This is a genomic window from Embleya scabrispora DSM 41855, assembly GCF_000372745.1.
GTDB classification, from domain to species: Bacteria; Actinomycetota; Actinomycetes; order Streptomycetales; family Streptomycetaceae; genus Embleya; species Embleya scabrispora.
The window spans coordinates 1-114,335 of sequence record NZ_KB889563.1; the positions used below are offsets into that span (position 1 = coordinate 1).

The window sequence follows — 114,335 nt, forward strand, 5'->3', positions numbered from 1 at the left end:
GGCATCCCGGTCTACTTCTGCAACCCGGGGAGTCCTTGGCAACGAGGCTCCAACGAGAACACCAACGGCCTGCTCCGGCAGTACTTCCCCAAGGGGACCGACCTGTCCGCCCACACCCGGGAACACCTCGACGCCGTCGCCGCCGAACTCAACGGCCGACCACGCAAAACGCTCGACTGGGCAACCCCAGCCGAGCGCCTGCATAAACTACTCGCGGCCTGAAAAACCAACCACGTGTTGCGACGACCCCTGGAATCTGCCATCGGACCGGGGCGCTCATGTGTTCGTTCGCGCGGCTATTCCGCGCTTCCGCGTTCGAGGGATCCGTCGAATACGACGTAATCGCCGTGGAACCAGCCGCGGGTATCGGTTTCGGCGATGCGGGCGTAGACCCACGCGCCGCTGGTGTCCCAGACCCAGACGGGGCCCACGGGCTCACCTGTCTCCGAACACCGTGATGCGAGTAGCGGCCCGGGACGCCCTGGTGAGACCGGAAGTCACGGGGGGAACTCCGTGAACTTCACACTGTGATACTCGGGCAGCGAGCCATTGTCGCCGGGGTTGAAGAATCCGAAGACCCCGCCAGTGCAGTTGTTCGAGAAGTACACACTGGCCACGCGGTCGGTTTGGTTGGAGATCGGGCCTCCGCCGTTTCCGAGCTGGAAGCACGCGTTGTCGCCGGGGTTGGTCAGGACGCGCTCGATGTCTCCGGGCTGCTGGTGATAGAAGAAGTTGCCAGTGGCCGCTTGGGCGGTCCCCGTCGGCACGGCCAGAGCCAGCAGGGCTGCGGCGGCTGGTGCGTACAACGCGATGGTGCGCAATCGCATGACATGACTCCAGTCTTTGCGGTTGCGTCCAGCACAGCAGAAACCGCCAGTAATCGCTGTCAATAGGGATGTAATCCCACTGAATGGGTGAAGTCGGACGTCCGGCTCGGGGTCACCGGGGCCTTACGTGCCCGGATTCCGACGAACCGACCGAGATCGTGACCGGGATCCCGCGCAGCGAGGGGCACGGCGGCACGCTCGTGTTGCGGCGGTTGCCCGGCCGGCTCGCGCTCGCGGCCACGCATCGGCTGGTGATTCTCGCCAAGGGGTCGAGGCGTCGAATATTGGTGCCTCTTCCCCCGACCTCGACCCGGCCGCACTGCGCGGAGAAGCGTGAGCCGTACCCCGAGATCCTTTGCGGTTGGGTGCTCGCAGCCGTCCAGGGTCATTCCTGGGCCGCTGCCGCAGCAGTTCCCGTCGCGCCTCGGCGTCGGTGCCTCATCCCTCCGATGCCAACGCGGCGGCAGCGATCTCGATACCGAGTCCTTCGGCGATGTGGCCGGCTGCGGCCATGACTCGCGCGGTGCCGACGACCGGCGCGATGGCGACGAGGACGTCCTGGATCTGTTCCGGCGTCAGATCGGTCTCCGCGCCCGCCTTGAAGTGGGCCAGGTAGGACATCGGAGGGGCGTCCATGGCGACGAGCGCGGCGACGCGGGTGAGGATCAGGGTGTCCGGTGCCAAGCCGCAGCGCTCCAGCGAGTCCAGGGTCATGGCAGCCAGGGTGTCCAAGACGGGTGTGTCCTGCGATGTGGTCATGATCGGTTTCCTCACGGGTCTCGTGGGTGCCGGGCGCCGTTGCCGCCCGGCTGCCCTCCCCCTTACGACCCTAGGACTGTCGGCTTGCGGGAGCATCTCGGCGAGACCGCAGTGCGGGCCCGGACGGATACGGATCTTCTCGGGCCCCGGACTTCCCAGTCGCGGCACGACTCGACAGGCTCCAGTCGCAGCGACCCATGGGAGGGGTCAGTGTGGAAGGCGGGGATGTCTCCCGAAGTTGCCTCGGTAAGGAGGCGCTCACATGTCCACGCACACAGGACCGGCCACGCGCTCGGGTTGGATCACGTTCGCCGCGGTGCTCATGACCGTCGGCGGTGCCCTGGCGGTCTTCCAAGGAATCGCCGGCATCGCGAAGGACGACGTGATCGTCGCGACGCGCAACTACTCCTTCTCGTTCAGCACCACCGGCTGGGGCTGGATCCACCTGATCCTGGGCATCGTCATCTTCCTCGGCGGTCTCGCCTTGTTCGGCGGCGCAGTGTGGGCTCGCGTCCTGGGTGTATTCCTGGCAGGGCTGAGCATGGTCGCGAACTTCGTTTGGCTGCCCCACTACCCGGTGTGGTCGATCGTCGTGATCGCAATCGACGTCGCCATCATCTGGGCCCTGTGCACAGGACCGAGCCGAAGCCGATCGTGACAGCGCCCGCTCATCGAGCAGCGCCACGAAGGGCCAGCCGGACGTGCGCACCGAGAGGCCAATCTCACCGGACATGATTGAGATTGCCGCTCCGGCGGGGACCGCTGCCGCGACAGAGAGCGGCGCCGGCGCGCTGAACGCGAGAGCGTCGGGCCAGGGAGCGTGGTCCCCAGAAGGGGAGGTTCTCACCCGAGCCGACCTCCCGGCCCGGAGGGCGCGAGTCCGCGATGCGTGATCGTTGGGGTGCCCTGTGTCGCCGGGTGCCCTCTGTGCCGCCCATCGCCGCCTCGTGACACGCGACGAGCACGCGGACGATCGCGGGGCCGGATCCAGCGCTGACTCAGCCGCCGCCCGGTGCCACGATGGGGTGGAGGGGCCTTTTCGCCCGGCGATTCAGGAAGTCGATCATGAGCCGCGAGTATCACTTTCATTGCGAGCACGCCGGCTGCTCGGTCACCGTGGGCCTGCGGATGGGCGGGACGCGGGAGCTGGAGCTCCTCGTGGACGGGAAAGTGGTCGCCGCCGCCCGTGTCCACGTCCACCGCGCCCAGACGCCAGTGATGACCGCGATCCTGCCCACCGACCCGCCGCGCGGCATCGAGGTCGAGGTGACGCTCCCTGGCGCTCTCGGCGGCGATCCGATGAGCATCCTGCTCGCGGATGGCGAACGCAGGCCCATGCCCGCTCGGGAGGTGCCCCGGCGGTCGCGGCCGACGGAGGCGTCCTGGTACTCCTGACCGTGTCGGGGCGCCTGACAAGGCGTTTCAGTGACGGCCTCGGGACTGTCAAGGACTCGGCTCGGACAAGATTTTCGTAGTCGATGATCGGGATGACCGTAACTCGTGACGGTACGTCAGTCCGGTTGCAGGCCGGGTTGTGTGTGACTTTGAGCCGGAGATCTTGCTGCCACATCCGGCAGTGGCGCGTGTGGACGGGCTGGAAGTCGACGCCGGGCTGATCCGCGACGCGTCGCGGCGCGGACACGCGGCGCCGTCGCGGTGACGCGGCGGGCGGTGCCCTCGAACGTGCGCGTCCTCGCCGAAGGCGTCGATCTGCCGGCGGACGCACCCCATCCACAACGCGGACGCCACGCGGCACCGCGTCCTCGACGTCCGGCCACAACAATTCCCTGAACCCGCAGTCGTCCGCCACTTCGTCGACGCCCGGTCCTACATCCTCAAGCCGACCAAGGGCGCGGACGGGGGCGTGACCACCCTGGAAGGCCCCTTCGACGTCGTGCGGCGGACTGCTGTTCCCGACAGGCGCACCGGGGTTGCCGTGGATCGAGTATCGGTGTGACCACGAACGCGTCAGTCGTCCCCCGTGGCGCCGCCGGGGCCACGACTTGGCGCGGAGGGCCCACCCGTCCAGGCGCCGAGCAGGATCCGGGCGTGGTCGGCAAGCAAGTCGGGCGGCAGGGGATTCCCGGTCTCCAGGATGACGGCGATGACGGGGCCGGTGAGCTGGGCCGCGGCCAGTGGCGCAGGGGGCATGCCGATGGCGTGCGGGCGCACGCGCGCGAGCACGGCCGCGGCAGCCGTGCCGACGAGGTCGGCGGCACGGACGAGGTCGCGCACCGAGGTGTCGTGCTGCGCTTCGCCCAACAGTGCCCGGAAGGCGAGACCGGCCGGTGAGGTGGCGAGGAAGGCGGTCAGTGCCTCGAGGAAGGCGGTGAGTTCGTCGGCGGGACGGGCCTGCGGCGTGGTGGCCAGTTCGTCGGCGGCGTCGGAGACGCTCGCCTCCAGCAGGATCTCCGCCTTGGTGGACCACCACCGGTAGACGGTCTGACGCCCGACGCCGGCGCGCTCCGCGATGCCCTTCATGGTCATCGCCGCGTACCCCTGTTCGACGAGCATGTCGTCGACGGCGTGCAGAACGGCGATCCGCGCCGATTCGCTGCGGGGGCGTCCGGGTGTGGCCTGTCCGTGGGCGGTGGGTGGCATGCGCCCAGCTTATCAAGACACGGTGCCTCGGAATGGTGCTAGCCTCGTATCGAGACACAGTGCCTCGAAAATGATGCGGGTGGCTACGGGCATGCCCGGCCGCCCCCGGACGTCAGAGGAAGCCCCAATGAACGCAACCCATCGCTGCGCGGTGCTCGCACGTCGGCACCTCACCCCCCGCACGGTCAGACTCACCCTGGGCGGCCCGAGCCTCCTCGGCCTCACGCCCCACCCGGCCCAGGACATCGAGATACTCCTCACCGACACCCGCGGAAGCCGGGTCAAGCGGCGCTACACCATCCGCCACGCCCGCCCGCAGATCGGCGAGTGGGACATCGACGCGGTCCTGCACCCGGGTGGCGGGCCGGGCAGCGCTTGGGCGGCGAGCGCCCAGCCCGGCGCTCCCGTGGAGTTCGTCGGCCCACGGGGGAAGCTGCGACTGCGGCCGGCGGACGGCCATCTGTTCGTCGGCGACGAAGCCTCCCTGCCGGCGATCGCGGCCCTGACCGAAGCACTGCCGGCCGGTCAGGAGGCCACCGCCGTCATCGAGACCGCCTCCGCCGCCGACCGGGTTCCGATCGCGGCAGGCCGCCTGCGCTGGCTCGAGCGCGGCGACCGCTTGCCCGGCGCCCCGGAGGGGCTTCTCGCCGTGGTCACCCAGGAGATACAGGCGAGGAGCTTCGGACAGGTCTACGTTCTCGCCGAGGCCCGCGCCACCCGGGCGGTCCGCGAACTCGTGCACAGCTCGGGCATACGGCCCGACCACGTCTTCGCCAAGGGCTACTGGACCGCCGACCGCCACCCCGCCGTCACCTCGCGGAACCCGACGTGACAGCCCCGGTGCCCGGACCGCGAAGCAGCCTGACGGCGCGACAGGTCAGGCCGGCCTTCCGAGCGCTTCTGGCCGTCCGCCTGCTCGGCGCACTGGCCAACGGCGTCATGCTGCCCTTCGTCATCCTGTGGGCGCACCGTGTCGGTGGGCTGAGCGGGGCGGCGGCCGGCACGCTGTTCCTGGTCCAGGCCGCCGGCGAGTTCACCGGCGGCCTGGCCGGGGGCGCCCTGGCCGACCGCATCGGCCACCGCCGCATGCTGCTGCTCTCCACCACCGGAATGGCCCTCGGCTACGGCAGCCTCTTCCTGGTGCACCACCCGGTACCCGCCCTCGGCCTGTTCCTCGCCGCGGGACTCTTCGAGTCGGCGTTCCACCCCACCATCGCGGCCCTCATCGGCGACCTGCACGCCGACGAAGACCTCCACCACGCCTACGGCCTGACCCGCGTGGTCGCCGGCATCGGCGGCGTGCTCGGCCCGATCCTGGGAGCCGCGGCCGTCACCCTCTCGCTCTCCAGCGTGTTCGCCACAGCCGGCGTCCTGCTCGTCGGCGCCGTCCTGATCGTATTCACCGCCGTTCCCTCCGACCGCGTCATCGACCCGGAGACCGCCGAGGCGAACATCGGAGAGGAGGCCAAGGCTGTGTACGGCGCGCTCACGCAGATCCTGCGCGACCGCAGACTCGCGCTGCTCGTCCTCGGCGGCAGCCTGCTCAGTATCACCTTCACCTGGTGGGAGGCCGACGGCCTGGTCCTGCTGAACCGCGTCCACTCCCTGGACACCACCGCCTACGCGGCCTTGTTCGCCGTCGACGCCCTCGCCATCATCGTGTTCCAGCTCCCGGTCAGCCGCTGGGCCCGCGGGCGAGACACCGGCCGCCTGCTCTTCCTGGGGGCCGCCCTCCAAGGAATCGGCCTCGCGGGATTCGCCGCCGCCGGGCTCGGCTACCCCGTCCTCGTCGTCGCCGTTCTCGTCGCCTCCTTCGGAATGATGATCTACGGCCCCACCACCTCGGCGTTCACCAGCCGCCATGCACCGCCGGGACGCAGCGCCACCTACCAAGCCGCCCTGTCCACCTCGCAGGACATCGGCACCGCAATCGGACCCACCTCCGGACTCGCCCTCGCCCGCGTCGGCACACCAGCCCTGGTATGGCTCTCGGCTCTCCCCCTGGGTCTCCTCGCGGGCCTCGCCACCGCGCGGGCCACGCGCCTGCCGGCCCGACCGGATCCCGGCACCGCAGCGGGTCACAACCCACGTCCCTCATGAGACCTTGGCGCAGCGCGGGTCACAACACCGTTCCTCCGGCCCCGCATTGAGGCGACGCGCCACCGGACGGCACGGGTCCGTTCGCATTCGGCGGGCCAAGCGCCCGCCCACCGGCTGCCCCGGCCCCCGGCCTGCATCGGATCGTGCCGCCGCGGCCGGGTTGACGCACCCGCGGGACCAGCCGGCCGGGCCCGGCGGGTCGCGGTGGTCGCAGGGGAGTCGGCGGGCGGCCGCGCCGGCGCGGACGCCCGCCGGGGCGAGGTTGGCGAGCCGAGACAAATCGGGGCGGACACCGTGACGTTCGGGTCTCCGCGCGCACGATCCGGGTGCGGACTCGTGGTGGATGACTGTTCCTCTCCCAGCGTGTGATGAAACGATGACAACCCCGTTGAGCAGGGATTTCAGAGGCTCTACTGGACGACATGAACAGCGAGACCAATCCCTCCACCCGCCGCCGGCGCACTGTCCGGCTCACCGTGTCGTCGGGATGCCGATCCTGCACGCGGGGCAGGACGACGCCCCCACCCGGATCGTGGTGTACGCCGAAATGTCCCTGCGCGGCGAGCAGGCCGACATCCGCGCACTGGTCACCGCGGCCCGCTACGGCGCGATCCCCGCCGTCGGACTCGCCCTCGTCCCGGCGCTCATCGCCGCCGCGCACGTCCTTCGTCCGGTACGCCGGCTGCGCGCGGGCGCCCACCGCATCGCCGAGGGCGAGCTCGACACCCGCATCCCCGTCCGCGGGACCGGCGAACTCGCGGACCTGACCGCGACGTTCAACACCATGGCCGACACCATCGAACGCGACGCCGCCGAACGCCGCCGCCTGGAGGCCGGCGCCCGGAGGTTCGCGGCCGACGTCTCCCACGAACTGCGAACCCCGCTCGCCGCGATGGTCGCGGTGACCGAGGTTCTCGACGAGGACACCGCCCACCTGGACCCCGACACCTCCGAAGCGCTTCGGCTGGTGGCCGAGGAGACCCGCAAACTCGCCCGCATGGTCGACGACCTCATGGAGATCTCCCGCTTCGACGCGGGTGCCGCGGTCCTGCACACCGACGAGGTCGACGTCGCCGCCGCGGTACGCCGGACCCTGCGTGCCCGCGGGTGGACCGACCGGGTGGAGACCGAACTCCCCGACGATATCCGCGTCGTACTCGACCCACGGCGCTTCGACGTCGCCCTCGCCAATCTGGTCGGCAACGCCCTGCGCCACGGCGGCAGCCCCGTGCGCGTCGTCCTGCGCCGCGCCGACAATCTGGTCGCCATCGACGTCGTCGACCGTGGCCCCGGGCTGGATCCGGCCGTGCTCCCGCACATCTTCGACCGCTTCTACAAAGCCGACTCGGCCCGGACCCGATCCGAGGGCAGCGGCCTGGGACTTGCCATCGCCCGCGAGAACATCCGCCTGCACGGCGGCACCCTACGAGCGGCCGACGCCGCGGACGAGGGCACCGTGTTCACCATCGAACTCCCACTCGTGCCGCCGGCCGCCGTGCCGGACCCCCGACACCTCGACGACATCGGCGCACAGGGAACCGATCACGACGGCGAGCCCGCGTCGTCGGGCGAGGTCGGAAACCAACGTCCGGAGGATCAGTGAAGCTCGCCACCGCCGTGATCGCCGTCGTGGCCTCCCTCGTCGCCGGATGCGGCATCTCCACCACGAAGCCACACGGAGTCGGCCCCCCGGCCGGCGGCGTTCCCGTGGTCGGCACCGTGCCCGACCGGGCTCGTCTGTTCTTCGTGTCTTCCTACGGTGTCCAAGCGGTGTCCCGACCCACCGACACGTCCCTCGACCCCGGCCAAGCAATCGCACTGCTACTGCGGGGACCGACCGAGACCGAACGGCGGCAGGGATTCACGACCGCCCTGGCGGATGTTGCCGGCCGGGTCGGCGTCGACACCGGGGACGGCAGCGTCACACTCACGCTGCCCCTCGACGCCGGCCGAGTGCCCGTTGAGGCGATCCACCAACTCACCTGCACCGCGGCCAACGCCCGCGTTCCGGGCGGTCGACCCGTCGCCGACGTCGACATCAACTTCCGCGAACTGGGCAAGCCGGGCGTGTGGGGCCCCTTGCACTGCAACGTCGCCGGCTACTACGCGCAGCCCGAAGGGGCCCGTTCCCCGGGGAGCTTTTCCGGCTGAGACTCTCGGGCCAAGGGTCTGAGATCCCCATCGGTGGTGGGGACCGGGTCCGATGGCCCGGCACATCACGGGATCCACAGCGATGGCCGGCGTGATCCGGCCACAGGTGGCGGGCAGGTAGCGGCCGCCGCGGTGAGGGCCGGCGTCGGGGAAGGGCACGAGGCAGCCGCCCGTGACGGTCGTATCTTCGAGGCGTTGTTTCGTCGTCCGGCGCGCGTAGTGGGTCCCCGACGTGCCCTCGGGCGTCTAAGCTGGCGGACGCAGTCGGTTCGCCCTGCCAACCAGGTAGGCGCGTCGTAAGAGGGAACCCGGTGTGAATCCGGGACTGCCCCGCAGCGGTGAGTGGGAACGACCGCCGTCAACAGCACTGGGCCCAAGCCGGGTCCGGGAAGCGACGGCCAGTAGGTGTTCGCCTCTGGTGAATGTGCCCACGAGTCCGAAGACCTGCCACTGCCCGTGCGCTGCCGATGCGCACGGCGAACTCGGTGACCTCGTGGGCGGGTCGGCGGACAACCGGTGGGACATGTGCGCGAGTGCGCCGACATGGCCCATGCGGTTTGCCATCCCTTCGTGCCTGCGATCCGTCCCGGGATCTTGTCGACAGGCTCGCGAAGGAGAGTTCCGTGACCACCAAGTCCACAGCCGCGGCGGCGCATGCCACCGTGTACGGCTACCCCCGTCAGGGCCCGAATCGGGAACTGAAGAAGGCCATCGAGGGCTACTGGGCCGGCCGCGTCGGTGCACAGGCGCTTCAGGACGCCTCGGCCGAACTGCGCCGCGCCAACTGGCAACGCCTCGCCGAGGCGGGCATCCACGAGGTGCCCACCGGCGACTTCTCGCTGTACGACCATGTCCTCGACACCAGCGTGATGGTCGGCGCGATCCCGACCCGCCACCGCGCGGCCGTCGAAGCCGACGCCCTGGACGGCTATCTCGCGATGGCGCGCGGCACACAGGGTGTCGCGCCGCTCGAAATGACCAAGTGGTTCGACACCAACTATCACTACCTCGTTCCCGAACTCGGGCCGGACACCGTCTTCGAGGCGAATTCCGCCAAGCAGGTGGCCGAGTTCGAGGAGGCCGTCGCGCTCGGCCTGACCGCCCGCCCGGTGCTGGTGGGCCCGCTCACCTACCTGCTGCTCGCCAAATCCGCGCCCGGCGTCGCGGCCGACTTCCAGCCGCTGACGCTCCTGGACCGGCTGCTGCCGGTCTATGCCCGACTGCTCGCCGAACTGCGCGCCGCAGGCGCCGAATGGGTACAGCTCGACGAGCCGGCCCTGGTCCAGGACCGCAGCTTCGCCGAACTGAACGCCGCCGCTCGGGTCTATCGCGACCTGGGCGGCCTCAGCGACCGGCCCAAGCTGCTGGTGGCCTCGTACTTCGACCGTCTCGGCGAAGCGCTGCCGATCCTGGCCAAGGCGCCGATCGAGGGCCTTGCCCTCGACTTCACCGGCCCTGCCGCCGCCAACCTCGACGCACTCGGCGCCGTCGGCGGGTTGCCCGGCAAGCGTCTGGTCGCCGGCGTCGTCGACGGCCGCAACGTGTGGATCAACGACCTCGGCAAGTCGCTCACCACGCTCGGCACGCTGCTGGGTCTGGCCGACCGCGTCGACGTCGCCGCTTCCTGCTCGCTGTTGCACGTTCCCCTGGATGCCGACGCCGAGCGTGACATCGACCCGCAGATCGCCCGATGGCTCGCGTTCGCCCGGCAGAAGACCGAGGAAATCGTCACCTTGGCTCGTGGCCTCCGCCGGGGCACCGACACCATCGCGACCCACCTCGCCGCCAACCGGGCCGATCTGGCCGCACGCAGGGCCTCCGCGCTCACGCACGACCCGGCGGTGCGCGCCCGCGCCGCGGCGGTCACCGACGCGGACGGTCGCCGCAGCAAGCCCTACGCCGAACGCGCCGCAGCCCAACGCGCCCACCTGGGCCTGCCGTTGCTGCCCACGACCACCATCGGCTCCTTCCCGCAGACCGCCGAACTCCGGGTCGCCCGCGCCGATCTGCGCGCGGGACGCATCGACGTCGCCGGCTACGAGGAACGCGTCGAAACCGAGATCCGGAACGTCATCTCCTTCCAGGAGAAGGCGGGCATCGACGTCCTGGTGCACGGCGAGGCCGAACGCAACGACATGGTCCAGTACTTCGCCGAACAGCTCACCGGATACGTGCCCACCCGGCACGGCTGGGTCCAGTCGTACGGCACCCGGTACGTGCGCCCGCCGATCCTGGCCGGCGACATCCTCCGGCCCGAGCCGATGACCGTGCGATGGACCGCGTTCGCCCAGTCGTTGTCCGACCGCCCGGTCAAGGGCATGCTGACCGGACCGGTGACCATGCTCGCCTGGTCGTTCGTCCGCGACGACCAGCCGCTCGGGGACACCGCCCGCCAGGTTGCGCTCGCGCTGCGCGACGAGGTCAACGACTTGGAGGCGACGGGGGTTTCAGTCATCCAGGTGGACGAGCCCGCGTTGCGGGAGACGTTGCCGCTGCGGGCCGTGGACCACGCCGCGTACCTGGCCTGGGCCACCGAGGCGTTTCGCCTGAGCACGTCCGGCGTACGCGCGGCGACCCAGATCCACACCCACATGTGCTACGCCGAGTTCGGCGACATCGTGCAGGCCATCGACGACCTCGACGCGGATGTGATCAGCCTGGAGGCCGCCCGCTCCCACATGCAGGTCGCCGGCGAACTCGCCGCCCACGGCTACCCGCGCGAGGCCGGACCCGGCGTGTACGACATCCACTCCCCGCGCGTCCCCGGCACGGACGAGGTGGTGGGCCTGCTGCGCGAGGGCTTGGCCGCGATTCCCGCCGAACGCCTGTGGGTCAACCCGGACTGCGGCCTCAAGACCCGCGGCTGGCCGGAGGTCCGTACCTCGCTGGAGAACCTGGTCGCGGCGGCCCGGGAGGTGCGCACGACGCTTCCGAACACCACCTCCTGACCGAGCCTCGCCGGGGCGGGACCGCGTGCTCCCGCCCCGGCGAAACGAACCACGGTCGATCGTCGTCGAGGGGCGACGCATGATCCTGGTGACGCCGGATCTCTCGGCCATGCGCCGACAGTTCGGCGCCCGGGCGACCCGGCCGACCGCGACCCGCCAGTCCCGCAAGGGCGCGATCTCCTCGTGGGAGCGTGGACAGGGCCAGTGCGCTGTCGTCCGCGTCGGGGGCATGTGGAACCGGGTTCCGGCGGGGAAGCCGTCGCGGCTGCGCAGGAAGGAGTACAGGCCGTCCCGCCCGATGGCGGCCGGCTCGTGGAGGAGGGCACGTCTCGGTTCGCTGCGGGCGATCACTGGCGTCCAGGAGGTAAGCCCCGGTGGGACGTGCCGGGAATCCCGGTAGGCCGTGACGGCCGAGTCGACGGCCACCGCGGAGACGCCGAGAACCTCCGCGATGGCGTCGGACGCCTCGCGACGGCTCATTTCTCCCGCCGCAAGTCGCAGCCGGCCGCGGTCGCGAAGGCACGCGGATTGGTGTCAGGCCAGCAGCCGTGCCAGCTCGGCCATTTCGGTCTCCGGGTCCACTACGGGCTGGATCACCAGCTCGTCGACCCCCGACTTCTCCAGCACGTCGATCCGCTCGGTGACCTCGCCCCTGGTACCGACCAGGCCGAATTTGTCCACCAGGGAGGGCACGATGAGTTCGCGGTCCTCGGGGGACAGCCGACCCAGGTAGTTGCGGTAGAGCGCCTGATGAAGCTTGGGATCGGTGGGGGTGGTGCCGCGCAACCGGAGCAGACGGTCGACAGCCGCGGCCTCTTCCGGAGGGAGGGCCGCGCGGAAGGCGGGGTTCTCCGCGCCGAGGATCAGTGCGCTCAGTGCGATGTGCCCCATCGAATCCTTGACCGGATCGCCGTAGCGGTCCTCGCCGTCGGCGAGGACATGCAGGGAGGACATGAGATACGAACGGGACTTCTCGGCGCTGCCCGCGTCCCGCGCCGCCGCCCGCCGGGCCTGGCCGAGGGCGGACCAGGCCGCGGGGTCGTGCATCCCGAAGGAGATCACTCCCGCGCCGAGCCGGCCGGCGACCGCGGCGGCCTTCGGGCCGAACGCGGCCACGACGAACTCCACGGGAGCCTCGGTGTTGACGTACGGCCCGACGTGCAGGAATCGCACCCTGCCGGCCCGGGTCCCCTCGCGGTAGTCCGACTCGCGGCCCGCGGTGAGATCCTGTAGGGCGGCCGTGAACGACTCCAGCTCCGCCAGCTTCGTAGGCCGCATGCCGAGCGTACGGCGCGCCGTGTTGCCGGTGCCGACCCCGCAGACGATGCGGCCGGGGGCCAGGGCGTTGAGGCTGCTGACGGCCGCCGCCGCGGCGGGCGCGGAACGCAGTGCCGGTGAGGTGACACCGATGCCGAGCCTGATCCGGTGGGTGGACTTGGCGCAGAGTGCGAGACTCACGAACGGATCACCGTGGATCATCGGCGTGTCGTACACCCAGAAACTGTCGAAGCCGAGTTCCTCCGCGCGGGCGGCCAGGTGTTCGACACCCGGCCCCGCTGTCATGACGATGCCGGTCCGCATGGCGACTCTCCTCGCCGTCGAGTGAGGTGGCTGAACCACTCCGGTTGCAGTTCGCTGTCGTCCATGGTCGAGATCATGCTCCCCCGGTGCGCTGGTGCGCCTACCGCAGCGGTTCCAGGATCGGGCGACGCTGCGGCGGCCCGTACGTCGGCGTCTTCCATCGGATCGTCGCGCAGCTCCGCGCTGCTCCACCGAACTCGCCGCCCGCATCCTCACAGCCCAGGGCTGGAGCAACCGCGACGCCTGCGCCACTCTCATCCCTTCCTACCAGCGCATCTCGCAACTCGCACCGCCAACACGTAAGTTCGCCCGGATCTCCTTGTGTACGTTGAAGAACACCGGTCGCCCGTGGGCTGGTTACCCGAACGACGAACGAGCGGTAGGCAACGCCCCCGGCAGCCCTCAACGAGGGCCACCGGGGGCGTCCTCCGCTGTACCCGCAACTTGGCATCACGGCACTCCGGACACCGGCACCATGCCGTCGGTATGTGCAGCCGATCCATGCGCAAGCCCGACGTCACAATCCACGCCCTAGCCGCAGGCTTGCGCGCGACCTTGGGGGCGGTCGGCGTGGCCATGATCACTCCTGGGGTGCTCGCCGAACCGGAGGTGGACCATCGGAGACGGACCACCGTCGACCGGGTGCCCCGGCCTGCCGATCCGGATGCCCGACCCGGTCGGTGAACACCCGGATGGCCTGCCGGATTCACGCTTGCGACCAACGCCCGGCTCGGTAGGGCAACGGGCACCCCGAGGCGTGCGCAGGTCCAGTGACGGGCGCGTGCGCGGGCGTGGGTCGACGCATCGGCGCGTGATCCGGATCCCCCGAGCGAGCGCCCCCGCACGTTCGTCGCCGCCACCTACGCCGACAACGAGAACCAGGCGGTGATCCACTTCGCGCAGGACGCGCCCGGCGCGCCGTGGAAGGCCGTGTTCACCGTCCACGCCCGAGTCGGCGACCCGCCCGCGAGCACGAGCATGTGGTCCACCCACAACTCGCGGAGTCGCGTGCGCGCGTGTTCCGGATTCTGCGGTGGTCCTCGGGACGGGTGCGTACCTGTCTTTCAGCGCGCCGAGTCCGGGACTCCCCCGTCGGCTGGCATCGATCCGAACGCGCCGATCAGCTCGTCGAACTCCGCCTGTAGCAAGGGAACGTGGGCATCGGCGCCCGGCAGCACCCAGAACCTGTCCTCGCGAATCGCCGCGGCGACCTGTTCGCCGGCCTCCCGGGCGCTCATCGCCCCCGCCTGTGACCTGCGCATCGCGTCGATCACGCCCCGGGCGGACGGAGACGGCCCGCTGCCGCCGGGAGTCTCGTCGCCGGCGACCTCGACGGGGCGGGCGTTGACCCGGTCGAGCATCTCGGACCGGACCTTGCCCGGACACAGCAGCGACACCCCCACCGCGGTGCCGGCGAGTTCGGCGCGAAGTCCCTTGGTCAGGCCGACGATCGCATGCTTCGTGGCGCCGTAGGGCCCGGTCATCGCGCCGCCGATCAGACCGCCCATCGACGCGGTGTTCACGATGTGCCCGCCGTCCGGCTGCGCGAGCAATAGCGGAACGAACGTCCGCACGCCGTGCACGACGCCCCACAGATTGACGTCCACGACCCATTGCCAGTCGACGAGTTCGGTCTCCCACTGCCTGTTCAACGTCCACACCCCGGCGTTGTTGCAGACGACGTCGACCCGTCCGAACACGGCCAACGCGGCATCGGCGAGGGCCCGGACGGCCGCCGCGTCCCGCACGTCGGTGGGCACCGCCGACACCTCCGCGCCGTCCGCCCGCAACATCGCGGCGGTTTCCTCGAGCCGCACCGTGTCATGGTCGGCCAGGACCACCCGCATCCCGTCGCCCGCCAGCGCCTGCGCGATGCCGTAGCCGATCCCTCCGGCCGCCCCGGTGACCACACCGACACGACCCACACGTTCCCGCATTCCGCTCTTCCCGTCCGGGCAACCCGCGCCGGCCGCCCTCGCCCGCGCGTCCGCCGCCCGGGAAATTCGAGACCTCGACGTGCGAGGCCCGCGACCATCGAGGCTCGGGTGTCCGACCCGATTCGACCTGCGAATCACCCTCTCTCCCAGTCTCCCGGCCCCGTCAAATCCGCCGCCCCGTATAAGCCTTCAGCACTCCCGGCAGGCGGCACGGCGACCCGACCGGCCGACGTCGGCACAGCCTTGTGACAACGACCGATGGCCGGCGATCTCGCTGGCACCTGCCGGACAGGACGGCTCGCCGCTCCCGGGCCACCTTCGGTGCGGCGGAAGGGACTTCACCGAGTACGTCGGCCCCGGTGGCCATCGGTCGATCAGTCGTACCACCGGGACCGGCGCGTGCGCACCCGCCACGGGCGGTCCCGCTCGCCGGCGACGAAGAGGTACTCCTCCGACAGGTCCATCGACCGGTCGAGCAAGCTGGTGATCGAGGTCCGGCCCGTGACCCACGCGTACGAGTTCCGCTCCGGATCCAGGTGTGATATCCGGACGTCACCGCCGAACCCGAGACGGGCCGACAGGACGGCGACGGAGCCCCGGCCCGTATGGCGGACCCCCTCCGCCTGGGCTGCTGCTCCGGGGACGTTGCCGGCGTTGGCGTGGCTGAGCCATCTCGCCGGCCTGCTCGACCACCTCGGTCAACGGAATCCACCGGCAGCTTCCGATGGCCGGTCGGCCGGCGCCTGTTCGCGCTGCGCCGAGCCGAACGAACCGCGCGGGCGGGCTACGCCCGCCGGCATGAGGCGGCGGGTGCTACTTCTCGGCCGTGCCGGATTCCCCGCTGATGGATTCCTGGTAGACGTCCGCATAGGTCGGAGAGTCCTTGACCAGGTCGTCGCAGAACGCGGCGACGTCGTTGCCGATGAGTTCCGAGACCCCCTTGCCCGCGGCAACGCCCTCCTCGAAGAAGTCGACGATCCCGGGGAGCAGGGGCCCGTCGGGCAGGTCGACCGGTCCGACCTTGAACAGGTACCTCTGCATCTCCTTGTAGACGATCCGGTAGTCCGGCGGGAGCGCCTTGACCCGAGCCACGTGCGCCCGCCACTGCTTCTTGCCGTCGATGATGTCTTGGATGCTCACGTCAGCCTCCCAGCCGGCTCAATTTCCTTGCGACGTTCCTGTTCAACTGCTCGCGCCACCGGTCCCGATGGGTTCGCGCCCCTTCTCCACCGGCCAGCGCCGTGCAGAAGCCTCGGATGTCGTCGCCGAGCACCTCGTGGACGCTCTGCCCGTCCGCCGCTGTTTCTTCGAGCAGCCCCAGGGCGGCGTCGAGGATCGGCATCAGGTTGCGGCCGGTGAAGCCCGCATGGGGGAAGAGGTGGCCTTTGATCTGTTCCCACGCCACCCGGTAGTCCTCCGGCAGGGCCTCGGCCCGGGCTTCGAACGCCTTCCATTCCCTGGTGAGATCGCTGCCTGTGATGGTCTCCCGGAAGTTCATCTCCCGCCCTCCTTGAGCTTGTCGATGCGTGATGAGACGTATTGCCATTTCGCCCAGAACTTCGCGAGTTCCTCGCGTCCGGCGTCGTTGAGCGCGTAGAACTTGCGCGGCGGACCGACTCCGGATGGTCGTTTCGCCACCTGGACGAGTCCGTTCCTCTCCAGTCGCAGCAAGATGGTGTACACCGTCCCCTCGACGACGTCGGCGAAGCCGAGTTCGTTCAACCGGCGGGTGATGGCGTACCCGTAGGTTTCCTCGCTGCCGATGATTTCGAGCACGCACCCTTCGAGCGTGCCCTTCAGCATCTCCGTCAGGTCGTCCATCGCGATTCCTCCTCAGCCCTGTCGGTACTGCGTGCCACCGAGTACCACTATACGGTATCACCGAGTAGTGGAGGACGGCAGCATCTCCGAGCGCGGGCGGTCGATCCCGGTGGGGACGAACGCCGGCGGCGGGGTGGCCGGGTGAGGGCGCACAGCTCCCGGGCCTTCTCCGGCCGGTAGTCCGCGTCGCGGGCCCCGCCGCGGCTGCGGAAGCACACCCCGGGCGGGCTGGACCCGTACGGCCCGGCAGTGGTCGGACCCCGCTCCGGACTCCCCCGGCCCGGCGACGAGTTGCAGCCCAACCCGGTATTCGTACGAGAGCCCCGTCGGCCCGGGGTCGGCGTGGTACCGCTCGCACAGGCCGAGACCGTCCCCGACGGTCACCCTCGCCGGCGGCGTCCGGATCGCGCCGGAACGGCATGCGGCCCGGACGCCGTGGTCCGCGTGCCGTCCGGCAACGTCCCGCGCCGCGGCGCCGGCCGAGTGTCCCGACCGGTCGGGCGTTGCTAGCCCTGCTTGATCGCGGAGATGTCGAACTCCAGGACGACCTTGTCGCCGACCAGCACGCCGCCGCCTTCCAGGGCCGCGTTCCACGTCACGCCGAATTGCTTGCGGGAGATGGTCACGGATCCCTCCAGGCCGACGCGGAGGTTGCCGTGCGGGTCGACGGCGTTGCCCGTGTACTCGAAGTCGATGGTCACGGGGCGGGTGGTGTCCTTGACGGTGAGATCACCGGTGACGCGGTACTCGGTGTCGGATTGCCGCTCGACCAACGTGGTGCGGAAGGTGATGTCGGGGAAGTTGGGGACGTCGAGGAAGTCGTTGGTACGCAGGTGCTGGTCGCGCTGTTCGACGCCGGTGTGGATGCTCTCGGTCTTGATCACCACCTGCGCGGTGGATTTGGCCGGGTCGGCGCCGTCCAGGTGGGCGGTGCCCTCGAACGTGCCGAACGAGCCGTGGACTTTGGTCACCATGGCGTGGCGGGCGACGAAGCCGATCCGGGTGTGGGCGGGGTCGAGGACGTAGTTGCCGGTGAGTTCGGGAAGGGTGGCGGTCATGGTGAACGGATCTCCGTGGGGTCGGTATCCCGGCGGCGGTTCGCCGGGATTGTCTCCGAACCCACGCTAGGCGTGACCGGTGCCCGGCCCGCCCGGACGCGCGGGGAGTGCACCCCGATTGATGCCCCCGGGCCCCCACCACCGCTGCCGGTGGTCGGCATCGATGCGAACAACCCCGAGGCGTGGTTCTGTCCGGACCACCGAGCATGACGAACAGCCTGGGTTCGATGTCATGGGACAACCCGGGTGTCCCTTCTCATCCATTCGAGTCGTTTACTCAGCGAAGGCAGTCGTTCCGTCGCTTGTCTCGGTGAGCCTGGTCGTGCGAGTGCTCGCGCTGGGGGTGTCGAGTGGCGGTACGGGCTGGGGTGGTTGTCGAGGGGCCCTGTCCGCGGCGGCCCTGGTCGCCGCCGGCGTGCACGAACCTTGCCCGTGCACGCCGTTGCGGGGGGCGACGCCGACCGCGGGGGGTGTGGACTACTTCGACGGCGACGGCGACGGGGCCCGAGTCGCCTGGAGGTCGCGGCGGATGGTCATGTCTTCGACGGCCGCGTTGCGGCGGTCCTGGTACCCCGGCTGTGGGCTTCGTTCCGGGTCCGGTCGCCCTGTTCGCCGTGCGAGTGGCCCGGCGTCAAGGGGCCACGAGGATCTCGAAGTCCTGCGGCGAGCCGTCTCCGCCGTTGGTCGGGTAGTGGTCGTCAGGGCAGGAAGACACGACGAGCGTCAGATCCATCTCCGCGCGCAGCTCGACGTACATCGCCGGAAGGAACGGGGGCCGCTTGTAGACGATTTCACCTCCCGGCCCCACTTCGGCCGTCATGAACAGGTTCCAGGGTTGCGGCGGGTCGGCGGCCGGCCACCGCGGCAACGCCTGCGCATGGTTGGCGGTGCAGCTCCGATGGGTCACCGGGAGGCCGACGTTCAGGTACGTCTCGGCCCGACAGGGCGCGATCAGGGTGTCGTGGTCGATTCCGGAGGTGTCGTCGAGCACGGTGAGACAGGCCCGGTAGCGATTGGTCGACAAGACGTCCCCCTTGCGGAAATGGATCCGCTGCAGCACCTCCCTGCACTGCGAGAGGCCCAAGTACTCACGCGGGTCGTCTCGCGCGTGTGCCCAGAGATCCACCACCTGCGTGCCGGAGGTGTTCACGACACGAATCGTCTGTCCGCACCGGATTTCGACCGCTGCGCCCCGGCCGGCCGGCACGACCACGCGTCGGGCCGGGCCGGTCTCGTTCTCGGGTGCGTCGTCGGCGCGCATGTCCTCACGCCCCTTCGATTCGGCTCGGACCCTGCACGAGCCCGGCGTCGCTCGACGGGGCCGGCCGCAGGTCGTCGGGAACCCGCCTCGCGCGCCGAGTCGCCACGGCGCCGACGGCGAAGGCCACCGGTACGACGAGGAGCAGGGCCGTGTTGGTGGCCGCCGCGGCTCCGGTGAGGACGGAGAAGTTCTCGACGATGAGGTAGAGCGCCGCGGTGAGCGCGAGCGCGGCCGCGGTGAGCGCGAGCGCGGCCGCGGTGGGCGCGACGAGCCGTCGCACGATTCCCACGCCGTGGGAGTCGCGTGCGAAGAACACGACGATCGCGACGGAGCACAGGACCTGGAGTCCGATGATCCCGGCGATGCCGATGCCGTTGAGCCACAGGAACGTCTGGAGGTACGGGTCGGCGCCGAACAGTTGGAAGCCGCCGACGCCCAGGACGGTGAGGGCCGTGACGACCAGGCTCGCGTTGGCGGGCGAGTGCGTCTTCGGATCGGTTCCGGCGAGGACGCGGGGCAGCACACCGTCGCGCGCGAGAGCGTGCAGGTATCTAGCCGAGGCGTTGTGCACCGCGAGCACGGAAGCCAGGGCACTGGTCACCAGGAGCAGGTGCATCGCGTCGCTGACGGGTTTGCCCACCCATTGGGTCATCGCGACGAAGAACATCTCGGCCGGATCGGAGCCGGCGGCCTCGACGGCCTGGGATTCGCCGAACGACATGATCACGGCCCAGACGACGAGGGAGTAGAACACCGCCAGGAAGCCGACCGCGATGTACGTCGCCCTGGGCACCGCCTTTTCGCCGTTTCGGGTCTCGCCGCGGTAGATGGCCGTCGACTCGAATCCCAGGAAGGCTCCGAAGGAGAGAACGAACAGGCCGCCCACGCCCGGCGCGAAGATGTTGCCGGGGCTGAACCCGTCGAGGCTGAGCCCGTCCGCGCCGCCTTGAACGACGACCGGCACGGTGAAGACCAGCAGGATCAGCACCTCGAGGATGAGGATCGTTCCCAGGACTTTGGCGCTCAGGGTCACGTTGAGGTAGCCCAGGACCGCGACGATCACGCCGCCGATCGTCGCCCACACGCCCCAGGGCACGTGGAGTCCGAAGACCGATTCGGCGCTCTGCTGGGCGAACACGCCGATGGCGGGGACGAAGCCGACGGCGATGGGGATGTAGGAGGCGAGCGCCACGAAGGCGGCGCCGCCGCCGATGGTGCGGCCGAGTCCCTCCGAGATGTAGGCGTAGAAGGCACCGGGGTTGGGGACGTATCGGGTCATCGCGGTGTAGCCGATCGCGAACACGAACATCGCGATTCCGCCGAGCAGGTAGCCGCCCGGTGCCCCGATGCCCCCGAACTGGATCGCGAGTGGTGCCACGCCCGACATGACCGCCAGCGGTGCGGCGGCCGCGACGACGAAGAACACCAGGTCCCACATGCCGAGCGCATTGCGCTGTAGATCTCTCGAGGGTTCCGGCACGGAGTCGTTCACGGTCTTTCCTCTCTGAACGAGCATGCACCGTCGACGATGGTCGCGAGGACGGGCAGTTCCGGCAGTTCGTCGGCCGGGACCCGGAGGGGGTCGCCGCCGAAGCAGGTGAGGTCGGCGGCCATGCCTTGGGCGACGCGGCCCCGTGAGGTGTCGCCGAGTGCCTTCGCAGCCGCGGTCGTGTACGCGTGCAGTGCCTCGGCGGGCCGCAGGATCTGATCCGGTTCGAAGGCACTCGCGTCACTGCGGCCCGGGGGGCGCCTCAGCTGGGCCCAGGCCATCCCCACGCGTGCGTCGAACGGCACCACCGGACGGGGCGAGGACGCGCTGCGCCGCGCGGCGACATGGGCTACGACGTCCCGCACGAGGACGGCGGCCTGCTGCTGACCGCGACACCGCAGGCGGGCGCGGAAGAGCCGGACGACGTTGGGGAGTCGGTCACGAGCCGGCTCGTGCCGCTGGGCGCCCACCGCTTCCGGCCCGAGGATCCGCGGATCGCCTCGCACCACCAATGGGGCGTGGTCTTCGTTCCGGGACCGGACGACACCATCGTGCGCATGCTCAACGGCGCCTTCCCCGCCGGCCGGGTCTGACCGCTCTCGTCACACCTCACGAAGGCGCGGTGGGATCGGCCGGGCACTCGCCGCCGGTCCGAGGCAGGTGCTGCGATCGCCGGGGCCGGCGCGTGCGCCTTTCCCCGGGCATGCCTTCGGGGCCGGGGCGGAACGACACCGCCCGGCCCCGAACGGGCCCGGGACTCCGGCGTAGCGCCGGCCGTGGGCACCGCGCATCGGGACTCTCCCGTGGATCTCGGCGTGCGCGCGAGCGAGCCGCGTGACCCGGCTCGTCGGCGCCCGCCCCCTCATTCATGCGAGTGCCGTGGCTTGCCGGTCTCGCGGTAGAGGTCGATGGCGAGGGCAACGGCGGCGTGGGTGGCGGGGTGGGGGTCCTGGCGGCGCCAGATGAGGTGGATGGGGACGGGTTCGGCGTCGCGCAGGGGGCGGTAGGTGATGCCGTCACGCCGGTACTGCGCGGCGGTACCCCGGGGGGTGACGCCGACGCAGCGGCCGGAGGCGATGGCGGCCAGCCAGTCGTCGATGTCATGGATGTACTCGACGGCGGGTCGTTCGCCCTCGGGCCACAGGTTCAGCGTGGTGGTACCGGTGCGGCGGTCGAGGGCGAGCGTGCGGGTGGAGACTTCGCCCAGACGGATGCTGCGTCGGCGGGCCCACGGGTCGTCGGAGGCGAGGGCCACGTAGCGGTGCTCGTGGCCGACGAGGGCGTGCGACCAGGCCTTGAGATCGAGTGGGGCGCGGATGACCGCGAGGTCGCACAACCCTTCGGCGAGCCCGCCGGTGGAGGAGTTGTGGCGGATGAGCCGGAGTTCGATCTCGGGGTGGTCTTCGTGCCAGCGACGCTGGAACTCGTTGGTGTGGCGGCCGAAGGCGGACCAGGCGTGGCCGATGTGCAGGCGGCTGTGACCGGTGGTGGCTTCCGTGACGAGGTCGTCGGCACCGGCCAGTAGCGGGCGGGCGCGGGCGAGGACCTGCACGCCCGCCGTGGTGGGGGCGACCGTGCGGCTGGTGCGGTGCAGGAGCCGCACTCCGAGGATCTTCTCCAGGGCAAGGAGGTTGCGGGAGACGGCGGCCTGGGAGATGCCCAATTCGAGGGCCGCGTCCGTGAAGCTGCCGGTGTCGACGATGGCGACCAGGCAACGCAGGTGCTTCAGCTCCAGCCCGGTGGAGTTGCCTCGATGCTCATCCATACGCTCAGCGTATCGATAGCGCTGTGGATGCATTTTGCGTATCCCCACGGGGAGCGCACGGTGAGGGCATGAAGACCTCACAGGACGCCGGGCCGGCCCTCGACGCCGCCTGCGGTACACCGGGCCCGGGCGGGAGCCGCCGGACCGGGGTGGCGTTGATGCTGGGCAGCGGATTGTCCAACCAGGCCGGGGCATCCGTGGCGGCGCTCGCGTTCCCCGTGATCGGCCCGGCGGGAGTGGTCGCGATCCGCCAGTGGGTGGCCGCCGGGGTGCTGTGGGCGGCAGGAAGGCCGCGCCTGCGCTCGTTCACCGCGGCGCAATGGCGGCCGGTGCTGGGGCTGGCACTGGTGTTCGCCGTGATGAACCTGTCCCTGTACGCGGCCATCGACCGCATCGGGCTCGGGCTGGCCGTCACGTTGGAGTTCCTCGGTCCGCTGACGGTCGCGCTGGCCGGTTCTCGACGCCGCATCGATGCCCTGTGCGCGCCGGCCGCCGCCGCAGCGGTGGTCGTGCTCGCCCGCCCTTCTCCGTCCACCGACTACCCGGGCGTCGGCCTGGCGCTGCTGGCCGCGGCGTGCTGGGGCTGCTACATCATGCTCAACCGCGCCGTCGGCCGAAACCTGCCCGGCCTGGAGGGCCCGGCCGCCGCAGCGGCCGTCTCCGGCGCGCTCTACGTTCCGGTCGGAGCTCTGGTGCTCTGGCAGCATCCCCCCACCCCGGCCGCCCTCGCCGGCGCGCTGGCCGCCGGAGTGCTGTCCTCGGCGGTGCCGTTCCTCGCCGACCTGCTCGCGCTCCGACGTGTCCCGGCGCACTTCTTCGGCGTGTTCATGAGCGTCAACCCGGTCTTCGCCGCCCTGGTGGGTCTCGTCGTGCTCCACCAGCACCTCGATGCGATCGCGTGGGCGGCCATCTGGGTGATCGTCGGCGCCAACGCCGTAGCCGTTGCAACAGCCTCTTCTGCCCCCACCAGGGGCATGGTTCGGATACGCCGGAACCGCACCGCGGGCTGACCTCCCGACCCGAGCATGCGCCCGGGCACCAACGGCCGCCGGCGTCTGGCGGTCGAGCAGGCCCGCCTGGGCGTACACCGTCGGCGGACGAGGTGGCGGCGCACGGGCCGTAGCCGTGCCGGACGACGGTCGGGAGGCACACCGTGCGTGCTCGGCCCGTCCGTCGTCCGGCGGCGGCGTGAGGTGCTACTTGCCGCAGAAGACCTTTTCGATCAGTGCGCTGTCGGCTGCCGCCTGGGCGTCCTGATCCCGGTCGGTGCCGAAGGGCGTGTAGGACAGGGCCAGTTGGCGGTCGGAGTTGCCTCAGAGCTGGGTGGAGTGGCCGAAGATGCCGCCGCTGTGTCCCCAGACCGTCGTGCAGGACAACTGCAACCGGGCCAGGCCCACGCCGTAGCGGGGTGCGTCCGGCGTCGTGCTCGTCGGGACCGCGTCCTGCATCTCACGCATCTGCTCCGGCCGTAGCAGCCGGCCGGCCGAGAGGGCGCGGTGGAAGCGGAGCAGGTCGTCCGTGGTGGAGATCATCTCCCCGGCGGCGATGGCCGAGACCGCCTTGGCCTCGGTCAACGCGCCGAGGGCCTGCGTTCAGGCAACCGCCTCCGGCCGGGTTGGGGCCGAGGCCGACCGGCCGCTCGCGACGCCGACCTCATCGGCGGCGGCCACCGGCACCGCGACGGCCAGGCACAACGTGGCTGCCACGGCACAGGTCAGATTCCGAAACACGGTGCCCGTACTCACACGTGTCTCCTTTCAGAGGCACTCACGGGGGGTTGTCGATCGGGATATCGACGCCCCCCATCGTGGCCGCCGCAGCAGGACCCCACATCCTTCGACACCCGTACAAACAACTGGTCCGCTGGACCCACCCACTCGGCCCTGAGGCGCGAACTCGCCTCGTCACAAAGAAACTTCCGATGAATTGCGCCCGCCACGCTTCTCTGGACCCACCGCCCGCCCAGCACGCCGGTCGGCGGCGCACCGCCGTCGGGATGGTCGGGTTCGCAAATCCGCGCGGCCCGCAAGCGCTCGTCTCGAGGTCGGCCGACCCCTCACCACACCGGCACCGGCACCATGGCCCCCGGCGCAACCCTGGCCACACGGCGACACGTCCAAAGGATGGGCGTCCCGGCAACCCCGGCGGGTGCCAAGAGACCAGGCAGCTCATCTGCCACGATGAGCCGAGGAGTTCCGCGGCCGGTAGCGCGGCCTCGAGGTCCGGCTGCCGGCGGCGCAGCGCGGCGCGGGGGTGCGGCGCGCTGCCTGCGTCCAGATTTCCTCGCTGCGGATGCGTCCCCACTCGGGTCCACGCGCCGGAGTCCCCTGTAGCGTTCGGCGCGTTCCCGAGGCACCGTCGAGTCGGGTGCCGTCGAGTCGGACACCGTCGAGGGCACGGCCCGCCCGGCGGTCAGCCCTTGAACGCGAGCCCGCCGCCGGCGACCTTCTGAGCAATCGTCAGGTCACCGGAAAGCGGCGTCTCCGGGCGCCACTTCGCCATGTAGTCGACGCCCGGCTCGGCGATCTCCCACCCGTCGAAGAACGCCTCGATCTCGGCCATCGTGCGGAACTTTCCGCTGCCGAGCGCCTTGAGGGCGACCTCTTCGAGCGCGGCCAACTCCGGCTCGACCGACTTGCAGAACTGGGCCAGCAGCAACCCCGAACCCGGGGCGACGGCACCCTTGTACCCGTCCACGACCTTGGCGACCGCCGCGTCGTCGACGATGTGGTGCGTCACGTTGAGCAGGATCAGGCCGACCGGCTGCGACAGGTCGATCCGGTCGCGTACCTCGGGCAGCGCGAGCAGTTCGGCCGGGTCGCCGAGGTCGGCGGTGAGCACCGACGTGTACTCGTCGCCGGCCAGAAGCGCCCGGCCGTGGGCCAGCACGATCGGGTCGATGTCGATGTACACCGTGCGCGCGCCCGGCGCCGCGGCCTGGGCAACCTCGTGCGTGTTCTGTACGGTCGGCAGACCCGACCCCAGGTCGAGGAACTGCCGAATGCCCCGCTCCGCCATCGCCCGGACGCCTCGGGCCAGGAACTTGCGTCCCTCCCACGCGCCGTCCCGACCGCCCGGCATGACCTGGAGCATCTGCTCGGCCACCGCGCGGTCGACGGCGTAGTTGTCCTTGCCGCCCAGCACCGCGTCGTACACCCGCGCGATGCTCGGCACGCTCACGTCGATGCCCTTGGGAGCCCAGTCTTCGAGTTGCGCGTCGGTCATGGAGTCCCCCTGGAGATCGTCGGTCGGGTCGGGCCGATGCTAGTGCTCCCCGGCTGCGGAAAGAGGCAACTCTCCTGACCGGTTTGTTGGTTCGAGTCAAAAAGGAGGGATGTCCCGATCCCGATCCGTGGCCCCTTTGCCAACCGACCGCCCGGGGCTTGTAAATCACGATGTTCCGACGAAACGGCGCCGGGAGGCCGACCTCATCGGCGCCGGCGACGAACTCCCGTCACCGGGGCTGGACTCGCTGATGGGACTCGAGGTGCGCAACCGCCTCGAAGGCGACCGCGGTGCCCCGTCCCGCGGATCGTCGTGTGGACCTCCCCGACCGTCACGGCCTGGTCGACGCGATCCTCGCCCACCTCGACGAACACCTCACGAATGATCCGTGCGAGGCGGCGATAGCGGTTTGTGCGCGGATGACGAGCCGAGACCCGTGTGCGGCGCATGAGGGGTCACGCTGCCGGAAGTCGATCGCTACTACGCTGCTCGTGCCGAGGCGACGATCCGATCGGACGACGGCACGCCACCGGTGCGCCAGGCAACGACACGAAATGGGACGGCTCCGCCGACGAACCCGTGGCCGTGGTCGCCGCGTTGTGGCGTATCTCCCCCGAGGCTCGCCGGATCGACCCCTCCCGCCACAACCACACCGCGCCCGACTGAGCATCCGCCACCCTGGTCTCGACCGCCGGCACCCTCGGTGACGGTCGCCCGGTCGTCCTCGGCGACGTGGAAGAGGCGGCCGCAGTTCGCGGACACACCGCCGCCACCGGTCCCTCCCGGTCCCGGTGATCCGCCACGTGCCGGAAGGAACGTCCGGCGCATCACCGCGTGTTCGCGGGCGTCCGCACCTCGGCCGTCGACACCCTCACCACCGGCGTGCGGACGCCGATGATCCTCAGCCGCCACCAATAGACCACCGCCCGCCCCTGGTCGCCGGCGGCCCGGCCGCGGCCGGGAAGACCACGGCCCTCCCTCGCGGCGCGCGGTCACCTCTCCCCCATTTCGCCGGTGCGGCGAGACACGGTGTGGGCGTCGCGGACCTGCGCGGGATCGCACACACGCGCTAGCGTGCGGGGGCAGGCGGAGAACCACAGAGAAGGTGGGTACGTCGATGGTGGAATCGAGCAGGGCGTGGCAGTTACCTCGGGAGGATTCGGTCGGGAGCCATGTGCCGCCGGGCATCGACGTGACCCGCCCGCATCCGGCGCGCATGTACAACTACTACCTCGACGGCAAGGACAATTTCGCCGCCGACCGTGACGCGGCCGAGCAGGTCATCGCCGCGGCCCCCAGTGCGCGGCCGTCGGCTCGTGGAAACCGGGTCTTCCTCCGGCGCGCGGTACGGCATCTCGCGCGGCACGGCATACGCCAGTTCCTCGACATCGGCACCGGTATCCCCACCGCGGGCAACACCCACGAAATCGCACAGGACGTGGCGCCCGACGTACGGGTGGCGTACGTGGACAACGATCCGATCGTGCTCACCCACGCGCAGGCGCTGATGCGCAGTTCACCGCAGGGTCGTACCGCGTACGTCCAGGCGGACGTGCGCCGACCGCAGTCGGTCCTGGCCGATCCCCAGGTGCGCGAGGTCATCGACTTCGATCGGCCGACCGCCGTATTGCTGGTCGCGTTGCTGCACTTCGTGCGCGACGAAGAGGATCCGCGCGCGCTCGTGGCCGAATTGCGTGACGCCTTGGCCCCCGGCAGCTATTTGGTCCTTTCGCACACCAGCGCCGACTTCGACGCGGAGCGGGCCCACAACGGAGCGCGGATCTACAACCGTGCGACGGCGCCGGCGGTGCTGCGCACACGGCAGGAAATCCTGTCGATGTTCGACGGATTCACCCTGGTGCCGCCCGGGTTGGTACCGCTTCCCCGGTGGGACCCGGACGGCGATCCCGACGACGGTTCGTACGGGACGTTCGACGAGAGCCTGGTATGGCTGTACGGCGCTGTCGGCCGCAAGGATTGACTCGTCGTCGGGCCGCGTCGCCGACACCGCGGCCCACGCGGCACACCCACCCGACCCGCGCCGCACGGAGCCCGTCCGGCGCGTCGCCGCCCCCACGGCCTTGCCGGTCGGGTGGGTGGGGGCGCCTGGAATTTTCGCGCGCCTTCAGGCGGCCAGGTGTCGTGCCAGCAGGTTCCAGCTGGAGTCGAAGCCCAGGTGGGCGCCCTCGCCGCGGAATTGTTCGGGGACGTCGGTCTGGCGCAGGGTCAGACGGGTACGGCCCTCGGCCAGTTCGGTGAGCGTCAGTTCCTGGCTCATCGCCTCGCCCGGCACGTGGAAGGCCAACCTCCGAGGCGCGTCGACGTCCAGGTAGACGCCCTTGAAAGAGATCTCCGTGTCGCCCATGACCATGGTGAGTTCGCAGCGCCCACCCGTCCACGGCTCGAGGGTGACGCTTTCGCGCGGCACGGACAATCCCTCGGGCGCGAAGAACGCCACGATCCGGTCCGGGTCGGTGTACGCGGCGAACACCTCTTCCCGCAGCGCGTCGAACTCGCGCACGAAGGTGACCGTACCGTCGCCGTCGTCGGTCATCGTGGTCGCCAGGGCAGTGTTCCCGGTCATGGGCAGACTCCTCAAATCCTCGTGGTGTGCCGTGCTTTCGCAAGATAGACCGGGACACCGACACGAACTCGTCGCAACCCGCCACGGAACATTCCCCGGCGCGCCACGCCACTGCTCACCAGCACGAGAGCAGCACCCGACCAGCGAGACACACCCCCCGTGGGTGGGGACTCGAGTCAACCGGACACGATCCCGGCGGCGGCGAGGGCGTGGTGGAAACCTTCGCCGGGTCGGGGGATCTCGCCGTAGTCCTCGTCGTCGTCCTCGACGCGCAGGCGGTGGACGACGACCCCCAGGACGGAGCCACCGCGAGAGCGCCGGCCGCCGAATTCGCCCCCTACCTCGGCATCCCCGCCGGCGCCCGGATGACGCGGCGCAAGGGAGTGGCCGGCCGGCTCCAAGGAGGCGATGGAGTGGCTCACGCCGCAGGATGTTGCCCAGACCGTCGGGTTCATCGCCACCCTGCCGCCGCGGGTCAACTTGCAGCAGGTCACCATCATGCCCACCGGGCAGGCCGGCTGACCGTGGGATGCCACAGGCCGCCGCCCTCGCACGAGGGCGGCGGTACCCGGGAGCGCGGCGCTGCGGCATTCAGGATGCCGATGGGCGAGTGTGTGACGGCCCCGCAGGGGTGGTCCCTGCGGGACCGTCACGGGCGAGGTGCCGGTTTGGTCGGCAAGCTGCGGGTTGTTTCCTGTCCGGCGGATCGTGCGATTCGTTCTTCCCGGCGTGGGACGGTGCTCGCGGTCAGTCGCCAAGGAACCACAGATAACGATGGGGTTCCGCCAAGACCGACTCACTCAAGCGCCTGGCCTCGACGACCCACTCGCCGACGCATGCCTCGGGCAAACGCCCCAACTCCTCCAGCAGTGACTCGGTCTGCCACCCGTTGAAGATGGTGTCGGTGTAGGGGCAGACGTGCCCCAGTAGGGGGAAGCCCGACCGCTCGATCCGGCTGTCCCACTCATAGCCTCCGAACGTCGCCGGTTCCCCGTGGAATCCGCGATGCGGATCGCGGCCGGGGACCGGGAGGAGCCGCTGCGCGCGGTATGGGCGGCGGCGCGGGGCATCCGGGTGCCGTGCAGGCGCGTCGTGTCGATCGCGGCGCGCTTTCGCTTCAAGGTGTCCAACGGTGACGTCGGGTATCGGAACTGTCTTGAATGCCGGTGGTGATCAATCCTCGTGTTGACGTGGGAGGTAGGGGCTGATGTGGTCGGCGACGATCTCTGCGATGGCAGCGGCATCGCGGGAACCGTCGACTTCGATCACCCGGATGCCGAGCCGGCGGGCGGTGTGGACGGCGTCCTCGGCGACGAGGCGATCCCGGGCGAGGCGGTTGGCCTGGGCTCGGACCGGATCACTGACGCGGTGCCCGAGCGAGGCGGCTCGGGGAAGTTCGCGGAGCTGGTGGCGGCGGAACTCGGGCGTGGGCACCATGACGACCATCCGGCGCGGTGAGTCGAGGACGCGTGCGACGAGTTCGGGACGCAGTCCCCAGCCCTCGGCGATGATCGGGTGGCCCGAGACGAGTGCGCGCAGGTCGTCCAGGGCCCACTCGAACCGGTCCGGGAATCCGGCCAGGGTTTCGGTGGCCATCTCTTCCGGGGTGGAGTGGACCCACACCTTGTCCGGGTCGGGCTCGGTGGCGGGCTCGCCGAGGCCGAGGCGACGGGCGATCCGGCGATCGTTGTGACCGCGAGCGTCGTGGTAGTCGTAGTGATAGACGGTGACGCGGTACCGGACGGCCAGAAGCCGGGCCACGGTCGACTTTCCAGCCCATTGACCGCCGCCGATCCACAATGCTCGGTGCAATTGTCCCGGACTTCGCCGTCCGCAAGGGAGTCGTGACTGGTCATCTGCTGTCCTCCTGCGGTGAGGTGCGGCGGCTGACTTCGCGGCATGGGTGGCCCGATCACGTTGGGCCGGTCCGGCAGGCACCGCGGCGTCCGGCGCAACCGGCCGCGCAGCCGCAACCGGCGGTCGCCGGTGCCGCGTCGGTGCCCACGCGAGTCGGGGGCGGGGTCGTGCAGCAACTGTTGCCGCGCCACGCTTCGCGGCCTTCCTTGACGGCGACCGCAGCAATGATCAGGGCGGCGATGGGGTCGGCGAAGGACCAGCCCAGGGTGGAGTTCAGCATCAGGCCCAGCAGGAGGACGGCGGACAGGTACGTGCACAGCAGGGTCTGCTTGGAGTCGGCCACGGCGGAGGCGGAGCCGAAGTCGCGGCCGGCGCGGCGCTGGGCGTACGACAGGCCGGGCATGATCGCCAACGACAGGGCGGCCAGGGCGATGCCGACGGTGGAGTGCTCGGCCCCGCCGGTCCCGGCGAGGGCGCGGACGGCGTCGACGCCGACGTACGCGGCGAGTGCGAAGAACGAGACCGCGATGATCCGCAGGGTGGTCTTCTCCCGCCGTGCGGGGTCCTTGGCGGTGAACTGCCAGGCCACCGCGGTCGCGGAGGCGACCTCGATGATCGAGTCCAGGCCGAACCCGACCAGCGCGGTCGAGGACGCGGCGGCGCCGGCCGTGATCGCGACGGCGGCCTCGACCACGTTGTAGCTGATCGTCGCAGCCACCAGCAGCCGTATCCGCCGGCGAAGCACGTCCTGTCGGGCCGGGGAGGGATCCAGGGATATCGACACGGGCGCGGCCATCAGCAGCAGCCCTTCTCGTCGGTGTCCTCGCACGCCGCGGTCGGGTCGACGGCCAGGACGACGCCGAGCAGGTCGCCGAGCGCGTGTGCGAGCCGGGGATCCGCGAGTTCGTAGCGCAGGCGCCGGCCCTCGGCGAAGGCGACGACCAGGCCACAACCGCGCAGACACGTCAGGTGATTGGACAGGTTCGTGCGCGAGACCCCCAACGCCTCGGCGAGTTCGCTCGGATAGACCGGGCCCTCGCGCATCGCCAGCAGCAGCCTGGATCGTGTGGGGTCGGAGAGCGCGTGGCCGAACCGCGCCAGCACCTCACCCTGCACCGCAACAGTCATCATGGACTGAACAATACAGTCGATGATGAATAATAGTGAAGGGGGTGTCGCTCGCATGCGGGCGAGGAGGCCGTGGGCCGCTTCGGCGGTCTCCTCGGGTGGCGGGAGCACCTCCTGCCCCGGACGTGGTCGGGGCGATGAAGGTACGCAGGAAGTCGGATGTGGCGGGAACGGTCGCGGCGTCAGACTTGGGTGTCGGTTGGTCGTCGAGGGCGGGGAAACGAGCACGTGGGCATGGTGCGGGCGACGATAGGGGCACGGGCGGCGGGCGTGGCGCTGACCGTGTTGTCCGGTGCGCTCGCTGCCGCGTGCGGCGCCGGGAACCACGCGGACGGCGCGGAGGGCGAACCGGCGGCACGTCGCTGTGAACCGGTGCGTTCGACTACATCCGGCCTGTCGGAGGTGTTCCCGGAGTTGGCCCGGCTGGGTCCTGTGGTTTCCGCCGGTTGGTGCGGCCAGGCTCTCGGCTCGCTCGACACGGGGCGTGTGCTGGTGCCGGGGCCGTCGGACTGGGTCTATTACGGTGTCGTCCGTCTCGCCGACAGCGCCGCCGCAGAAGGTTCGGGGCCGTGGAAACCGGCCGGCGGGCCTCCGACAGGGATACCGATCGCCTTGAGTTCGTTCATACCGGCGCACGGCCAGTGGTCGTCCAACGGAGCGGGTGTCTACCTGGATCGCTCCTCCGCGACGCTCGTCCTCGGTTCGGTGCCCCTGGGGAACTGAGCGCCGCGGCCGACTCGGCTGCCAACAACCGCCGGGGCCGCAGATGTTCGACCAACGCGGCGAACGAGGCCGCGGCGGGTGGCCGCGGCCTCGACGAAGGACGAACGTTCGGATGCCTATCGGGGTGCGTTCGGCATCACGGGCAGGTCGGGTCACCGGCCTGGGCCGGGACGCTCACCGCGTCCCAGGCGGCCTTGGTCTTTTTGAACAGGCCGCAGGTGGAGTCGAGCGCCTTGGCGGACTTCAGCGTCGCGGTGCGGTACTTCTTGTAGGTCATACCGCTCGTCTTGAGCAGCATGCCGCCGTAGAAGATCTTGCCCGCGGTCTGGATTCCGGCGCCCGCGAGTTGCGTGTTGTTGCAGGTCGGGCTGGTGGGCTTGCCGCCACCGGGGTTCGTGCCCTCGGCGAGCAGGTAGAACCAGTGGTTCAGGGGCCCGGCCGCCGCGTGGGTCTCGGTGCCCGGGATCGAGGAGCTGTAGCAGTTCGGGTTGTTGCCGACCTGCGAGGGGTTGTACATGTTGCGGATCGGGCCGTTGCCGACCAGGTTGACCGTCTCGCCGACCAGGTAGTCCGGGCGGTCGTAGGGCGAGGGCTCGTTGGTGTACGCCTCGGTGAGCGCGCCGAAGATGTCGCCGGTTCCTTCACCCAGGCCGGCCTCGGCACCGGCACCGCCGGGAGTGAACTGGTCTATGCCGTGCCCGAATTCGTGGCCCACGACGTCCATGGACGCGATCCACCGGTTGCTCTGGTTGTGGCCGATCTGGATCTGCGAACCGGTCCAGTAGGCGTTGACCGCGGGGAGCCCGACACGTACCGGCCAGCTTCCGCCGGTGCCGTTGTGACCGTTGCGACCGAGCCAGTCGCGGAGCATGTTCCATTCCTTCTGCGCGGCCCACAGGGCGTCGACGCAGCCGGTCTCCTTGCTGGTGGCGTTGCCGTTGCCCCAGGTGTCGGTGGCCTTGGTGAAGACGCCGGCGCTGTAGTCGGCGCAGGACAGGCCGGGCCGGGTGGTGTCGATCATCTTGTAGCTGCCGGCGCTGCCGCTGGTGTTGATCGTCAGCGGGTTGGGACCGTTCCACTGGCTGGTGCCGGTGCCGCCCTTGACGTCGTCGTAGGAGTCGAGCAGCTGCCCCGAGCGGGCGTCGACGAAGACGTGCAGCCGGCTGGGCGCGCTCTCGGTGCTGCCGATCAGCACCGTCTCCCAGGCCAGGTTCGCGGAACTCTCCCGGACTCGTACGACCAGGCGTCGCGACTCGACCTTGTCGACGACCTTGAGTCGCGAACGCGAGACGTTCTCGGCCGCGCCTTTGCCGACGGTCGGCTTGACGGGGACGTCGATCCGCAGATCGGTGGCCGACTGGGCGGCCCGGACGTTGCCGTTGCCGTCGGCCAGTACCGCGGCGCTCCCGCCGACCACGGGCAGCCCGCGGTAGGTGCGCTCGTAGGCCACGGAGTACAGGTCGTCGACCCACGGGGTCACCTGCTGCCGTACGTAGCTCTCGTCGGGGCCCTTGGCCAGGACGTCCTGGCCGCTCGCGGCGGCCTTGTCGGCGGCGGACACCGCCGCCGCCAGGCCGGGCGCGGGCGGAGGAGTCGCCGCGTTCGACTGGGACGTACCGACCACGAGGCCGGCGAGTAAGGCCAGGACCGACCCGACCGTCACCGTGCTGCGTTTCATCGAGGCTCCTTGGATAGAGGACAGACCTCGACCACGAGTCCGACTCTCGTCGGCTCCGCGGGGTGAGCGGGACCGACCATCGCGTGCGCCGGGTTCGTGCCCGAGCGAACGAAACGCTCACACGGGCACAAGTCGACCGTCAACGAATGTGATCGACGCGGCACATTCTGTCAACAACCCCACGCACGGCCCCCGTCGAGCCCGAGGGCCGCCCGCTCCCCCTCCTCTCCGACAACCGGGCGCCCACGCAAGCGAGTTGGCGCGCACGACGAAACGGACGCGGGTCGTCCTCGCTCGGCGTCCCCGACGTCCACCACCTCCTCGGGCCCGACGAGGACGCGGGACGGACGTTGTGGCTCGGCGACGCCGTACTCGCGGCGTTCACGGCGCAGTTCGACCGCCCCGACCTGCCTCACCGGGTAGCGCGCAGCCGCGCCGGGCCACGGTCGCCCACCCACGACGCCGCCCCTGTCCGGGTGTTCGGACAGGGGCGGCGCGCCTGGTGTGTGGTCACACCGCCAGTCGGTGCACGCTCCCGTACGTCGTCCCGGCGAACAGCCACCGGCCGTCCGCCGACACGGTCAGCGACGACACCGACGGCTCCGGCAGGTTCCTGGTGATCGAGCCCCAGGTCCGGCCGCCGTCGGTGCTGCGCAGCACCCCGAGCGCCGGGGTGAGGTAGTAGTGCGAGCCCGCGAACACCGTCGAGCCGTCCGGGGTGAACGCCAGCGAACTCAGGGAGCCGGTCAGGTCGGCGGCCACCTTCGTCAGGTGCTTGCCGTCGTCGGTGGTCACGTAGATCGCGTCCTTGGCGGCGATGACCGCGTGGCCCGGGGTGCGCGGGTTCAGCGCGATCGCGCTCACCCAGCCGTCGAGGACCTTGTTCAGGGTGACGCCGCCGTCGGTGGTGCGGAACAGCCCGTCCGGGCCGCCGAGCCAGGCGCTGTCGGGGTTGACCCGGTCGACGGCGACGCTGGTGAAGCCCTTCAGGTCGTCGTGCCAGTTCTGGACGAGGGACTCACCGCCGTCGTTGCTGGTGTACACGGCCGACGGCGAGTGGGTGGCGATGTACAGCCGCTTCGGGTCGGCGGGGCTGACCGTGATGCCGAGTGCCTTGCCCGGCACGGCGGTCTGGACGATGGTCCAACGCAGGCCCGCGTCGGTCGACTTCTCCAGGTAGAAGCAGGGTTGATCGGAGGTGCAGGTGTTGCGTACCCGGTACACCGTCGAAGGGTTCGACGGATCGGTGGCCAGGCCGTCGATCCGGTTGCCGAAGGTGTGCGGCGCGGTGCCGGAGAAGCCCCATTCCTGATAGCCGCGCGGCAACCGACTCTTCAGTGGCGCGGACGACTGGTAGCTGCCGGTCATGGTGCCCGCGACGATCGCCGGTCCCGACCTGCCCTGGCTGACGGTCAGCGACAAAACCTCGGAGCCGGGCACCCCGATCCGGCGGAAGGACTGGTGGTCGTCGGTGGTGTAGATGCCCGCGCCGGCCGAGATCACGTCCGTGCCGGGCCGTCCGGGGAAGGTGCCGGTGGTCTCGTACAGGTCGATGCGGGCCAGACCCGCCTCGGCGTGCCAGGTGCGGCCGTTGTCGCGGCTGCCCCATTGCTGCATCTCGCCGGTGGATTGGTTGACCTGGATGTGCAGCCGGCCCGAACCGTCCACGATCGCGGCCAGAACCACCACATCGGTGCCCCATGGTCCGCGCAGCGCCCGCCAGTGCGCGCCCCGGTCGGTGGAGACCTGCGCGGCCTGCAGGTCACCCCTGGCGACCAGGGTGCCACCGGTGCCGGTGAACTGATCGACACCCGCGCCGGTCGAGCCGGGGCGGGGCAGCTTCACCGGGGTGCGCGCGCCCTGGCGGAGCACCCAGACATCCGCGCCGGACGTGAAGTACAGGTCGCCGCCGGTGAACTTCGGGTTCCGGGCGTCGGCGGGGGAACCGGGCAGCAGCAGCCAGGTGTTGCCGTGATCGGTGGTGACGTGCACGCCGTCGGAGGCCGCGGCGTACAGCCGCGCGCCGGTCGGGTCGAACACGACGCCGCTGACCTTGCCTGGGGTGTCCAGCACTTGGGTGAACGTTTTGCCGGCGTCGGTGCTGCGCAGCACGTACCCGTGCCAGTTCTCCTTCTCCAGGCCGCCGGCGAACACCACGTCGGGTCGGAGCGGGCTGGCCGCGACACCGCCGGCGTCCGTGGCGTCCACGGGCAGTTCGTTGCTCTGCTGCCAGGTGGTGCCCCGGTCGTCGGATCGGAAGACGACGTTGCCGATCGGGGTCTGCACGTAGGCCCGTTCGGGCCGGGCGGGGGTGAAGGCCAGGTTGCCGCCGCTGCCGTTCGGGCCGACCTGCCGCCATTCGTTGCCCCGGGTGGCCAGGGTCGCCGGCTGGTCGTCGGGGGCCATTGGTTGCGCTTCGGCGGGCGCCGCGCCGAACGCGCCGAACACGGTGCCGAAGGCCACCGCGGCGATCAGGAGTAGTCGGCGCCGGGACAGCTTCGCTGAACCCGACCGTGAATGCTGTGCGTTGAACATTCCGTCTCCCATGGGGCCGGTGGTGTGCCCTTTGTAGTCGCGGCTCCGACGGCCGGCCAGGTGTGGCCGGTGTCCGATTGCGGCCGGCGCCGGAATCGGCCATGCTCGCTCGCCATGGACAATGACGAACTCGTGTTCGGCGCCGTCGGGGTCGCGCCCTTCGACGAGCGGGTCTACCGCACCGTTCTGGCCGGACCGCCGGTCACCGTACGCGACTTGGCGGAGCGCACCGGCGCGGGCGTCGAGCGGCTGCATTCGGCCCTCGCCCGGCTGCGCGGCCACGGGCTGGTCAGCCGACTCTCGGGCCGCCCCACCCGGTGGGCCGCCGTCAGCCCCACCGCCGCCCTCGCCGCCCTGGTCCGCAACGCCCACGCCGACCTCGGCAGGGTCACCGAGACGGCCGCCGAACTCGAGGCCGTCTACCGCGCGCTCGGCGAGGCCGCCCGCCCCGGCGAGGGCGTCGAATTGCTGACCAGCGCCGACGAGCTCGGCCGGTGGTTCGCCCGGCTCCAGCAGGAGGCCACCAAGGAGATCATGAGCCTGGACCGGCCGCCGTACGTCCTCGCCCACGGCAACCCGCTCCAACACACCCTCCTGGGCCGTGGGGTCCGGTACCGCACGATCTACGCCCCCGAGTCGTTCGAGATACCCGGCAACCTCGACGACGTGACCGGCCTGTCGCAGGCCGGCGAAGAGGCCCGGGTCCTCGCCGACATCCCGCTGAAGATGTCCGTCGCCGATCGCCGGATCGCCCTGCTGCCCCTGCACCTCGACTCGCCCATCACCCGCAGCGTCGTCATCCGGGGCACCACCCTCGTCGACGCCCTGGTCACCCTGTTCGAACGGCTCTGGACACAAGCCGTCCCACTCACCGCCGCCGGCCCCGAGGAGTGCGACCCACTCGACGCGGAGGACCGGCGGATCCTGAACCTGCTGCTGTCCGGGCTCAAGGACGAGACGATCGCCCGGCAGTTGGGCACCAGCACCCGGAGCCTGCGGCGGCGAATGCGGGTGCTCCTCGACGAGTTGGGTGCGGAGAACCGGTTCCAGGCCGGGGTGCAGGCGGTGCGGCGCGGCTGGGTGTAGGGACGGTCGGACGGGCCGGAAGCGGAGGAGCATGGCGACGTGCGGTCTGCGGCGCGGGGCTTTTCGCTGAAGGTCCCGAAGGTCATGCCTGCGGTCAAGGCCGCGGCATGTTGCCGTCCCGTATGAGGTTTTCGATACGACGACGATATATCCGGGCTCGTAGCCTCGGAGCATGCGTGTTTTGATCGTCGAGGACGAGCCCTATATGGCAGAGGCCATCTGCGACGGCCTGCGCCTGGAAGCCATCGCGGCGGACATCGCAGGTGACGGCGATACCGCGCTGGAGCTGCTGAGCATCAATACGTACGACATCGCCGTCCTCGACCGGGACATTCCCGGGCCCAGCGGTGACGAGGTCGCCAAGAGCATCGTCGCCTCCGAGAGTGGCATGCCGATCCTCATACTCACCGCTGCCGACCGTCTCGACGACAAGGCCACCGGGTTCGAGCTCGGCGCCGACGACTACCTCACGAAGCCGTTCGAACTTCAGGAACTCGTCCTCAGGCTCAGGGCACTCGACCGCAGGCGTGCGCACAGCAGGCCGCCCGTGCGGGAGATCGCGGGTCTGCGGCTTGACCCGTTCCGCCGGGAGGTCCACCGCGACGGCCGCTATGTCGCGCTCACGAGGAAGCAGTTCGCCGTACTCGAAGTCCTCGTCGCCGCCGAAGGCGGTGTCGTCAGCGCCGAGGAACTGCTGGAGCGGGCCTGGGACGAGAACGCCGACCCGTTCACCAACGCCGTACGGATCACCGTCTCAGCCCTGCGCAAACGGCTCGGCGAACCCTGGATCATCGCCACCGTGCCAGGCGTCGGTTACCGCATCGACACCGCACCCGGCATCGGACGCGAGGGGCAGAGCCGTGGATAGGCAGCCTGGCGTGAGCGTGCGCGTCAAGCTCACCCTCAGCTACGCCGGATTCCTCATGCTGGCCGGCGCCCTGCTGATGGGGGCGGTGTGGGTATTCCTCCTGAGGTACGTCCCCAACCGTGCGATGCTCTACAACCCCGATGACCGGCCCAGCGGCGGTGTTTTCCCCATCCGGTCCGCTCTTCTGCACGTCTTCGCTCCGAGGGCAGCCGCAGTACTGGCATTCCTGCTGGTGTTCGGCCTCGTGGGAGGGTGGATCCTCGCCGGCCGCATGCTCGCTCCGCTGACCCACATCACGGACGCCACCCGCATGGCCACCAACGGATCGCTCTCCCACCGCATCCGGCTGCCGGGTCGCGGGGACGAGTTCCGCGAACTCGCCGATGCCTTCGACATCATGCTGGAGCGGCTCGAAGCACACGTCGCCGAGCAGCAGAGATTCGCCGCCAACGCCTCGCATGAACTGCGCACGCCGCTGGCGATCACGCAGGCTCTTCTCGACGTGGCGCGCAACGATCCGCACCGCGACATCGACGAGCTCGTCGAGCGCCTCCGCGTCGTCAACGCCCGGGCGATCGACCTCACCGAGGCGCTGCTCATGCTCAGCCGCGCCGATAAGCGGGCCTTCACCCGGGAGCCCGTCGACCTGTCCCTGCTCGCGGAAGAGGCCGCCGAGACACTGCTCCCGCTCGCCGAGAAGCGCGGGGTCGCCATCGACACCTCCGGTGACATCGCCACGGCTTCCGGGTCGCCGGCGCTGCTGTTGCAGATGACGACGAACCTCGTGCACAACGCCATCGTGCACAACCTGCCCGAACGCGGTTCTGTGTGGGTCCGCACCGGCGTCCGCTCCGGGAGCACGGTGCTCACTGTCGAGAACAGCGGCGAGAAGCTCTCCCCGGAGTTGGTCTCGCCCCTGACCGAACCGTTTCAGCGCGGCACCGAACGCATCCACAACGACTACGCCGGGGTCGGCCTCGGCCTGGCCATCGTCCAGCGGATCGTCCACGTACACGACGGATCCCTCACCCTCACCCCGCGCGCCGGCGGCGGCCTGCGTATCGCCGTTCAACTGCCCGCCGCAGCAGCGCATTCAGCCAAGTAGTTCAGGAACTTGATCAGTGAGTGAAGCAAGACAAGACGCGGCCGGGAACGGCTTCGGCTTCAGCCGGCCGGCGAAGTTCCCGATGGTACGGATCGACCAGATCCGCACCCGGGGCGTGGAGCCGCGGAGTTCGTGGGTGCTGCCGGCCACCGGGAGCGGCCACCGGCCGGTGGCGGGGCCCGCGTCAGCTGGTGACCGCGTCCCGGTACGGGACGTGCCGGAACAGGCTGGACCGAAAGTTCCGGAACATATCGCCGGCGTATCGAAAACCGCATACGCGGCTGCAACACCGCATTGCCTTGACTGGCGGCATGTCCTACAGCGAACCAGTACACACAGCAGCCGGAACCCGGCAGTACTCGGGGGCGAGCGCCTCGGGCGGGCCTGTGACCGTCCGACCGATCAGCACCACCGAGCACTTGGCGTTCGTACGGTCCCAGCGGTCGGTCAGCTTCCTGCAGACGTCGGCCTGGGGCCGTGTGAAGACCGAGTGGCGCAGCGAGTGCCTCGGCTGGTTCGACGGCGGGCGGCTGGTCGGTGCCGGGCTCGTCCTGCACCGCCCGGTGCCGAAGCTCGAACGGTTCACGCTGGCCTATCTGCCCGAGGGCCCGGTCATCGACTGGACCGGCGATCTCGGCGTGTGGCTCGACCCGCTGGCGGCTCATCTCAAGGCGCATGGCGCGTTCGCGATCCGGCTCGGCCCGCCGGTGCGCACGGACACCTGGAGCGCCGTCCAGGTCAAGGAGGGTGTCGCCGACCCGGGCACCAAGCGGCTCACCGAGGTGCCCAGCCAGTGGTCCGACCCGGTCGGCGCCCAAGTGGCCGGCCGGCTCAGGGGTGCGGGCTGGCTGCCGCAGAGCCCTCAGGACGGCTTCGGGGTCGGGCATCCGCAGTTCAAGTACGAGCTTCCGCTGGCCGGCAGGACCGAGGAGCAGCTCCTCGAGGGCATGAACCAGCAGTGGCGCCGCAACGTCAGGAAGGCGGCCAAGGAGGGAGTGGAGGTCACGGTCGATACGGTCGGCGCGGGCCTGAAGGCGTTCCACGACCTCTACGTCCACACCGCCGAGCGGGACCGCTTCACGCCCCGGCCGCTGGGCTACTTCGAGACCATGTTCGGCGCGCTGAGCGCGGAGGATCCCGAGCGGATCAAGCTCTATCTGGCCCGCCACCAGGACGACTTGGTCGCCGCCACGATCCTGGTCCGCGTCGGTGCCCACGCGGTGTACTCCTACGGCGCCTCCTCCACCGGGAAGCGCGAGGTGCGCGGCTCCAACGCCTGCCAGTGGGCGATGATCCGCGACTCGCTCGCGGCCGGCTGCGACGTCTACGACCTGCGCGGCATCACCCCCACCCTCGACGCCGACGACCCGCACGTCGGGCTGATCCGGTTCAAGGTCGGCACCGGTGGTCAGGCGGTGAGGTACGTGGGCGAGTGGGACCTGCCCCTGCGGCCGATGGTCTACCGGGCCTTCGACCTCTACATGAGGCGCCGCGGGCGGTAGGCCCGACAGCCGCGGGCGGTAGGCCCGACCGGCAGCAGGCGGGAGGCCCAATTGCGGAAGCTGGGCGGCCACTTCGTCGAGGCGGGCCCTGCGGGACGCCTTGACGAGCACCACGTCGTCGGCGTTGAGTACGGCGGTGCCGCCGGGCGCGAGCCCCCGCACCGGCTCGCCCTTGGTTTCGGCGATGTCGCCGATGTGGCGTGCTCCCATCTCCGGTACGAGGAAGAAGAGGCCGCCCGGCTCGGCCCGCCGGCCGTCGAGTACGGCCGGCGCGGTCACGTCACGGACGCGTCGCCCTCGACCGTCCCGCCGACAATCGCGGCGATCTCGCCGAGGCTGAGCGGAATCACGCTGATTCCTTGTAAGTCATGCCACCAGTCAATGCGCCGCGGTGTATCGCCGGCATATCGAAATCCACATACGTTCCGGCAACACCACGACGCCTTGACTGTACGTATGACCTACAGCGAACCACCCCGCATCACCGTCTATGGGTGCGGCCCCGATGAGGCCGTCTTGTTCCGGGAGCTGACGCCTCGCTTCGGTGTGACGCCAACCGTTACGGACGCGCCGGTATCCGAAGCGAATATCGAGCTGGCAGCCGGAAGCCGATCCATCAGTGTCGGCCACAAGACTCCCATCGCCAACGCCACTCTTCTTGCGCTTGGCCAAGTCGGCGTGACGTATATCTCCACGCGGAGCATCGGGTGCGACCACATCGATGTGGAATACGCGGCCGGCATCGGCATCACGGTGGAGAACGTCAGCTATTCGCCGGACAGCGTGGCCGACTTCACGCTGATGCTGATGCTGATGGCGGTGCGCAACGCGAAATCCATCATCCGGCGCGCGGATGCCCACGATTACCGGCTGAACGAAGTGCGCGGCAGGGAGCTGCGCGATCTGACCGTCGGTGTGATCGGCACAGGACGCATCGGCGCCGCGGTCGTGGGCAGGCTGCGCGGTTTCGGTTGCCGCATACTCGCCCACGACAATCTCCCCGAAGCCCCCGCCGAATACGTTCCTCTCGACGATTTGCTGCGGCAGAGCGACCTGGTCACGCTCCACACACCGCTCAACCCGGATACGCATCATCTGCTGAACCGGCAGCGTATCGAGCAGATGAGACAGGGCGCGCTGATCGTCAATACCGGACGAGGGGCACTCATCGACACCGAGGCCCTTGCATCGGCTCTGGAAAGCGGCAGGCTCGGCGGCGCGGCATTGGATGTCGTCGAGGGCGAGGAAGGGATTTTCTACGCCGACTACCGAACCAGGCCCATGAAAAGCAAGTCACTGCTTCGGCTGCAAGAGCTGCCGAATGTGCTCATCAGCCCGCACACCGCTTACTACACGGACCACGCCCTGCGTGACACGGTCCAAAACTCCCTCACCAACTGCCTAAAATTCGAAAGCGGGAACCGGCGTGGATAAGCTGAAGGTCGGCATCATATTCGGCGGGTGTTCCGAAGAGCACCCCATCTCCATCAAGTCCGCACAAGAGGTCGCCGGTAACCTCGACGCCGAGAAGTACGAACCGTTCTATATCGGCATCACGAAGGACGGCGCCTGGAAGCTCTGTGACGGCCCCGCCGCGGACTGGGAGAACGGAAACTGCCGTCCGGCCGCGCTGTCGCCGGACAGCACCGTGCACGGACTGCTTGTCCAGGAAGAGGGGCAGGCGCCGGGGCGGTACGAGACGATCCCCCTGGACGTCGTACTGCCCGTCCTGCACGGCAGGCGCGGCGAGGACGGTGCGACGCAGGGGCTGCTCGAGCTCTCCGGCATCCCCTATGTGGGCTGCGACGTGCAGAGTTCCGCACTGTGCATGGACAAATCCCTTGCCTACACCGTCGCCGCAAGCGCGGGAATCGCCACGCCGAATTTCTGGATCATCACGGCAGACCGGAACGTCGATCCCGGCCCGCTCACCTATCCGGTCTTCGTGAAGCCGGCGCGTTCGGGCTCTTCTTTCGGCGTCACCAAGGTGTCCCGGGCAGAAGAACTGCAGAGCGCGGTGGACATCGCACGGCAGTATGACGCGAAGGTGCTGATCGAAGAGGCCGTCGTCGGCAGCGAGATCGGCTGCGCCATCCTGGGGAACGACCTCGATCTGACGGCCGGCGAGGTGGACCGGATCGCCCTCTCCCACGGCTTCTTCCGGATCCATCAGGAGGATGCGCCGGAAACCGGTTCCGACAACTCGACGGCGATCGTTCCGGCAGACATTCTCGCCGAGTCACGCCTGCTCGTCCAGGAGACCGCCATGGCCGTATACCGCGCCTTGGGTTGCAGCGGTCTCGCACGGGTGGACCTGTTCCTCAAGGAGGACGGAGCGGTGGTCCTCAACGAGGTGAACACATTCCCCGGCATGACCTCGTACAGCCGCTATCCCCGCATGATGGCGGCCGCAGGCATACCGCTCGGCGAAGTGCTCGACCGAATCCTGTCCTTGGCCTTGACGAGGAAGAGCCGATGAAGGACGACTTCGTATTCGTGGACGAACTTGCGTCCGGAACAGCCGGAATGCGCTGGGACGCCAAGTACGCCACCTGGGACAACTTCACCGGAAAGCCGGTGGACGGATATCTGGCCAATCGGATCGTCGGCACCAGTGCGCTGTGCGAAGGACTGGAACGAGCGCGCGAGCAGGCCGAATCCCTGGGCTTCGGCCTGCTCCTCTGGGACGGTTATCGCCCGCAGCGCGCCGTCGACTGCTTCGTACGCTGGTCAAAGCAGCCGGAGGACGGCCGCACGAAGGCGCGGCACTATCCGAACATCGACCGGGTCGAGATGTTCGAGCAGGGATATGTGGCCGCCAAGTCGGGTCACAGCCGGGGCAGCACCGTTGACCTCACACTCTACGATCTGGCTTCCCATGAGATCCTCCCCATGGGCGGCGGCCATGACTTGATGGATTCCATCTCGCATCACGGAGCACAAGGGATCACGCAGGCCGAGGCGAGAAACCGCCGGCACCTCCGCACCCTCATGGAGACCTGCGGTTTCAGCGCATACGACTGCGAGTGGTGGCATTACACGCTGACCGACGAACCGTATCCGGACACGTATTTCGATTTCCCCATCGTATAGTCGAGCACGCCGGCGGGGCGGCATACCCGACGCGCTGTCGGAGCCCGGAGGCGGGTGAACTGCGCGAGGCAGTCCGGGGGTTGCTTCGGGTCGCGGTTGAACACCGATCCCTCGCCACCCTATTACGTACCGTTACTTGTCACTTCGCCGTAGCTTCGGGAGCGCAGGGCCCATCCAGGTGTTGTCCTGTCTCAATGAAGGTGTCGGATTCTCACTGCATCTCATAACGAGGTGGCGAGTTCTCGCGTACTTGGCGATTTCGGCAGGTCGTTTACCTCGTGCGGGTGATCCGGTCTCACTTCGGGCTCGTGTTCTCACAGCGCCCGTCACGGTCGTTCGCGAGTGAGTGTGGCGCGACGCAGCGGGTGGCTGATGCTGTCTGCCCGGAGGCCACCGTGCCGAAGGCCGTCTCCCCGCGCTGAGGGCTGGGGAGACGCCTTCGGCATGTCTTTCATGCCCCTGCCGGACCTGGTTGCCAAGGCGCCACCAACGGCATCGGCGACGCGGCTCCGACACGTTGGTCCGCGCTGCCGCCTTCGCCGTTGGCGGCCCCGGCTACAGCGGCGGCCGGGGGACGGTGTGAGTGGCTACGACGGTGCCGTCGGCGCGGTGGAGTTCGACCTGGATCTCCGGGCCCGCTCCTGTGGGCAGGGGGGCGAGTGCGTAGCGGGGGCCGTTGGGCCGGTCGGGGCGGGCGGCGGTGGGGGTCTCGGTGCGCGTGCCGTCCGGGGCGACGACCACGATGGCGGTGACGCCGGGGTGCACGGCGGTCATGACGACCGGGCGGCCGCCGTCGGTGAGTCGGGTGGCGAACCGTTCCCAGCGGGATGGATCGGCGAGCCAGGCGGACTCGTCGATCCGCTCGTCACAGATGTGGATCATGCCGGGCGGTGTGCCCGGCCGTGGGGTCTGCACCGTGTCGCCGTAATCGATGGTGAATGTCATCCACTGTTCGCCGACTTTGTTTTGCGCTTCGGAGATCAGTTCGACCCCGGGTCGGGGGTTCGCGTCGCAGATCCCGGGGGGACGGTTCGGCACGAGCCAGTACTGGACCCCGTCGATCTTGCCGTGTTGTATCGCGGTCGCGTCGTCGGGGAGGTGGTCGACGTACTCGGGACCGCTGTTGACGGCGGCGTAGGTGAAGGCGGCGGTCGCCAGGGCTGCGGTGCCGAGGAGGACGCCGCCGAGGGCGAGGCGGCTCCTGGGGCGACGGGCGGGGCGGGCGGTGGGCTTCGTCTCGTGGGCGACGAGGTCGCGCAGGACGAACTGGTCGGCTCCGGAACGTGTTTGGCGGCCGGGCCGGGCCGGTGGCACGTCGAACTCAGGCATGCGGGTGCTCCTTGGCGTCGGGGGAGGGGAATCCGAGGTCGGCGTCGGTGATGTGTGCGCGGAGTCGGGCGCGGGCTCGGGACAGCCGTGAACGCACGGTTCCGATGGGGACGTTCATGGCCACGGCGGCTTCGGCGTAGCTCAGCTCCGCCCAGACGCAGAGCGTGAACGCCTCCTGCTCGGTGCGGCTGAGGTGGCCGAGGGCTTCGCGTACCAGGCGCATGCGGCCCTCGTCGGCCAGTCGTTGCGCGACGAAGTCGGCGTGATCGGGCTCGCCCGCGCGTTCGGTGAGGTGGTGCAGGCGGTCCAGCGCGCGCCGGTGCCTGGCGCGGGAGCGGCGGTGTCGGTGGATGACGTTGTTGGCGACGCCGAGCAGCCAGGGCAGCAACGATCCGGAGTCGGCAACGAGCACGCGCTTGCGCAGTCGCCAGGTTTCGAGGAAGACCATCGACGTCGCGTCCTCGGCCGAGTCCCACGCGGCGGTTCGTCGGAAGCAGTGGGTCAGGACGGCGTCGGAATGTCGCCGGTACAACTGCGCGTAGGCGTCGCCGTCGCCGTCGCGGACCCGCGCCCACAACTCGGCGTCCGCGACGCTCGTGCGGAGATCGGTTGTTGTCATGCCCCTTCATGCCCGATGTGGCTATGGAGTTCCGTCGTTGATCTCCTTGGGCGTCGTGGGCGTCGCCTTCAGACCCGAATGGTCGGACGGACTGCTCGGCTGTCGGCTCGCGGAATCGCGGGCCTGATCGGGCCGCCACCCCGCCGAGTTCTCACCACTGAGCGACACCACGACCGGACGGACGTCCCGTCCACGTCACCACACCGCCTGGCAGTCATGGCCGGACGGGTTTCGGCACTACACCACCCTCGGTACCCGTGATCCGCTCTGCCGTTCCTTCTGCAAAAGCCATGTCGTTTGAGAACAGCGGACCCTGCGTTCTCAAACGACATGGCAACCGCCCGGCTCGCAGGCGTCTCAATCGCCATCTGCATTGCGACAGGACAGGTGTGGTGGCTGCTGGGTCACTTCACGCTTGCGGGCTGGGACCGGCTCGCGGCCGTGCTGCCCACACCACCCCGGCCTATTACCTGAATTGCGTGATGACCCACCAGGGCTCCGGTATGAATTGAGCCTCCGCGCCGCCTGGTCGAGCGCGGCCTCGCCGAGAATGGCCCGACCACCCGACCACGTCCAGCGTCTCGCGGATCCGCTCGACTTACAGTCCGGCTCGGGCCGGGCGGCGCCGCAGCGTGCATATGGTCAGGGCTTCTCGACAACCCTTGTGGTGTGGGTCAGGAGTGTCGCGGTGTCGCCGCGGGCGGTCAGTCGGCCGTCGGTGAGGACGTGCACGGTCTGCGTGTAGTCGGCGGCCAGGTGGTGGTCGTGGGTGACCAGGGCGAGGGCCGTGCCGCGTTCGGCGCACACGGTGCGCAGGAGGTCCATGACCGCGGTGGCTGTGTCGGGGTCGAGGGCGCTGGTGATCTCGTCGCACAGCAGGTAGTCGGGGTCGACGGCCAGGGCCCGTGCGATGGCGACGCGTTGGCGCTGGCCTCCGGACAGTTCGGCGGGGTAGCGGTCGGTGAAGGCGGTCGGTAGGCCGACCAGTTCGAGCAGTTCGACCACGCGTGCGGTGCGCGCGCCGCGGGTGAGTCGGGTGTGCAGGGCCAATGGGCGGGCGAGGGCGGCCCCGACGGTGCGGCTCGGGTTGAGGGTGGCGAGCGGGTTCTGCGGGATGAGCTGGATGCGGCGCTGCCGGTCGCGTCCGCGGCGGCGGACCGCGGGGCGCAGGGGCGCGCCGTCCAGGGTGAGCGTGCCGGAGTCGGGCACGGCGAGTCCGGCGAGCACGCGCAGCAGCGTGGTCTTCCCGGAGCCGGACGGGCCGACGATCGAAACCGTGGCGCCGGCCGGGAGCGTGAGGTCCACGCCGTCCAGTGCCAGGCGGCGACCGCGACCGGTGCCGAAGGTGACGGTGATCCGGTGGGCGGCGAGTCCGTGGTGCTCGGGCTCCACAGCGGCGACGGGTTCGACGAGCGGGCGCACATCGATGGGGCCGATTCGGGGGGCGGTGCGCTTGCCGAGTGGCTTCCCGTCCGTCGGTATCCGCGCCGGCTTCGGGTCGGCGGGCGGCTGCACGGGCGTGCCGGGAGTGGCGAGGGCGATGGTGTCGTCGGCGCATGCCCCGACCAGTTCCGGGTCGTGGCAGGCCATCAGCACGGCGAGTCCGCGGGTGTCCGCGAGGTGACGCAGGAGGTGGGCGATCTCGTCGCGTAGTGCCGGGTCGAGTCCGGCGGTGGGTTCGTCGAGCAGCAGGAGCCGGGGGTTGCGGGCCAGGGCGCGGGCGAGGGCGACACGGCGCTGCTGGCCTCCGGACAGGGCGCCGGGGCGGCGGTCGGGCAGGCCGTCGCCGAGGGGCAGTCGGCATTCGGCGAGGAGGGCTTCGACGCCCTGTCGGGTCCGGTCCCGGGCGGTCTCGGCGACGATGCGGCGCACGCTCATGCGAGGGTTGAGCGCGGAACCGGGATCCTGGCCGACGTAGGCGAGTTCGGTGCGGCGCAGCCGGTTCAGTGTGGCGCGGTCCAGTCGCAGCACGTCGTGGCCGAGGACGCGCGCGGTGCCGTCGGTGGTGGCGCCGGGCGGCAGGTGGCCGAGCAGGGCTTTGAGGAGTGTGGTCTTTCCGGAGCCGGACGCGCCGGTGAGCGCGGTGATGCGCCCTGCGTGCACGGTGGCGTGGGCCGGGTGCAGCAGGTGGGTGCCGCCGGGGAGGCGGACGCCGAGCCCGGCGATGTCGGCGACCACCGTGTGGGGGACATCGTCGTACGCGTCGCAACCGGCACCGTCGGCGGTGTCCGCGTGCGTGTCGTGGCGTGCGCCGTCGTCGGGTCCGGGTTCGGTACGGGTGGGGGTGCGCGGGCTCATGCCGAAGTCACCGCCTGGGTGCGGGGGGCCAGTGCCGAGGTGGCGAGGTTGACGGTGATCGCGAGGAGGGCGACGGCGGCGCTGGGGGCCAGGACGGCCCACGGGTTGAGCAGGATGCCGGGGGCGTTCTCGCGGATCATCAGCGCCCAGTCGGCTTCGGGTGGTTGCGGGCCGATCTGGAGGAACGCTGCCGTGGAGATGATGTAGACGGCTTCCACGAAGCGCAGTCCGAACAGGGCCGTAACGGTGCCGCGGAGGTTGGGCAGGAGTTCGCGGACGGTGATGGAGAGGCTGGACTCGCCGCGCATCAGGGCGGCTTCGACGTACCCGGCGGCGGCGAGTGGCGCGGCTGCCGCGGCGACCACGCGTACGGCGAAGGGGGTGCCCAGGACGACGGCGGCGGTGATTACGGCCCAGCGTCCGCCGTCCGGCCAGGCCAGCGCGACGAGCATGATGCCCAGCACGGACGGCAGGAGGATGGCCACGTCGGCGGCCCGTTCGAGGATGCGGCCCGCGCGTGGGCGCAGCACCGCGAGGCAGCCGAGCAGGGCCGCGGTCGCGGTGACGGCGGCGCCGATGAGGAAGGCGCAGCCGATCAACTCGCCTCCGCCGTGCAGGAGTCGGGACCACACGTCGCGGCCGAGTTGGTCGCCGCCGAGGAGGGCGCCGTCACCGGCCGCCGCGTACGTGGCGGTCACCGGGGCGTCGATGGTGTGCGGTGCGAGCCAGGGTCCGGCGAGGGCCGCGGCAAGGAAGAGGGCGGCCGGGACGAGGAGGGGCAGCGCGCGGCGTGCGGCCCGGCGCCGGCCGGGGCGGGTGGGCGCGGCCGCGCCGTTGTCGGTCGAGGTGGCGGTGGTGGTCATCGGCCGGCTCCCGCGGTCTTGGCGCGCACGAGGTCGGCGGCGAGCAGGACGAGGGTGATCGCGGCGCCCGCGAGGGCGACGGAGCCGGCGATCAGGGTGGTGTCGCGGCCGGCGACCGCGCCGGCCAGGACGGTGCCCATGCCGGGGTGGTTGAAGAGGGTCTCGACGACTACGGCGCCGCCGAGGAGCATGCCGGTCGAGGTGGCGATGCCGGTGGCGATGACGGGGAGCGCGCCGGGGAGCGCGTGGCGCAGCAGGACGCGGGTGGTGGACAGGCCGTCCAGGCGGGCGGCTTCGACGTGGGGCGCGTCGGCCTGGTCGGTGAGGGCGGCGCGGACGATGCGGGTGTTCCAGCCGGTCTGTGGGATGGCGAGGGCGAGTACCGGCATGATCATCATGGTCCATTCGGCGGGTTTGCCGGACGCGTCGGCGACGGTGACCGCGGGCAACCAACCCGTCCACAGGGACAGGACCAGGACCAGGCCGGTCGCCAGGACGAAGTCGGGGATCGCGAACGCGGTCGTGGCGGTGTGGCCGATCACGCGGTCGGTGCGCCTGCCGGGACGCGCGGCCGCCAGGCAGCCCAGTGCCAGGGAAGCGGCGACCGTGAGGACGAACGCCGCGCCCGCCAGGGCCAGCGTGTTGGGGAACGGGTCGCGCAGCAGGTCGGCGACCTTCTCGCCGCGCGCGGAGGTGCCCAGGTCGCCGGTGGGCAGTGCGGTCATCCAGTCGGTGAAGCGCTCCCACAACGGCCGGTCCAGGCCGAGGTGTTCGCGCCGGGCCGCGATCGCGGCGGCGCTGTCGCCGCGGTCGGCCGTGGCGGTGGCCGCGTCGCCGGGGAGGATCTCGACGGCGGTGAACACGACGGCCAACAGCGCGGCCAGCACCAGGGTGCGGCGCAGCAGGACGGCGCCGGCGCGCAGCGCGGCTCGCCCGGCCCGGTGCGCCGAGTGGGCGCGCGCCGGGCCGGGCGGGCTCGCGGTGGCCGGGTCGGTGGACCCGGCCGCCGCCGCGCCCGGGGTCAGCGCAGCCACGTGCTCTGGAGCTGGACGCGGCCGTATCCGGCCAGGGTGGGCAGGCCCTGGACCTTGGCGGTGGCGACGTCGATGCCGTCGGCCATGCCCCACAGCAGGTAGCCGGAGCGCTCGTGCTGGATCTTCTGGACCTCGACGAGGGCGGCGGCGCGGCCGGCCTCGTCGGCGGCGCCGACCGCCCGGCGGTAGGCGTCGTCGAACGCCGGGTCGGCGAACCGGGCCTCGTTCTGGCCGGCGTCGCCGACCATGAGCTTGGAGCCGAGGAAGAGCACCGAGTCGTTGGTGCCCCAGTACGTCGTGTAGAGGGTTCCCTTCTGCCAGGTTTCGTCCCAGAACTTGCCGGACTCCTGTTTGACCACGTTGATCCTGATGCCGGCTTCGCGGGCGTGGTTGGCGAACAGCGTGGCGGACTCGGCGAGTCCGGCGATGTCCTCGGTGGTGATCAGGTCGTACGTCTTGCCGAGGTCGAAGTTCGCCTCGGTGAGAAGTTGCCCGGCGCGGGCCAGGTTGCGAACGCGCTGGGGGATGTCGCGGGCGTAGCGCGGGTCGCCGGTGCCCATGATGTCGTTGGCGACGGTGCCGTAGCCGGACAGGACCTGCTTGACCATGGCGTCGCGGTCGACGACCAGCCGCAGCGCCTCGCGCACGCGTGGGTCGGCGAACGGGCCGTCCTTGGCGCGCATGACGATCGGCATCGCCATGTCGTCGGCGCGGCGCACGACCCGCAGGTCCTTGCGGGTCTCGGCGGTGCGCGCGGCCACCGGGCCGACGTTGGAGGCGAGGTCGATCTGGCCGGCGAGGATCGCGTTGGACATGGCCTGCGCGGTCTCGAACATGGTGATCTCGACGGCGTCGAGGAGGACTTCGCCGCCGTACCACTTCTCGTTGCGGACCAGCCGGGCGTTGCCGTTGCGGTACCAGTCGAGTTTGAACGGGCCGGTGCCCGGCGCCTTGTCCAGCGCGTTGTCGGGGGTGTCCTTCTTGAGGACGAAGCTGCTCAGCCGGGTCAGCAGCGGCAGTTCGGCGTTGGGGTAGTCGGACACCAGGACCACCGTGCCGTCACCGTCGGCGGTGATGTTGTCCGCCTGGACGCCGGGCAGGCGCGAGGCACCCGACTTGGTGTTGCGCAGGCGGCGCAGCGACCAGACGACGTCGGCCGCGGTGACCGGGCCGCCGTCGTGGAAGAGCGCGCCGGGGGCGATCTTGAAGCGCCAGGTCCTCAGGTCGGGGCCGGCCTCCCACGACGCGGCCAGGCGCGGCGCGGTGTTGGGCTTGCCGGCGGGCACCGTCAGCGTGTCGAACACGAGCGACAGGACCAGGTAGTCGCTCTCGTTGCTCTGCGTGCCGTGCGGATCGCGGGTGATCGCCCCGGCCCGGCCCAGCGCGCCGACGCGGAGCGTGCCGCCCCTCTTCGGTGAACCGCCCGTGCTCTGCGGTGCCGGGGCGCCACCGCCCCGGGACGAGCATCCGACCAGGGTCGCCGCCCCCAGTCCCCCACCGGCTATCAGCAGTTGGCGCCTGTTCACGTACACGGTGCGTCCTCGTTCTCGATCCAGAGCACAGTTGGATTAGGTGTGCCTATCCTAATTTGAGCCGCTGTGCAAGAGCGCCGACGATAACGCATCGTGTTCCGGACCGCGCGCCCGACCGGGCCCGGGTGGCGTGGAACTCGGCTGCTACGGTGCCCTGCCCGATCCCAAGGAGCCGCTGCGCACGATGTCCACGACCTTCATCCGCGACGGCCGCGCCCTGGCCGTACTCGCGGTCCCGCTGATCCTCACCCAGCTCGCCCAGGTCGCGCTGACGACCACCGATACCGTGATGATGGGCCTGCTCGGCACCGAGGAACTCGCCGCGGGCGGGCTGGCGATCGTCGTATTCAATCAAGTGCGCACCATGGGCGTGGGCCTGGTGACCTCCGTCGGCAACCAGGTCGCCGCAGCCGCCGCGCGGGCCGAGCGCGCCGCCGAGGCGACAGCGAAAAGCGCGGACACCGCCAAGGCCGAACCCGGACCGGCGGACGCCGCGCGCGAGGAGGTGCGCGGCGTCGTCCGCGCCGCCATGGCGGTCGCCACCGGTGCCGGCCTCGTGGGCGCGGTGCTCATGCTCGCGGTCGGTCAGGCGCTCCCGCTGCTCGGCCAGGACCACGACGTCGCCCGCCGCGCGCAGCACATGCTCGCCGCCCTCGCCCCCGGCCTGCTGCCGTGCCTGTGGTTCCAGGCGGTGCGCCAGTTCACCGTGGGCATGCGCCGCCCCCAGGCGCTCCTGCGGATCACGGTCGCCTCCGTCGCCGTGAACGCGGGACTGAACTGGGCCCTCGTCCACGGCACATGGATCCTGCCGGAGGCTGGGCTCGTCGGGATCGGCGCCGCGACGTCGGGGGTCTACCTGCTGACGTTCCTCGCGCTGTACGCCGCCGTCCGCCGCGACCGCGAACTCGCGCCGCTGCTGGCCCTGAACCCCACCAAGGCGGACCGTGCCGCCGTGCGGCGCCTGGTCGGACTGGGGGTGCCGATCGCCGCGACGTACGGCTCCGAGGCGGGGTTCTTCTTCTTCACCGCGCTGATGGCCGGATCGTTCGGGCCCGCCGCCCTCGCCGCCCACACCGCGGTCAACCAACTCGTGTACATCGTCTTCCAGATCGCCGTCGGACTCTCCCACGCCGCGTCCATCAACGTCAGCCGCGAGATCGCCCTCGGCGACCACGCCCGCGCCCGCCGCCTGATGCGCACCACGCTCGGCTGCGCCGCCTGTGTCATGGCAGCCGTGGGTGCCGTGTACCTGGCGGTGCCACACCTGGTCCTCGCCCCGTTCCTGGACTCCACCTCCGGTGACGCCCGCACGATCGCCACCCGTCTGCTGGTCGTCGCCACCGTCCTGCAGTTCTTCGACTGCGCGCAGAACATCGGCGTCGGACTCCTGCGCGGCCTCGACGACACCCGAACCGGCTTCCGCGTCACACTCGTCGGCTACTGGGCGATCGGCCTGCCCGCCTCGTGCCTGTTCGCGTTCGGGTTCGGCGGGGACACCCTCGGCCTGTGGCTCGGCCTGCTCGCCGGACTCGCCGCCACCGCCGCGCTGCTCCTGCGCGCCTTCACCGCCGCCCTCGACCGCCGAGCCGCCGGAGCGGCCGTCGCCGCTGCGTAGCCGCGGTCCGTGTGGACGGCCACGGTGCCCGATCGGGCGTGGGCGGGAGTCGGGCGACGCCCGGTCGGGCTCCTGCGGCCGAGGGGCGCCCGGGTGCGGGTTTCCCGGGGCCCGGAGATCGAGCTACCCGCCGGTCAGCCTCGGACCGCCGGAGCTCAGGTCTACGTGCAGACGCCCGTGCAGCTCGCGAAAACGAGAGACCGGCGACCACTCGATCAGATATGCACGCGCGCAGTGCACCGGGCATCGCTCCGAGCGTCACGCCCGAGGTGCTGCCGACGGCCGAGTTGACATCCGCCGGGCCGAACAACGGCAGGTGGACCGCTTCGCGCTGCGCCTTCGACAGGTGGTCCGGGTCGGACCCCAGCCGCGTACGCAGCCCGGCGATGACGTCGGTCAACGGCGGCGTCCGGCCGGCGACGTCGATACTCACGTGCAGATGCGGTCGCGCAAAGAAGTCGTACGAGACCACATACGCCAGATCGACCAGGCAGTCGAGTTGCTGGTAGAAGTACAGCGCCGCAACCTGTTTCGACATGGCAACGGTTCTGTTGAACGAGGCGGCGTCCTTGATGTCGCTCATGTGGCAACTTCCGGCGCGTCAGCGCGAGACCCCCGGTGCCCCGAGCGCCCCGCCCACTCCGGATTCCCGGCGCTTCACCCGGATGGCCACGACGTGGAATATCCGCGTCGACCGCGGGCGTCAGCGGTGGAGCACGAGGCAGTCGTCGGGTTCCGGGCTCACCTCGGTGCCGAACGGGCGGCCGGCTCGGGTCAGCGTTGCCGCCAGCCACTCGACATCGGCACGTGGGGCGTGACGGAGACGCATCTTGACGGCCCGCAGCGGCACCATGCGCAGACCGGCCAGCTCTCCCGTGTCGCGCGCCACGGTGGCGAAGTACAGGAGTCGCAGGTCGTCGCGGTAGAACTCGTAGCCGCGAATGCCCTCGTAGTCGTCGACGCAGTCGCCGCAGCCGTACAAGATCAGCTTGTTCCGGTGCACGTCAATCGCCCGCGGGTGGTGCGAGGAGTGGCCGTGCACGACGTCGACGCCGCCGTCGATCAGGCGACGCGCGTATCGGGTCTGCGACGGCTCGATGTCGTAGCCCCAATTCGAGCCCCAGTGGACGGACACGACCACGATGTCCCCCGGGAGTCTCACCCGACCCACCCGTTCGAGGAGTTGCGTGGCAGCCCGCTCCGACGCGTGGTGGGTGAAGTCGACGCCGGCGCGGTTCTCGGTCGCGGCCCAATCGGGCGGCACCCCGCTGGACGGCATCCCCTGGGAGAAGACCACCACCCGCCCGCCTTCCCCGACGGGCACCACCGCGGGACGCCGAGCCTCCTCGATGTCGCCGCCCGCGCCGGCGGTGCGCAGCCCGGCCCCGTGTAGCGCGTCGAGGGTCTGCGCCAGGCCCGCCCGGCCGAAGTCGAGGATGTGGTTGTTGGCCAGGGCGCAGACATCCGGCCGGACCGCCTTGAGGCACGGGATATTGTCGGGGTGCATCCGGTAGTGCACGGGCTTGAACGGCTCGAAGTCGTCGCTGGTGGTGATGCCGGTCTCCAGATTCACGATCCGGACGTCGGGTGCCTCGGCGTCGAGGACGTCCAGCGCGTCGCCCCAGGGCCAGCGGAATCCCACCGGTCGGGGAATCGGTCCGTTGGCCGCCTCCGCCAGTCGGACGTAGTCGCCCGCGTCGCCGACGAAGTCCTCGCGCAGCGACGGATCACCCGGGTACGGAAGAATCCGGTCGATGCCGCGGCCCAGCATCACGTCTCCGCACAGACACAGCGTCACGTGGCGATTCGACATACTTCCAGGGTTCCACCACCGGGCACGGTGTCGCACCGGGTGATCGAGACGACGTATGACACCAATCGGATCGCAAGCCCGGAGTTCGACGGGTTTTTCGTCGACGACCGGGCGCCCACACCGCCGAGTGGCGCCGATCCGCGCGGGGTCGGGGGCGGGACTCGCCGGGGGCCCTTGGGTGAGGCGGTGACAGACAGGTGGGCGAGGGGAGACGTCGGGTTACCTGCGGAGTGCGGTGTGGGAGGAGGTGCGAGACGCCCCATCGGTGGGCGATCGTGCCGACGGGGTCGGCAGAGGCGAGGATGTCCTCGCGAATCCGGTCGACCCGCAGGCTGCGGACGTAGGACATGGGCGAAAGGCCGAGCCGGTCCCGGAACGCGGAGCCGTCGGGATGGCCGCGGAGGTCGTCGACGGTGCGGCCCGCCGTCTTCCCGGGCACCACGTGGTCGATGCGGTGCTTCTCGGATTCGGGAGGCTATCGGGGCGCGTGGGCGCCGGTCATGTGGGCGGCGAGGTCCTCGGGGCTCACGAACGACGGCGGTGGTGGCGGGCCCCAGGAGAACAGGCCCTTGGCGCCTTCGAGTTCCTCCGGCGTCCAGAGCCCGCCCTCGGGAATGCAGTCCATGTCGGAGTAGTACTCGCTGAAGTTGCCCGCCGGGTCCTTGAGGTACCAGAAGAAGTTGGATCCCGCGTAGTGCCGTCCCGGACCCCACACGTGGCGCTCGGGATGGCCTTCCAGCATGGTGTGGGCGCCGCGGCCGATGTCGTCGATGTCGTCGACCTGCCAGGCGGTGTGATGCAGGAAGCTCACCGGGGAGCGCAGCACGAGGATGTTGTGGTGGTCCTCCGAACAGCGCAGGAAGGTGCCTTCTCCTTTGATGTGGTCACTGACCCGGAATCCGAGTCCCTGCACCAGGAACCGCGTCGTGCGTTCGTGGTCGGTGGACCCGACCACCGCGTGTCCGAGCCTGCGCGGCCGCACGGGGTCGGTGCGCAGCACGCCGGGTGCCCGGCCTCCGGTCCGCTCCGCCCGGCCGGGCCCGTTGTACGGAGTCGGCGTGGCGGACGGCTGTCGCAGACGAGGGACGACGGCCAGGGTCGCCCGCATTCCGGTGGCATCGTCGACAGCGAGGAGCCGGTCGCCGTCGCGTCCACAGGCAATGTCCAGCGAGTGCAGGGCCCGCGCCGCACGGTCCAGATCGTCGGGGTCGTCCACCCCGATGACCACATCCAACAGCGCGCGGAACGGGGCACTCACGATGCGGAGTTGCCGACCTCCGTGCTGCGTCGAGAACCATCCCTCGCCCTCGGGACACAGTCCGAAATCCGTGTAGTAGGCCGCGGTCTCCTCGACATTGGGTACGCCCATCACGATCGACTGCAGACGGTGCAGCGCCATTGCCCACCTCATGTGTTGTGGAGTCTTGCCGGTGTTGTGAAGTCTTCGCCGCGCGTCCTGGTTTGCGCCGGGACGTCCTGAACGGGATGGTGGCTTGGGACAGGCGGCGACGAAGCGCTGTCGCAGTTCCCCGATACCCGTAACGGAACTGACGAGTACATCTCCGTGCGCCGGCCGACGCTGGGGGCTGCGCCCCATGCCAAGCCCCGCAGGCGTTCCGGTGAAGACGAGGTCGCCCGGGCAGCAGCGGCGGGGGCCGTGCTCGGGCGGGTGAGGATCCGCCAGGCGGCGGCCGGTGTTCTCCCAGCCGCGGTAGGGCTCGACCGCAGCGTCCACCAGTTGTCTCGCGGCGGATCCCACCCGCGTCTCCGACGACGCCGAGCACGCCGACCCGGCGGCATGACCGCGCTGCCCGGCACGGCTGAAGATCCGGCCCTCCGGCCTGCGGCCCTCTCGCGCCTGCCGATCAAACGCCTCGCCGATCGCTCATCAACGTGACGAATCGACCAAAGGTCTCGTCCCCGGCGCGAATGTCGCCGAGTTCCGCGCACAGCACGGGGAACTCGGCCCACGCCTCGCCCTCGACGGCCCACCGCGCAAAGCTGCTCCGCCCGTCGTGGATGCGCGCCTCGTCAACCCACCGGTCGAGGCCGTCGCCCATCGAGTAGACGAAGAAGTGCGCGTCCTCCATGGCCGGTGCCAGGAGGTCGATGAGCTGGTGAAGGTTGCGTATGTCGATGTAGCAGATGTCCGACAGCATCTCCAGGCAGAGGTAGTCGGCCTCCGGCGGGCCCAGGTCGAAGTCCCATCCTCCCCCATGAGCCTTCTGGTCGAGCAGATGGGCGGGCCAGGTCTGCCCGGGCATCTCGGCAGCCACCAGTGCCAGTGTTTCCTCGACCAAGGGCCGCCATCCCGAACGTACCCGAGCAAACGTCCTGGATGGGTCGGGCCACGGCGACACTTGAGGAAAACGCAACCGGAACCGCCCGTACCAACGATCATCGCGCCTGGTGACAAACGTCCCGGACAGCTCGACCGGATGAGGCTCTCTCACGGACCGAGCATACGAAACACCGCCGTCGGAGTCGGACCCCGAAGCCCCGCGTCCCGTCGGCAAGCCCTTCCAAGCCTGCATGCCAGGCTCAAGCACAAGGCTTTCATCGAGCCTCCGTTCCCCGTTCCGCCCCGCAGGTGGGATGAATCGGGCCGGGACGTCGGCACCACCGACGACGGAGCACAGAGGTGGGCGAGCACGAGCACGACGAGCCGCGAGCATGGCGGGCCGGACCGGCGGTGTCCGCCGGGCACTTCGTGACGTTCGATCACAAGGCGAGCGGGGCGGGTGTCCTCCGGGGCCTCGCCGGCGGGTGACGAATGCGTTACCCGCGCAGGTCACCCGCCGGGTCCGGGCTTTACTCACGCAGCACGGCCCCGGCGGCGCAATACGCGAAACGGCGCCGCCCCCGAGGATGGGGCGGCGCCGTCGATCATCGAAGATCGGTGAGGGTGGCCGCCTCACGGCGGAAGGCACACCGTGGCTCCAGCCGAGCGGTATTCCACGGAGGCGATGGTCGGGCCCGGGGGCACCCTCACCGACCATCACCACAACCGCGGTCACCGGTCCGGCATTCCCCCGCCCGGTCGACGACGGCCGAGGCTGAGGCGTGGCACGTCGCGTTGTCGCTGCTGCCGGACGTCGCCGGTACGGTGCGCGAACTCCTCGACACGGCACGATCGATGGTGGTGGAGTCGGGTGATGAACCCGTACATGTTCTTCCTCGACCAGGCGCCTGCCGACCTCCACGTGCGGATCTGGCAGCGGCTCGACCGTCGGCGGCAGGTGGCGTGCCTGGAGGCCGGCACGCCTCCGGGAAACGGGATCATCGCGTACGTGGTGGCCACGGCGCCTCGCCGGAGCGCGCGGCGTTGGCCGGGAATCCGCACGCCCGGCCCGAGTTGCTCATGGACCTCGCCGAAGGAGCCGACCGCGCGGTGGCGGACCGGCTGTTTCACAATCCGAGTGCACCGCGCGAGGCCATGCTGCCGGTGCTGGGGCCGGCATCGGCCGACGGGCTGTTGCCGGCGGGGCGGACGCGACGACTCGGGACGCCCGAGCTGGGGCGGATCTCCGTCGCGGTGGAAAGCGACGATCCGGAGCTGGTCGCCCTGGGCTTGGCGATGCCCGTCGGTGCAGGGCGAGGCTTGCGGTGTTCTCGGGGAAGATACCGGATTGCACCGTCCAGATCCCGGCGGCCTCGGTGGAGGCCAACAGGGCGCGCAGCAGCGCGAGTCCCACACCGAGGCCCCGTGCCCGGGGGTGGACGTAGACGGAGTGCTCGACCACTCCGGCGTACGCGCAGCGGTCGGACACGGGCACGACGGCGGCCCAACCGAGTACACGATCGTCCCGGTCGAGGGCGACCAGGCGGTGCTCGCGCAGCCTGGTCGCGTCGAATCCCTGCCAGTCTGGGGCGGTGGTCTCGAAGGTGGCGTTGCCCTCGTCGATGCCGAGCCGATGGATCGCCAGGACCTGGTCGGCGTGCTCGGGCCGCATCGCCGTGACGTGCCCGCCCGTTGCCGCGGCTGTCATGCCGCCTCGATGCCCAGGTCGGCGAGCAGGCCGCGGACGCGCCGCTCGATGTCGTCCCGGATCGGCCGCACGGCCCCGACGCCCTGCCCGGCCGGGTCGTCCAGCTTCCAGTCGAGGTAGCGCTTGCCGGGAAAGATCGGGCAGGTGTCGCCGCAGCCCATGGTGATCACCACGTCCGACGCCCGCACGGCCTCCGTCGTCAGCACCTTCGGTGTCTCGGCGGACATGTCGACGCCGACCTCCGCCATCGCCCGCACCGCGGCCGGGTTCACGGCGTCGGCCGGCGCGGATCCGGCGGAGCGGACCTCGACCCTGCCGTCGGCGAGGTGGGTGAGCCAGGCGGCGGCCATCTGCGAGCGGCCGGCGTTGTGGACGCACACGAACAACACGGATGGCGTGGGGCGTTCAGACACGGGCGGGGCCTTCCGGGGCGACGACCGCGGCGGACGTCGGGGTGGACGCGGGAAAGAAGCGGCGGGCGGCCAGGGCGACATACACGAGGCCGATGAGGACGGGCACCTCGATGAGCGGGCCGACGACTCCCGCGAGGGCCTGCCCGGAGGCGGCGCCGAAGGTGGCGATGGCGACCGCGATGGCGAGTTCGAAGTTGTTGCCCGCGGCGGTGAACGCCAGCGTCGTCGCCCTCGGGTAGTCGAGCCCCACCGCGCGGCCGACGGCCATGGACCCGCCCCACATCAGCGCGAAGTACGCGAGCAGGGGCAGCGCGATCCGGGCGACGTCGAGCGGCTGGGAGGTGACGGCGGCGCCTTGGAGGGCGAAGAGCACGACGATGGTGAACAGCAGCCCGTACAGCGCGAACGGGCCGATCCTCGGGATCAGTCTCGTCTCGTACCAGGTGCGGCCCCGGGCCTTCTCGCCGAGTCGGCGGGTGAGGAACCCGGCGAGCAGTGGAATGCCGAGGAAGATCAGGACGGAGCGGGCGATCTCCCACACCGACACCTCCAGGGCGGTGCGCTCCAGGCCGAGCCATCCGGGCAGGACGTCCAGGTAGAACCAGCCGAGCGCGGAGAACGCGATCACCTGGAACACCGAGTTGAGCGCGACCAGGACGGCGGCGGCCTCGCGGTCGCCGCAGGCGAGGTCGTTCCAGATGATCACCATCGCGATGCAGCGGGCCAGGCCCACGACGATCAGGCCCGCGCGGTACTCGGGCAGGTCGGGCAGCATCAGCCACGCGAGCGCGAACATCAGCGCCGGACCCACGACCCAGTTCAGGATCAGGGACGGCACCAGCAGCCGCCGATCGCGGGTGACGGTGTCCAGGCGGTCCCAGCGAACCTTGGCCGACACCGGATATATCATCACCAGCAGACCCAGCGCGATCGGCAACGAGACCCCGGTGACCGTCACCTTCGCGAGCGCGTCACCCAGGCCCGGGACGAGCCGGCCCAACCCCAGGCCGGCGGCCGTCGCGAGCAGGATCCACACCGCGAGAAAACGGTCCGGGAACGACAGGCGTCCCACCACCGGCCCCGCCGGCACCCCGGCCGGGGCGCTCACGCGCCGACCGAGGTGGACTCGGGTTCGGGGAGCGGTTCGCCGGCACGGCGGCTGAGGATCGCGGCGAGGCGATCGGTCATGGCCGGCAGGAGCCGGTAGTACACCCACGTCCCACGACGCTCGGAGTCGATCAGCCCCGCCTGCCTCAGCAGCTTGAGGTGATGGGAGATGGTCGGCTGGGACAGGTCGAAGGCGGGGGTGAGGTCGCACACGCAGATCTCCCCGCCCGCGCGGGAGGCGATCATCGACAGCAGCCGCAGCCGCACCGGGTCGCCCAACGCCTTGAACACCCGCGCCAGGTCGGTCGCCTGGTCCTCGTCCAGCGCGGCGGTCAGCAGCGTGGGGCAACATCCGTCGGTGTCCTGGCCGAGCATCACGAGTTCCTGTTTCGACATTCCTCTATGTTGACGTTCTTCGATACAACGCGCAAGTTTGTATCGGCCGACATCGATACAACTCGCTCGGGTCGCGGCGACGGTGGTGTCCGGCAACTCGGCGATGCTCTCCCGGTGAATCGGGCGATCAGGCGGATCGCGACGATCCAGGTGTCGGGGTCGGTCTCCAGTGGCGCGTGGAGCAGCGCGCCGGCGTCCGGGCACGGGGTGGATCCGTCCCGGCGGTCGTGGCGGTCGTGGCGGCCGGGGCCGGCCGGGGCTTCGCGCAGCGACAGCGCGCGAGCAGCCGGGCGAGCGTGGCGTAGCAGGTCGTGCGGCGACAGCGCACCGCGTTCCGGGGCGGCGTCCGGCCCAAGGGTGCTTTCGTCGTCCACGGGCAGACCCTTGCGCGACATGGAGACGAGCAGTTCCTCCGGACATTCGGGAGGCTTGGCCAGGGCGCCGCGCAGGGCGCGCGGCAACGGGTCGTCACGATCCGAGCGGACGATCTCCGTCCACGGGAACACGCCGGCCCCGGCGGCGATTCGCTCCACCTACCACGGCTGGCGCTCGGGGGTGAGCCGGCGCGGGGCCGCGATCATGTACGCGGGCTCCGCCGACTCCGCCGGCCGGGCCCGGAGGCCGTCCAAGCCATCCGGGCCGTCGGCCCCCGCCTGTCGAGCAGTGGCGCGGAACAGCAGCCCGGCGGCGCCGCTTGAGGTCGCGGTGCACCACGCCCGCGCCGTGGGCGGCCGCCGGGTCGGTGGTGATGGCCCGCCACGGCGTTCCGGTCCCGCGCCTGGACGGCCGGACGTTCCCGGCGGGGACAACACCCCGCAGGCCGGACGCCCCATCGCTCCCACCCGGGCAGCCGCGAAACGTTCTCGTCCGAACCACACTCGCGACCCCTGGAACTCGGCGCCCTACGCACCCCCTTGGCCACACGCTTTCATCGGGAACGGCCTATGCATCCGCCTGCTTGGCGGCCTGTTCGACGCGGTCGCGGTAGGCGGCCCACCACGCCTGGTCGGTGGACGCCAGGTTGTCCTTGCCGGGGATCAGGCCCGCGGCTCCGTCGGTGAGTTCGCGGAGGATGTCGGCATGTCCCGCGTGCCGCTGCGTATCGGCGATCACCCGGACCGCGATGTGATGCAGCGTCACCTCGGCGCGTTCGGCCGGCCACCAGGGCACGCGACCCCGGGCATCCAGGGGGAGTTCGGTGATCGTCGCGTCGGAATGGCGCCACGCCCGCCGGTACAGGCCGACGATGTCCTCGCGCGACTCGTCGGCGGACGCCCACATGTCGGCGTTGAGTTCGGCGTCCGGCGCCATCCACGCGGGCACCTGCTCTTCGAACGGTCGCCCGAAGGTGTCGCCGAAGTAGCCGATCTCCACGGCCGCGACGTGCTTGACCAGCCCGAGCAGGTTCGTCCCCGTCGGCGTACGGGGACGGCGGATGTCGTACTCCGACAGCCCATCGAGCTTCCACACCAGCGCATCGCGCGCTTCCTGCAGGTACCTCAGAAGGTCGGTTCTCATCTCGACATCGCTCATGGTCGCAGTCTCCCATCACGCGCACCGTCCCGCTTCCGACACAGGACCGGGCGTTGTTGAAACCAGCCCACCGATCACGGGTCGGAGCGCCGCCGAGTGCTCGATTCCCGATTCGAGGAGCCGCGCGGCAGGCACGGGAACAGGAAGGAGGCGGATGGGAGTTCGGCCGAAGGATGGCCGAGCGAGAGTTGAAGTCACCCCGTACCGAATCAACGCGTTTTGTCCCGTGGGCAGTTGATCCGCTGTCAGAATTGCCGGGTGCCGTCGCCCGCCGCGACCTTGTTCCGTCGTGGCGTCGAGCGCGGCGGGGGATTGGGGGGTGCGGCAATGACCGAGCACACGATCGGTGGGGCAGGCGATACTCCGCCCGAGCGGCCCGCGAACGAGGCCGAACTGAAGCCCGCACTGCACTCGGTGCTGCGGGGCCAGGCGAACAGCGCGATGCAGAAGTGGAAGGACAGCGCCAACCAGCAGATCGACGCGCAGCTCGCGCACATCGCCGACCCGGTGCGACGGGCGCTGTGGAAGGCTCAGATGGTCGCGCTCATCGACCACTTGGCGCTGGGGATGTTCGAGGACCTGAAGGTCCACTTCGACGATTCCGTCGAGGACGCCCTCACGGAGCTGCTGTCGGTCCAGCACGACGACATCATGAGCGCCGACGTGACCGGCGCACGGCTCAGGACCGCCACCAAGGACCGGCTCGGAGCGTTCACCTCGCCCACCAAGCTGATGAACGACCTCCTGGCCGCGCTGCCCGGCGCGAACGCCAAGCTGGCGGCGTTCGCCCAGCGCTCGAGCATCGTCGAACTACACCGTACGACCGCACTGGCCTCGTACACCGCGGCGTTCGACGAACTCAGCGCGACCGTTGCCGATGCGGACGCCGCTGTGCTCAGCATCGACTCGTTCCAACTCACCATGATCCTCGAACCGCTCACCGCTCCGCTGGTCAAGCACCGCAACATCGCCGTGCCCCTGCTCCAGATCACCACGGTGCAACTCGGACAGCAGATCGACGTCCAACTCGGCACGTCCTACACGCTCTCCGAGGACCAGCAGAAGCAGCAGATCACCAACCTTTGCGCCGCGCCGATCAGCGCGGTCGTCACGGCGAACCTGAACCTGTGCGGCAGCGTGAGCCTGGTCCGTCCCGAGGTCGTCGACCGGTTCACGTGCCTGTCCGGGATGGGGTCACCCGCGCTGAAGGCGTGCACGTCGATGGTCGCGTTCTATGGCAAGCCGTGGCTGGTGTGCATCGCGGGGCTGGAGCCGGAGGAGATCGCGCAGGTCCTCGTGCACTGCCGGAACGAGACGATCCTCGCCGCGCTCAAGAAGCGAATGCCGGCGAAGTCGACCACGCTCGAACTGTCCAAGGCGGTCAACGTGCTCGCCTGGCGCGGCGTCGAGTGGGATTTCGTGTGCGCCACGATCCACAAGCTCGGCTACGTGGAGATCCAGTGTCCCGGCGGGGTCACCACGCTGACCTGGATCCCCATCCACGAGTCCTGGGTTCCGCGGGCCTTCTGCACGGCGAGCATGGAGACCGACCTGGCCTGCCTGAAGCACATGAAAGAGGAGACCGGGAAGACGCCCTCGGGCGTCAAGCTCACGAGGTACTTCGCCGAACTGGTGGCCGCCTGCGTCGAGGCCTGCGCGCAGTGGCGCCACGCGGGGCGCCCGGCGGACTTCAAGGTGGTGGTGCAGCCGGAGCAGGGGGTGGCCGTCTGGACCATCCGCGTCCGCAACCTGTACGGGAAACCCCAGGTGTTCCACGTCGACAGCGGGTATGCGAAATCCCCGTGGGTGAAGCACCCGAACTGATCGGTCCCCGAGGGCCGGTGCGAACGCCACACGGTGATTCGCACCGGCCTTCGGCGGAACCGCGCCACGGCCGTCGGCGGAGGCGGCGACGTGGCGGCGCCCACGAGGTGTCTCGACGGCGTGCCGGGCGTAGTGGGCACGCACATACATACGCGACGGCTCCGCCCGGCGGCACCCGTCGAGCACCGCTACACCCACGAGAGCGGTGCCGGCACGTCCGCGCCCGCCCCGCACCCGGCCTCAACGCGCTCGGCCTCACCGTGTCGCCGACCCCACCGATTCCATCCCATACACGCACAGTGCGCATCCGTGCCGTCACGCCTCGCCCGACGGAGCCTCGCGTAGGTCCCGTCCGGTGGCCGCGAACGCGAACCACATCTCCTCGTACCGGACGCAGTTCTGCGCAAGCTCGTCGGGAACGCGCACGGTGCCGTACCGGTCGCGTGTCGCCGGCTGCACCGTGAGCGGGAACACCTGCGCCACATCCGCTTTCCCGGGGTGCGCGGTCAGCACCCGGAACTCCCACGTCTCGGGACCGGCCGACGTCGGATCCGGCTCGTCGCGGCACAGGATGTAGTGCTCGTGCCGGTGGTAGGCGCGCGAGCGAGCCCGTACCGCCACGGGCCTTTCCGCGCTGGACGGCTCGCTGCGGATGCGACCGATCGCACGCCACGGCGCCTCGGGTCGGTGCAGCCCGAGCCCGTCCGCGGCCAGTTCGCGGCGCAGTTCGGCATACAGCGGTGCGATCGCGGTGAGCCCGTCGACGACATGTGCGACGTCGCTGTCGTTGTCGCACCACATCATGCCGTGCTCCCAGCGCGCGATGCGCTCGCGCACCCACGGCTTCAGCACCGCGTCGATCCCGGCGCCGAGCCGATCGCCGCGTTCCGCCCACTCCACGGCGAACAGCGCTCCGTCATACGCCTTGCGGAAGTCCTCAAGCAGCCCCATCGCGTCCCTCCGCACGGTCCGTACCGTCGTACCTGTGGCCGACGGTACGCGAACGCGCGGCCCGGGGAGGCCCCCGCCGCGCACGTCGGCGGGCGTCACGCGAAGACCCGCCCCGCGCCGGATCGATGCCCGGGCCGCGGACGGTTCGTCTTGGGCTCGGGTGCGAACGTGCGGTCCCTTCCGCCTACTTCTTGATCTCGTACCGCACGAGTACCACACCGTTTCGACGTCGGGCAGGCCCTCGGCGCGGGCCTCGTTCTTCTGCGGGGTGAGCACGGGAGGTCGAGTTTGCGCAGTCGGGTCGTCGAGATCGACGAGGTATCCCGTCAGCCACCGCCGCGCGGCGCGAGTCCCTCGTGCTCACGAGCCGGCTCGGTCCCGGCAGGACCGGGCGTCGATGGCCGCCGCACTCGGTTTGTAGTGGCTGACCCAGTCTCTGTCGTGTGCGGGTATTCGCGGCAGGGAGACCTCGATGTCCGCGATCCAGGTGCTGCTTTCCACGTAGTGCTTCACGATCTGCTTCAGGCGTTCGCAGTCCCGGCGGTGCCCTTTCGGGATGCCGATGCCGTAGTGCTGCGGGGCCCCGATGGTCAGATCGGGGACCACGCGCAGCGCCGCGGCGGCGTTCACGTCCTCGAAGCCGTACAGGATGGTCTGATCCGTGGAGAACGCGAACACCCGACCCGCCTTGAGCTCGGTCAGACACTCCGCGGCGCTGGCCTGCGTCACCACGTCCACGTGGGCGCTGTTCAGTTGCGCGAGGGCGTCTCCGGACGTGGTTCCCGCCCACGTGCACACCCTTTGGCCGTTCAGATCCGACAGGAGTCTGACGTTGGCGCCGCCCGGTCCGACGAGGAATCCCTGGCGGGTGGTGAGGTAGGGGCCGACGAAGTCGATGTCCTTCATGCGGTCGGCGGTGATGGAGAAGGATCCGATCACCATGTCCACTTTTCCGGCGACGAGCCTGGGTACGCGGTCCGCCGAGGAGATCTCGGTCGGGGAGATCGACGTGATCCCCAACTCCGCGTCGATCCTTTGCTCGAGCAGGTAGTCGGTGCCCGATCGCACGTAGGTGTTCGACAGGTAGGACACGCCCGGAAGGTCGTTGTGCATGCCGACCGAGATCGTGGTCTTGTCGAGGAACCTCGGTTGCGGGTGGTTCGACGAGCACCCGGCGAGGATCACCGCCACCAGGCCCAGGACCGAGGCCCTGTATCGAGGCGTTCCGTTTCCCATCCGTCCCCCCCTCAGTCGTGCAGCACCGCGGTCGCCACGGACACGTTCATCAGGCATCCCTTTTCGGTGTGGACCGTCACCGTCGCCTCGACGTCACCGCGGGGCCCGCCCAGTGCGAGGTCGACCCCTTCACCCCCGGAAAAGCCCTCGGCCGCACCGCGCTTGCCCCCGCCGGACACCGCCACGCCCAGCGTCGTCTCCGGCGTGCAGGACTGGGCCCCCGGCTCCGCGTCCTCGACCGCGAGGGTCAGCCGCAGTCGGGTACGCCGCGGCGCGTCGTCGATCACGAGCTTGATCCGCGCGCCGTCGGACACCGGGACCCGGGGCGCGACCGCGACCCGGCCGGTGACGTCGACCTCCCCGTGGGAACGCAGGTGTTCCGTCCACACGAGAGCGGCCACCACGCAGGTCAGGGAGACCACCGTGATCGCCGCCCGGCCACGCTCGGACCCCACGATCGCCAGCGCGCGCGACCCGGCGACCAGGACGGCCGTGCCCGCCAGGATGTACGTCCCCGTGAACTGGCCCTGTGGCCCTCCGGGATTGCGGATCAAAACCGCCGCCGCCAACGCCATCACCAGACAAAACGGCGGCAGGCTCCACTTCTTGGCGTCACCGGCGAAGACGCTGACGATGACGTCGCCCACCACGTGGGCGACGGCGACCGCCCCCCGGCCCCGGGCCTCGGCCCGGTAGCGACTCGGGACGTCGTCGGGGGGCGCGCTCATGTGCCTTGGGCCGGTCCGGGGCGGTAGCCGCCGTGGACGTCGCCCTCGACCCGCTCGATCGCGATCGCGCCGGGACCGTAGGCGTGCGCGCCACCGCCTCGGCCCGCCCGCAGACGTGATGCCCTCTCGATGCTCGCGGCCAGGGCCGGTGCGCCGAGGTCGCGGCCTTCGAGCCAGGTCCCGATCGCCAGCTCAAGGGTCTCCCGGTCGCGTTCGCTCAGGCCCGCGATGGCCCGCGTCGCCGCCTCGAAACCGGCCGGCACCCGCTCGGCGCCACCGGCGCGTCCGGGCACCAGCCGACCCAGGAAGGCACGACCGCGCGCGACGGCTCCGTCGGCGATCTGTTGCTGGGTCGACGCGAGCACCTGGATACCCATCGCGGCCGCCGCCGCGCTCACGTACGGGACGATCTCGGCTGCAGCCGCCGCCAGTTCCGACATCGGGCACTCCGTATCTCGTATCGAAGGCGAATAGCCATCGCGAATCGGGAAGCGCCGCGAACCCTCCCGCGGGCACGCTTCGCGCACTGGTGTCGAGCGTGATTCCCCACCGGTTCGAGCATCCCCACCGTCCGCACACGTCGGTGACGACCTTCGTCCACCACGTGTCGACCCGAACGTGAACCGTGTCATCGAGTCTGGCGCATCGCGCAACCTTCCGCTCGACAACGACGAAAGACCCCCACTCCGAGGCGACTCCGACGTCCGCGCGCCCCCTTCGGGTCGGTCGACCAGCGGTTCGGGCAGGGCGAGTTCGCACGGCTGCGGGTGTCGTGCGTCGCCGAAGTACGCCGGGATCGCGCCCGCGACCTCGCGCACCGCACGAGTTGGCGAGGTGAATCCCGATCGCCCGCACGGCGCGTTCCACCGTTTCGCACGACAAGTAGTCGATGCCACCACGAGCATCCGGTAACGAGGAACAGCCTGTCTCGCGGTCTCACGACGTGTCGAAGGCCGGGATGCCAACCCCGGCATGCCAACCCCGGCTCGGATTCCTACGCCGTTGCCCGCCGAACCCGGTAGTTCCAGCGTGTGAGGGACCGGACGACGGTCTCGGCGCCGATGGGGTTGGCACTGTGAACGAAGATCGTTCCGATGCGGAAGGGCCGTCCGTTGAAGGCGGCTTCTTCCATGAGGGTCACCACCGGCAGGATGTCGTCGTCGCCGCCGAGATCGTGGTCGAGCCAGAGTTCGTCGATGAAGCGGTCGCGGTGCTCTCGCAGGAGCCGGATACCTTCGCCGCTGGTGCGGGCGATCCGCGTGGCCCTGGGTAGCGGTCGCAGGTCGTCGATGCCGAGGATGACGGGCGGCGGTACGGGAGCGTCTGCTTGCACCCGGCCATCATCACAGGAGAGCGGCCGCAGGAAGCGCCGAAGGCAGCGGGTGAGGCATCACGAGCAGGTTGCAAAACGCGGTGGCGAGGCAGGATGGTCACCCTGGCGGCGACCCCGAGACGGTGGGAGTCGGGCGGAAGACGGCCGGGTCCTTCCGGTCGTTGGTCGGCGAGACCGGTGGTGGTGGCAGCGCCGGGGCCGGGATCCCACCGTGAGCCGCCCTCCCGGCGGTGCGAATACGGGACGGGAACTCGGGACGGTCGGCCGGGCGTTGCGGCTGTGAACCGGTTCGTGCCCCACATCGGCGTGGGAACGACGGGACCGAGGAGGCGCGATGACCCGGCGACACGTCGCCGTTCGTCGTCCTCTCGTCGGCTCCGCCGGCTCACGCCGCCACCGCCCGAATGCCCCCGCTAGCCGGGGCTTCGGGGGCGGCGGATGGCTCGGGGTGTTGCTCGCGATCGTCCTCGCGCTGCTCGGGGCGGTGGCTTCCCCCGCGTCCGCGCGCGCGGTCGCCGCACCCGATCCCGACCGCGGCTCGATCTCCGCGCACACCGCCGCCGATCCGGGGCACGTGCGCGACGTCGCCGACGAGGCGACCCGTGACGTGCGACGCGGCCCGCCGGCACCGTACGCCGCCCGGGAGTCGTCCGACGAGCGGCACCACCTCCACCACCCCCACGACACGGGGCTCGCCGGCCACGCCGTCGCACTCCTGCCGCCCGCACGGCACCAAACCTCCGCGCTCGCCACCGACGCCAATCCTTCGCTCCCCCGTTTCGCGCTCCCGCCGGGTCGCGCTCCACCGTCTCCCCGGGCTCCAGACCGTCCCTGAGTCCGATCGCCGCGCGCCGACCACCGGCGGCGGTGTATCCGTGGAGACCATCCTTGCCACGTGCCACCAAGGTGCGGGCGTTGTTCGCCCTCGCCATCCTCGCCATGTCCACCTACATCGCCGCGACCGTGCCGCCGCGCCTCGGCCTCGACCTGCGCGGCGGCACCCAAATCGTCCTGGAGACCCGCGACTCGCCCACCGCGAAAGCCGACCGCGACGCCACCGATCGAACCCTGGAGGTGCTGCGTCGTCGCGTCGACGCGCTCGGCGTCGCCGAACCCGACCTGGTCCGCTCGGGTGACCGACGGATCATCGTCGAACTGCCCGGTGTGCAGGAGCCGCGCCGGGCAGCCGAGGTACTCGGCAGGACCGCACAACTCACCTTTCATCCCGTTCTCGGGGTCGTCGACGCGGCCGGTGCCACGACCTCACCCGACGCCGAGGGACGACAGGTACTGCCGGACGAGTCCGGCCGGATGCTGAGGTTGGACACGACGCGGATGACCGGAGCCGACGTCGACAAGGCCGAGGCACTCCTGGATCCGGCCGGCGGCGGTTGGCACGTCACGCTCGACCTGCGCGGTCGGGGCGAACGGGCCTGGGCCCAACTCACCGGGGACGCCGCGTGCGCGCCTCCGGGAGCGCCCGCGCGGCGCGTGGCGATCGCCCTGGACGGCAAGGTCGTCTCGTCGCCCCAGGTCGACCCGTCGGTGCGCTGCGGCACCGGAATCCTCGGCGGTTCCACCCGCATCACCGGCGACTTCGACAAACGCGAGGCCCGCGAGTTGGCGCTGCTGATCAACGGCGGCGCGCTGCCGGTGCCGGTCGAGACGGTCGAACACCGCACCGTGGGCCCCACGCTGGGCGAGCAGGCCATCGAGGCCGGCACATGGGCGGCGATCATCGGCGCCGCGGCCACCGCACTGTTCATCGCGTGTGCGTATCGCCTGCTCGGCGTACTCGCCGCAGTGGCCCTGGTGGGCTACGGGCTGATCGCGTACGCCGCCCTGGTCGGCCTGGGCGCCACCCTCACACTGCCCGGACTCGCCGGATTCGTGCTGGCCGTCGGCATGGCGATCGACGCCAACGTACTGGTGTTCGAACGAGCCCGTGAGGAATACCTCGCCCGGAGCGCGCCGACCCTGCGTCCGTCGCTGACCCGGGGCTTTCGCAACGCGTTCGGCGCCGTCGCGGACTCCAACGTCACCACCCTGATCGCCGCCGGCCTGCTGTTCTTCCTGGCCACCGGCCCGGTACGCGGATTCGGGGTGACGCTGGGCATCGGCGTGCTCGCGTCGATGGTCAGCGCGCTGGTGGTCACCCGGGTCCTGGCCGAGTTCGCCGTGAGCCGGGCGGCGGTGCGACGCCGGCCCCGGATCAGCGGCATCGCGCACGCGGGCCGAGTGCGCGAGTGGCTGGCCCGACGCGATCCGCACCTCATGCGGTATCGCCGCCGCATGGTGGCCGTATCCGGCGTGTTCGCGCTGGGCCTGGCGGTGTCCGGCGTGGCGGTACGCGGCGTCGACTTCGGCGTGGAGTTCACCGGTGGCCGGCTCGTGGAGTATTCGACCACGCAGGCGGTCGATCCGGACCGGGCCCGGGCGGCACTCGCCGACGCCGGATTCCCCAAGGCCGTCGTGCATGCCTCGGGGGATCGCGAACTCACCGTACGCACGGGAAAGCCGACCGAGGCCGAGGAGGCGCGGATCACCGCGGCGGTCGTCGAACTCGGCCGCGGAGCGGAGAAGGTGCGCGACGAGTTCGTCGGTCCGAGCCTCGGGCAGGAGTTGCGGCTCAAGGCCACGATCGCCCTCGGGGTGGCGCTCGCCGCCCAGACGGCGTACCTCGCGGTGCGGTTCCGCTGGACCTTCGGGGTGGCCGCGGTCGTTGCCATGGCGCACGACGTGCTGATCGTGGTGGGCGCCTTCGCGTGGCTGGGGCGCACCGTCGACGCGGTGTTCCTGGCCGCGCTGCTCACCGTGATCGGCTACTCGGTCAACGACTCCGTCGTCGTCTTCGACCGGATCCGCGAACTGCGCCGCACACCCGCGCAGGGCAACCGCTCCCTTGCCCGGATCACCGACACGGCGGTGATCCAGACCCTGCCGCGCACCGTCAACACCGGTTCCGGCGCGTTGTTCGTCCTGGTCGCGCTGGCGGTGTTGGGCGGCGACTCACTGGCCGACTTCGCGCTGGCATTGCTGATCGGCGTCGTGGTCGGCACCGGCTCCACGGTGAGTGTCGCCGCCCCTGTCGCGGTCGCGTTGGAGTCGCGTGCGATGCGTCCGCCGCCACGTGCGGCCCGATCCCGAACCTCGTCCGAGCACGACGGCCACGGTGTGCGCCGTCCCGGCCGCGCGCCCCGCGACAACGGAGCACGCGTCTGATCGCACCCCCTCCCCCACCGACACGCCGACGGATCCCGCGAACAGGCCCGGACATTGCCGCCGGACCGGTTCGCGGCCGACGAGTAGGGTGCCCGCCGCCTTGGAGACCTGCGGGGCGGCGGGCCGACGGGATCGGTGGTACCGACGGCGGTGGACGAAACCGCGGTTCAGCGCGCCGGGAGCGCCCGGCGGAAACTCGTGGTGAGCCAGGACGGCACCGTGATCGCGGTGCCGACGACGACCGCGTGAGCGCCCGCTGTGATGGCGGCGGCCGCGTCGGCGGGGCGGTGATAGCGGCCCTCGGCGATCACCGGGAGGGACACTTGGGCGGCCACCGCCGCGACCAGGGCCAGGTCCGGGCCCGCGGTGCGTGCGCGGTCGGCGGTGTGGCCCGCGAGCGTGGTCGCCACCGCGTCCGCGCCGGCGTGCTCCGCGTTCCGGGCCTCGGCCTCGGTGGCCACGTCTGCCAGGACCAGCGCGCCGGCATCGGGTACCGCGCGCACCGCGTCGGCGAACGTGCCGCCGTCCGGGCGGGCTCGCCGATGGCCGGTCCCGAGGCGACCGCCTCCACGTGCCCGGGCCGCCCGCAGGCGCAGGACCGGGCGCTCACCGGGCGGGCCACGCTCAGGTGGCCCACCTCGCCCGCCGTTCCGCGCGCGCCGCGCACGATGCGGCCGTCAAGGGCGAGGGCGCCGCCGACGCCGGTGCCGACCGATACGTACAGAACCGCGGTGTGGCCGGCCGCCACGTGCTTGCATACAAGAACGCCAGTATGCAAGGATATCAATGTGAAACCAGATCGAACCCTCGCAGTGCAGGCCCTGCGCGCGCCGCCGCTGGAGCAGGAGCGCTGCCGTCGGATTCACGATCGAACGGATCCTTCGCCGGCGACGAGGCGCTCCGCAGGGAGTTCTGCGCGCCGAGCGACCACCACCCGGCCCGGCAGGTGATCCACAGCCGCTGAAGATGCGCTTCGGCCGGTTGCGTCGGCTCGGCCTGCCAGACCCGAACACCGTGCGGGAACCGATCGGTGAAACACACGGCCATCGTCGACGCGCTGGAGCCCGGTGACGCCTCGGGCCGCCGGGCGCACATCCGCCGCCATGCCCGCCGCGTCCTGGACCACGGCCCGCAGCAGCGAGCCCAACACCCGGAGTACTTCAGCGAATGAGCACCGTCTACGACCCCCACGACGCGCCCACGCGCGACCCCGTCGCATACCTGTACCGGAAGGCCCTGCTCCAACCGCCGCAGGTGGTCCCCCTGTCCGGCGGTGTCTCCGGGGAGACATTGCTCGTGGAGGCCGCGCCTGCGCGCCTGGTGCTCAAGCGGGCGCTGAGCCGGCTGCTGGTGGCGGGAGACTGGACGGCCAAGCCCGAACGGGCCATGACCGAGGCCGCCGCACTGGAACTCCTACACGGCCTGACCCCGGAATACACGCCGCAACTGGTTCACGCCGACCGGGAGCAGCACACGATCGTGATGACCGCCGCGCCGGCCGACTGGCTCCCCTGGAAGACCGTCCTGCTCGGCGAGGAACCCGACCCTACGCACGGCACCGCTGCGACGGCGGAGGTGCTCGGCACCGTGCTCGGCACCTGGCAGGACCGCACTTGGGAGGCCCCGCAGGTGGCCGCTCGATTCGACGACTACGAGGCGCTGGATCAACTGCGCCTGAGCCCCTATCACGGCGCGGTCGCCGCCGCCCACCCCCAGGTCGCCGAGCGCGTCGTCGACCTGTCCGCCGAGCTGCGCAGCCGGCGCGACTGCCTGGTCCACGGTGACTTCTCCCCGAAGAACGTCCTGGTCGGTCCGGACGGGCTGATGGTGATCGACTTCGAGGTCGCCCACGCCGGCGCAGCCGTCTTCGACCTTGCCTTCCTCCAGTGCCACCTCGCCCTGAAGGCGATGCACCTGCCGCACCGGGCGCCGGAGTTCGCCGCCGCCGCGGAGCATTTCCTGCACGCGCATCGGGCCGTTCTCACCTCCGGGCGGCGGCCACCGGTGGAGCGGACCGGCTGGCACACCGCCTGCCTGCTGCTCGCCCGGGTCGATGGCCTGTCGCCCGCCGGATACCTCCGCCCGGCGACCGCCGCAGCGGTACGAGCCCTGGCCCTCGACCTGCTCCGGGCGGACGACCCGGCGATCGAGGAGGTCTGGGCGAAGATCATGGAGAGCGCATGCTGATCACGAAAGTGGACTCCTGGGAGGCCCTCGACTCTCGGGGGCGGCCCACGGTCGCCGCACGAGTCGCCCTGGAGGGCGGTGCCCAGGGCATCGCCCTGGTGCCCTCCGGCGCCTCGGCAGGCTCCCACGAGGCACTGGAATTGCGGGACGGTGGCAGCCGATACGGTGGACGCGGCGTCCGCACGGCCGTCGGCCACGTCACCGACACGCTCGCGCCGCTGGTTACAGGTCTGACACCCGCCCAGGTGGACGCGGCACTGCGTGCGGCCGATCGCTCCCCCTCCTTCGCCGTCGTGGGGGCCAACGCCGTCCTGTCCGTATCCCTCGCCGCCCAGCGCGCCGCCGCTGCCGCCCACGGCACCTCGCTCGCCCGCTATTTGGCCGCCGACGCCGGGCCCCTGCTGCTGCCCATGCCCATGGTCAACATCCTCTCCGGCGGAGCCCACGCCGGCCGGATGCTCGACGTCCAGGACTTCCTGGTCGTCCCGGTGGGTGCGACGAGCTTTGCCCAGGCCGTCGAATGGGCGGTCGCGGTCCGCGAAGCGGCCACCCGGCTGGCGCTGGCGGCCGGCCACGCCCAAGCGGTGCTCGTGGCCGACGAGGGCGGGCTGGGCCTTCCTCTGGCAACCAACCGTGCCGCGCTCGACCTGCTCACCGAGGCGATCCGAGCGGCCGGTTTCGCGCCCGGAACGGACATCGCGATCGCGATCGACGTGGCCGCCACGCAGTTCTTCCACGACGGCCGCTACCGATTGGCCCGCGAGCAGCGGGAATTGACGGCGACAGGTTTGATCGCCGAGATCGCCCGGTGGTGCGACCACTACCCGGTGGTCTCGGTCGAGGACGCCCTTGCCGAGGACGACTGGGAGGGCTGGCAGGAAGCCACCGCCGTACTCGGCGAGCGCGTCGAGCTTGTCGGCGACGACCTGTTCGTCACCTCCGCCGAGCGGCTGCAGCGCGGCATCACCGACGGCATCGCCAACTCCGTGCTGGTCAAGGTGAACCAGAACGGGCTGGTCGGCAGTTCCCGCTCGGTCGTGGAACTGGCCCGCACCGCGGGATACCGGACCGTGGTCTCCGCCCGCTCCGGAGAGACCGAGGACAGCTGGCTCGCCGATCTCGCCGTCGGCTGGCGTGCCGGGCAGATCAAGGTCGGCTCGACCCACCGGTCCGAGCGCACCGCCAAGTGGAACCGCCTGCTGGAACTGGAAGCAACCGAGGACACCGTCTTCGCCGGCCCGTGGCCGGACGGACGACCGAGGAAGGACGCAGCATGAGCACGCGATTCGACGGACGCACCGTTGTCGTCACCGGGGCCGGCTCCGGTATCGGCCGCGAGATGGCTCGCCGGTTCCACGCCGAAGGCGCCCGCGTCTACGCTGCCGACCTCGCCCCCGGCGATGTTCCGGAGGGCACCACGCCACTGCGCGTCGACGTCACCGACGCCGATTCGGTCTCGGCCGCCCTGGCAGCGGCCGTGCACGAGACCGGTCGGATCGACGTGCTCTGCAATAACGCCGGTGCGTCCTCCACCACCGACCCGGTCGCCTGTTCGGTCGAGGAGTGGGACCGGGTCTTCGCGGTCAACGCCCGCGGCGTCTTCCTCGGCACCAGATTCGCGCTGCCCACCATGCTGGCGCAGCGCTACGGGGTCATCGTCAACACCGCGTCGGTCGCCGGACTCGTCGGACTCAAGGACCGCGCCGCCTACTGCGCCAGCAAGGGCGCGGTCATCGCTTTCACCAGGCAGGTCGCCGTGCAGTACGCGGGCACCGGCGTGCGCTGCAACTCGATCTGTCCCGGCACCGTCGACTCGCCCTGGGTCGGGCGCCTGGTGGCCGCTGCCGACGACCCGGAGCAGGCCCTGGCGGGCCTGGTCGCCCGTCAGCCCATGGGGCGCCTGGGACGACCCGACGAGATCGCCGAGGCCGCCCTCTACCTGGCGTCCGACGCCGCGGCGTTCATCACCGGCACCGAACTCGTGCTGGACGGTGGCCTGCTGGCCGGCTGACCGTGCTCGCCCGCAATCCCCACCGCACCGCCAAACCCCGTACAAGGAGCTTCACATGCGATTGATGCGCGTCGGCGCCCCCGGCTCCGAGATACCCGTCGTCCTCGCCCCGGACGGTGAGTACCTCGACCTGCGCCGGCTGACCCCCGACATCGACGGCGCCTTCCTGGCCGGCGACGGCCCGGCCCGGGTCCGCGCGGCGATCGCCGCGGGCACCCTTCCGCCCGTCCGGGCCGGGATGCGCGTCGGCGCTCCCATTGCCCGACCGGGTGTGGTGCTGTGCATCGGCATGAACTACGCCGCGCACGCCGCCGAGACCGGATCCGCTCCGCCGCCGCACCCGGTCATGTTCTACAAGGCACCCAACACCGTAGTCGGCCCCTACGACGAGATTTTGTTGCCCCGCGGATCGAGCAGGACGGACTGGGAGGTCGAACTCGCCGTCGTCATCGGCCGCCGAGCCCGCTACCTGGACTCACCCGAGCAGGCCCTCGACCACATCGCCGGCTACGCCGTCTCCAACGACCTGTCCGAACGCGAGTTCCAGCTGGAGACCAGCGGGGGCCAGTGGTCCAAGGGCAAGAGCTGCGAGAGCTTCAACCCGCTCGGCCCCTGGCTCGTCACGCCCGACGAGGTGCCCGACCCCCAGGCCCTGGGGCTGCGCTCCCGGGTCAACGGCGAACCTCGGCAGGACTCCACGACCGCCGACATGATCTTCGGCGTCGCCACCTTGATCCACCAGCTCAGTCAGGTCACCGTGCTCGAACCCGGCGACCTCGTCAACACCGGCACCCCGGAGGGCGTGGCGGCCTCCGGCCGGTTCCCCTACCTCAGCGAAGGCGATGTCGTCGAGGTCGAGATCGATGGCCTCGGCCGACAGAGCCAGAAGGCGGTGCGGGCGTGACGATCCGGCTCTCCCTGGGTCACATCGACGTCTACGACGACCGAACGGCCACCTTCGCCCGCCAACTCGGTCTGACCAGCGTGCAGTTCCACACCCCGAACCTGCTCCCGGGCGAGCAGGGGTTCTGGAGCCCGGAGGAGCTGCGGGCGTTGCGCGAACGCTGTGACGGCGATGGTTTGACCATCGAGGGGCTGGAGAACATCCCCTTCGCCCATTTTTGGAAGATCCAGCGCGGGCTCCCCGGTCGCGACGAGCAGATCGACAATTACCGCAGAACCATCCGCAACATGGCGGCGGTCGGTATCGATCTGCTCGGCTACAACTGGCTCCCCACCTACGTCTGGCGCACCGACATGGGGGCCGTCGGCCGGGGTGGCGCCAGGGTGACCGCCTTCGACCTCGCCGATGTGGGCGCCGGAAATGCCCTCGCGTTGTACCGGCTCTCGCCGGCAGCACCGCTCGAAGAGCCCCTTACGACCGAGCAGATGTGGGCCAATCATCAGTACTTCCTCGACGCGGTCCTACCCGTCGCCGAAGAGGTGGGCGTGCGCCTCGCACTGCACCCCGACGACCCGCCGATCGACGTGCCCCTCGGCGGCGCCGCCCGGATCTTCACCTCGCCCGGCTCCCTCGCGGCCGCCCGCGCGCAGGCCAAGGAGAGCCCCGCGTGGGGCGTGAACTTCTGCCTCGGCACGGTGTCCGAGATGGGTGGCGAGGATGCGGTCAACGAGGTGATCGATACCCTCGGGCCCGTCGGGGCGATCTTCTACGCCCATTTCCGCGACGTCCAGGGCACGGTCCCCGCCTTCCGTGAATGCTTCCTCGGCGAGGGCAACTACCACCCGGCCCGGGTGATCCGCCGCCTCCACGACGTGGGCTTCGACGGCTTCCTGATCGACGACCACGTGCCGGCCGTGATCGGTGACCGCGACACCTGGATGGACATCTCCTCCGAGGCATACTGCAGTCGCGGGCGTGCCCATGCCATCGGCTACCTCCAGGGTGTCCTCAACGCGCTTGACCTCGGCTGAGCGGCACCACACAGGCGGCGCGGGGGCGAAAAGGGAACTCCGGCTCCACCCGTCGTCGCCGACGGGCGGAGCCGGCACCGTGAGCGGCCGCCAATCCGGCTGACGTCCGGCCGATTCAGGCCGTGAGGTGCACGGCGACGCGCCGGGGCCGCCATCCCGTGCCGACACGCGCTGGCCGCCGTGGTCGAGGCCGCCGACGCGGGGCGGCTGCCGGAGGTGCAGGTCGCGACCGGCATGCAGAGGCGGCATCGGGAGGCAGACCCGCTCCCCGGCCGGTGCCGCTCCTGTTGTGCGGCGCGTAGTCCGTGGGTGACCCATACGGGGGCGATCGGGAGCCTACCCGGATACTCGACCAGGCCGCCGACTTCCTCGCCGAGGTGCAGGTCCGCGGTCGACTGCGTGGTTCCCCCGGAGTCTCAGGTGCCGCAACCGCGGGAGGGAAGCGCCACGCGCGCCGTGACCCGTGTGCCGTGGGAGCTGCGGTCGAACGTCACGCTGTCCGCGTACGCGCTGACGAGGAGCAGTCCGCGTCCGAAGGTCGCGATCTCGCCGGGTCGATCGGGTAGACGAGGTGTGGAGTGCCATCGTCCGGAATCACGGACGCTTGCCACGATCTCCGAGTCGCGCGCGGTGACGATCACGGCCACATCGCAACTGCCGCTGTGGCGCACGGCATTGGTCACGAGTTCGGTCACGATGAGACCGAGTGCCTCGCGCGCCTCGTCGGGGATCCCCCATTGCCGTGCCACACCGACGGTGAAGTGCCGCATCGTCGTCACGGACTCGCGGGCGGCGGTCGTGTGGCACGCGGCGGTCCTCGCCATCCCCGCGAGGGTGGCGGGCCGAATGTCGGTACGAGGGGTGCCTGTGGCGATCATCTGAGGCTCCGGGATCGCTTGGTGCGGTGTGGATGAGCGTGTTCGGGGCATGACAAACGTCTCCGGTCTCCTCAGGCCCCGAGGTCCAGGGCGTCGAGGACGCCTTGGAGGTATCCGATGACATGGGCACGCCCACGGCTGCAGTACGCCTGCGACGAGACGTCCCCCCACGTGCCGGCGTCGCCGATCATGGCGGGCACATGGTCGTCGATGACGAACCCGTCGAAGCCGACGTCGTGAAGGCGGCGGATGACGCGAGCCGGATCGAGGTTCCCCTCGCCCAGGAAGCACTCCCGGAAGGCCGGGACCGTGCCCTGCACGTCGCGGAAGTGGATGTAGACGATGGATCCGGAAGGCCCGAGGGCGTCGATGGCCTCGTCGACCGCCTCCTGCCCGCCCATTTCCGAGACGGTCCCGAGACACAGGTCGACTCCCCAGGCCGGGCTCTCGTTCGCCTGTGCGCGGGCCGCCACCAGCGACGCGGGCGAGGTGAAGATGCGGGCCGCCCCGCCGAGTGGGTCGTCGACGGGCGGGTCGTCCGGGTGGAGCGCGAGACGGACCCCGACTTCCTCGGCGACCGGCAGGACGGCGTCCAGGAAGTACTGGTGGTTGGCCCACATCTGCTCGGCGGAGATGGGCTCCGCAAGCGGCTCGGAGGGCGAAAGGCGGTGGGACGCGAGGGCGTTCCCGGCGGGCGTGTCCGCGAGGTCGAAGGCTGTGACCTCGGCACCGCCCCGGCCGGGCTCCGCCATGGCCGTGCGCCAGACGAAGGTGGGCTGGAAGTTGTAGCCCAGGACGTCGATGCCCGCCGCGGCCATGTTCCGGATCGTGGTGCGGAAGTTGTCGATCTCCTCCTCGCGTCCTGGGGCGCCGCGCTGGACCTTGCGAAAGTGCCGCATCGGCACGTTCTCCAGCCCGTCGATCGCGAGACCGTCGGCGTCGCAGCGCTCACGTAGCGCGCGCAGTTCCTCCAAGCTCCAGTACCCGGCGCTCCCCCGCAGCAGGTTGGGGGTGTGGAACTGGACGCCCTTCAGGCCGAGCTGATGCGCGAAGGCGGCGGTCCGGTCGTCGTACTCGTCGACGTGGCCGAGTGAGATTCGTATGGTCACGTCGATACTCCTTCCGGCCCTGGCACGGGCGAGGCGGGGATGTGCCCGCGGCCCGCCCGAACGTCATTCGGTGAAATAGCCGGGGTATTGCGCCTGCAGGGCGGGGCCGTTGTCGAGCGCCCGCCGTGCATGTCGTCGGATGTGGGCTCGCCCGCCGAGGACGTCGCCGGCCTCCAGAGCGTCGACGATGGCCGTGTGTTCCTCGATCAGGCCCAACACGGTGTCCGGGTCGGGAAGTGACAACCGCCGCAGCCGGTCCAGGTGCATCTTCATCGGCTGCATGATCTGCCAGGCCCCCGGATATCCGCTGATGTTGAAGATCCGGGCGTGCAGAGCCTCGTCTGCGGCGAAGAATGCGTCGAGGTCGTGGACCTCGACGTAGCGCCGCTGCTCGGCCAGGATGGCACGCAAGCCGCTGATGTCACGCTCCGGCTTCTCGCAGGCCGTCGCGAAAGCCGCCGACTCGAGGTTCTCGCGCACGAAGCGCGCCTGCTCCACGTCGTGCAGACGGATCAGCTCGACCCGGGTCCCGACCTGGGGGACGACGGAAACGAGTCCGGTCTCGACCAGGCGGGCGATCGCCTCACGCAGCGGGGTGCGGCTGACGTGCAACTGCTCGGCCAGGTCGGTCTCGGACAGTGACGCTCCGGGCGGGAGCCGCACATTGCGGATCGCCGAGGCGAGCTCCTCGTAGACGCGGTCCGAAGTTCGCTGACGCGGCCGGGACCGGCCTACCGAGGCCAAGGCACCGGCGTTCACCGTGGGGGTTCGTTCGTTCTTCATGAGACCATCCTTGCATGCTGGTCGACTTGTATGCAAGGATTCCGAAAGAGCATAAAACGACCGATTTATCCTCGAGTGCGGAGTATCCGAGTCACTGACCCGGAGAGACCCAGGAGAGGGGAACTCGTACCGATGCATGTGTCGCACACGACCCCTGATCGCGCGGACCCCCGGCCGAGCCACCCCGTACTGTCGGCCGTCGGCGTCTCGAAGCGGTTCGGCCACGTGACAGCGCTGACGGACGTCTCACTGGAGGTCGCGCCCGGCGAAGTCGTCGCCCTCATGGGCGACAACGGCGCGGGGAAGTCCACCCTGGTGAAGATCCTTTCGGGAGTCCTCGCGCCGGACGGCGGCGAGCTGCGGATCCGCGGGGTGCATGTTCGCTTCTCGTCACCCCTGGACGCCCGCGCGGCCGGCATCGAGACGGTCTACCAGGACCTCGCCCTGGCCGACGACCTGTCAGCTCCGGCGAACCTGTTCCTCGGACGCGAGCACCGCAAGCCCGGACTGCTGGGGAGGCTCGGCGTCCTCGACGTCAAGCGCATGCAGACCGAGGCCGAGAAGCACCTGCGCACGCTCGGCGCCCGGGTGCCGGACTACCGCGCCCCGGTCCGAATGTTCTCCGGAGGTCAGCGCCAGAGCGTGGCGATCGCCCGGGCGGGGATCTGGGCCAGGGAACTGGTCATCATGGACGAGCCGACGGCCGCCCTCGGGCTGGTGCAGACCGAACAGGTCGCACAGCTGATCAAGCGGACCCGGGACCNGGGCATCGCGGTCGTCGTCATCAGCCACAGCGTCCCGTTCGTCTTCGATGTCGCCGACCGGATCATTGTCCTCCGACTGGGTTCGACCGCGGCCACCCTGTCTCCCGCCGACACCACCCACGACGACATCGTCGCCGCCATCACCGGGGCCGTGGCGACGAACCCGACCACTCCCGGGGAACGTCATGACCCCTGACCTCACAACGGACCGCCCGGCGGCCACGCCGCGGGACGCGGGTGCGAACCGCAGCGAACAGGCCCGTCGTGTGTCGACCGTACTCACCGGGAACTGGGTGTTCCTGGCGCTGGTGTTCCTTATGGCGTTCTTCGCCATCAAGGCCGGCAGCCCGTTCCTCAACACCGACAACTTCCGCAACATCCTGTTCAACGCCTCCGGCACCATGCTGCTCGCCGTCGGCACGGCCTACCTGATCATCGGCGGCCAACTCGACCTGTCCATCGGCTCCGTACTCGTCTTCAGCCAGGTGATCGGAGCCAAGACGATCGTGGCCCTCGGCGGCCCGGCGGCGTCCGGGTACCCCCACGCCACCATCGCGATCATCGTGGGCATGGCAGCGAGCATCGTCGTCGGTGCCGCGTGGGGCCTGCTCAACGGCGTCCTGGTGACACGACTGAAGATCCCGTCGTTCATCATCACGCTCGGCACGCTCGGTATGGCGCTGGGGCTCGCCCAGGTCATCACCAAGGGCACCGACGTGACCGGGCTGCCACCGCAGATGGTGACGGGCCTCGGCATGCGGCAGGTGTTCGGCCTGCCCCTGCCCGCCTGGATCGCAGCCGCCGTCGCCCTGGTCGCCGGACTCGTGCTCGCGAAGACCGGGTTCGGACGCCACACCTACGCGATCGGCTCCAACACCGAGGCGGCCCGCCGCAGCGGCATCAAGGTGGCGAGACACCAGATCACGCTGTTCATGATGATGGGCGCCCTCGCCGGCCTGGCCGGCGTGCTCGACGTCGCCCGCTACACGACCACGCAAGTAAGCGGCCACGGCAGCGACAACCTCGTCGCCATCGCGGCGGTCGTCATCGGTGGAGCGAGCCTCTTCGGCGGACGCGGCACGATGTTCGGGGCCGCGGTGGGCGTCATGATCCCCGCGGTACTCAACAACGGCCTGGTGATCATCAACGTCCAGCCGTTCTGGCAGACGGTCGCCATCGGCGCGATCCTCATCGTCGCGGTCGCGATCGACGACATCAAACGACGACAGCGCCTACACACGCGCTGACACCGCGGCGCCCGGCAGTCCTCCGCCCCGCAAACCGCTCATCGGATCATCGGAGCACATGATGAACTCCACAACCCTGCGGACCTCCCTGGTGGCGGCCGCAGCAAGCCTTGCCCTCGTCCTGTCGGCCTGCTCGTCCGGCCACAGCGGCGACCCCCCGAACCCCGGCGCCGCCACGGGGGGCGCCGGCACCTCCGCCTCGGGTAAGCACCACACGATCGCGTTCGTCCCCGGGTGCACGTGCGACCCGTACTACTCGACGGAGACGGCCGGATTCCAGGCCGCAGCGAAGGCGGCGGGAGCCACGGCAATCGTGCAGGGGCCGGCGAACTTCCAGGCGTCGGAGCAGATTCCGGTGCTCCAGGCCGTCGTCCAAAAGAAGCCCGACGCGATCGTCATCGACCCGACCGACGCCACCGCGCTCGCCGCGCCCATCGAAGCGGCGATCGCGCGGGGCATCCCCGTCATGACCACCGGCAACAACGCCAGAACGGACAAGATCTTCACAGCGATCGCAGCCGGCTCGGTCAAGGGCGGCCGGCTCGGCGGACAGGAGCTGATCAAGCAGGCGCCGCAGGGCGGCGACGTCGTGTTCGTGCACATCAAACCCGGCATCACCTCGATCGATGACCGCGACAAGGGCTTCAAGCAGGCGTTCGGCGGCCAGACCGCCTACAACGTGCTGCCCGAGCTGTACGCGAGCCAGGACTCCGCCACCCAGGCCGCCGGACTCGTTCAGGCGGCGATCTCCGCCCACCCCCGCCTCGTTGCCATCTTCGCGTCCAACGTGATCACGGCGGAAGGCGCGGCCAACGCGGTACGGGCGGCGGGCAAGGCCGGCAGGATCGCCGTCGTCGGCTACGACGCCTCCGCTCAGGAGGTCACCCACCTGCGGGCGGGGAACCTGACGGCGCTGGTGTCGCAGAACCCCTACACCATCGGTCAGCTCGCGGTGCAGAACACCGTGAAGTACCTCGACGGGGACCGCTCGATCCCCAAGGACCAGCCCCTCGACCCGGTGATCGTCACCAAGGACAACCTCAACGACCCGGCGATCCAGAACACGCTGTACAAGTAGCCGAGGCGGCCACGGGCTGCCGCCCCGATCGAGGTCGGCGGCCCGCCGGGGTCACTCCGCGGTGATGGACAGCCCGGTCGAAGAGCTGGTGATGGTGTGCCCGACGCCCTTGAACATCACTCCGGACAGGGTTCCGTTGAAGCCACGTGACACGGTGGCGTCCTGTAATGCCGTCTTCGAACCGTTCGGGGTGTAGCCGAACAGGTCGCTGATGATGACGTCGGCGAATTTGCCTCCGCAGATGCAGTAGTAGGTCATGACCAGCTCTGCGGGGACCCCGACGGCCGGGACGGTCGAGGCGGCCCCGAAGACCAGCGCCCTCCCGAATCCGGTCTTGCCCGTCGACCAGGTCGTGGCGTCGCCGGTCGGGATCGCCGTCCCGGTGGTCGCCTCGGTGGTCGACGAGCCGGTGCCCTCGTCGAAGGGAAGGCGCAGGGTCATGGCTTGACGCCACCCCGGAAGTTGCTGATGGCGGGCAGGTGCCGGAGAGTCGACGGCGCCGGCCAGTCGCTGGTCAGCGCATCCAGCGCCGGGACGCTTCCGGGAGCCGCGTTGGCCGGTGCGGCCGGAAGCAGCGGCGCGGCGAATGCGCCAACCGCCAGGGCTGACGACCACTTGAGAAACGTGCGACGACTTGCTTCGCTCATTCCAAGGACTCCTATGGGTCGGTTGCAAGGGACAGGGGCGTGGTCCTGGTCCGGTGCTCCCTGGTCGGCTTGTCGTGGTGCGCGTGCGGACCTCGGTCGGGCCGTGTGCTCAGAACAGGGCGGGTGAGTGGATTCCGGCGGCGGCGACTCGGGTCGCGGCCCATTGGTCGGGGGAGGCGGCGAGCAGAGCGGCGGTGAGTTCGGGGGATTGTGGGACGCCGTGGTCGCCGTGGCTGGTGAGGGCGGTGGCGGCGGTGATGTGGCCCAGGCGCAGGCGGGAGCGCTGGTCCAGGCCGCGCAGGGTCGCGGCGAGGTAGCCGGCGGCGAACGCGTCGCCGGCGCCGGTGGGTTCGACGACCTCGACGAGGAGCGCGGGTTCACTGACGGTGGTGCCGTCCGCGTTCAGCGCGGTGACGTGGTGCTCGGAGTTCTTGACGACCACGGTCGCGGGGGCGGGGAACGCTGCCCGGATGGCGGCATCGCTGCCGAGGCCGAAGGCGGCTTCGGCCTCGTCGGCTCCGAGGAAGAGCAGGTCGGCGGCGTTGCCGAGTTCGAGCAGGACGGCCGGGTCGCGGTCGCGCCACAGGGCGGGTCGCCAGTTGAGGTCGAAGCTGACGGTGCGGCCGGGGCGGGGGGCGGTGAGCAGGGCCCGGATCAGGCCGAGGCAACTGTCGGAGAGTGCGGGGGTGATGCCCGACAGGTGCAGTAGTCGGGCGCCGGAAACGACCCGGTTGAACACGGGGTTGGTGAAGATGTCGGGGCCGAGGGCGGAGGCGGCGGAGCCGGTGCGGTAGTAGCGCATCCGGCTGTGCGGGTGGGTTTCCTTGAGGTAGAGGCCGGTCGGACGCAGGGGATCGACGGTGACGGCCGAGACATCGACCCCGCGTGCGGTGAGTTCGCTGGTGATGCGTCGGCCGAAGGCGTCGTCGCCGACGCGACTGATCCAGGCGGTGGTGATCCCGTGCCCGGCGAGGCCGCAGGCGACATTGGACTCGGCGCCGCCCACGCCGACCAAGAACTGTTCGACGGACTCGGTGGGGCCGGGGTGTCCGGGCAATAGGACGGCCATGGTCTCGCCGAGGCACACTGCTTGCGGGTTGGGAGCTGCCGGATCGGCGCCGGCGTAGATCATGGGCGTTGGTCCTTCGGTTCGGCCCGGTGCCGGGGGCGTCCGCGTGCGGGCGGCCGCCGGCTTCAGGGGAGGTCTGTGATGCTCAGGGTGATGTCGCTGGTCCAGGTGGTACCGGCCGGCAGGAGCGGTGGCCGGCCGCGGACGGGGCAGGCCGGGGAAGGGTCGCCGGGCAGGATGTTGGCGGGTTCGATGGCGACCACGTAGGCGCGGCGGTACCAGGGGAAGCCGCTGCTCGCGTGGCATTCCTGCCAGAGCCAGGCATGGGGGAACACGGTGGTGTCCCATTCGAGCCGGATGCCGAAGCCGGCGGTGGGGCTGTCGATGGTGTACCGGCCGGCGTCGAGGTCGGTGAGGCAGGCGAAGACGGACCGCCTGCTCCCGGGCCCGGGAACCTGCCGGAGATCGACCGTGCCGCCGTCGGCGGTGGGGACGAGCGGGAAGGTGGCCCGGGTGTCCGGCGGCAGGGTGTTGCCCGGCTGTTCGGCGTCGGTGAGCACGGTGCGGGCGGGGGTGCTGATGGTGCAGTGCTCGTCGATGAACGGCGCACCGAATCCCGGGTGTTGGACCCACATGACGGGGACGGGTTCCTCGGCGGTGTTGTGGACGGTGTCGCGCACGCGTAGGGCTGGGCCGTCGAGGTGCAGGGTGCGCGTGAGCCGTAGGGGGGCGGTGATCAGCTCGGTGACCAGCTGGGCCCGGGAGTCGTCGGCGTCGCCCACGGACCAGGACACGGTCGCCGCCTCGCCGTGGTAGCCGTGGCGGACACCGTCGACGGTGCGTTCGTGGCCGGCATTGGGGACGAGTTGTTGCCAGCCGCCGCCGTACCGGGCGAGCCAGTCGACCCGGCTGTCGCCGGTGACGGGTGCGCCCGCGAGGTCGCGGCGTCCCCATGGGGCGCGGAAGAGGATGTCGATGCCGGTGGCGCGTTCGGTGATCGAGGTGATGTCGGCGCCCTTGTCGGGACGGACCTCCACCGAGAGCCGGTCGTTGTGCAACCACAGGGAGGACGTCATCGCCGGTCAGCCTCCGAACCGGGCGACGGGCAGGCCCCGTACGCCGAGGCCGCGGACGGCCAGGACGGAGCCTGCGGGGCCGACAGGGTGGGGTCCGAGGCCCTCTCGGGCGGTGGTGACGTACAGGACGTCGAGGTCGGGGCCGCCGAAGGCGCAGGACGAGGGCTGGGCGACGGGCAGCGGGACTTCGCCGAGGAGGCGGCCGTCGGGGGCGACGCGGACGAGTCGGCCGCCGCCCCACATGGCGATCCACAGGCAGCCTTCGGCGTCGATCGCCATCCCGTCGGGTGCCCCGCCGCCGGAGGAAAAGCGTGCGAGGGTGCGGCGGTTGCCGAGGGCGAGCCGGTCGGGCGGAAGGTCGAAGGCGCCGACCTCCCGGGCGGCGGTGTCGATCAGGTAGAAGGTATGGCCGTCCGGGCTCCAGCCGAGCCCGTTGGGCTGGGTCAGGTCGTCGAGGACGTGATGGACCGTCCAGTCGGTGTCCAGGACGTGCAGAGCACCGCGCGCGGGGGCCAAGTCCAGGTCGCAGCTGCCGGCCCACAGTCGCCCGGCCGGGTCGCACTTGGCGTCGTTCATCCGGCGGCCGGGTGGCAGGACGGTACGGCGGGTGGTCCGGATGCCGTCGCGGCGGATGTCCATGAAGCCTTCAGCGGTGGCCGCGACGAATCCGCCGGAGCGTTTCGGGACGGCAGCGCCGACGAGGGTCGGCAGGATGGTGGTACGCGGGTGCGGCCGGGTGGGGTCGGCCGTGTGGATGGCGCCGTCGAGGATGTCCACCCAGGTCAGCTCGCTGGTGGCGGCGTCCCAGAACGGCCCCTCGCCCACCCTGGCGGTGCCCGGGACGGCGACGGTGATGTCGATGGCCAACATCGGTGCTCCGGTGGTTGGTTGGTATCGGCGGGGTCAGTCGGGAAGCGCGACGGCCACCTGGGCGAGCAGGCCGCCGTCGACGGGCAGCGCGATGCCGGTCACGAAGCTCGCGCGGTCGCTCGCGAGGAAGGCGATGGCCTCGGCGACCTCGTCGGGGCGGGCGACGCGGCCGAGCGGGTGGCTACGGCCCCAGGTCGCGATCAGCGATTCGGCCTTCGCGGGACTGCCCGCGAAGCCGGCGGCGGCAGTGCGCAGCATGGGGGTGTCGACGGAGCCGGGGCAGACGGTGTTGGCGCGTACTCCGTGCTGCGCTTCGTCGATGGCGATGGAGCGGGTGAGGGCGTTGAGAGCGCCCTTGCCGGCGGTGTAGGCGGCGACGTTCTTCTGGGTGACGAAGGCCTGGACGGACGAGACGAGCACGATCGAACCCGCGCCGCAGGCGCGCAGGGCGGGCAGGGCGTGTTTGGCGGCGAGGAAGGCGCCCTCGACGTTGACCGCCATCACCTCCTGCCAGGTCGTGCGCGGGGTGTCGGCGGCGGTGCCGTAGCGCTGGATGCCGGCGCAGGCGACCAGGATGTCGAGTCCGCCGTGATGCCGGACGGCGTGCGCGACGGCGGCGGCGACCGAGGTCTCGTCGGTGACGTCGGTCTCGACATGGGTGATCGCGTCGTGGCCGGCCGCCTCCGGCGGTGTGACGGACGCGGACACCACCCGCGCGCCGCGGGAGGCCAGGAGTTCGGCCGCGGCCAGGCCGATGCCGCTGGAACCGCCGGTAACCAGTGCGGACTTGCCCTCGAATTCCATGGGTGTGCGGTCCTTCTGCGTGGAGACTGCGGGAGGAGGCCCCGGGGCCGACGGGGGCGGCCCCGGGACGAGGCGCGGGAGGCGCGGAGTTACTTGTACAGGGCCGTCTGCGAGGCCGGGTCGTCCAGGTTGTCCTTGGTGATGACCAGCGGGACGAGCGGCTGATCCTTGGGGATGTTGTGGTCGCCCCCGAGGTACTTCAGCGTGTTCTCCACGGCCAACTGGCCTATCTGGTACGGGTTTTGGGAGACGAGGGCGGTGAGGGTGCCGTCCCTGAGGTGGGTGGCCTCCTGCGGGCTCGCGTCGTAGCCGACCACGGCGATCCTGCCGGTCTTGCCGGCGGCCTTGACGGCGTTGGCCGCGCCCTCGGCGGTGATGACGTTCGAGGCGAAGATGGCGACCAGGTCGGGATTGGCGGTGATGGCGGACTGCACCAGGCCGGCGGCCTGCGTGGCGGAGTCGTTGCCGGCGTAAAGGTTGGCCAGCACCTTGTAGTTGGACTGACCCGCGAAGGCCTCCCGGTAGCCCTTCTCGCGATCGTCGATGGAGCTGATGCCCGGCTTGATGTGCACGAACACCACCTTGCCGCCTTCGGGCTTCTGCTTCATGAGCTCCTGGGCGCCGAGCGTGCCGCCCTTGGTGGAGCTGGCCGCGACGGCGGTGAAGATTTTGTCGCTGTTGACGTTGTTTCCGGTCGTCATCACCGGGATGCCCTTGGCGACCACCACGGCGATGGGGGCGGCGAGCGCGGTGGCGTCGGTCGGGTCGATGACGATGGCGTCCGGCTTCTTCTGGGCGACCGCCTGGAGGACGGGGATCTGCTCGGACGCCTGGAAGTTGGCCGGGCCCTGCACGATCGCGGTGGCACCGGCCGCCTTGGCCGCGGCCTTGAAGCCTTCGATCTCGGTCGAGTAGTACGGGTCGCAGGTGCAGCCGGGGATGAAGGCGATGGTGCGGTGCTTGCCGGAGCCGCCGCTGTTCCCGCCGGCGGGGGTGCTGGAGGAGGAACAGGCCGACAGGACGAGGGCGGTGGCCGTGGCGGTGGCCGCCAGCGCGGCTCGGGTGGTTCTGCGGGACATGGGGTGATCCGTTCCTTGTGTGCGGCGGAGCTCCGCGATGCTGCGAGGGGTCAGGACGCGCGCAGTTGCTGACGGCGTTTGATGTCGTCGATGGCGACGGCGACGATGAGGATGGCGCCGATGGCCACCGTCTGCCAGAACGGCTGGACGTTGACGATGACCAGTCCGTTGTTGAGCACGGCCGGGATCATGACCCCGACGGCGGTGCCGAAGATGGTGCCGCGGCCGCCGAAGAGGCTGGCCCCGCCGATGATGACGGCGGCGATGGCGACGAGGTTGTCGGCACTGTGGCCGCTGACCTGGGTGGTGGTGAACCGGGCGACGTCCAGGACGCCGGCCAGGCCCGCCAGGGCGCCCATCATGGTGAAGAGCACGATCTGATGGCGGGTCACCTTGATGCCGCTGCGGCGGGCGCCTTCGGCGTTGGAGCCGATGGCGTAGGTGTACCGGCCGAACTCCGTCCTGGCAAGGACGAGGCCGGCCACGACGGCCACGACGGCGGCGATCCACACGGGCAGCGGCAGCCCGAGCACCTGGCGCATGCCGATATCGGTGACCATCTGCGGCGGCAGCCCGGTGACGTCGGTGCCCTTGGTGATGACCTGTGCCAGGCCCAGGCCCATGCCGAGAGTGCCGAGCGTGATGATGAACGAGGGGATCTTCAAGCGGGTGACAAGGACGCCGTTGAGCAGGCCCCACGCCGCGCCGACGGCCACCGAGACGGCGATGCCGAGCGCGATGGCGGCACCGGCGTTGGGATATCCACTTTCCGCGGACCCGCCGACGGCGACGATCGTCTTGGCGGCGATCACCTGGCTGAAGACCAGCACGGATCCGATGGACAGGTCGAGTTGTCCGCCGATGATCAGATAGGCGGTGCCGACGGCCAGCAGGATTGTCCCGGAGGCGTTGAACAGGATGTTGCGGAAGTTGTCCGCGTTGAAGAACGTTTCGCCGGCCTGGACCGAGAAGGCCAGCACGAGGACGACCAGCGCCAGGAAGACCCAGTTGCTCGTCAGCGCGGCGACTGCGCGGCGCAGCCGGTTAGCGGTGTCCGAACCGGATGCGTCCGCGCCGACCGTGGAGGTGGGGACATGGGCAGTCATGACGTGCTTCCCTGCTGGTCGGTCCGGGCCCCGGTGGCCGCGCCCGTGATGGCGGCGACGATCTCGTCGTGCGAGGTGGTGGCGGGCGACAGCGTCGCGGCGGTGGAGCCCAGACGGAGCACGACGATGCGGTCGGCCACGTCGGTCACGAACGGCACGCTGTGGCTGATGACGATGACGGCGATGCCCCGATCCCGGGTGCGCTTGATCAGCCGGGCGACCTGCTCGGTCTGGACGAGGCCCAGCGCGGCGGTGGGCTCGTCCATGATGACCAACTCGCGGGCCCAGATCCCGGCCCGGGCGATCGCCACGGTCTGGCGTTGACCGCCGGAGAACATCCGCACCGGGGCCTGGTAGTCCGGAACGCGGGCGCCGAGGGTGCGCAGATACTCCTCCGCCTCGGCCTGCATCCGCTTGTTGTCGAGGACGCCCAGCCGGCCCAGCAGTCCGGCCCTGCGGCGCTCACGGCCCAGGAACAGGTTGGCGGGGGCGGACAGGTCGTCGGCCAGCGCGAGGTCCTGGTAGACGGTCTCGATGCCGGCGGCGCGGGCGTCCGAGGGGTTGGCGAAGTGGACCCGTTCGCCGCCTACGCGCAACTCGCCGCTGTCCGGGGCGAGGGCACCCGACAGGATCTTGATCAGCGTGGACTTGCCCGCGCCGTTGTCGCCCATCAGCGCCACGACCTCACCGGGGGCCACCGCCAGGGATACGTCGGTCAGTGCCGTGACGTGACCGAAGCGCTTGGAGATCCCGGTGGCAGAGAGCACGGGGACGTCCGGGCCGGCTGGATCGGGGGGTGGTGTCGTATCCGACAGATGCTTCATCAGCACGAGTCTTCCTCTCTCGTTGGCGACTCAGCTGCTCTCCGCAAGAAGTTCCAGGTGCCTCCGCTGGTAAACCGGAGATTGCCTGGGGGTTACGGATGCTTGCATACAAGTTCTCCAGTATGCAAGGATTCCTTTCGTGAAATCGGATCGAAACCTCGCGGGCGGCCCGCCGGCCCTCTCATCGGTGGGGCGGCTGCGGGTCCGCCGGCGCACCTCCGACCGTGTGTACGAGGAGTTGGCCGCGGCCATCCGCGACCTGCGGATCGAACCGGGTGCGTCGCTGTCGGAGACGGATCTCGCCGAGCAGTTGCAGGTCAGCCGTACGCCGTTGCGCGAGGCCATCGCGCGGCTCGTGGACGGCGGTCTCGTATCCGTCGTGCCTCAGGTGGGCACCCGGGTGGAGCCGATCCGGCTGCACGACGTGGAGCAGGCGCGCTTCGTCCGCGAGAGCCTCGAGTTGGCCGCGTTCGCCGCGGCCTGCGAAAAGGCGGAGCGGGACGTCGCCGGGCTGCGTAGCCTCCTCGCCGAACAGGAACGCTGCCACCGGGCCCACGACCTCGATGGCTTCTTCGCCGCCGACGAGGCGCTCCACCGGCAGGTCTTCGCGATGAGCGGCCATCTCGGCGCCTGGCAGCTCATGCAGCCGATGAAGATGCACCTGAACCGCTTCCGGCGGCTCGGCCTGCCCGACCCGGAGGCGGTGCGCGTTCTCATCGACGACCACACGGCGATCGTGGACGCGCTGGAATCCGGCGACGCGGCGATCGGCCACGAACACATCAGCAGGCACGCGCGCAGGGTCCTGGAGGCCGCCCCCGGCCTCCAGGGCCGCTACCCCGGTTACTTCGCCTGATGAGGACCGGGCGGGCCGGATCGGCCGCACCGACCGCGCCGGCCGCCGACGGCGGGTTCCGCACGTGGCCGGCCCTTCCTTCCATGCGGAAAGGACCATCATGAGATCCCTGCGTATCGGCACGCCCGTGGCTCGCCCCGGCATCGTGCCGTGCGTCGGCCTGAACCACGCCGCCCACGCCGCCGAGTCCGGATCGCCGCCGCCGGACCACGACGAGGGCCCCGACCCCCAGGCGCTCGGGCTGCGGTCCCGGGTCGACGGCGAGCCCCGGCAGTCCTCTTCGACGTCGGACACGATCCTCGATGTCGCCACGCCGATTCACCTGCTCGGCCGGGTCACGCTCCCGAAGCCCGGCGACATCGTCAACACCGGCACCGCCGAGGGCGTCACGCTCTCCGGCCGGTTCCCCCATCCCACCGAAGGCGACCTCGCCGAGGCCGACATCGACGGCCTCGGCCGGCAGACCCAGAAAGCGGTACGAGCATGACGCTGAGGCTGTCCCTCGGTCACATCGACGTCTACGACGACAGGACGGCGACCTTCGCCCATCAACTCGGGCTCACCGGCGTCCAGTTCCACACCCCCGACCTGCTGCCCGGCAAGGCGGGCCACTGGAGCCTGGAGGAGCTGCGGGCGCTGCGCGAGCGCTGCGACGCCGACGGGCTGCGCATCGACGGACTGGAGAACGTCCCCCTGGCACACTTCTGGAAAGTGCAGCAGGGCCTTCCGGGGCGGGACGAGCAGATCGAGAACTACCGCACGACCATCCGGAACATGGGCGCGGTCGGCATCGACATGCTCGGCTACAACTGGCTGCCCACGTTCGTGTGGCGCACCGACATGGATGTGGCGGGCCGCGGCGGCGCCAAGGTCACCTCCTTCGACCTGGCCGACATCGGCGCCGGCAACGCGCTCGCCTCCTACCGACTTTCGCCCACCGAACCGCCGTCCGAGCCGATCACGGCCGAGCAGATGTGGGCCAACCACCAGTACTTCCTCGACGCGGTCCTGCCCGTCGCCGAGGAAGCCGGGGTGCGGCTGGCACTGCACCCCGACGACCCGCCGGTGGACGAGCCGCTGGGCGGCGCGGCGCGCATCTTCAACTCACCGGCCTCGCTGGCCGCGGCGCGCGAGCAGGCGAAGGGAAGCCCGGCCTGGGGACTGGATTTCTGCCTCGGCACGGTCTCCGAGATGGGCGGCGAGGACGCCGTCAACGAGGTCGTCGACACGCTCGGTCCGCTCGGTGCGATCTTCTACGTCCATTTCCGGGACGTCCAGGGAACCGTCCCGTCCTTCCGCGAGTGCTTCCTCGGCGAGGGCAACTACAACCCCGCCCGTGTCATCAGCCGCCTCCACGATGTGGGCTTCGACGGCTTCATCATCGACGACCACGTGCCGGCCATGATCGGCGACCCCGACACCTGGCTCGACATCTCCCCCGACGCCTACTGCAGCCGTGGCCGCGCCCACGCGATCGGCTATCTCCAGGGCGTCCTCAACGCACTCGGCCTCGACTGACGCGATTCTTCTCCCCGAAGATTCGGTGTGAACCTCAAACGCCTTCCGGGCACGCGAGGACGGGTGCGCGCTCGATGGCGCCCGTGGGGGCGTGTCGGGTGGACGAACGCGTGTACACCGCATGGACAACGCCCGCCGCCGCAGCGCTCAGAGCCATCTCACCCATGTCCGGGTGGTCGAGTTGTTGCACTCCCACTGGTTCGCGGCGCCGTTGTCCGTGGAGTCGCCGCCCCCGTATCGAGCCGGGGTTGTCGGCCGTGCGGCGACAGGCGGTGCGGGTGCCGATGTGCTCCGCCCGGCTCTGGGGCTGAGCATGGAAGGAAGAAGGGTCTCGCGCGCGGCCGTGAGGGCTGCCCGTGGAGGGAGCGTTACAGGATGGATGTGCCGATGCCTCCCGAAGGCGAACGGTCCGAGAACGAGGCCGGGCCGTCGCCGCCGGGTGGGCTGCTGGACTTGCTCGGTGTCGCTGCGATCGTGCTGGACACGAGCGGGCGGATCGTGTTCTGGAGCCCGCAGGCGGACGACGTGTTCGGCTACTCCGCCGAGGAGGCCCTGGGCCGGCTCGCGGAGCGGCTTTTGGTTCACCCGGAGAACCGCGATTTGGTGCACAAGCTGTTCACCGAGGTGATGGGCACCGGTGCCAGCTGGGCAGGCGCCTTTCCGATCCGGCACAAGGATGGCGGCACCCGCCTGGCGGAGTTCCGCAACATGCGGCTGCTGGACGACCTCGGCGACGTCTACGCCCTGGGCATCGTCGCCGACCAGACCACCCTGCGGCGGGTCGAGACCGACCTGGCCCTGTCCGAGCGCCTCGTCTCGCAAGCGCCCATCGGCATCGCGCTGATGGACACCGACCTTCGCTACCTGCTGGTCAACCCGGCCCTGGAACGCATCAACGGCATCCCCGCCGCCGACCACATCGGCGCCCGCCCGCACGACATCGTGCCGTTTCTCGATGTCGACACCATGGAGTCCGCGCTGCGGCACGTGCTCCTGACCGGCACACCGCTCATCGACCAATACACCGTCGGCCACACCCCCGCGGACCCGGACCACGAACACGCCTGGTCCGTGTCGTACTACCGGCTCGAAGGATCGAACGGGAGGGTGATCGGCGTGGCGACCTCGGTCGTCGACGTCACCGAACGGCACCGGGCGACGACCGAGGCGGACCGGGCTCGGCGCCGTTTGGCCGTGATCGCCGACGCGTCCGCCCGGGTCGGCACCACCCTGGAGGTCGAGACGACCGCGCACGAACTGGCGGACGTCGCCGTCCCCGAACTGGCCGACTTCGCCGTGGTGGACGTCCTCGAGGCCGTCCTCGCCCTCCGCCGCACCACCGCTCCGTCCGAGGGTCCGGAGCTGTTCCGTGCGCTCGCCGTCGCCGCCGACGACCCCACCGAGGCCGCCGCCGCCTACAAGGCCGGCGACCTGGCCGCCTACGGCGCCGACCGGCTCATCACCCAGTGCGTGCACACCGGCCGGCCCGTCGTCGTCGCCCACACCGGCCGAGACGACCTGCTGCGGATCGCCCGCAACTCCGACGCCGCGAGCGCCTTCGCCCGGGCCGGTGTGCACTCCTACCTCGCCGTGCCGCTGATCGCCCGCAACGAAGTCCTCGGCGCCTTCGACCTGATGCGCGCCGGCAACCCGCTCCCCTTCGACGAGGACGACGTGATCCTCGCCGTCGAACTCGCCGCCCGCGCCGCCGTGGCCATCGACAACGCCCGCTGGCATCAAAGCGTCCGCAACGCCGCCGAGACCCTCCAGCGCAGCCTCCTGCCCGGCGAACCGCCGCAGCTGACCGGACTGGACTTCGCCTCCTACTACCAGCCCGCCCAAGCCTCCAACGAGATCGGCGGCGACTGGTACGACGTCATCCCCCTCGCCGACGACAAGACCGCCCTGGTCATCGGGGACGTCATGGGCAACGGCATCGACGCCGCCGCAACCATGGGCCGCCTGCGCACCGCCACCTGCGCGTTCGCCGACCTCGCCCTCGCCCCCGACGCGATCCTCCAACACCTGGACAAGATCACCCGCGGGCTGGAGCACTACATCGCGACCTGCCTCTACACCGTGTACGACCCCCACCGCCGGCAGTGCCACATCGCCAACGCCGGGCACCTGCCGCCCGTCCTCGCCCGCGAGGACGGGCCGCCGCATCTCCTCGATCTGCCCACCGGAGTGCCCCTCGGCGTCGGCGGCATCCCGTTCCTCACCACAACCTTCGAGCTGAACGCGGGCGACCGACTCCTCCTCTACACCGACGGCCTCGTCGAAACCCGCCACCACCCCATAGACGAGCGCCTGGACCTCCTGGTCCGCACCCTCGCACAGCCACGCCGACCCCTCGGCGACATGTGTCAATGGCTCGTGCAGGCCCTACGGCACCCCGACGACCACGACGACGTCGCCCTCCTCATCGCCCAGGCCACACCGCTGACCCCCACCTGATGCCGACCGGCGGTCACCGCCAATGAATGGGCCGGGGTCGCCGGCCGTGTCATCGCGTCGTGACCCGGCGTTGCTCTTCTAGCCCTGACCCAACACCAGCCGCTGGGCGGGGCGCACCGGTCGGCCGAAGTGGGCGCAGCGCTCCTCGAAACCCGGAGGAAGCCACGCGCCGCCCAGCAGCCGGGGGTGGGCCGGAAACGCCGCGAGCGCCGCGAGCGCGAACACCAGGGATGCCCACGGGGTGGCGACGCGCACGCACATGTACCCCTTCCCGTACATGTCGTGGTAGCGACACTCGAAGACGCCGGGCTCGGGCAGGTCGATCTGGTCGAGACCGGTGAAACCCAGACTCAGCGGGTTGCGGGGATGCGCGAGGTACGCCGACAGATGCGTGATGGTCAGTTCGCCGCCGCCGTCGTGCACCCAGCGCGGGACGGTGTCCTGCTGCGCACGCTTGCGGCGCGCCGCGTTGCCCAAGGCGTTCAGGGCAAGCGCGCCCACCACGAACCCCGGCCTCCCGACCGCGGCCACCCCGGTGCTGCGGTAACTGCCGTTGCCCACCGCGCGCAGCCTGAAGTGCTCCCCCGCCCCGGTCGCGAGCACGCGCTCCCCCGGCTCGATCCGGGCCGTGCTCGCTACGAGCGGGCGACGGTCCGCCTGGCCCGTGACGACATCGGCCACGATGTCGCAGGTGTGCCACAGGTATTCGTCGTTCTGCGTCCATCCGTCGGCCGACTGGGGGTTCGTCTGATTCCTCACGTCTGTCCCCTTGCCTGGCGAGCCCCGTGCTACGCCGCAGCTCCGAGTCTAAGACCGTGTCCCGCGTGGTGACTTGCATGAGTTGTTCATGGCGGATCAGTGCGGCGGCGAGGGCGAGGAAGGCCGGGTAGGGGTCGAATGTCGGTCTGTTCTCCACGACTTGGGCTTTCGGTGGCGGGGAGTCGGTGGTTGTGTGACATGGCTCGTGTCGGCGGTGTCTCGGGTGTTCCCGCTGTCCGGAAGAAATGAGGAAACTGCGTCTCGGCACGCTCTCCATGATGGGCATCCTGTCGGTGGCGCGCGGCCCGCATCCCAGGTGTTCGGCAAAGTCGATCAAGCCCACCCCACGCGCCCGACGCCGGCCGATTCTCGGACGCGGAGCCTGGGTTGCGGTGGGCGCGCAGCCTGAGTTGCACCAGGCGAACAGGAGGCGAAGAGTGGATCGTGTCACCGAGGGCGCATTGTTGAGCCCTCATCCGGGTGACCCTGGGCCGCGTCAGGAGCCGAGTCGGCACCGGCCGGCAGCCATCCTCCAACGCACCTGGATTCACTATGTCCGACACCGCCCGGCGACAGCTCTCCCGCATAGTCGGCGTCTCCTGCCTGGCCGCCGCGGTCGCGTTCCCGACTGCGGCCGCTGCCGCCCGTGATGCCGGCCCACAGGCTCCGAACACCCTCTCCATCGGCACTCCCGCATCGCCGACACCGCCGACACCCGTCCCCGAGCCGAAGCAACCCGACACGCCCGGGCCCAAGCAGTCGAACGCGCCCAACTCGCGCAAGATCTCGCCTACAGCTCTGCCCTCGCCCTGGATCCGCAGACCGCGCCGGAGAACAAGGCCGAACTCATCAAGATCTCGCAAGCGACCGCCGGCGCGCTGCCGGCCGCCCAGGACCCGAAGACCGCGCCCAAGGCGCCGGAAGACAAGGCCCGGGTCGACGAGATCCTGAAGGAGACCTCCAAGACCACCGCCGAGGCCATGGAGGTCATCCGGGACCCGAAGGCGACGCCGCAGGCGAAGGAAGCCGCGCATAAGACGCTGCAGACGACGCTGGCGGCGCGGACCGGCGCGATGCAGAATCCGGCGCAGAACCCGGCGCAGAATTCCAAGTACCAGGAGTTCCTGGAGGCGGTCAAGAGCTACGGTCCGCCGCAGGTCTGCCTCGACACGATCCAGCCGCACCGGTCAAGTCGGCCGGCCGGACGGATCCCTGTGGGGTCTCGCCGACGACTCGTGCGCCGACACGCTGGCCAAGGCCGCCGACGACGACGGCAGCAAGTGGAACAAACTGTTCCAGTGCGTCCTGAACAACGCGTTCTCCACGTGCGCGGTATACATCCCGCAGAACTGAACCGGCGGAACCGAGGCACGCCTCGCACGCCCGCGAACACGCCCCGCGACCTCCGCGTCACAACCCCGAACGGCGGGGTCGGCCTCCGTGCCGGCCCCGCCGTTCGCGGTCGGTCCACCGGTCTGGCCCTGCTCGAAGCAGCGCCGCGCCAGGCGGAAGCACTGCATTCGTTCCCGAACGGACGGTGAGCCGAATAACGTCACTTTCGCCAGAACAGGTGGTGTGTCACGCCGCTCGGGCTGGGGACGACGTCGAGGTGGAACCGGTCGAGGAGTTCGTCGGGGGACTCCCACAGCCGTATTCCGGACCCGAGCTTGACCGGTGAGACCACCACATGCATGGTGTCGACGAGGTCGGCGTCCAGGAACTCCCGGATGGTGCCGGCCCCGCCGCCGAGCCTGACGTCCTTGCCCCCCGCCGCCGCCCGCGCCCGCTCCAGGACCGTGGCCGGGTCGGCGTCGACGAAGTGGAACGTGGTGTCGGAGAGCGTGAACGAAGGACGTTCGTGGTGCGTCATGACGAACACGGGGGTGCGGAACGGGGGCTCGTCACCCCACCAGCCGCGCCACTGGTGATCGCGCCAGGGTCCGCGCTGCGGACCGAACTTGTTGCGGCCCATGATCTCGGCGCCGATGTTGCGTGCGTAGTCCCGGGTGAGGTGGTCGTCGAGGCCGCGGCTCCCCCCTGGCTCGGTGCGCATGGGCCAGCTCGCCGTGGCGCCGGCCCAGCCGAACAGACGCTCGGGATCGACGTGGCCGAACGGGCGCTCGAGGGTCTGATCCTCACCGGCACCGATCCCGTCACTCGAGACGTTGAAATTCTGCACTCTCAGTAGCTGAGTCATGTGTGTTTTCCTCCCATGCTGTCGACAACGGTGGTGAGACTCCCCCGGACCGGAAAACAGTCGTCACCGTGTCCGTGACCGGCCGGCCCCGGAAGGGGACGTCCGTCCCGGTGGACGCCCTTTCCTGCGGATCGGCAGAGCTTGGTCGATGGTGGTCCGGGGGTTCGACCGGGCTCGCGCATCGTTTTCACGAGGGGGTCGGAGTCGATTTCCCGTTCTCGACGTCGGGCGGCGGGCTTTTTCGAAGAATCTTCCGGCTGCGGTTCTCCTCGCGTAGGACAGCCCGGAACCGCCCCGGCCTCGGGGCATCGCCGCCATGTCCGGGCCGGCCTCGTGCCACGCGGTGGGATCGGCGACCGGCAGGGTTGCCTCGTGATCACGCTCGTCCGCCGCTGCGGCGAGCCGCGCGGCCGGATCCCGCGCCGCGTCGACGAACCGCTGTTCTCAGCCGACGGCCGCAAACGTTGAAGTCGTCCGAACTCCGCACGTCCGCCTCAGGGATGGGCCTGCGACGGCGGCGGCCGAAGCGGGATTGCCGCGATGTGCCGACCCGCTCCGTGTCGCGCCTCCGCCCGATCACGCATACGGCATTCGTGTGATTATCCGATTCCGTCGACGTGTTGGCGTGGGCCGACCCGCATCGCCGTGGAACATCGTCACAAGCAGCGACAACAAGTCGGCGTCACGGGCCATCCGGGCTTGCGATGTTCTCGTCCTGGCGGAGGGTTCGCCTGTCCGTCTCCGCGTGTCGGCCCATCGCCGGGCGCCGGGTGGTGGAGGGCTGCGCGCGTTTCACGATGCGAGGTCGAGGTGTACCCACCCGCGTCCTCAAGGAGGTCATCGGTGCAACGACCATTGTCGCGCGTCGCGCTGGTCGCAGCGTTCAGCGCGCTGCTCACCGCAATGGCCTTTTCGCCCGCCCACGCCGAAGCGGTTGCCGAACCGGTCTCGGTGCAACTCTTGAACATCACCGACTTCCACGGCTACCTCAATCCCCCCTCCCCCGGCTCGGACGGGGTGATCACCGGACCGGACGGCGCCGCGGTGACGGTGGGTGGGGCCGCCTACCTCGCGACACACACGAAGCGGCTCCGGGCGGGTCACCGGAACTCGCTGCTGTACGCCAGTGGCGACACCTTCTCCGGTTGGCCGTTCGAGGTCGCGGCGTACCAAAACGAGCCCACCATCGAGGTGTTCAACGCACTGGGTGTGCGCTTTTCGGCGCTCGGCAACCACGAACTCGACGTATCGCCCTCCTTCCTGACCGACCACATGGAAAACGGCGTGTGCTTCGGCACGATCGGTCAGGACAGTTGCTTCACCGACTCGACCGGGGCCCGTTTCCATGGCGCGGACTTCGACTACCAATCGGGCAACATCGTGGGCGCCGTCTCGGGGCAACCAGTGGTTCCCCCGTACCGCATCGAAAACGTCACCGACGCTGCGGGCCATGTCTTTCGGATCGGATTCATCGGCATGACCGTGCCGGACGCACCACGCGGTTCCACGTCGTACCAGCCGGATCTACGAGGGCTCGACATCGTGGAATCCACCAACAAGTATGCCGCCGAACTGGTCGCGAAGGGGGTTCGGGCAATCGTCCTCAACATGCACGAGGGCGCCTGGCCGAAGAGTGGAATGGCGGCCCCCTATGACAGTTGCGACCAGGTGGAGGGTCCCGCCGTCGATATCGCCAAGCGTGTCTCGCCGGACGTGGACGTCGTGGTCACCGGGCACTGGCACGGTCACTTCAACTGCATGGTCGATGATCCTGCGGGAGTTCCCAGACCGGTCGTGGAGGCCGGGCACCATGGGTCGTTGATCAACGAAATCGATCTGGCGTTGGACCCCGGTACGGGCGAGGTCATGCGCAAGCGCACCCGCTCGGTCAACCACCCCGTCACGCGCGACGTTCCCGCCGACCCGGCGATGCAACGAATCGTGGACTATTGGAACGCGCGATCCAACACCCGATACGTGTCCGCATTGGCCACCCAGACGGGCGACTTCCTGCGTGCCCGGAACGAGGCCGGCGAGAGTACGGCCGCCGACCTCTTCGCCGATGTGCAGTACTGGGAGGCAAGTCGCACTCCTGCGGGCAAGGCCGATCTGGCGCTCTTGGCCGTTCCGCCGGAGCCGTTCGCCAATCCGCTCGGCGGTGATCTGGCCTACGCCAAGGGCTCCCTCGCCGAAGACGCCGACGGCCGGATCCTGTTCAGTGAAGCCTGGGGAGCCTACGGATACGGCAACCCGGTGCTCACGGTGAGCATCACCGGAGCCCGCTTGAAGGCGATCCTGGAGCAGCAGTGGCGCGTGGCGGAGAACGGTTCCGAATTCATGGTGCCGCTCGCCGTCTCGCGCAACGTGTCCTACTCCCACGATCGCAACCAGCCGAGGGGTAGGCGCGTCGGCTCTTCGGACGTCACCGTCGACGGGAATCCGCTCGACCTCGACCGCACCTACCGGGTGGCCGCCCTCGCCAACACGATCCTGGGCGCGGATGGGTTCTCCTTCGGTGACTACACCAACGCCGTACGCGGCAGCCTGGACAGTTGGGCGTTCATCGCGTACTTGCGGGCGCATCCGACGATTTCGCCCGCTCCGTTGGACCGGGTCCGGATCAAGTCCGAAGCGTAACCGAGTGCTCGACCTGGCGCCGGACGTACCGTTCGAAGCGTTCGCCCCGATGCGAAACCTCATCACGGTCGCCGGTCGGGGCACTGCGCCTACCGGTCGCAGGAGCCGACAGAGCGGCACGGTCGGCCAAACGCACGGCCACGGCTTCGACCGGTCGTCTCCGAACCGAACGCCCGTGTGTGAGTGCCCGGAAACCGTCCGGTGCGCGTCAGCCGTGGGCGGAACGGCAGAAGCGGGCCTCGGGGGCATCCTCTCCCCGGCCGCTGAACCGAACGCCGAAGCCACAGGCGGCCCAGGGGTCGACGGCGCCCCCCTTGGACGTGGTGCGGTCGGGTTGACCGCGTCGGGGTGATGTCTCGGCGGAATGGTCGGCGCGGTCCGACGCGCCGGATCCACGGGACGACGGGGAGGATGCGGTCGATCGGGCGTCGGCGCGCGAGCCCTCTCGCTGCGGGTCGGATGGTGCGGTCTCCGCCGAGGTCGCGGGTGTCGCGGGGCCGGTGGAGCCGAGGGGATTCGTCGTGGACGGCAAGCTCCCGGGCGTGCCGGCGCCGGGCAGCGGCACGCTGTTCGCGGCCAGGGCGGGATCGAGGGCTCGGGTAGGGGTGGTTGCCGGCGCGGTGTCGCAGGCGGCCACGAGCAGGAGCAGGAGAGCGGCTGCGGCGGCCGGTCGAGTGATATGCACGCGTTCCTCCGTGAGCACGAGGTTTGTCCCGTAGGGGGTAACGCGTGCATGCTCGGGGAGTTACTCCGGTGCCGGGGTGGCCTCGCGGCGCGAGTCACCAATCACGGTGGGTGGTTCACGGACACGGATTCGAACCCACCGGGTTCGGATGTCTTTCGGCACAGGTCGTGTCGGCGTCCTCGACCGACCCGGGCAGGTCTTTCGGTGGTGCCACCGCCGCAATCCGGCGACTGATCCGTTGCCCGGGCGTGGGTCGCTCGTTGAACCGGTACCGCGACCGGCGCGCCCACGCGACGGCATGGAAGCCGGGTGCCGGAATCACCCGATCGACGACAGCGAGGAGCCGACCATGGCCGAGAGGATCATCTTGTCGCCGGGTCGGGCTCCGTCTTGCCCGGGGCCGTCGGACGGGGGACGTCGACCTGTGCGAAGGTCTCGGACGCGTTCGACCGGAATACCCGTACCGGGCCGCACTCGACGCCTGGCCCGACGGCCCTGTCCGCATCCCGCGGCCACGGGGGCCGCGCGGTCCCGGACCGGAACAATGAGCGCCGCGCTTCGCCCGGGGCCACGCACCGGTCCGGCCACCTGCGCGCCGGCGGCCTCTCGCTGACGACGTCCGCGCCCACTCGAACCGTCCGAGAGCTTGGGAGAACCGTTGACCACCCACGCCTCCGCCGTCCCGGCCACGCCCCTTTTCGTCATCGAGTACCCCGAAGACGGGACCGCGACCGTGGACGGTACGCCCGTCTACGTTCCCGAGGGAGCGGAAGCCCGGCATGCCGCCATCGACGAGGTCCGCTTCACGGCGTCCCTCCTCGACCGGCCCGTGCGCGCGATCGACGTCGATCCGGACGGCACGCGCTATCCCCTGCTCGTCGACCCGGACGGCACGCTCACGTTCCTGGCCGAGCCCCATCCCGATCCCGACACGGACATCCCCGACGACGAGGCATACGCCCCGTCGTGCGAAGGGGACGCGGCACCGACCGACGGCCACGACGGCGACTTCGGCGAGTGGTGGGTCGACAGCGACGGAAACGACTCGCACACGCGGGCCTCCGACGAGCACGACCCGCACGCACCGCCGGACCTGCCCGAAGCCGCCCCGCCACCGCCCGAACAGCCGCCTTCGACCCCGCCCGCACGACCCGGTCGCGCGCGGCGGCGTGCGTCCCGCTCCGGTCTCCGCGTCGTGCCGGTCGCGATCGGCCTCGCGGTCGCCACGGCGGTCACGGTCGTCGCGGTCCTCGTATGGCCGGACGACGAATCCGCGGGGTCACGACCGAGCGCGACCTCGCGTGCCGAGCCCGCGGCGGTCACCGCGCCGGCCGGCTGGCGGCAGACGTCCGCCTGGTCGCGGTCGATCGCGCCGCCGGGGGCCGGCCGGCCGAGCGTGGCAGCGCTCGGGGGTGTGCTGGCCGTACTCACGCCGGACCGTCGTGTCGCCCTCCTCGATCCGCACGACGGGCGGATCGATCGGGTCGGTGAGCCGCTGCCGGCGGGCGACGCCGCGCTGCACGCGACCGGCGACCCGGCCGCGCCGGTGCTCGTCGCCGAGACCGAGGGCCGGCTCCTGGTGTGGTCGCCACACCGCGCCCAACCCTCGCCTCCGCCGACCACGGTCGAACTCGCGCCCGGCGCCCACGTCAGCTACGCCGGCGCCCTCCCGCTGGTGACCGGGCCCGACGGATCGGCCGCCGCGCTGCGCGGCGATGCCCTCACCCCGGTTCGGCCGTCGCCCGGAACCGTAGCGATGGCCGCCGACGCGGCGTACGTCCTCGCGGGGCGCTCCGTCGGACCCTGGGAGCTGCTCGGCTTCGACGGGAGGACACGCGTGGTGGCTCCGCTGCCGCCGCGTCCCGGCGCGCGCATACTGCGCATGGCCGGCGGCGGGCACGGGACGGTCGCCGTCGTGTGGTCCGGCCCCGGGGACGGCAGCGAAACACTCGCCGTGCACGACTCCTCCTCCGGCCGGGTACTCGCCGGCGCCGACGCCCCCACCGGGTCCCTGTCGAGCGCCTGGATCCACCCGGACGGCAATCCCACGGCGGCTTTGGGACCCGTCGTCCTCGATCTCGCCGAGGGGCGCGCGTCGGTCACCCCGGGCTTCGTCGCCCGCTCTGTCGCCGGCGGCCGGGTGTACGGCACGCGCGACGGCCACTCCGTCGCGTTGACGGTGTCCGGCGTCGTAGCGGTGCCGGACCACGCCGCCATCCCCTGGAGCGTCAGCGCCGGCCGCGCGATCCTGCTCACCGGGGACGGGGACCGAGCGGTCCTGCACGCCGTGGATCCGGCTCCGTGATCGCACATGCCGGGCATCTTCGTGGTGGTGTTTCCGGGCGCGCTCGAAGCTCGTCGGCGTGGAGCGTCCCGAAACCCCGCCGGCGTCCGTCGCGGCGCTCGGTGCAAGGCGGATCTCGGCCGTGCCTCAACCGATCAGGTGTCGTGACATCCAGTGTTCGATGGCGGTCCCCGCCCGCGCGCGGCTGTCGGCGTGCAGGAACTCGTGTCCTTCGTCGGGAAGGAGCAACAGCCGTGCGGGGATGCCGCGTTCTCGGGCCGCGCGCACGATCCGGCGGGATTCGTCCGCCGGGACGTTGGTGTCGTGTTCGCCGTGCACCGCGAGGAAGGGCACGCGCAGAGCGTCGATCCGGTTCATCGGGGACAGTTCTCGCAGGAGTTCGCGGTCGTGACGCGGGTGACCGTACTTGACGGCGGCCGAGCGCGCGAGCCACGGTTCGGTGCCGGCGAAGAACGCCGTCAGGTCCGACATGCCACAGATCGCGATGCCGGTACGGAACAGCTCGGGATACCACGTCAGGGCGGCGAGGGTGAGGTACCCGCCGTACGAATGCCCCATCACCGCGAGCTTGTTGGGGTCCGCTCGCCCGGTGAGCACGATGTGCGCCGCGCAGTCCGCGACATCGTCGAAGGCCCGGAACCGTCCACGGCCGAGGTCGGCGTCGACGAACGATCGGCCCGCTCCGGCGGAACCGCGCACGTTCGGCGTGAACACGTCGATGCCGCGCGCGAGGAGGCGATGGTGCAGCGGGTCGAAGACGGGCCGCGCCTCCTCCTCGGGGCCGCCGTGCAGTGACACCACGCACGGCCCCGGGCCGCCCTCGTCGCGGCCCGGGGCACGGTAGTACCAGCCGGCGGGTGCGAGCCCGTCGCGTGCGGGCACCCGCAGTGGTCGGGGCACGACAGGTGCCTTCCCGTACGCCACGGTGTCGGCGCTGCGCGAGGACCACGGCGTGCGGGTCGGCCCCGCCGCGTCGGCGGTCAGCCGCCATACGCCGGGACGCCGCCGCGAGCCGGAAAGCGCGAGCCACCAACCCGCGGGGCCGGCCGGCGCCACCCGGGTGACCACCTCGTGGGCCAGCGGCACGGTCCGCAGGCGCGTCGCGGCCGGACCGGATGGGCGCAACGTGACGAGCTCGGCCGCACTGCGACCGCTTTCGTTCCACGAGAGCGCGGCCGTTCGCCCGTCGGCGGCAATCGACAACGTCTCCAGGTCGGCGCCCGCGCGTTCGGTGGCGACCCGGGTACGGACGAGCGAGCCCGCGGTGGTGAGTTCGACGCGGATCAGGGCCGCGAACTCGCGGTCGGCGTCGCTACGCACCCACAGGGTGCGACCGTCGGGGGCGAACCGGCCGATCCACGGGTCTCCGTCCGCCGCGCGCAGCACGCACATGGGCTCGACACGGGCCGAGGACACGACCACGGCCTGGCGATGTCCGCGTGGGCCGCGTCGTAGCAGCACCAGTCGGCCGTCGGCGCTCACGTCGCACACCCGCAGCGTCGCCGCACCCGCCTCGAACGCGAGCAAGGTCGGTGAACGAACGCCGTCGGGGTCGAGCAGGTAGGCGGCCGATCGACTCTCACCCGCTCGCTCCCAGGCGTCCGCGTCGGCGGCCGGCGCGCGAATCAGTCGGTCCGAGGCCGTTCCGACGCCCCCATACCCTTCGCCGGCGGGTCCGGTCCGCGAGGGCGCGGCGGAGATCGCGCCGAGGTCGGCCGTCGCCGGTTCGGTCGTCGTGACGCATACCGACCGCCCGTCGCGCGTCCAACATCCCAGGTGTGCGGAGCCGCCCGCCGTCGCGTCCGCCAGGACGCGGCGGCCCGAGCCGTCCGGGTGTACACACAACACGCGGGTGTGCCCTCCGCCGCCGGTGGTCGCGGTGTAGGCGATCCAGCGCCCGTCCGGCGACCACGACACCTCCGTTACGGGATCGGCACTGCTGTCCAGCAGGTGTGGTTCCTCGTCGCTCGCGCGCCCGACCCAGAGCTGGGGCACACCGGCCCGATCACAGACGAAGGCCACGTGTTCACCGGTCTGGTCACCCGAGGGGTACCCGCACGCGTGCGCCCGCGCCCAGCGGTGGGGGCCGCGCCCGCCGACGGCGTCGGGCAGCGCGAGGGTGACGGGCACGCCGACGGCGTGCTGCTCGTGGTCCCGATCGCCCGTGTGCGCCCCTTGCGGGTCGTACATCGTGATCACTCGATTCCGTGACTTTGGAACCACATCTCCAACAGGGCCACCTGCCACAGCGCGTTCGCCCCGCGCCGGGTGCGGTGCGTGTCGGGCGCGGCCATCAACTCGGTCACGAACTCCGCGCGGAAGATGCCTCGTTCGCGGGCCTGCGACGTGGACAGCGTCTCCCTGACGCGGGCCAGTACGGGGCCGGCCATGTGCCGGATCGCGGGAAGCGGGAAATATCCCTTCGTCCGGTCGACGATCTCGGCGGGCAGTATGTGGCGCCCCGCGTCCTTGAGGATGCCCTTGCCTCCCTGGGCCAGCTTGAGTTCGGGTGGACACGCCGCCGCCAGTTCGACGAACTCGTGGTCGAGGAAGGGCACCCGCGCCTCCAGGCCCCAATCGGCGGTCATGTTGTCGACGCGCTTGACCGGGTCGTCGACCATCATCACGTGCGTATCCAGGCGCAGCGCCGCGTCCAACGCGGTCTGCGCGCCGGCGGCGGCCATGTGGGCGCGTACGAGTTCGCCCGAGACGTCGCGGTCGACCAGCATGTGAGGTTGCAGGATGCGGGCCAGGTCGGCGTGGTCGCGGTCGAAGTAGACGTCGGCGTACCGCTGGGGCTCTCGTTCGCGGGAGACGGCGGCGAGGTCCGGGTACCAGTGGTAGCCGGCCAGGATCTCGTCGGCGCCCTGCCCGCTCTGTACGACCTTGACGTGTTTGGCGACCTGTTCGGACAGCAGGTGGAACGCGACGACGTCATGGCTGACCATCGGTTCGCTCATGGCGGCGATCGCGCCGTCGAGGGCGGTCGGCAATCGGTCCGAGGGCACGAGGAGTTGATGGTGGTCGGTGTCGAAGTGGTGGGCGACGACGTCGGAGTAGTGGAACTCGTCGCCGCTCTCGCCGCCCTCGGTTTCGAAGCCGACGCTGAATGTGGCCAGGTCTTCCTGGCCCACCTCGGCGAGGAGCGCGACGATCAGGCTGGAGTCGAGGCCGCCGGACAGCAGCACGCCCACCTGTACGTCGGCAACGGTGCGTCGGCGTACGGCCGTTCGCAACGAATCGAGAAGCGCGGCGCGCCAATCGGCGGCGGTCATGTCCGCGTGTTCGACACGGCGGGTGTAGTCCGGTTGCCAGTAGCGATGGTCGCGGTACTCGCCGTCGGGCTCGATGACACGCACGGTGGCGGGGGCGAGTTTGCGTACGCCCGCCAGGATGGTGCGCGGGGCGGCGACGGTGGCGTGCAGACTGAGGTACTGGTGCAGGGCGACGGGGTCGATCGAGGTGTCGATGCCGCCGCCGGCCAGCAGCGCCGGCAACGACGAGGCGAATCGCAGTCGGCCGGGTTCCTGTGCCAGATACAGGGGCTTGATGCCGAGGCGGTCGCGGGCGAGCACCAGTCGGCCGCTCGCGTGTTCGGCGATCGCGAACGCGAACATCCCGTAAAGGCGGTCGACGCAGTCGATCCCCCATTCCCGGTACGCCTTGAGCACGACCTCGGTGTCGGAGGTGGAGAAGAAGCGGTGACCCAATCCGCGCAGCGTCTCCCGCAGTTCCCGATAGTTGTAGATGCAGCCGTTGAAAACGCCGGTCACACCCGTATCGGGGTCGGTCATCGGTTGTGCGCCGTGCTCGGACAGGTCGATGACCTGGAGGCGGCGGTGGCCCAGTGCGATCGCTGCCTGGCACCACATGCCGCGGCCATCGGGCCCACGCGGCGCCAAGCGGTCGGTCATGCGCTCGACGCCGGCCAGGTCGGGTCGTGTGCCGTCGAAACGTATTTCACCGCTCAGGCCGCACATCGCTTACCTCCTCGGTTCGAGGTGGTTCGGGTACCGGGCCGCGGCCGCGTGGTCGGGGGACGGTCGCCGCGGGTGAGCGCGATCAGGTCGCTCACCGCGTCGACCCATCGCTTTTGAGGCGCGTACCGGCGCAGTCGGTGTGCCTCGCTGCCGCGGGCGAGTTGTTCGTGGGCGAGAAGGTTCACCGTCGCCCAGTCGTCGAAGGACTCCAGCCGGGAGCGCAGTCGCGACAGCATGGTGTGCACGACGTCGGACGCGGAGGCCGGTTCGCGGGTGAGCGGATCGACCAGCGGGCCTTCGAGGCCGGAGCGGGCCGCACGCCAGGTCGCGGCGCGGAGCCACTCCGTGCGGGCGGTGGGCTCGTCGGCGCGGTCTTCGCGCACGGCTTCACATGCGTCGACGACGAGTGCGCGGAACAGGCCCGCGACGAGGACGACGGTCTCCGTCCGCGGGCACGCGTCGGCGATGCGCAGCTCCAGGGTGCGCTGGTGGGCGGAGGGGCGAACGTCGTAATAGACCATGCCGGCGTCGCTGATGACCCCCGAACGCACGAGATCGGCGAGGGTGTCGTCGTACTCGGCGGCTGACGCGAAATGCCCGGCGGGCCCGGCGGTGGGCCAGCGCTGCCACAGGAGCGTGCGCCAACTCGCGTATCCGGTGTCGGCGCCGAGCCAGAACGGTGAACTGGCCGTCAACGCGAGCAGCACCGGCAACCATGGGGAGACGAGCGACATCGCGCGCACGGCCGTGTCCCGGTCGGGCACGTCGATGTGGACCTGCGCCCCGCAGATGAGTTGTTCGTCCGCGACGAGGCGGTAGTCCCGAGCCATCTCGGCGTAGCGGTGATCGGAGGTGGTGCCGATGTCCTCGGCGCGGGCCAGCGGTACCGTGCCGGCGGCGACGACGGCCAATCCGAGGGCGTCCGCCGCGTCGGCGAGCGTGCTGCGGGTCTCGCGGAGGTCACGGTGCAGGTCGTCCAGGGTCGCGTGGACGGCGCTGTTCGTCTCGATGACCGACCGGCGGAACTCGGGGGTGTAGGTGTCCTCCGACAGTCGCCGGAGCAGCGCGGGCGCCTCCGACACAAGTCGTCGACTGTCGGCTCCGACGACGTGGAATTCCTCTTCGACTCCCACTGAAACACGCACCAGAGGCTCCTTGACTTGCAATACCCGACACGATCACCTATGCGCATGTTGGCGACGTAGGCGTTTACGCCTATTCGGGCCGGGCGACCGCCTTGTGCGATCAGGGATGCGCCACTGCTGCCCGGAAATGACGAAGACAAGCCTGGGATGTGGGATTACAGCGCGTGATGTACGCCGCAGAGCACCGGCTGGGGAGGCGCCCGACCGTCGTATCCGCTTCGTGACCGGAACCCGGACGCGCCGATGGAAGTACATTCGGCCCCGTGCGGACGGTTCTCGGACGCACTACGTTTCGCGGCCGAGATTGCTCCGGCGGGTCGGTACGAGTAAATAATACCGTAGACCATTATACCGATCCTGGAGGCGTTGCCAGATTTCGCCGACCAGCACGATTTCGTTTACGGTCCACCCGGCCGGAAGAAGGGCCACGGAGCGGATGTCCGAACTTTCGAAGTAATGGAACCAAGGGTATTTCGTGCCGATGTGCGCCGCGCAACGGCCGCGCCGACCGCCGCCGCCCGGAAGACGCCCCGTGTCGGAGGCGGGTGTTAGGTTCCGTGTGCTGAATGAGGCCGGTCGGAGTACCTTCGAGGTCCGCGGTCGTGGGGGGTGGGGCCGGTCGGGCACAACCGAACAATGGAACGATCCCTTCCGGGACAGCCCCACCGGCATCCGTACCTCACCCCCCTCATCCGCAGGCGTGGGCCGATCCTCCATCGAGAGTACCCACGGGATCGACTCAGTCGGCCCGGCCGCGGGACCTCACGTGGTCTTGCTCATCACGTGCTTGATCCGGGTGTAGGAGTCCAGCGCGTAGACCGACAGGTCCTTGCCGTACCCGGAGTGCTTGAAGCCACCATGCGGCATTTCGGTCGCGTATACGCCGTGGCAGTTGATCCACACGGTGCCCGCGTCGATGCGCCGGGCCAGTCGGGCGCCTGTCGCCGCGTCGCGGCTCCACACGGATGCCGCCAGGCCGAAGGGTACGTCGTTGGCCAGCCGGATCGCCTCGTCCTCGTCGGTGAAGGGCTGGACGGTGAGGATCGGGCCGAAGACCTCGTCCTGCACGATCGCGTCGTCCTGGCGTACTCCGGTCACCACGGTCGGTTCGAAGAAGAAGCCGGGCCCGGGGACGGGTGTGCCGCCGGTGACGACGGTGGCGTGCTCGGGCAGGCTCTGGAGGTAGGCGCTCACCCGGGACAGGTGGGTCCGGCTGTTCAGCGGGCCGACCGCGGTCCGGGCCGCGCGTTCGGCCAGCATCGCGACCAGTCGATCGTGTACCTCGGCGGCGACCAGCACTCGGCATGCGGCGGTGCAGTCCTGACCCGCGTTGTAGAAGGCGGCTTCCGCGATGCCGTCGGCCGCCTCGGCCAGGTCGGCGTCGGCGAGCACGATCGCGGGTGCGTCACCGCCCAGTTCCAGGTGCAGCCGTTTGATGCCGGCGAGTCCGGCGGCGGTGGTGACCTCGGCGCCCGCACGGGTGCTTCCGGTGAGGGAGACCAGGGCGGTGAACGGATCGACGACCAGGGCCCGGCCGGTGTCGCGGTCGCCGCAAACGACGTTGACGACGCCTGGCGGCAGCACTTCGTTGCAGATCTCGCCGAGGACGAGAGTGCTCATGGGGGTGGTTTCCGCAGGCTTGAGCACGACGGTGTTTCCCGCGGCCAGGGCCGGCGCGAGCTTGTCGACCGCCGATCCCAGCGGGTGGTTCCACGGCGTGATGAGGGCGCAGACTCCGACCGGTTCGCGGGCCACCTGCGACGAGTGTCCGCGCACGTACTCCCCCGCCGTCGGCCCGTGGACGCCGCGTGCCGCGCCGGCCATGAAGCGAAGCACGTCGACGGCGGCCGGGATCTCCGCCTCCAGCACCTCGGCGTGGTCCTTGCCCGTGTTGCGGCACTCGGCGGCGGCAAGTCCGGGCGCCTGCTCGGCGATCGCGTCGGCCAGGGCGAGGAGCGCGTCCTGCCGCTCCCCGGGGGTGACGGACCGCCAGGTCTCGAACGCGGCAGCGGCCGCGCGGACCGCGTCGTGCAATTCCGTGGACGATGCCGTGGGAACGCGATCGTAGACCTCGCCGGTACGCGGGTCGATGATGTCCTGGTGAGTCACAGGGTCTCCTCGATGAAGGCGGCCACCCGTTCGCCGACCACCGTGGTCGGCAGGGCGGGGGTACTGCGGGGGATGTCGGGGAAGACGGAGGCGTCGGCGACATGGAGGCCCTCCAGCCCGTGCACCTTGCCGGTGTGGTCGACGACGGCCGACGGATCGTCGGCAGGCCCCATCCGGCAGCTGCCCGCCGGATGCCAGTAGTGCTGGTGGTTCGCCTTGATCCAGTCGTGGATGTCGCCTTCGGGAGTGAGCAGCGCCGGTCCCAGGTAGGGGGACAGGTCCAACTCCCGTATCCAGCCCAGGCCGTGGGCGAGGGCCTCGAGATCGTCCGGGTGGGTCAGGTAGGCGTGGTCGACGTGGGCGAGGGCGTACGGGTCGCCGGAACGCAGCCGTACCGAGCCCCGTGCCCGGGGGCGCAGCAGCGCGACCGGGACGATGCAGCGCCAGGCGTGCTCCGTCGTCGCGTCCCGCTCGACCCATGGGTAGACGTGCAGGTCGTAGGGCGCGTCTCCGGCATGGGGCGAGCGAAGCTTGGCCAGGGCTTGTTCGTCGGGCAGCATGCGGGCCCGGGCGAAGTCGGCCAGGTCGGCGGCGAGTTCCGCGGATCCGGCGAACTCCAGCTGGACGGACGGATGATCGTGCAGGTTTTCACCCACGCCCGGGAGTTCGTGCCGCACCTCGACACCGACCTCGGCGAGGTGGGCGGCCGGACCGATGCCGGAGCGCAGCAGTACTTCGGGGCTGCCGTAGGCACCGGCGCTCAGCACCACGAGGTCGGCGTGGATCCGGTGCCGGCGGCCGTCGTGGAGGACGTCCACCGCCACCGCGCGGCCGTTGCGCAGCACGATCCGATCGGCCTGCACGCCGCCGATCACGGTGAGGTTGCCCTGTTCGCGAACGGGATCGAGGTAGGCGAAGGCCGTGTTGACGCGCACACCGTCGGGGGTGATGTTGACCGGTGCGCAGCCGATGCCGAGCCCGCCGGCGAGGTCCTCGAAGTCGTTGCGGACGGGCAGGCCGAGCGCCGCGCCCGCCGCGATGAAGTGCTGCTGGAACGGTTGGATCTCGTCTTGGCGGTAGGTCCTCAACCGCATGGTCGCGGACGCCTTGTCGAACAACGGTCGCAGTGTGGCCGAGTCCCAGCCGGGCGAGCCGGCCGCCGCCCACGCGTCGTAGTCGCCGGCCCATCCGCTGCTCTGCGTACAGCCGTTGTGGGTGGAGCAGCCTCCGATCACGCGGCAGCGCTCGTAGACGTGACGTGGTCCGCGATAACCCCAGTCGTGCGAGGTCGGCAGGGTGGTGGCGTCCAGCAGGTCGGCGGGCCACGACGCGCGATCGGACCCGTAGTCGGGGCCCGCCTCCAGGACGAGCACCCGATGCCGGCGGGCGAGGCGGCCGGCGACGACGCAGCCTGCCGTACCGCCGCCCAGGACGATGATCTCGGCGTGGTCGGGGAACTTCAACGGTGGCTCCTCAGCCGGAGGGGGTGGACGCGGAGGGGGAGGTGGACGAAGGCGGGGAGGCCGGGACGAGGGCGCGGCGATGGGGTGCGCCGAGGGCATGGAGAAGGCAGCCCAGGCCGACGATGAGCGCGATCGGGACGAGTTGCGTGGCGGTGTAGGCCGCTCGGTGCCCCTCGAAACCGGCGGGCAGGTAGTCGGCCGCGCCGCCCGAGGTGCCGAACCACCCGACGCCCAGCCCCGGCCAGACCAGGGCGACCACGGTGAACAGCATCGTGCCGACGGTCAGTGCGGTGACCGTCCACGCGCCCGCGCGGCCGCCGGGGACCCGGTAGGGGCGGTGCACGTCGGGGTACTTGCGGCGCAGCACCAGGAAGGAGGAGAACGTCAGCAGGTAGGAGATCGCGGTTGCCGAGATCGCCAGGCCGATGCCGGCGGTGAAGTACTTCTGCGCGTCGCCGTCGCTCAGCCCGAGCGCGGCCAGCATCACGACGGCGGCGATCGCGGTGGACAGGAGATTGACCCGCGTCGGAGTGCCGCGTCGGGCGGAGATCGTGCCCAGCCACTGCGGTCCGGCGCCGTCGGCGCAGGCCACCGCCTGGGCCCGGCTCAGGCCCATGGCCCACGCGGTACCGCTGGTGAGCAGGCCGACGATCAGGCCCGCCGCCGCCACTTTGGCGAGTGCGGCTCCGGCGCCGGTGAGTACGACCGTGCCGTCGGTGGCGACGTGGCCGCCGTACACGGTGAAGACCGCACGGCAGGCGTCGATGAATCCGGTCAGGGAACCGAGTTGCTCGCGGGGCAGCACCAGCAGGGTGCCGAGGATCGGGACCCCGTACAACAGCAGGGAGAGCAGACCGCCGCGCAACAGTGCCGCGGGCACGTCCCGTTTGGGGTCGGCCATCTCGCCGGCGGCCGCGCTGGGCACCTCGAAACCCATGTAGTTGAAGGCGATGACCGGGGCGAGCGCGACCAGGCCCAGGTAGGTGGGGGTGTAGTCGCCGGGCGACAGCGGCTGGACGCCGTTGCGCAGCGCGAAGACGGTCAGTGAGACGACGAAGAAGCCGAGGAGCACGATCCTGGCGACCGCTCCGGCCACCAGCACCCAGCGGCCGACCACGACGGACGCGTGGACGGCGAGACCGGCCGCCCCGACGAAGACCGCTCCCGCCAGGTACTGCCAGGCGCCCGGCAACGGGTGGAAGAAGCTCTCGAACGTGGCGATCGCCGTCACGCACAGCGA

General features: G+C 70.5%; 102 protein-coding genes, 5 pseudogenes and 1 riboswitch (1 of these 108 running past the window's edge). Of the genes and pseudogenes, 38 read left to right on the forward strand and 69 right to left on the reverse strand.

Translation table 11 applies throughout. The features are described from left to right. On the forward strand, nt 1-222 hold a 222-nt coding region (locus A3IC_RS52390; RefSeq protein ID WP_020548772.1), incomplete at its 5' end, for an IS30 family transposase. 74 nt (nt 223-296) lie between these two features. Here A3IC_RS52390 and A3IC_RS72380 read toward each other — a convergent pair. The 3 genes from A3IC_RS72380 to A3IC_RS0103995 form a co-directional block, all read right to left on the reverse strand. Beyond that, on the reverse strand, nt 297-431 hold the full coding sequence (locus tag A3IC_RS72380) for a hypothetical protein (protein ID WP_020548773.1): 135 nt from the start codon (nt 429-431) through the stop codon (nt 297-299). A gap of 66 nt (nt 432-497) precedes the next feature. After that, entirely contained in the window at nt 498-827 is a 330-nt protein-coding gene (locus A3IC_RS0103990; RefSeq protein WP_020548774.1) for a hypothetical protein, read from the reverse strand. Between the two features lie 438 nt (nt 828-1,265). Next, nucleotides 1,266-1,586: a carboxymuconolactone decarboxylase family protein gene (locus A3IC_RS0103995; protein WP_020548775.1), complete on the reverse strand. Its 321-nt coding sequence runs from the start codon at nt 1,584-1,586 to the stop codon at nt 1,266-1,268. A gap of 262 nt (nt 1,587-1,848) precedes the next feature. Between A3IC_RS0103995 and A3IC_RS0104000 the strand changes: the two genes are divergently transcribed. Continuing rightward, nucleotides 1,849-2,244 (forward strand): DUF7144 family membrane protein, encoded by a 396-nt coding sequence (locus A3IC_RS0104000; RefSeq protein ID WP_020548776.1) that lies wholly within the window; start codon nt 1,849-1,851, stop codon nt 2,242-2,244. Between the two features lie 407 nt (nt 2,245-2,651). Beyond that, entirely contained in the window at nt 2,652-2,981 is a 330-nt protein-coding gene (locus A3IC_RS61795) for a hypothetical protein (protein ID WP_245599143.1), read from the forward strand. A 573-nt stretch (nt 2,982-3,554) separates the two neighbouring features. Here A3IC_RS61795 and A3IC_RS0104010 read toward each other — a convergent pair. Next, a complete protein-coding gene (locus tag A3IC_RS0104010) occupies nt 3,555-4,187 on the reverse strand; it encodes a TetR/AcrR family transcriptional regulator (RefSeq protein ID WP_020548778.1) in 633 nt (210 codons plus the stop codon). 127 nt (nt 4,188-4,314) lie between these two features. On the opposite strand from A3IC_RS0104010, the gene A3IC_RS52400 reads away from it, so the two are divergent. The 5 genes and pseudogenes from A3IC_RS52400 to metE all read left to right on the forward strand — a co-directional run bounded on the left by A3IC_RS52400 (nt 4,315) and on the right by metE (nt 11,386). Further along, nucleotides 4,315-5,019 carry a siderophore-interacting protein gene (locus A3IC_RS52400; protein ID WP_020548779.1) on the forward strand — a complete coding sequence of 235 codons (705 nt, stop codon included), beginning with the start codon at nt 4,315-4,317 and terminating at the stop codon, nt 5,017-5,019. Further along, nucleotides 5,016-6,287, forward strand: coding sequence for an MFS transporter (locus tag A3IC_RS0104020; protein ID WP_020548780.1), 1,272 nt, complete (start codon nt 5,016-5,018; stop codon nt 6,285-6,287). Before A3IC_RS52400 ends, A3IC_RS0104020 begins: the two co-directional genes overlap by 4 nt. 478 nt (nt 6,288-6,765) lie before the next feature. Next, a pseudogene (locus A3IC_RS52405) lies at nt 6,766-7,890 on the forward strand (sensor histidine kinase); the annotation flags it as partial. Then, on the forward strand, nt 7,887-8,438 hold the full coding sequence (locus A3IC_RS52410) for a hypothetical protein (protein WP_020548782.1): 552 nt from the start codon (nt 7,887-7,889) through the stop codon (nt 8,436-8,438). The pseudogene A3IC_RS52405 and the gene A3IC_RS52410, both read left to right, overlap by 4 nt. Nucleotides 8,439-8,685: 247 nt before the next feature. After that, nucleotides 8,686-8,904: riboswitch (cobalamin riboswitch) on the forward strand. Nucleotides 8,905-9,061: 157 nt separating this feature from the next. Beyond that, on the forward strand, nt 9,062-11,386 hold the full coding sequence (metE, locus tag A3IC_RS0104035) for a 5-methyltetrahydropteroyltriglutamate--homocysteine S-methyltransferase (RefSeq protein WP_020548783.1): 2,325 nt from the start codon (nt 9,062-9,064) through the stop codon (nt 11,384-11,386). Between the two features lie 534 nt (nt 11,387-11,920). Here metE and A3IC_RS0104045 read toward each other — a convergent pair. From A3IC_RS0104045 to A3IC_RS0104095, 10 genes are all read right to left on the reverse strand, one after another. Beyond that, nucleotides 11,921-12,967 (reverse strand): LLM class flavin-dependent oxidoreductase, encoded by a 1,047-nt coding sequence (locus A3IC_RS0104045; protein WP_020548785.1) that lies wholly within the window; start codon nt 12,965-12,967, stop codon nt 11,921-11,923. A gap of 860 nt (nt 12,968-13,827) precedes the next feature. Then, nucleotides 13,828-13,956 (reverse strand): hypothetical protein, encoded by a 129-nt coding sequence (locus A3IC_RS72385; RefSeq protein ID WP_020548786.1) that lies wholly within the window; start codon nt 13,954-13,956, stop codon nt 13,828-13,830. A 75-nt stretch (nt 13,957-14,031) separates the two neighbouring features. Then, nucleotides 14,032-14,904, reverse strand: a complete 873-nt coding sequence (locus A3IC_RS0104055) for an SDR family NAD(P)-dependent oxidoreductase (protein WP_020548787.1) — start codon at nt 14,902-14,904, stop codon at nt 14,032-14,034. 813 nt (nt 14,905-15,717) lie between these two features. Beyond that, nucleotides 15,718-16,044 carry a DUF1048 domain-containing protein gene (locus tag A3IC_RS0104065; RefSeq protein ID WP_020548789.1) on the reverse strand — a complete coding sequence of 109 codons (327 nt, stop codon included), beginning with the start codon at nt 16,042-16,044 and terminating at the stop codon, nt 15,718-15,720. A 1-nt stretch (nt 16,045) separates the two neighbouring features. Then, entirely contained in the window at nt 16,046-16,402 is a 357-nt protein-coding gene (locus tag A3IC_RS0104070; protein ID WP_020548790.1) for a DUF1048 domain-containing protein, read from the reverse strand. Next, nucleotides 16,399-16,725: a PadR family transcriptional regulator gene (locus A3IC_RS0104075; RefSeq protein ID WP_020548791.1), complete on the reverse strand. Its 327-nt coding sequence runs from the start codon at nt 16,723-16,725 to the stop codon at nt 16,399-16,401. Before A3IC_RS0104075 ends, A3IC_RS0104070 begins: the two co-directional genes overlap by 4 nt. 506 nt (nt 16,726-17,231) lie before the next feature. Then, entirely contained in the window at nt 17,232-17,783 is a 552-nt protein-coding gene (locus tag A3IC_RS0104080; protein ID WP_020548792.1) for a YceI family protein, read from the reverse strand. Nucleotides 17,784-18,414: 631 nt separating this feature from the next. Next, complete coding sequence (locus A3IC_RS0104085) at nt 18,415-19,044, reverse strand: DUF1989 domain-containing protein (protein ID WP_020548793.1); 630 nt, start codon at nt 19,042-19,044, stop codon at nt 18,415-18,417. A gap of 4 nt (nt 19,045-19,048) precedes the next feature. Further along, nucleotides 19,049-20,536 (reverse strand): APC family permease, encoded by a 1,488-nt coding sequence (locus A3IC_RS0104090; RefSeq protein ID WP_205353732.1) that lies wholly within the window; start codon nt 20,534-20,536, stop codon nt 19,049-19,051. Then, nucleotides 20,533-20,838, reverse strand: coding sequence for an amidohydrolase family protein (locus tag A3IC_RS0104095; RefSeq protein ID WP_158695797.1), 306 nt, complete (start codon nt 20,836-20,838; stop codon nt 20,533-20,535). Before A3IC_RS0104095 ends, A3IC_RS0104090 begins: the two co-directional genes overlap by 4 nt. A 39-nt stretch (nt 20,839-20,877) precedes the next feature. Here A3IC_RS0104095 and A3IC_RS0104100 point away from each other — a divergent pair, with 39 nt between their 5' ends. Then, entirely contained in the window at nt 20,878-21,126 is a 249-nt protein-coding gene (locus A3IC_RS0104100; protein WP_020548796.1) for a hypothetical protein, read from the forward strand. 269 nt (nt 21,127-21,395) lie between these two features. Here the strand turns inward: A3IC_RS0104100 and A3IC_RS0104105 are convergent, their stop codons facing one another. Continuing rightward, nucleotides 21,396-22,298 carry a LysR family transcriptional regulator gene (locus A3IC_RS0104105; RefSeq protein ID WP_020548797.1) on the reverse strand — a complete coding sequence of 301 codons (903 nt, stop codon included), beginning with the start codon at nt 22,296-22,298 and terminating at the stop codon, nt 21,396-21,398. 158 nt (nt 22,299-22,456) lie between these two features. Here A3IC_RS0104105 and A3IC_RS0104110 point away from each other — a divergent pair, with 158 nt between their 5' ends. Further along, nucleotides 22,457-23,308, forward strand: coding sequence for an EamA family transporter (locus A3IC_RS0104110; RefSeq protein WP_040876142.1), 852 nt, complete (start codon nt 22,457-22,459; stop codon nt 23,306-23,308). Nucleotides 23,309-23,611: 303 nt separating this feature from the next. Here the strand turns inward: A3IC_RS0104110 and A3IC_RS0104115 are convergent, their stop codons facing one another. From A3IC_RS0104115 to A3IC_RS0104125, 3 genes are all read right to left on the reverse strand, one after another. Further along, the gene (locus A3IC_RS0104115) at nt 23,612-23,872 is read right to left on the reverse strand and encodes a serine hydrolase (RefSeq protein WP_020548799.1); all 261 of its coding nucleotides are present in this window, start codon (nt 23,870-23,872) and stop codon (nt 23,612-23,614) included. Nucleotides 23,873-23,890: 18 nt separating this feature from the next. Beyond that, nucleotides 23,891-24,043 (reverse strand): hypothetical protein, encoded by a 153-nt coding sequence (locus tag A3IC_RS68275; protein WP_020548800.1) that lies wholly within the window; start codon nt 24,041-24,043, stop codon nt 23,891-23,893. A 667-nt stretch (nt 24,044-24,710) separates the two neighbouring features. Further along, nucleotides 24,711-25,523 (reverse strand): SAM-dependent methyltransferase, encoded by an 813-nt coding sequence (locus A3IC_RS0104125; RefSeq protein ID WP_020548801.1) that lies wholly within the window; start codon nt 25,521-25,523, stop codon nt 24,711-24,713. 1,117 nt (nt 25,524-26,640) lie between these two features. On the opposite strand from A3IC_RS0104125, the gene A3IC_RS0104140 reads away from it, so the two are divergent. Continuing rightward, a complete protein-coding gene (locus tag A3IC_RS0104140) occupies nt 26,641-27,504 on the forward strand; it encodes an SAM-dependent methyltransferase (RefSeq protein ID WP_079026237.1) in 864 nt (287 codons plus the stop codon). A 144-nt stretch (nt 27,505-27,648) separates the two neighbouring features. Here the strand turns inward: A3IC_RS0104140 and A3IC_RS61800 are convergent, their stop codons facing one another. The 7 genes and pseudogenes from A3IC_RS61800 to A3IC_RS0104190 form a co-directional block, all read right to left on the reverse strand. Next, nucleotides 27,649-28,107: an SRPBCC family protein gene (locus tag A3IC_RS61800; RefSeq protein ID WP_020548803.1), complete on the reverse strand. Its 459-nt coding sequence runs from the start codon at nt 28,105-28,107 to the stop codon at nt 27,649-27,651. A 176-nt stretch (nt 28,108-28,283) separates the two neighbouring features. Beyond that, entirely contained in the window at nt 28,284-28,529 is a 246-nt protein-coding gene (locus A3IC_RS0104150; protein ID WP_020548804.1) for a hypothetical protein, read from the reverse strand. A 751-nt stretch (nt 28,530-29,280) separates the two neighbouring features. After that, nucleotides 29,281-29,868 carry a hypothetical protein gene (locus A3IC_RS0104165; protein ID WP_020548807.1) on the reverse strand — a complete coding sequence of 196 codons (588 nt, stop codon included), beginning with the start codon at nt 29,866-29,868 and terminating at the stop codon, nt 29,281-29,283. Nucleotides 29,869-30,019: 151 nt separating this feature from the next. Continuing rightward, the gene (locus A3IC_RS0104170; protein ID WP_020548808.1) at nt 30,020-30,760 is read right to left on the reverse strand and encodes a cation efflux transmembrane domain-containing protein; all 741 of its coding nucleotides are present in this window, start codon (nt 30,758-30,760) and stop codon (nt 30,020-30,022) included. Further along, nucleotides 30,760-31,095, reverse strand: coding sequence for an ArsR/SmtB family transcription factor (locus A3IC_RS0104175; RefSeq protein WP_086018401.1), 336 nt, complete (start codon nt 31,093-31,095; stop codon nt 30,760-30,762). Before A3IC_RS0104175 ends, A3IC_RS0104170 begins: the two co-directional genes overlap by 1 nt. Before the next feature lie 862 nt (nt 31,096-31,957). Then, nucleotides 31,958-33,493, reverse strand: a pseudogene (locus A3IC_RS0104185) (M4 family metallopeptidase); the annotation flags it as partial. 510 nt (nt 33,494-34,003) lie between these two features. After that, nucleotides 34,004-36,028, reverse strand: a complete 2,025-nt coding sequence (locus A3IC_RS0104190) for a WD40/YVTN/BNR-like repeat-containing protein (RefSeq protein WP_020548812.1) — start codon at nt 36,026-36,028, stop codon at nt 34,004-34,006. A 114-nt stretch (nt 36,029-36,142) separates the two neighbouring features. Here A3IC_RS0104190 and A3IC_RS0104195 point away from each other — a divergent pair, with 114 nt between their 5' ends. From A3IC_RS0104195 to vanX, 7 genes are all read left to right on the forward strand, one after another. Next, a complete protein-coding gene (locus A3IC_RS0104195; RefSeq protein WP_020548813.1) occupies nt 36,143-37,114 on the forward strand; it encodes a helix-turn-helix domain-containing protein in 972 nt (323 codons plus the stop codon). 172 nt (nt 37,115-37,286) lie between these two features. After that, nucleotides 37,287-37,982, forward strand: a complete 696-nt coding sequence (locus A3IC_RS0104200) for a response regulator transcription factor (RefSeq protein ID WP_020548814.1) — start codon at nt 37,287-37,289, stop codon at nt 37,980-37,982. After that, nucleotides 37,975-39,087 (forward strand): sensor histidine kinase, encoded by a 1,113-nt coding sequence (locus A3IC_RS0104205; protein WP_040876130.1) that lies wholly within the window; start codon nt 37,975-37,977, stop codon nt 39,085-39,087. Before A3IC_RS0104200 ends, A3IC_RS0104205 begins: the two co-directional genes overlap by 8 nt. A gap of 311 nt (nt 39,088-39,398) precedes the next feature. Beyond that, nucleotides 39,399-40,589: a lipid II:glycine glycyltransferase FemX gene (locus tag A3IC_RS0104210; RefSeq protein ID WP_026217870.1), complete on the forward strand. Its 1,191-nt coding sequence runs from the start codon at nt 39,399-39,401 to the stop codon at nt 40,587-40,589. Between the two features lie 456 nt (nt 40,590-41,045). Then, nucleotides 41,046-42,023 carry a D-isomer specific 2-hydroxyacid dehydrogenase family protein gene (locus A3IC_RS0104215; RefSeq protein WP_063744793.1) on the forward strand — a complete coding sequence of 326 codons (978 nt, stop codon included), beginning with the start codon at nt 41,046-41,048 and terminating at the stop codon, nt 42,021-42,023. Then, nucleotides 42,016-43,068: a D-alanine--(R)-lactate ligase gene (vanA, locus tag A3IC_RS0104220; protein ID WP_020548818.1), complete on the forward strand. Its 1,053-nt coding sequence runs from the start codon at nt 42,016-42,018 to the stop codon at nt 43,066-43,068. Before A3IC_RS0104215 ends, vanA begins: the two co-directional genes overlap by 8 nt. Continuing rightward, nucleotides 43,065-43,682 carry a D-Ala-D-Ala dipeptidase VanX gene (vanX, locus tag A3IC_RS0104225; RefSeq protein WP_020548819.1) on the forward strand — a complete coding sequence of 206 codons (618 nt, stop codon included), beginning with the start codon at nt 43,065-43,067 and terminating at the stop codon, nt 43,680-43,682. The genes vanA and vanX overlap by 4 nt, the downstream gene beginning before the upstream one ends. Before the next feature lie 555 nt (nt 43,683-44,237). Here the strand turns inward: vanX and A3IC_RS0104230 are convergent. The 6 genes from A3IC_RS0104230 to A3IC_RS0104255 all read right to left on the reverse strand — a co-directional run bounded on the left by A3IC_RS0104230 (nt 44,238) and on the right by A3IC_RS0104255 (nt 51,357). Next, a complete protein-coding gene (locus tag A3IC_RS0104230; RefSeq protein WP_020548820.1) occupies nt 44,238-45,011 on the reverse strand; it encodes a hypothetical protein in 774 nt (257 codons plus the stop codon). Then, nucleotides 45,004-45,630: an RNA polymerase sigma factor gene (locus A3IC_RS52420; RefSeq protein ID WP_020548821.1), complete on the reverse strand. Its 627-nt coding sequence runs from the start codon at nt 45,628-45,630 to the stop codon at nt 45,004-45,006. Before A3IC_RS52420 ends, A3IC_RS0104230 begins: the two co-directional genes overlap by 8 nt. Before the next feature lie 642 nt (nt 45,631-46,272). Then, entirely contained in the window at nt 46,273-47,928 is a 1,656-nt protein-coding gene (locus A3IC_RS0104240) for an ABC transporter ATP-binding protein (protein ID WP_020548822.1), read from the reverse strand. Beyond that, the gene (locus A3IC_RS0104245; RefSeq protein ID WP_020548823.1) at nt 47,925-48,791 is read right to left on the reverse strand and encodes an ABC transporter permease; all 867 of its coding nucleotides are present in this window, start codon (nt 48,789-48,791) and stop codon (nt 47,925-47,927) included. Before A3IC_RS0104245 ends, A3IC_RS0104240 begins: the two co-directional genes overlap by 4 nt. Beyond that, nucleotides 48,788-49,825, reverse strand: a complete 1,038-nt coding sequence (locus tag A3IC_RS0104250) for an ABC transporter permease subunit (RefSeq protein WP_020548824.1) — start codon at nt 49,823-49,825, stop codon at nt 48,788-48,790. The genes A3IC_RS0104245 and A3IC_RS0104250 overlap by 4 nt, the downstream gene beginning before the upstream one ends. Further along, nucleotides 49,813-51,357, reverse strand: a complete 1,545-nt coding sequence (locus A3IC_RS0104255; RefSeq protein ID WP_020548825.1) for an ABC transporter substrate-binding protein — start codon at nt 51,355-51,357, stop codon at nt 49,813-49,815. Before A3IC_RS0104255 ends, A3IC_RS0104250 begins: the two co-directional genes overlap by 13 nt. A gap of 184 nt (nt 51,358-51,541) precedes the next feature. Between A3IC_RS0104255 and A3IC_RS0104260 the strand changes: the two genes are divergently transcribed. Then, on the forward strand, nt 51,542-52,972 hold the full coding sequence (locus A3IC_RS0104260) for an MATE family efflux transporter (RefSeq protein ID WP_040876147.1): 1,431 nt from the start codon (nt 51,542-51,544) through the stop codon (nt 52,970-52,972). Here the strand turns inward: A3IC_RS0104260 and A3IC_RS68280 are convergent. The 11 genes and pseudogenes from A3IC_RS68280 to A3IC_RS0104315 form a co-directional block, all read right to left on the reverse strand. After that, a complete protein-coding gene (locus A3IC_RS68280) occupies nt 52,920-53,555 on the reverse strand; it encodes a hypothetical protein (protein WP_158695798.1) in 636 nt (211 codons plus the stop codon). The genes A3IC_RS0104260 and A3IC_RS68280 overlap by 53 nt on opposite strands. A 120-nt stretch (nt 53,556-53,675) precedes the next feature. Continuing rightward, entirely contained in the window at nt 53,676-54,785 is a 1,110-nt protein-coding gene (locus tag A3IC_RS0104265; RefSeq protein ID WP_026217873.1) for a CapA family protein, read from the reverse strand. A 475-nt stretch (nt 54,786-55,260) separates the two neighbouring features. Next, complete coding sequence (locus A3IC_RS0104270) at nt 55,261-56,184, reverse strand: VOC family protein (protein WP_020548828.1); 924 nt, start codon at nt 56,182-56,184, stop codon at nt 55,261-55,263. A 123-nt stretch (nt 56,185-56,307) separates the two neighbouring features. Further along, nucleotides 56,308-56,544 (reverse strand): annotated as a pseudogene (locus tag A3IC_RS73340) (fumarylacetoacetate hydrolase family protein); the annotation flags it as partial. Between the two features lie 106 nt (nt 56,545-56,650). Then, a complete protein-coding gene (locus A3IC_RS0104275) occupies nt 56,651-57,061 on the reverse strand; it encodes a hypothetical protein (protein ID WP_020548829.1) in 411 nt (136 codons plus the stop codon). Between the two features lie 1,302 nt (nt 57,062-58,363). Further along, a pseudogene (locus A3IC_RS64210) lies at nt 58,364-58,774 on the reverse strand (N-acetyltransferase family protein); the annotation flags it as partial. Continuing rightward, the gene (locus A3IC_RS0104290) at nt 58,771-59,187 is read right to left on the reverse strand and encodes an arsenate reductase ArsC (protein ID WP_026217874.1); all 417 of its coding nucleotides are present in this window, start codon (nt 59,185-59,187) and stop codon (nt 58,771-58,773) included. The gene A3IC_RS0104290 and the pseudogene A3IC_RS64210, both read right to left, overlap by 4 nt. Continuing rightward, nucleotides 59,180-60,295 (reverse strand): ACR3 family arsenite efflux transporter, encoded by a 1,116-nt coding sequence (arsB, locus tag A3IC_RS0104295; RefSeq protein ID WP_020548833.1) that lies wholly within the window; start codon nt 60,293-60,295, stop codon nt 59,180-59,182. Before arsB ends, A3IC_RS0104290 begins: the two co-directional genes overlap by 8 nt. Beyond that, nucleotides 60,292-60,690, reverse strand: a complete 399-nt coding sequence (locus A3IC_RS0104300; RefSeq protein ID WP_020548834.1) for an ArsR/SmtB family transcription factor — start codon at nt 60,688-60,690, stop codon at nt 60,292-60,294. The genes arsB and A3IC_RS0104300 overlap by 4 nt, the downstream gene beginning before the upstream one ends. Beyond that, nucleotides 60,669-61,223 carry a hypothetical protein gene (locus A3IC_RS0104305; protein WP_020548835.1) on the reverse strand — a complete coding sequence of 185 codons (555 nt, stop codon included), beginning with the start codon at nt 61,221-61,223 and terminating at the stop codon, nt 60,669-60,671. The genes A3IC_RS0104300 and A3IC_RS0104305 overlap by 22 nt, the downstream gene beginning before the upstream one ends. Before the next feature lie 409 nt (nt 61,224-61,632). Then, nucleotides 61,633-62,223, reverse strand: coding sequence for a DinB family protein (locus A3IC_RS0104315; protein WP_020548837.1), 591 nt, complete (start codon nt 62,221-62,223; stop codon nt 61,633-61,635). 327 nt (nt 62,224-62,550) lie between these two features. Between A3IC_RS0104315 and A3IC_RS0104320 the strand changes: the two genes are divergently transcribed. Further along, nucleotides 62,551-64,047 (forward strand): hypothetical protein, encoded by a 1,497-nt coding sequence (locus A3IC_RS0104320; protein ID WP_020548838.1) that lies wholly within the window; start codon nt 62,551-62,553, stop codon nt 64,045-64,047. Nucleotides 64,048-64,362: 315 nt separating this feature from the next. Here A3IC_RS0104320 and A3IC_RS0104325 read toward each other — a convergent pair whose 3' ends face one another. From A3IC_RS0104325 to A3IC_RS0104345, 5 genes are all read right to left on the reverse strand, one after another. After that, nucleotides 64,363-64,998, reverse strand: a complete 636-nt coding sequence (locus A3IC_RS0104325) for a hypothetical protein (protein WP_020548839.1) — start codon at nt 64,996-64,998, stop codon at nt 64,363-64,365. Between the two features lie 360 nt (nt 64,999-65,358). Continuing rightward, nucleotides 65,359-66,234 carry a transporter substrate-binding domain-containing protein gene (locus tag A3IC_RS0104330; RefSeq protein WP_063744795.1) on the reverse strand — a complete coding sequence of 292 codons (876 nt, stop codon included), beginning with the start codon at nt 66,232-66,234 and terminating at the stop codon, nt 65,359-65,361. 11 nt (nt 66,235-66,245) lie between these two features. Next, nucleotides 66,246-66,962, reverse strand: a complete 717-nt coding sequence (locus A3IC_RS52425; RefSeq protein ID WP_020548841.1) for a hypothetical protein — start codon at nt 66,960-66,962, stop codon at nt 66,246-66,248. Further along, entirely contained in the window at nt 66,959-67,402 is a 444-nt protein-coding gene (locus A3IC_RS69645) for a hypothetical protein (protein WP_020548842.1), read from the reverse strand. Before A3IC_RS69645 ends, A3IC_RS52425 begins: the two co-directional genes overlap by 4 nt. Nucleotides 67,403-67,956: 554 nt before the next feature. Continuing rightward, nucleotides 67,957-68,295, reverse strand: coding sequence for a cyclic-phosphate processing receiver domain-containing protein (locus tag A3IC_RS0104345; protein ID WP_020548843.1), 339 nt, complete (start codon nt 68,293-68,295; stop codon nt 67,957-67,959). A gap of 448 nt (nt 68,296-68,743) precedes the next feature. On the opposite strand from A3IC_RS0104345, the gene A3IC_RS0104350 reads away from it, so the two are divergent. Then, the gene (locus A3IC_RS0104350) at nt 68,744-69,130 is read left to right on the forward strand and encodes a hypothetical protein (RefSeq protein ID WP_020548844.1); all 387 of its coding nucleotides are present in this window, start codon (nt 68,744-68,746) and stop codon (nt 69,128-69,130) included. A 53-nt stretch (nt 69,131-69,183) separates the two neighbouring features. After that, entirely contained in the window at nt 69,184-71,517 is a 2,334-nt protein-coding gene (gene secD / locus A3IC_RS52435; RefSeq protein WP_020548845.1) for a protein translocase subunit SecD, read from the forward strand. A gap of 167 nt (nt 71,518-71,684) precedes the next feature. Here secD and A3IC_RS0104360 read toward each other — a convergent pair whose 3' ends face one another. Both A3IC_RS0104360 and A3IC_RS70595 read right to left on the reverse strand, forming a co-directional pair. Then, a complete protein-coding gene (locus A3IC_RS0104360; protein WP_106668782.1) occupies nt 71,685-72,113 on the reverse strand; it encodes a nitronate monooxygenase in 429 nt (142 codons plus the stop codon). After that, nucleotides 72,053-72,265: pseudogene (locus A3IC_RS70595) on the reverse strand (ROK family protein); the annotation flags it as partial. The pseudogene A3IC_RS70595 and the gene A3IC_RS0104360, both read right to left, overlap by 61 nt. A 282-nt stretch (nt 72,266-72,547) precedes the next feature. Here A3IC_RS70595 and A3IC_RS68285 point away from each other — a divergent pair. From A3IC_RS68285 to A3IC_RS0104390, 6 genes are read left to right on the forward strand one after another with little or no spacing between them, the layout of a single operon-like run. Continuing rightward, nucleotides 72,548-72,688 carry a hypothetical protein gene (locus A3IC_RS68285; RefSeq protein ID WP_020548847.1) on the forward strand — a complete coding sequence of 47 codons (141 nt, stop codon included), beginning with the start codon at nt 72,548-72,550 and terminating at the stop codon, nt 72,686-72,688. Beyond that, nucleotides 72,685-73,704 carry a phosphotransferase family protein gene (locus tag A3IC_RS0104370; protein WP_020548848.1) on the forward strand — a complete coding sequence of 340 codons (1,020 nt, stop codon included), beginning with the start codon at nt 72,685-72,687 and terminating at the stop codon, nt 73,702-73,704. The genes A3IC_RS68285 and A3IC_RS0104370 overlap by 4 nt, the downstream gene beginning before the upstream one ends. Continuing rightward, the gene (gene eno / locus A3IC_RS0104375) at nt 73,698-74,981 is read left to right on the forward strand and encodes a phosphopyruvate hydratase (RefSeq protein ID WP_020548849.1); all 1,284 of its coding nucleotides are present in this window, start codon (nt 73,698-73,700) and stop codon (nt 74,979-74,981) included. The genes A3IC_RS0104370 and eno overlap by 7 nt, the downstream gene beginning before the upstream one ends. After that, on the forward strand, nt 74,978-75,715 hold the full coding sequence (locus A3IC_RS0104380) for an SDR family NAD(P)-dependent oxidoreductase (protein ID WP_020548850.1): 738 nt from the start codon (nt 74,978-74,980) through the stop codon (nt 75,713-75,715). The genes eno and A3IC_RS0104380 overlap by 4 nt, the downstream gene beginning before the upstream one ends. A gap of 55 nt (nt 75,716-75,770) precedes the next feature. After that, complete coding sequence (locus A3IC_RS0104385; RefSeq protein ID WP_020548851.1) at nt 75,771-76,619, forward strand: fumarylacetoacetate hydrolase family protein; 849 nt, start codon at nt 75,771-75,773, stop codon at nt 76,617-76,619. Then, a complete protein-coding gene (locus tag A3IC_RS0104390) occupies nt 76,616-77,650 on the forward strand; it encodes a mannonate dehydratase (protein ID WP_020548852.1) in 1,035 nt (344 codons plus the stop codon). The genes A3IC_RS0104385 and A3IC_RS0104390 overlap by 4 nt, the downstream gene beginning before the upstream one ends. Nucleotides 77,651-78,066: 416 nt before the next feature. On the opposite strand, the gene A3IC_RS52440 is transcribed toward A3IC_RS0104390, so the two are convergent. The 3 genes from A3IC_RS52440 to A3IC_RS52445 all read right to left on the reverse strand — a co-directional run bounded on the left by A3IC_RS52440 (nt 78,067) and on the right by A3IC_RS52445 (nt 80,420). Further along, nucleotides 78,067-78,474, reverse strand: a complete 408-nt coding sequence (locus A3IC_RS52440; RefSeq protein WP_020548853.1) for an ATP-binding protein — start codon at nt 78,472-78,474, stop codon at nt 78,067-78,069. A 125-nt stretch (nt 78,475-78,599) separates the two neighbouring features. Then, nucleotides 78,600-79,637, reverse strand: a complete 1,038-nt coding sequence (locus A3IC_RS0104400) for a mannonate dehydratase (protein ID WP_020548854.1) — start codon at nt 79,635-79,637, stop codon at nt 78,600-78,602. A 63-nt stretch (nt 79,638-79,700) separates the two neighbouring features. Next, entirely contained in the window at nt 79,701-80,420 is a 720-nt protein-coding gene (locus tag A3IC_RS52445; RefSeq protein WP_020548855.1) for a GntR family transcriptional regulator, read from the reverse strand. A gap of 132 nt (nt 80,421-80,552) precedes the next feature. On the opposite strand from A3IC_RS52445, the gene A3IC_RS0104410 reads away from it, so the two are divergent. From A3IC_RS0104410 to A3IC_RS0104420, 3 genes are read left to right on the forward strand one after another with little or no spacing between them, the layout of a single operon-like run. After that, nucleotides 80,553-81,380 carry an ATP-binding cassette domain-containing protein gene (locus A3IC_RS0104410; protein WP_052173195.1) on the forward strand — a complete coding sequence of 276 codons (828 nt, stop codon included), beginning with the start codon at nt 80,553-80,555 and terminating at the stop codon, nt 81,378-81,380. Further along, nucleotides 81,370-82,431 carry an ABC transporter permease gene (locus tag A3IC_RS0104415; protein ID WP_020548857.1) on the forward strand — a complete coding sequence of 354 codons (1,062 nt, stop codon included), beginning with the start codon at nt 81,370-81,372 and terminating at the stop codon, nt 82,429-82,431. Before A3IC_RS0104410 ends, A3IC_RS0104415 begins: the two co-directional genes overlap by 11 nt. 58 nt (nt 82,432-82,489) lie before the next feature. Then, nucleotides 82,490-83,509, forward strand: coding sequence for a substrate-binding domain-containing protein (locus A3IC_RS0104420; protein WP_020548858.1), 1,020 nt, complete (start codon nt 82,490-82,492; stop codon nt 83,507-83,509). Between the two features lie 51 nt (nt 83,510-83,560). On the opposite strand, the gene A3IC_RS0104425 is transcribed toward A3IC_RS0104420, so the two are convergent. From A3IC_RS0104425 to A3IC_RS52450, 9 genes are all read right to left on the reverse strand, one after another. Next, entirely contained in the window at nt 83,561-83,950 is a 390-nt protein-coding gene (locus tag A3IC_RS0104425; RefSeq protein WP_026217877.1) for a hypothetical protein, read from the reverse strand. Continuing rightward, entirely contained in the window at nt 83,947-84,156 is a 210-nt protein-coding gene (locus A3IC_RS68290) for a twin-arginine translocation signal domain-containing protein (RefSeq protein ID WP_158695800.1), read from the reverse strand. Before A3IC_RS68290 ends, A3IC_RS0104425 begins: the two co-directional genes overlap by 4 nt. Before the next feature lie 109 nt (nt 84,157-84,265). Then, nucleotides 84,266-85,288 (reverse strand): sugar kinase, encoded by a 1,023-nt coding sequence (locus tag A3IC_RS0104430; protein WP_020548861.1) that lies wholly within the window; start codon nt 85,286-85,288, stop codon nt 84,266-84,268. Between the two features lie 62 nt (nt 85,289-85,350). Continuing rightward, complete coding sequence (locus tag A3IC_RS0104435) at nt 85,351-86,301, reverse strand: DUF4432 family protein (protein ID WP_020548862.1); 951 nt, start codon at nt 86,299-86,301, stop codon at nt 85,351-85,353. 6 nt (nt 86,302-86,307) lie between these two features. Next, the gene (locus tag A3IC_RS0104440) at nt 86,308-87,171 is read right to left on the reverse strand and encodes an SMP-30/gluconolactonase/LRE family protein (protein WP_020548863.1); all 864 of its coding nucleotides are present in this window, start codon (nt 87,169-87,171) and stop codon (nt 86,308-86,310) included. Between the two features lie 33 nt (nt 87,172-87,204). Further along, nucleotides 87,205-87,975 (reverse strand): SDR family oxidoreductase, encoded by a 771-nt coding sequence (locus A3IC_RS0104445; RefSeq protein WP_020548864.1) that lies wholly within the window; start codon nt 87,973-87,975, stop codon nt 87,205-87,207. Nucleotides 87,976-88,064: 89 nt separating this feature from the next. After that, entirely contained in the window at nt 88,065-89,054 is a 990-nt protein-coding gene (locus tag A3IC_RS0104450) for a substrate-binding domain-containing protein (protein ID WP_020548865.1), read from the reverse strand. Between the two features lie 50 nt (nt 89,055-89,104). After that, nucleotides 89,105-90,160: an ABC transporter permease gene (locus A3IC_RS0104455; protein ID WP_020548866.1), complete on the reverse strand. Its 1,056-nt coding sequence runs from the start codon at nt 90,158-90,160 to the stop codon at nt 89,105-89,107. Further along, nucleotides 90,157-90,984: an ATP-binding cassette domain-containing protein gene (locus tag A3IC_RS52450; RefSeq protein ID WP_052173206.1), complete on the reverse strand. Its 828-nt coding sequence runs from the start codon at nt 90,982-90,984 to the stop codon at nt 90,157-90,159. Before A3IC_RS52450 ends, A3IC_RS0104455 begins: the two co-directional genes overlap by 4 nt. 139 nt (nt 90,985-91,123) lie before the next feature. Here A3IC_RS52450 and A3IC_RS52455 point away from each other — a divergent pair, with 139 nt between their 5' ends. From A3IC_RS52455 to A3IC_RS0104480, 4 genes are all read left to right on the forward strand, one after another. Next, nucleotides 91,124-91,840, forward strand: coding sequence for a GntR family transcriptional regulator (locus A3IC_RS52455; protein WP_106668783.1), 717 nt, complete (start codon nt 91,124-91,126; stop codon nt 91,838-91,840). Between the two features lie 100 nt (nt 91,841-91,940). After that, complete coding sequence (locus tag A3IC_RS0104470; protein ID WP_079026245.1) at nt 91,941-92,327, forward strand: fumarylacetoacetate hydrolase family protein; 387 nt, start codon at nt 91,941-91,943, stop codon at nt 92,325-92,327. Beyond that, nucleotides 92,324-93,358, forward strand: a complete 1,035-nt coding sequence (locus A3IC_RS0104475) for a mannonate dehydratase (protein ID WP_020548870.1) — start codon at nt 92,324-92,326, stop codon at nt 93,356-93,358. Before A3IC_RS0104470 ends, A3IC_RS0104475 begins: the two co-directional genes overlap by 4 nt. 387 nt (nt 93,359-93,745) lie before the next feature. Continuing rightward, nucleotides 93,746-95,815 (forward strand): SpoIIE family protein phosphatase, encoded by a 2,070-nt coding sequence (locus A3IC_RS0104480; protein ID WP_040876131.1) that lies wholly within the window; start codon nt 93,746-93,748, stop codon nt 95,813-95,815. Between the two features lie 78 nt (nt 95,816-95,893). Here A3IC_RS0104480 and A3IC_RS61805 read toward each other — a convergent pair whose 3' ends face one another. After that, on the reverse strand, nt 95,894-96,574 hold the full coding sequence (locus A3IC_RS61805) for a hypothetical protein (protein WP_020548872.1): 681 nt from the start codon (nt 96,572-96,574) through the stop codon (nt 95,894-95,896). Nucleotides 96,575-97,554: 980 nt separating this feature from the next. Between A3IC_RS61805 and A3IC_RS68295 the strand changes: the two genes are divergently transcribed. Further along, nucleotides 97,555-98,115: a hypothetical protein gene (locus A3IC_RS68295; RefSeq protein WP_158695801.1), complete on the forward strand. Its 561-nt coding sequence runs from the start codon at nt 97,555-97,557 to the stop codon at nt 98,113-98,115. Nucleotides 98,116-98,126: 11 nt separating this feature from the next. On the opposite strand, the gene A3IC_RS0104500 is transcribed toward A3IC_RS68295, so the two are convergent. Beyond that, nucleotides 98,127-98,771, reverse strand: a complete 645-nt coding sequence (locus A3IC_RS0104500; RefSeq protein WP_020548875.1) for a dihydrofolate reductase family protein — start codon at nt 98,769-98,771, stop codon at nt 98,127-98,129. A gap of 843 nt (nt 98,772-99,614) precedes the next feature. Between A3IC_RS0104500 and A3IC_RS0104510 the strand changes: the two genes are divergently transcribed. Beyond that, nucleotides 99,615-101,408 carry a bifunctional metallophosphatase/5'-nucleotidase gene (locus tag A3IC_RS0104510; RefSeq protein ID WP_205353733.1) on the forward strand — a complete coding sequence of 598 codons (1,794 nt, stop codon included), beginning with the start codon at nt 99,615-99,617 and terminating at the stop codon, nt 101,406-101,408. 1,343 nt (nt 101,409-102,751) lie between these two features. Next, complete coding sequence (locus tag A3IC_RS0104520; protein WP_026217882.1) at nt 102,752-104,398, forward strand: hypothetical protein; 1,647 nt, start codon at nt 102,752-102,754, stop codon at nt 104,396-104,398. 126 nt (nt 104,399-104,524) lie between these two features. On the opposite strand, the gene A3IC_RS0104525 is transcribed toward A3IC_RS0104520, so the two are convergent. The 6 genes from A3IC_RS0104525 to A3IC_RS0104550 all read right to left on the reverse strand — a co-directional run. Then, complete coding sequence (locus A3IC_RS0104525; protein WP_063744800.1) at nt 104,525-106,588, reverse strand: S9 family peptidase; 2,064 nt, start codon at nt 106,586-106,588, stop codon at nt 104,525-104,527. Between the two features lie 5 nt (nt 106,589-106,593). Beyond that, entirely contained in the window at nt 106,594-108,378 is a 1,785-nt protein-coding gene (locus tag A3IC_RS0104530) for an N-acetylglutaminylglutamine amidotransferase (RefSeq protein WP_020548879.1), read from the reverse strand. Continuing rightward, complete coding sequence (locus A3IC_RS0104535; protein ID WP_079026247.1) at nt 108,366-109,523, reverse strand: carboxylate-amine ligase; 1,158 nt, start codon at nt 109,521-109,523, stop codon at nt 108,366-108,368. Before A3IC_RS0104535 ends, A3IC_RS0104530 begins: the two co-directional genes overlap by 13 nt. 762 nt (nt 109,524-110,285) lie before the next feature. Beyond that, nucleotides 110,286-111,632 (reverse strand): aldehyde dehydrogenase family protein, encoded by a 1,347-nt coding sequence (locus A3IC_RS0104540; RefSeq protein WP_020548881.1) that lies wholly within the window; start codon nt 111,630-111,632, stop codon nt 110,286-110,288. Next, nucleotides 111,629-113,095: a GMC family oxidoreductase gene (locus tag A3IC_RS69955; protein ID WP_020548882.1), complete on the reverse strand. Its 1,467-nt coding sequence runs from the start codon at nt 113,093-113,095 to the stop codon at nt 111,629-111,631. Before A3IC_RS69955 ends, A3IC_RS0104540 begins: the two co-directional genes overlap by 4 nt. A gap of 10 nt (nt 113,096-113,105) precedes the next feature. Next, nucleotides 113,106-114,335 carry the 3' portion of an APC family permease gene (locus tag A3IC_RS0104550; RefSeq protein WP_020548883.1) on the reverse strand. Its footprint extends 312 nt past the window's final position, so 1,230 of the gene's 1,542 nt are visible here — the last part of the coding sequence; its start codon lies off the right edge, out of view; it ends in the stop codon at nt 113,106-113,108.

What these genes read in the sequence shown, in the direction of transcription:
- A3IC_RS0104415 (WP_020548857.1), top strand. Translation starts at nt 81,370, where the DNA reads ATGACCCCTGACCTCACAACGGACCGCCCGGCGGCCACGCCGCGGGAC.
- A3IC_RS0104125 (WP_020548801.1), bottom strand. Translation starts at nt 25,523, where the DNA reads ATGACCGACGCGCAACTCGAAGACTGGGCTCCCAAGGGCATCGACGTG.
- A3IC_RS0104175 (WP_086018401.1), bottom strand. Translation starts at nt 31,095, where the DNA reads ATGATGACTGTTGCGGTGCAGGGTGAGGTGCTGGCGCGGTTCGGCCAC.
- A3IC_RS0104420 (WP_020548858.1), top strand. Translation starts at nt 82,490, where the DNA reads ATGATGAACTCCACAACCCTGCGGACCTCCCTGGTGGCGGCCGCAGCA.
- A3IC_RS52440 (WP_020548853.1), bottom strand. Translation starts at nt 78,474, where the DNA reads ATGGCGAGGACCGCCGCGTGCCACACGACCGCCGCCCGCGAGTCCGTG.
- A3IC_RS0104140 (WP_079026237.1), top strand. Translation starts at nt 26,641, where the DNA reads ATGGTGGAATCGAGCAGGGCGTGGCAGTTACCTCGGGAGGATTCGGTC.
- A3IC_RS0104240 (WP_020548822.1), bottom strand. Translation starts at nt 47,928, where the DNA reads ATGAGCCCGCGCACCCCCACCCGTACCGAACCCGGACCCGACGACGGC.
- vanX (WP_020548819.1), top strand. Translation starts at nt 43,065, where the DNA reads ATGAAGGACGACTTCGTATTCGTGGACGAACTTGCGTCCGGAACAGCC.
- A3IC_RS0104475 (WP_020548870.1), top strand. Translation starts at nt 92,324, where the DNA reads ATGACGCTGAGGCTGTCCCTCGGTCACATCGACGTCTACGACGACAGG.
- A3IC_RS0104445 (WP_020548864.1), bottom strand. Translation starts at nt 87,975, where the DNA reads ATGGAATTCGAGGGCAAGTCCGCACTGGTTACCGGCGGTTCCAGCGGC.
- A3IC_RS0103990 (WP_020548774.1), bottom strand. Translation starts at nt 827, where the DNA reads ATGCGATTGCGCACCATCGCGTTGTACGCACCAGCCGCCGCAGCCCTG.
- A3IC_RS0104330 (WP_063744795.1), bottom strand. Translation starts at nt 66,234, where the DNA reads ATGGGAAACGGAACGCCTCGATACAGGGCCTCGGTCCTGGGCCTGGTG.
- A3IC_RS0104315 (WP_020548837.1), bottom strand. Translation starts at nt 62,223, where the DNA reads ATGAGCGATGTCGAGATGAGAACCGACCTTCTGAGGTACCTGCAGGAA.
- A3IC_RS0104525 (WP_063744800.1), bottom strand. Translation starts at nt 106,588, where the DNA reads ATGTACGACCCGCAAGGGGCGCACACGGGCGATCGGGACCACGAGCAG.
- A3IC_RS0104085 (WP_020548793.1), bottom strand. Translation starts at nt 19,044, where the DNA reads ATGCGCGCCGACGACGCACCCGAGAACGAGACCGGCCCGGCCCGACGC.
- A3IC_RS0104385 (WP_020548851.1), top strand. Translation starts at nt 75,771, where the DNA reads ATGCGATTGATGCGCGTCGGCGCCCCCGGCTCCGAGATACCCGTCGTC.
- A3IC_RS0104430 (WP_020548861.1), bottom strand. Translation starts at nt 85,288, where the DNA reads ATGATCTACGCCGGCGCCGATCCGGCAGCTCCCAACCCGCAAGCAGTG.
- A3IC_RS0104530 (WP_020548879.1), bottom strand. Translation starts at nt 108,378, where the DNA reads ATGTGCGGCCTGAGCGGTGAAATACGTTTCGACGGCACACGACCCGAC.
- A3IC_RS61795 (WP_245599143.1), top strand. Translation starts at nt 2,652, where the DNA reads ATGAGCCGCGAGTATCACTTTCATTGCGAGCACGCCGGCTGCTCGGTC.
- A3IC_RS0104055 (WP_020548787.1), bottom strand. Translation starts at nt 14,904, where the DNA reads ATGCGGGAACGTGTGGGTCGTGTCGGTGTGGTCACCGGGGCGGCCGGA.
- A3IC_RS61800 (WP_020548803.1), bottom strand. Translation starts at nt 28,107, where the DNA reads ATGACCGGGAACACTGCCCTGGCGACCACGATGACCGACGACGGCGAC.
- A3IC_RS0104500 (WP_020548875.1), bottom strand. Translation starts at nt 98,771, where the DNA reads ATGACTCAGCTACTGAGAGTGCAGAATTTCAACGTCTCGAGTGACGGG.
- A3IC_RS0104450 (WP_020548865.1), bottom strand. Translation starts at nt 89,054, where the DNA reads ATGTCCCGCAGAACCACCCGAGCCGCGCTGGCGGCCACCGCCACGGCC.
- A3IC_RS0104105 (WP_020548797.1), bottom strand. Translation starts at nt 22,298, where the DNA reads ATGGATGAGCATCGAGGCAACTCCACCGGGCTGGAGCTGAAGCACCTG.
- A3IC_RS0104265 (WP_026217873.1), bottom strand. Translation starts at nt 54,785, where the DNA reads ATGTCGAATCGCCACGTGACGCTGTGTCTGTGCGGAGACGTGATGCTG.
- A3IC_RS0104070 (WP_020548790.1), bottom strand. Translation starts at nt 16,402, where the DNA reads ATGAACTTCCGGGAGACCATCACAGGCAGCGATCTCACCAGGGAATGG.
- A3IC_RS0104080 (WP_020548792.1), bottom strand. Translation starts at nt 17,783, where the DNA reads ATGACCGCCACCCTTCCCGAACTCACCGGCAACTACGTCCTCGACCCC.
- A3IC_RS0104075 (WP_020548791.1), bottom strand. Translation starts at nt 16,725, where the DNA reads ATGGACGACCTGACGGAGATGCTGAAGGGCACGCTCGAAGGGTGCGTG.
- A3IC_RS0104100 (WP_020548796.1), top strand. Translation starts at nt 20,878, where the DNA reads ATGGGCTACGACGTCCCGCACGAGGACGGCGGCCTGCTGCTGACCGCG.
- A3IC_RS52450 (WP_052173206.1), bottom strand. Translation starts at nt 90,984, where the DNA reads ATGAAGCATCTGTCGGATACGACACCACCCCCCGATCCAGCCGGCCCG.
- A3IC_RS68290 (WP_158695800.1), bottom strand. Translation starts at nt 84,156, where the DNA reads ATGAGCGAAGCAAGTCGTCGCACGTTTCTCAAGTGGTCGTCAGCCCTG.
- A3IC_RS52445 (WP_020548855.1), bottom strand. Translation starts at nt 80,420, where the DNA reads ATGAAGAACGAACGAACCCCCACGGTGAACGCCGGTGCCTTGGCCTCG.
- A3IC_RS0104470 (WP_079026245.1), top strand. Translation starts at nt 91,941, where the DNA reads ATGAGATCCCTGCGTATCGGCACGCCCGTGGCTCGCCCCGGCATCGTG.
- A3IC_RS69645 (WP_020548842.1), bottom strand. Translation starts at nt 67,402, where the DNA reads ATGTCGGAACTGGCGGCGGCTGCAGCCGAGATCGTCCCGTACGTGAGC.
- A3IC_RS0104260 (WP_040876147.1), top strand. Translation starts at nt 51,542, where the DNA reads ATGTCCACGACCTTCATCCGCGACGGCCGCGCCCTGGCCGTACTCGCG.
- A3IC_RS0104320 (WP_020548838.1), top strand. Translation starts at nt 62,551, where the DNA reads ATGACCGAGCACACGATCGGTGGGGCAGGCGATACTCCGCCCGAGCGG.
- A3IC_RS0104455 (WP_020548866.1), bottom strand. Translation starts at nt 90,160, where the DNA reads ATGACTGCCCATGTCCCCACCTCCACGGTCGGCGCGGACGCATCCGGT.
- A3IC_RS68280 (WP_158695798.1), bottom strand. Translation starts at nt 53,555, where the DNA reads ATGAGCGACATCAAGGACGCCGCCTCGTTCAACAGAACCGTTGCCATG.
- A3IC_RS52400 (WP_020548779.1), top strand. Translation starts at nt 4,315, where the DNA reads ATGAACGCAACCCATCGCTGCGCGGTGCTCGCACGTCGGCACCTCACC.
- A3IC_RS0104300 (WP_020548834.1), bottom strand. Translation starts at nt 60,690, where the DNA reads ATGTCGAAACAGGAACTCGTGATGCTCGGCCAGGACACCGACGGATGT.
- A3IC_RS0103995 (WP_020548775.1), bottom strand. Translation starts at nt 1,586, where the DNA reads ATGACCACATCGCAGGACACACCCGTCTTGGACACCCTGGCTGCCATG.
- A3IC_RS0104435 (WP_020548862.1), bottom strand. Translation starts at nt 86,301, where the DNA reads ATGACGTCCTCCCTGTGGTTGCACAACGACCGGCTCTCGGTGGAGGTC.
- A3IC_RS0104230 (WP_020548820.1), bottom strand. Translation starts at nt 45,011, where the DNA reads ATGCCTGAGTTCGACGTGCCACCGGCCCGGCCCGGCCGCCAAACACGT.
- A3IC_RS0104010 (WP_020548778.1), bottom strand. Translation starts at nt 4,187, where the DNA reads ATGCCACCCACCGCCCACGGACAGGCCACACCCGGACGCCCCCGCAGC.
- A3IC_RS0104270 (WP_020548828.1), bottom strand. Translation starts at nt 56,184, where the DNA reads ATGGCGCTGCACCGTCTGCAGTCGATCGTGATGGGCGTACCCAATGTC.
- A3IC_RS52420 (WP_020548821.1), bottom strand. Translation starts at nt 45,630, where the DNA reads ATGACAACAACCGATCTCCGCACGAGCGTCGCGGACGCCGAGTTGTGG.
- eno (WP_020548849.1), top strand. Translation starts at nt 73,698, where the DNA reads ATGCTGATCACGAAAGTGGACTCCTGGGAGGCCCTCGACTCTCGGGGG.
- A3IC_RS52425 (WP_020548841.1), bottom strand. Translation starts at nt 66,962, where the DNA reads ATGAGCGCGCCCCCCGACGACGTCCCGAGTCGCTACCGGGCCGAGGCC.
- A3IC_RS0104110 (WP_040876142.1), top strand. Translation starts at nt 22,457, where the DNA reads ATGCTGGGCAGCGGATTGTCCAACCAGGCCGGGGCATCCGTGGCGGCG.
- A3IC_RS0104215 (WP_063744793.1), top strand. Translation starts at nt 41,046, where the DNA reads ATGACCTACAGCGAACCACCCCGCATCACCGTCTATGGGTGCGGCCCC.
- A3IC_RS0104425 (WP_026217877.1), bottom strand. Translation starts at nt 83,950, where the DNA reads ATGACCCTGCGCCTTCCCTTCGACGAGGGCACCGGCTCGTCGACCACC.
- A3IC_RS0104210 (WP_026217870.1), top strand. Translation starts at nt 39,399, where the DNA reads ATGTCCTACAGCGAACCAGTACACACAGCAGCCGGAACCCGGCAGTAC.
- A3IC_RS0104045 (WP_020548785.1), bottom strand. Translation starts at nt 12,967, where the DNA reads ATGCGGACCGGCATCGTCATGACAGCGGGGCCGGGTGTCGAACACCTG.
- A3IC_RS68295 (WP_158695801.1), top strand. Translation starts at nt 97,555, where the DNA reads ATGGAGGTCATCCGGGACCCGAAGGCGACGCCGCAGGCGAAGGAAGCC.
- A3IC_RS0104190 (WP_020548812.1), bottom strand. Translation starts at nt 36,028, where the DNA reads ATGTTCAACGCACAGCATTCACGGTCGGGTTCAGCGAAGCTGTCCCGG.
- A3IC_RS0104245 (WP_020548823.1), bottom strand. Translation starts at nt 48,791, where the DNA reads ATGACCACCACCGCCACCTCGACCGACAACGGCGCGGCCGCGCCCACC.
- A3IC_RS0104440 (WP_020548863.1), bottom strand. Translation starts at nt 87,171, where the DNA reads ATGTTGGCCATCGACATCACCGTCGCCGTCCCGGGCACCGCCAGGGTG.
- A3IC_RS0104325 (WP_020548839.1), bottom strand. Translation starts at nt 64,998, where the DNA reads ATGGGGCTGCTTGAGGACTTCCGCAAGGCGTATGACGGAGCGCTGTTC.
- A3IC_RS0104370 (WP_020548848.1), top strand. Translation starts at nt 72,685, where the DNA reads ATGAGCACCGTCTACGACCCCCACGACGCGCCCACGCGCGACCCCGTC.
- A3IC_RS0104195 (WP_020548813.1), top strand. Translation starts at nt 36,143, where the DNA reads ATGGACAATGACGAACTCGTGTTCGGCGCCGTCGGGGTCGCGCCCTTC.
- A3IC_RS0104200 (WP_020548814.1), top strand. Translation starts at nt 37,287, where the DNA reads ATGCGTGTTTTGATCGTCGAGGACGAGCCCTATATGGCAGAGGCCATC.
- A3IC_RS0104380 (WP_020548850.1), top strand. Translation starts at nt 74,978, where the DNA reads ATGAGCACGCGATTCGACGGACGCACCGTTGTCGTCACCGGGGCCGGC.
- A3IC_RS0104480 (WP_040876131.1), top strand. Translation starts at nt 93,746, where the DNA reads ATGCCTCCCGAAGGCGAACGGTCCGAGAACGAGGCCGGGCCGTCGCCG.
- A3IC_RS0104000 (WP_020548776.1), top strand. Translation starts at nt 1,849, where the DNA reads ATGTCCACGCACACAGGACCGGCCACGCGCTCGGGTTGGATCACGTTC.
- A3IC_RS0104170 (WP_020548808.1), bottom strand. Translation starts at nt 30,760, where the DNA reads ATGGCCGCGCCCGTGTCGATATCCCTGGATCCCTCCCCGGCCCGACAG.